This window comes from Thermodesulfovibrio hydrogeniphilus, assembly GCF_054657355.1.
In genome coordinates this window covers 1,632,501-1,747,843 of record NZ_BAAHYW010000001.1, presented here as the reverse complement: position 1 = coordinate 1,747,843, position 115,343 = coordinate 1,632,501, and the positions used below count along the sequence as shown (strand labels likewise).

The following is a 115,343-nucleotide window of genomic DNA, read 5'->3' as shown; positions in this document are numbered from 1 at the left end:
CTTGCTTAAATCTTAGACGAAGTGGTTGATATGATAGCTCTGGACCTTATCTGAGGAAGATACCTAATGTTAGCAATCCATCCTATCATCCTTCTCTTATGCTTAAGATTCCATTTTACAGATATGCAACCAAAATATTTAGTTCTCGTAGAATAGAAGAAAAGCTTTATACCGATGTGGCATTTATATATTTATCTGGATTACAAAAACCATATTTTAACACTATATCGGAATTTCAGAGGAAGAACATAGAAGAACTTAAGAGAAGTTTTGTGGAAATAGTGCAAATTTGTATACTGCTCAGTTTCAGAAAAACAAATCAAATAATGCAGTGGTAGGGCTGATGGTGGAAAAAGGAGTACAAAACAGGGAGACTAAATTAAAGAAAAGATTGTATATAAACTAAAACGACGTAGTGGAGAAATTTGCTTTTTAAATTATGATACAGCCACCGAAATACTGCTTGAAATGACAGAATGGGGCATGACCGAAGAGAGATTACCATGACTTCGGCTTGCGACAGGCTCTGTGACAAGACATTCTCGCTTCTATTTTGGAAGAAATCCGATACGAAAAGAAGCTCTACATAATGAAAATTTGCTATAATAAATTTTTATTATACGATGATTAATTTAGGAGGCAAGATGTTTAGGGATAAATACTGCGCACAGGTTAGTGAACAAGATATTGGTAAGACATTAAAGCTTTGCGGATGGGTTTTTAGAAGAAGGGATCATGGAGGACTGATTTTTATTGATTTAAGAGACAGAAGCGGAGTCTTGCAGGTTGTCTTCAGCCCTGAAATATCAAAACAAACCCATGAGCTTGCACATGATTTAAGAAGTGAGTATGTTATTGGTGTAAAAGGAGTGCTTAAAAGAAGACCTGAAGGTACAGAAAATCCTGAATTAAAAACAGGCACTGTGGAGCTATGGGCTGAAGAGCTTGAAATATACAGCACATCCAAAGCGTTACCTTTTCAGCTTGATGAAACTGAACAGGTAAGCGAACTTTTAAGATTGAAATACCGCTATCTTGACCTTCGTCGGGCAGAAATGCAGAGAAATTTTATTATTAGGCATCAGGTTACTATGGCTGTAAGAAAGTTCTTGGACAAAGAAGGTTTTATTGAATTTGAAACTCCCATGCTCACAAAATCAACTCCTGAAGGTGCAAGGGATTTTCTTGTTCCAAGCAGGCTTAATCCCGGAACATTTTATGCACTGCCACAGTCGCCTCAGCTTTTTAAACAGATTCTTATGGTGTCAGGAATTGACAAATATTTTCAGATTACTCGTTGCTTTAGGGATGAAGATTTAAGGGCAGACAGACAGCCTGAGTTTACTCAGATTGACCTTGAAATGTCCTTTGTAACTCCTGATGATATATTAGCTCTCATTGAACAGATGTTATTTTATACATTCCAAGAAGTTCTCTCAGTGCAACTTCCAATACCATTTCCTCGCCTCTCCTATGAAGAGGCTATGAACAAATATGGCTCTGATAAACCAGACCTGAGATTTGGTCTTGAAATAAAGGATGTAAGTGAACTTGTAAAAAACTCGCAGTTTAAGGTCTTTCTTGATACTTTAAATAAAGGTGGAGTTGTAAAGGCAATCGCTGGAAAAGGTTTTGCTTCAATGACAAGGGGGGAGATAGACAAATTAACACAGAAAGCCCAATCCTTTGGAGCAAAGGGACTTGCGTGGATCAAAGTTAAGGACGAGTTTGAATCACCAATTGTAAAGTTTTTCCCAAAGCAGATTCTTGAAGAAATAGCCCAACAAGTTGAGGCTGAAAATGGAGATATGATACTTTTCATAGCAGATAAAAAAGAAATTGCCAACACTATTCTTGGAAGACTCAGGCTTGATATAGCAGAGATGGCAAACATTGAAAGAAAGGGATTTTCCTTTGCATGGATTTTAGATTTTCCTCTTTTTGAATGGGATGAGGATGAAAAGAGATTTGTAAGCATGCATCATCCATTTACAAGTCCTCAGGATGAATATCTTGATGAGCTTCTCAGAATGCCTGCTGATGCTTTTAAGAATCCTGAAAGTCCACTAAAAGAAATGAAAGCAAAAGCCTATGACATTGTTCTTAATGGTTATGAGCTTGGTGGAGGAAGTATAAGAATTCATAAAGCGGATGTGCAGGAGCAGATTTTCAAGGTGCTTGGAATTTCAGAGGAGGAAGTAAAAAAGAGATTTGGCTTCTTTGTTGAGGCTTTAAAATATGGAGCTCCGCCACATGGAGGTATAGCTTTAGGGTTGGACAGACTTGTAATGCTTATGACTGGAGCAGATTCTCTTAGGGATGTTATAGCATTTCCGAAAACCCAGAAAGCTTTCTGTCCTTTAACTGAAGCACCTTCTGAGGTAGATGCCAAACAACTAAAGGAGCTCAACATAAAATTGGACATTTAGGGTATAATTAAAAAATGCCACAAAAAATTAGCATTGATAGAGCAAAGCCTGGAATGAAAGTTGTAAAAGATGTTGTTAATGAGGCAGGTATGGTTGTTTTGCCTGCAGGGAAAGAATTAACAGAGTCCCTAATCAATAGGCTGTCTTCAATGGATATAGATTATATCTATGTGGAAGGAGAGAAACAACTGCCTCCTAAAGATAAGGTCTTTGAAGATATTGAAAAAAAATTTAAAAGAGCAGATGACTCTTACACTCTACTGATAAAAAAGGCAATACAAAATCATTTTGAGGAACTATATAAATGAATTCGCAGGAAGTCATTGCAAGAATTGATAAAATAGACAACTTACCCACAATCCCTTCAATTTTAAGAAAAATTTTGGCTTTATTGGAAGACCCGGGAGTTTCATTAAAAAAAATCACTGATTTTGTATCCTCTGACCCAGCCCTGACCTCAAGAATCTTAAAGATGGTGAACTCTCCAGTTTACGGATTTCCAGGAAGAATCTCTTCTGTAAGTCATGCAATGGTAATTCTTGGATTAAATGTTGTAAAAGGTCTGCTTTTAGGTGTTTCAGTTTTTGAGATTATGAAGAAAAACATGGTAGGGCTTTGGGAACACTCCCTTGCAACTGCCACTTTTGCAAGAATAATAGCAACCAAACAAGAGCTTCCCTCACCTGAGGAAGTCTCAATTGCAGGGCTTTTGCATGATTTGGGAAAGGTAATTTTGATAATTGCTTACAAGGACGATTATCTAAAATTAATTGACTCTGTTCAAAGCAATGAAAAATTTCTTTTTGAACTGGAAAGAGAATATTTCGGAATAACCCACGCAGAAGTTGGCGGAATAATAGGAAAAAAATGGAATTTTCCATTGAAACTTACTGAGCCTATCATGTATCATCACAGACCTCAGTTAAGCGATAAGTATATTGTAGAATCAGCAATTGTGCATATATCAAATATACTTGCGCTTGCGAGGGGAATAGGATATTCAGCAGAAATTTATGTTCCTCAGGTTAATCCAAGTGCTTGGGATATTTTAGGATTAAATTATGATAAAATTCTTGAAATCCTGAAAGAAACCGAAGAGCCACTTAGTAATTTGGAGGATATTTTCTCAATTGATGAGTAAAACGATTATTGCTATTGTCTCTTCTCCTGAGATAAAAAAAATAATAATGAAAGCTTCATTGCCTTATGAGATATACTTTGTTGACATAAAAGAAGCAGTTGAAATGCTCTATGAGGAAATTCCAGACCTTATAATAATTGAAGCACTAAAAGACCCTCTCAGTGAGCTATTTATTATTAACAGTCTTAAAAGTGATCCCCTTTTTGCATCAACAAATGTCATAGCAATTGTCTCTTCAGATTTTTCTACTAATGAGTGGCATAAATTTCTCATTGATGATTACATACGATTTGACTGCCTTGAAAAGGACCTTTCAATGAGAATAATATTGTCCTTTGAAAGAACTGAAAGGGTTATTGCAACAAATCCTCTCACAAAGCTTCCGGGAAATCTTGTTATTCAAAGGGAAATCCAAAAGAGACTTGACAGAGGTGATATTTTTGCACTTGCCTATGCGGATTTGGATAATTTTAAACCTTTCAACGATAAGTATGGTTTTTCTCGGGGTGATGATGTAATTAAAATGCTTGGAAGAATTATTTTAAACATTGTTAGAGCTGAACAGCCATCTGAAAGCTTTGTAGGGCACATTGGTGGTGATGATTTTGTATATATAATGTCTCCAGACAAAATTGAAGAGACAACACAAAAAATTGTAGATATATTTGATAATTTAGTAAAAAATTTTTACGATGATGAGGACATTAGGAGAGGTTACATAGAGTCAATAGATAGAGAAGGCAAAAAGAAAATTTATCCATTAATGAGCGTATCTGTAGGAATTACTTCAAATAAATACAGAGTTTTCAACCATTTCAGTGAAATGGCTGAAACAGCATCTGTAATGAAATCCATCGCAAAAAAACAAAAAGACAAAAGATATGCAATAGACAGAAGAAAAGTTTAAGAAAGAAGCTTTAACAATTCGTTTGTTCTTTCCTCAAGCTTTTTTAACTGCTGTTTTGTAATCTCACACTCATTTTTAACTTCATGCAGTTCATCGCAAATATAAAGACAAGCAAGAATGGCTGCCCTGAGCGGAGGCATAGAAGGATTCTGTTCATGAACTTTTCTCAGCTTTTCATCTACATAGGCAGCCAGCTGTTGAATATGTTCAGGCGGTTTTTCGCCTTTTATTGTATATTTTTGACCAAGTATGTAAACTTCTGTTTTATACATTTCCTTCCATATCAAGCTCTTTGAGAAGTTCTTCTATTTGCCTTTTGATAGTTTCTCTTTCATTTAATAAATTTTCAATCTCTTGATTTTTATTTTTTAATTCCAGCTCAAGAGAATTTACTTTTTTTTGAAGTTCTTCTTTCTCTTGTTTAAGAATTTTAATTTTCTCAATGGCTGATACAATTTTCTGCTCAATCATAGTTTTCCTCCTTTAATTTTTATTATTTTTTCAATTTTCTCACTTGTTAAGTCCCTATTGCTTCTCAGATATTCAAAATATGAAGCAAGAACTCTTTGAACATATTTTCTTGTTTCACTATACGGAATATCTTCAATGAATTCATCAACTGTTTCATAATTGTTATTTTTAATCCAAGACCAAACAGCCTTTTCACCAGCATTATAAGCAGCTATAGCAAAAACAATATTGCCAAATTCATCTATGAGATTTTTAAGATAAGCACTACCTATCAGAATATTTTTCTCAGGGCTAAAAATCTCAGAATCATTTTTTATGACGATTCCAAGCTTTCTACCTTCCCTTCGTGCAGTATCTGGCATCAGTTGCATGAGTCCCAATGCTCCTGCAGGAGACTGGGCAAACCTGTCAAACCTTGATTCTTCCCTCATAATAGCAAATACAAGATTAGGGTCTATTCTGTTTTTAGCTGATGCCTTAAATACTGTATCCCTGTATGCTTGTGGGAATAAAAGTTCATGATAGGTGAATCTATTCGGAAGGGTTGAAATAAGTCTTACAGAAGTTGGATAATCACCAAATTCATTGAAAAGTTTGCTGAAATAGGGGATATTTGCGTTGTCTCTGTTCTGCCTCAATGTAATTTTCAACTCTCTTAAGGCTTCTTCCCTAAATCCAGCTTTAATGAGAATATCTAATCTCTTTGGCAGATTAAATTCAAAATCAGACCTGCGGGGCTCGGAAATCGTTTTGACCTTTCCTTTCATAAAAAGCAAGTATGAATAAAGATCCTCTTCAATGAAAGATAAAGCCTTTTCAGTTGTGGTCATAATTCCTCTAATTTCATTGACTCTATCAAGCCAATAAAAATATTTTGGTTTTCCGTATGAGCTGTAAAGTTGCTTTAATACCTTTCTTGCCTCCTCGTATTCTTCTGAAATGTAGTAAATCCATGCCATGTTCCAAAGGATTTCTTCCTTCGCTTCAGGATACTTTGAAATAATTGTTTGCAAAATCTTTATTGCTTCATCAGTATAGCCTGCTCTTCTTTTAATATTTGCGTAATTTATAAAGACATCAGCCATTCTGGTGTCATTGCTTTGCATATAAACAGGCATCTCGCTTTCAAAGGTTGCAAAATCCTTTGCCCTAATAAGAGCTCTGGCACGCCAGTAGGTGTCTGCTGATTTCTTTAAAATTTCAGCAGCCTCTGAGTATCTTTTTTGCATAAAAAGACAATATCCAAGAGCAGAGAGAATTTCTAGTCTCTGGGAAGACTTACTCATCTGAAGAGCTTCTCGCAAATATTTTTCAGCTTTCTTGAAAAGATAGGCATTGTTTAAAATACGTCCTTTTTTCAATAAATCATCAACTGTTAGGTCTTCTGGAGAAAGCTCTCCTTCAGCCTTGTCAGCAAAAGAGGAGACAGAAAGAAAAACTTCCTTGAGAATTTTTTTGGCTTTTTTATTATCTTTTTCTTTAAGTATTTTAGCATACTCAAATTTAATAGCATGGTCATCAGGGTAATCAGCAATATATGATTCATATAGATTTTCAATATTGGAAACATTCAGTCTTTTTGCAATTTCAAGTTCTAACTTGCGCGCCTCTTTCATCAAAGGAGTGCGAGGATATTTTTTCTTAAGCTCTTCTAAATCTCCCATAGCCTCATTATATTTTTGCAATCCAAAGCGGGATTCAGCACGCCAAAAAAGAATATAGTCAGCGATTTCTTCAAAATAGGGTAAAGTCTTTGTAAAATTCTCCTCAGCTTTAGAGTAATCGCCTGATTGCAGATGTTTCTTACCATTGGAAAGAATGTTTAAATAGGAATTTTCAGAAAATGTAGATGAGGGCAAAATAATTAAAATCAAACCCACCAGCAACCAACCACGAGTCATTATCCAAGAGGAACGAAATTTCATCGTCTTGCTATCCTTTGTTGATAGTTCTCAAAGTTCATAAGGACTTCTTCTATGCTATCGCCACCAAATTTCTCTAAAATTGCTTCTGCTATATGCCATGCCAAAACAGCCTCTCCAATGACACTTGCAGCTGGAACAGCGCATATATCAGACCTTTCATAGGCTGCCTCAACGGATTCCTTTGAAAATATATCAACTGAGCGGAGTGGCTTTCTGAGGGTTGGAATTGGCTTCATTGTAGCCTTTACAATAACAGGCATACCATTTGTCATTCCACCCTCTATGCCACCCATGTGATTCGTATTGCGTAGAAATCTTCCTTCCTCGTAAAAAATTTCATCCATAACTTCTGACCCAAATCTCACCCCGAGTTTTACTCCATCACCAATTTCAACTGCCTTTATTGCTTGAATACTCATAAATCCCTGAGCAATTTTTCCATCAAGTTTTCTGTCCCAGTGAACATAACTTCCAAGCCCTACAGGAACATCCGTAGCAAAAACCACAAAACTTCCTCCTATGCTGTCTCCCTTTTTTATAGCTGTATCTACAGCACTGATAAACTCTTCCTCATATTCTTCAAAGGGGCATCTTACTTTGGAGTTTTCAGCTTTCTCAGAAAGCTCTAATAGAGCTTGGGATGACAGCATAGCTGTCTCAATATCTTTTTTTGCAAATCCAATGGATGTTACAAAGCTTCCGATTTTTATGTTGAAATGTTTCAATAATTGTTTTGCAACTGCACCTATGGCAACTCTTATTGCTGTTTCTCTGGCAGAGGAACGCTCAAGGACATTTCTTATATCATCGTGGTTGTATTTTAAAAAACCTGCCAAATCTGCATGTCCCGGTCTGGGCCTTGTTACAGGAGGAATGCTTTCTTTGTCCTGTGGATCAGAGCTCATTCCCTTTTCCCAATTTGACCAATCCCTATTTTTTATAAAAAGACTGATTGGCGAACCCAGTGTTTTACCCCATCTTATACCAGATAAAATCTCCACCTCATCAGATTCTATCTTCATTCTGCCGCCTCTTCCGTATCCCTGCTGTCTTCTTTTTAATTCCCTATCAATCTCTTCCTTAGAAATAACAACGCCTGCAGGCATTCCTTCAATGATGCCTAAAAGTCCTTTTCCATGTGACTCGCCAGCTGTAAGATATCTAAGCATACGCATATTTTAAAAAATATCAACCTCTTTTTTCATCTTTAAAATAAACAATTCTGCTTCCACCAAGATGCATAGGGATTGTATCTGCAAGCCAGACGCCTTTTTTAAAGTATTTTTCATCTACCCGAGCTGACACAACATCTGATAGAAAAGCATAACATTCTCCAGCATCTATGGTTTCTTTGAGTTTACATTCAATATAACCTGCACATCCATCAATCAGAGGAGCTGAAACTTTCTCAGGCTTAAGAATCTTAAGATTTGCCTCCTTAAATTTATCCACCTCTCTACCAGATTTCTTTCCGCAAATCCATATTGCCTTTACCATGTCATTTGTTGGAATATTAATTGCAAACTCGCCTGTTTCAAGAATCAATTCTGCTGTATAATGTTCCTTTGCTACACAAACTATAACCATTGGTGGCTCCTCAGAAGCAGGAGTTGCCCATGCACAAGCCATAACATTTGGTTTCCCTTCTTTACTAATAGAGGTAAGTAAAAAAACAACTTTTGGATGCAATAGCCTGTAAAATTCTTCACCTAATTTTTTCATCCCTATGTCCTCCCATAATTTGTTTTATCGTATTATACTAAATTGTAAAATTCTTAAATATACAATTATCAAGCATTATTGCGAATAGTCACCTTGTCGTCGACTCGCGACAGGCTCTTCTGTCTTCTGCAATCATAAGGGCACTTAAGATAGGCTGTTGACTATTTAGAATAACAACCCTGCCCTTCCTTACGAGCCATAATTCTTTATCATCATTGGATGCATTGCTACTTCTCGTTATTTCGAGGTTCGTCACTCTTCTGCTCGCGACAGCCTCCGCAACGAAGTAATCTCAAGAAAAGTTTACTTAAGACAAATTAACAAAAAATAGAGATAGACACTCGTCACTGCGAGCCACTCGTTGGGGCGAAGCAGTCTCTAATTGGTGGTTGGTGAATGGTGGATGGTTAAAGGAACGAGATTGCTTCGCATCCTTCGGATGCTCGCAATGACAGCAAAAAATACTTAATTTTCAAATGGTTATACCAATTTTTGGATTTCTATCGCTATTTTTGGGCAAATTAACAAAAATTTTAAAAAATCTCTCTATTTAGATATAATTTATTAAGCGGGAATTAAATGGAGCTTTACTTTGATAAGAGAGCAAATTGATACAAGAAGAATACTATTTCTTAAAGAAGCAGAAATAAAGCCGAGCAATGTTGTCTACTGGATGAGTAGAGACCAAAGGGTGGATTATAACCATGCGCTTCTTTATGCCCAGAAGTTTGCCCTTGAATGGAAAAGTAAGCTTTTCGTTGTCTTCAATCTTGTTCCCAATTTTCTTGGTGCAACACTCAGGCAGTATGACTTTATGCTAAAGGGACTCAAGGAAGTTGAAGGAAGGCTCAGTGAACTTAACATTCCCTTGATATTGCTCATTGGAGAGCCAACTGAGAACATTCCAAAATTCGTAAGAGAAAATGATATAAAGCTTCTTTTAACTGATTTTGACCCTTTACGCATTAAAAGAAAATGGAAAGAAAAAATTGCCTCATCCATTGAAACTCCATTTCTTGAAGTTGACACCCACAATATTGTTCCAGCCTTTTATGTAAGCGATAAAAAAGAGGCTGGTGCTTATACTTTAAGACCAAAGATAAAGAGACTTCTGCCTTCTTTTCTAAGGAAACCTGAGGAAATAGTCTATCATCCATACAATGACCTTAAAACCAAGTCCTTTGACATTGATGAGGCATTAAATAGTCTCAAAATAGACAGAAACGTTCAGCCTGTTGATAAATTCTTACCCGGAACATCAGAGGCAAAGAAAACTCTTGAAGTATTTTTGAATGAAAAACTGCATTTTTATAATGTTTACAGAAATGACCCAAACATAGACTGTCAATCAAATCTCTCTCCATATCTTCATTTTGGACATATATCATCCCTTGAGGTTGCACTTAAAGTAATTGAATCAGATGCTCCTGAGACTGCAAAGGAAGCCTTTTTAGAGGAACTTATTGTAAGAAAGGAACTCTCTGATAATTTTTGCTTCTATGAGCCAAACTATGACAACATAAATGGAGCTCCTCAATGGGCAAGGGAAAGCCTTGAAAAACACAAAAGCGACAAAAGAGAATATGTATACACACTTGAACACTTTGAAAATGCTGAAACCCATGATCCATTGTGGAATGCTGCACAACTACAGATGGTACGGGAAGGCAAGATGCATGGCTATTTAAGAATGTATTGGGCTAAAAAGATACTTGAATGGACAATTTCTGCAGAAGAGGCAATTCAGATAGCAATATATCTAAACGATAAATACGAAATTGACGGAAGAGACCCAAATGGATACACAGGAGTACTATGGAGTATTGGTGCAGTTCATGACAGACCGTGGAAAGAAAGACCAATATTTGGTAAAGTAAGATATATGAGTTTTGAAGGATGCAAAAGAAAGTTTGATGTAGAAAAATTGGTGTTTGGACAAATTTTACGAGATAGGGATAGAAGGGTTTGAGATAGGGGGGAAGAAAATTGAAGATTATGGGCAAACTTGATGAGTGACAGAAGGAGATATTGAGGATATTAGGAGTTGAGGAAAACTTATTCAGAACTTACGAAAGTGTGATAGAATTTTGTGAGCTAATCTAAAAAATTGTGAATCATTGATCTTAAAATTTTTTATTCATAGCTTTTATGAAGTTGGGATTAACAAAGGTTGCATAAAAAATCGCTCAATTTATGTAAGAAATACTTATTCGCCCTATTCCCTATAATTCTCTATCAACTTAGCCCCTAAAAAAAAGAAAAAAAATGTATAAAACAGCATTACAAAAAGAGCTATTATTGCCTCTGTATCTAAAGCTGTCTTTCTAATCAAAACATTTGTATGCGTAAGAGGCATTAAATAAATAAATGGTTTAAAAATTGTTGGAATTTTTTCAATTGAGAAAAATGTTCCGCTGAAAAAAGCCATTGGCATTATGAAAAAGTTTGAATATGTTGCTGTGTCCTCATGGGACTTTGTTATCATTCCTGTAATTACTCCCAGTGAGGCAAACATAAAACAGTTAAGCAAAAGGGCGACAGTAAAAATTGGATTTATTGAAAAATCTGATGGAACAATAAATCCAACAGCTATAATTAGCAAAGATGCAAAAAGACCTTTCACCATACCAGCCAATACTTCTCCAATCATTATTGAAAAAGGTTTTATTGGTGACTGAAAATAGACCTGAAATGTTTTAAAATAAAGTCTGCCAAGATTTAATGTGCTTGCAACCCATGAGTAGGAATTATTCATTGAACTCATTGCAACAAGCCCTGGAAGAAGAAATGTTAAATAATCAGTTCCATCGGAAAGCTTCACTGTTCTGCCAAGACCAAGTCCAAAGGTTATAAGATATATAATTGGAGCCATCATTGCTGAGAAAATGTATCCTAATCTCAGAAGCTTTCTCTTGAACTGAAGCATTTCTTTAAGAAAAATTGGATACCAATCAGGCATCTTTTATTCTTTCTCCTGTAAGTTTTACAAAAACATCCTCAAGATTAGACTTTCTTATTGTAACTCTGTCATTTCCATTTTTAGCTATTTCATAGGCTTCTTCTTTTGTTTTGCATATTTTACTTATTAGTCTTCCATCCTTATCAATAAATTCAACTACATACTCACCAACTTCTCTTTTAAGCTCATCAGGTGAGCCAACAGCTATAAGTTTTCCGTGTGAAAGAATTCCAACCCTGTCGCATAATGCCTCTGCCTCTTCTATGTAATGGGTTGTAAGAAGTACTGTTCTTCCCTCTCCTTTAATCTTTCTTATAATTTGCCACAGTTCCCTTCTTACATGAGCATCAAGTCCTATTGAAGGCTCATCAAGAAATAAAACTCGTGGCTCAGGCAGAAGCGCCCTTGCAAGAAGCACCCTTCTTTGCTGTCCACCTGAAAGAGTATTAACAACAGAGTGCTTTTTCTCTAAAATTTCCATTGTTGAAAGAATTTCATCAATTTTTTTCTTTAAATTGCTTACTTTATGTAGCATTCCATAAATTAAAAGATTTTCATAAACAGTAAGCTCCCTTTCAAGATTGTTCTCTTGCGGAACAACACCAATAATTTTTTTAATTTCATAGGGCTCTTTTGTAACATCTTTACCTGCAATAAAGCATTTGCCAGAGTCTGGTTTTGTAAGTGTTGTTAATATCTTTACTGTTGTTGTTTTACCGGCACCGTTTGGACCAAGAAGTCCAAATATCTCTCCCTTTTTTATTTCTAAAGAAACTGAATCAAGAGCCCTTACTCTACCGTAACTCTTTGATAAATTTTCAATTTTGATCATTAAGAAGATAAGGCTTTTTTTATCTTTTCAATTAAAAATGGATGAACTGAAGTATTTCCTGCTACAATGTTACCAGTTGAAAGATAATTTTCACCGCCTTCAAAATCTGACACCACTCCTCCTGCTTCTTTAATTAAAAGAGTGCCTGCTGCAATATCCCAAGGACTTAGAGCAAATTCAAAAAATCCATCTACACGACCGCATGCAACGTAGGCAAGGTCAACAGAAGCAGCACCGGGTCTGCGAAGATCACTTACTGAGTAAAGCAGTTCACGAAAAATTTTTATGTAATCATCAATAAGATGCTTGTTTCTGAAAGGAAAACCTGTTGCAATCAAAGCAAGCTCAGGATTTTTAAATTCAGATACTTTTATTCTTCTTCCATTCAAAAAAGCACCAATTCCCTTTTCTGCATAAAAAAGCTCATCCCTTGTTGGATCATAAACTACTCCAACAGTTAGCTCTCCTTTATACATAAGAGCAATAGAGACTGCAACAACTGGAAATCCATGAATAAAATTTGTTGTTCCATCCAAAGGGTCTATGATCCAAAGATATTCTGCTTTTTTGTAATCATTAGATAACTCCTCTGCCATAATCTGATGCTGTGGAAAATGTTTTTTAATATGAGAAATAATTGTTTTCTCTGATTGAACATCTATTTCTGTTACATAGTCAGATATGCTTTTTTGAACAAAGTCATCAGGAGTGAGAGTGCCAATTTTTTCTTTAATTATTGTGCCAGCAGACTTTGCTGCTTCAATTGCAACTAAAAGTGGTTCTCTCATTCCACAAACACCACTGCTTCACGAGGACTTACTCTTGGTGGGGGAGATGGAATATGTGCAGGATATCCAACTGGAAGTATTACAACAGGTCTTAAGTGTCTTGGTAAATTCAAAATCTTTGAAACTTCCTCTTCCCTAAAAGCTCCAACCCAAACTGAGCCAAGTCCATTTTCAACAGCAACAAGCATAACATTTGTTATACTGCATGCAACATCCTGAATTGCATAAAGATTTACACCTCTTTCACCATATCTTGGATAAATCCTTTCTTTGTCTATACATCCAACAATAACAAGAGTTGCCTCAGCAATAAACATCTGATTCAGTGCAGCATGGGCAAGCTGAAGTTTTATTTTTGGATTTTTAACAAAATAGAATTTTCTTGCCTGAAGATTTCCTGCAGATGGAGCCCAAATTATTGCTTCAATAAGCTTATTTACCATCTCCTGGGGAATCTCTTTTTTTAGAAAAGCTCTTACGCTTCTTCTTTCTTTTACAGTCTTTAATACCTCTTCCATCTTTTATCCCTAATAACTCTTTTAATTTATTATAAGATTTTCCTTTTTGTTTTTCAAATCACAATTCAGGGACTAAAAATGGTGATAGAAATCCAAAAATTACTAAAACCTCTTGAAAAATAGGCTTTTTTTTACACTCATTGACCACCTTCTACCTTTCTCTTGTTTTAATCCATTCCATTTTTAACATACGATAACAGATTAAAAAGAGTTTTATAAAAAATCGCTCAAATTAGGTTTAACCCAAAAATAGCGATAGAAATCCAATAATTGGTATAACCATTTGAAAATTAAGTATTTTTTGCTGTCATTGCGAGCATCCGAAGAATGCGAAGCAATCTCTTTGAAGGGGAAAAGGCAAGATTGCTTCCTCCTCTCTTCGCTCGGAGTCGCAATGACGGAGTGGGGGTATCCTCGCAATTACGGAGAGGTGTTCACCATCCACCATCCAAGAATCACCATTCACCAGTTACCAATTAGAGACTGCTTCGCCACATCGAGTGGCTCGCAGTGACGAATTGTTGGATTGCCACGCTATCGCTCGCAACAGGGGGCTCGCAGTGACGAGTGTCTATCTCTATTTTTCGGTTTGATTAAATATTGGAATTTTTATTTTTTTGATTTATAATAAAAATACATGAGTTTGCCAGTTTTTAAGCATACTATTTCAAAGTTTAGGGAACTTTTTACAGAAGACAACGAAAAGTTCTCATATCTGGTTAAGTATGATCCTATAATTGCTTACCAAATTTTCCAGACTGTTAACTCTCCTTGCGGAAAAACAGAGATTACAAATTTCTCTCAGATGATTAATTTTCTTGGCACTAAAAAGGTTGAACAGATTATCCTTGAGAGTGACCTTTTTCTTGAAGAAGAGGATTTAAACATTTGGTTTTATGGCATACTTAGTGCTGAGGTAGCAACTGCTTTAGCTCAAAAAATGCCTCATATTCATAGGGATGAGGCATTTTTTGCAGGACTTCTGCCTTGTCTTGGTTTACTTTTTATGACAAATGACTTTCCATCTTACAGAAGCATTATTCCTTTTTTAATAAAGCTTCCTTTGGAAGATAGAGTGTTTCTTGAACAATCTATTTTAGGGACAAACAATTTAGAAGCTCTTCAGAGAAATATATTATGCCCGCCTTTCAGGGAAGTCTCAAAAATTCTTAATAAAATTTTTCCAAAGGATGGAATTAAGGAGTTAAAAGGTGCTATGCCACCTCGTGGTTCAGCATTACAAAACAGTTATAACATGGCATTGATTGCGGACTTATCAACCTATGGTGCACAGGCTCTTATGTTTCCATCTGTAGTTGACAACAGAGAGCTTTTCCTTGAGCTTGCCAAAAGATACTTTAGGATAAAAGAGGCTGACTCAACCGAAATTCTTCAAAGTGCAATGGACAGAGTAATTTCTGTGGCTAATGAATTTGATATTGCAGAGGAACTTCAATTTTCCGCAGAAAATGTTTTTCAATTTAGGAAATTTAAGTTTGAGAGTAAAAACCCAGTCTTTGCAAAGATGCTTACAAATTTATTTGAAGAAAATGCTAAGGACAGAAACATTTACATATACGGTGAAAGAGCGGTTGGGAAAAGACTTCTCGCAGCAACTCTGCATTCTGCAGATGACAATCCACGAAAAGATAAACCTTTTATAATGATTTTCTGTGACATTGAAGAGGATTTGCTTGAGGAAGAGTTTTTTGGAATAAAAGATGGATACATGGGCAAAAAAGGTAAAAAAGGTGCTTTAAAACATGCAGAAGGAGGCACATTAGTAATAAAGAATTTTGATGAAATGCCAAAGGATTTTCAGGAGAAATTTTATAGGGCATTAAAAAATAAAAGCTTTTACAGAGTTGGCGATATATCTCCAACAGAACTGACTGATATAAAGTTTATCTTGGTTGGCAAGGATGATTTGAGAATAAAAATGACCAATGGAGAATTTTCCAGTGATTTAATTAGATTTCTCAATCCAGTATTTTTTAGGATTCCACCACTTAGGGAAAGAAGAGAAGATGTTTTCTATATTGCAGGAGAGATTGTAAAAAAATACAAATTAAATGTTGAGGATAAGCTCAATTCTCCAGAAGTAATTGAAAAGTTTAAGAAAGACCCATTTCCAAACAATCTCAGAGATTTAAAGAGATTCTTATTTTTGCTTTATATCAAGAAAATCCTTAAATCTTAAGTATTCCTCTCCACCCAATAAAGAAGCAAAGGCAACTGAAAGGAACCAAAGAAATGAGGCTGAAACAGCGTTTTCATATCCTATTGAATTTCCAAAGAAAATAAAAAATCCCCATTCCCTTACTCCTATTCCTGATATGGAAATAGGAAGCATCGTCAGTATAATAATAACTGGCAAATAAATGAAAATTTCATAGAATTTAACTGAGATTTCAAGGCTAAGGAAAATCAAGTAAACAGAGATTATTACAAAAATTTGTACAAAAATTGAGAAAATGAAGGCTTTAAAAAAGTTTCTTTTTATAATTGGAAAATAAGTTTTTGCATAGTGCTGAAAGATTGATATTTTTCCAAAAAGGAAAATACCAAATGTTAAAAGCCAAAAAAGTATAAAAGATGCAGGAACAGAATAAAGAATCCAATCTTTTGGCATTTTTTCATAGAAAATACAGAAGAAGACAAATCCTAAACATAAAAGAGCCATAAGTCCAATGTATCTTTCTATTAAAACAGATGCAATAGCATCTTTAATTGGAAGGGATTTTCTCATTAAAAGAACTTTTACAAAATCTCCTCCCATAATTCCTGGTAGAAATGTGTTAAAAAAGCAACCAATCATGTATAAAGAAAAGAGGCGTGATTTGGAAATTGTGGTTGGTGGTTGGTGATTGGTGGATGGTGAATGGTGACTGGTGATTGGTGGATGGTGAATAGTGGATGGTATGATAAAAAGTTTCCATCTTAATGTTGATATGAAGGAGGAGACAATATAAAGAAGTGAAGCCAAGAGAAAAAACCAGATATTGATTTTTGAAAGGAATTGTAGAAGTAAAAATAAATCAATCTTGCTAAAAAGATAAACAATCAGAACAATAGTAACTGAGGCTCTAAGGAGTATTTTTAAGACTCTTTTCAATCTCCTGGTCCCAAAATTTTCTTTAAAATATAAATAGGCTTTTTTTGAGTTTCATGATAAACTCTGACAATCATCTCACCAAGAAGTCCCATTCCTATAAAGTTTAAACCTATGAGAACTGAAAAGAAACCTCCAAGAAGAAGAGGTCTTCCGCCAATTGAGACTCCTTTAAAGATTTTCAAAAATACAAGATATCCAACAATCAAAGCTCCTAATACCATAAAAAGAACACCAATTGGTCCAAAAAACTGAAGTGGTTTTGTTGAAAAACTGTAAAGGAATTTTACAGCAAGAAGATCAAGAAGAACTTTTATTGTTCTGCTTAAACCATACTTTGATTTACCTTTGTATCTTGGATGATGGGTAACTTCAATTTCCTTTATTTTAACTCCATACCAGCTTGCAAGGGCAGGAATAAATCTATGCATTTCTCCATAGAGTCTAAGATTTTTGACAACTTCCCTTCTGTAGGCTTTAAGGGAGCATCCGTAATCATGGATTCTTACTCCAGTGACTTTTCCAATTAGCCAATTTGCTATTATTGATGGAAGTCTTCTTGTAAAGAATGGGTCTTTTCTTTTTTTTCTCCATCCACTTACTAAATCAGCATCTTTTATTGCTTCAAGTAGCTTTGGAATGTCAGCAGGATCATTCTGAAGATCTCCATCCATTGTAACTACAATTTCTCCCCTTGCAAAATCAAATCCTGCTGCAAAGGCTGCAGTTTGTCCAAAGTTTCTTCTAAAACTAAGAACAACAACATTTGGGTCGCTTTTTTGAATATCTTCAAGTATTTTTAAAGTATTATCTGTGCTTCCATCATCAACATAAATTACTTCATAGGAAATTTGAAGCTTACTTAAAACTTCAGTAAGCTTTTTATGGAGCTCTTCAACATTTTCTTCTTCATTGTAAAGTGGTATTACAACTGATAAATCCATTTTTTAACCCCTTAATAGGTTTCTGGCTTTTTCTCATTTATACCCTTAAAATTGTAACATTTAAATATCGTATAATCTCTAATTTTAACACCTTTTTTCTGAGCAGAAAAACTTTCTCCATCGCATTTGTCAACGGCTTTTTTGACTTCCTCTGGAGCTTCATTTTTTATTCCATACATGACAAATATTCCGTTAATTTTTTCTTTGGATAAAAGTTCAGTGTTTATTGATTCCCACACGTCATATTGATTCATTCTTCTTCCAAGATTAATGCAGTAAACCTTAGGTTTTCCTTCAACATAAAATGCAAGCTCACTTGAAATCTGATATCTATCTGAAAAAATCACAACCTTTCCATCTTTTTCAAGCTCTTTTTTAATCCCGCTGACTTTAATCCCAAGCTCTTTCCAACCCTTAAGCCTTGATGAGGGATCAAGTTTTGCGGATAAATTCATAAAAGGCATTGTATAGGTTAGAATTGTAAATATGCATGATAGTGCAATTGCAGAAATAATGAGCTTTTTTAAAATTTTTCTTTCAAAGGCATAGGCAATTGTAAATAAAAACGGAATGTAGGACATCATTGCCCAGTTTGCCTGAACTTTACCTTGAATGCTTTTAAGTAAAAAGAATGCAAAAACAGGCATTGAAAAAGAGATAATAAACCACCACTGTCTTTTAATAAGATTTAGAGCCGATGGTTTAAAAATAAAATAAAATCCAAGTGCAAAAATTAAAGGCGTTACAACTAAAAGCTGGCTTCCAATGAATTCAGATAGAGATTTTAATGAGATTTTAAATCCTTCATAAATATTAGCCTGGCCAGCAGTATGTTTAAGAGTTACCCAGTCATGCTGAAAGTTCCAGACTATTACAGGAGAAAAAACAATCAGGGAGAGTGTAAGTGAAAGTGTAAGTGCAAGTGCAAGTGAATGTGCAGGTGCGGGTTTAGATAATAAGGAATCACTTTCACTTGCACATACACTTTTATACTTTAGTAAATAAACAAACATGCACAAATAGAAGAAAGCCATTGTGTATTTTGTAAGAAGTCCAAAGCCAATTATTATTCCAAGCAAAACCCAATATGCTTTCTTACCTTCTAATGCTTTCATAAAAAGATAAATTGAGAATATCCAGAAAAAAATAAATGGACTGTCAATAGTGAAAATTACTCCATAGACTGTAAAAAGAGGAATCAGCTGAAAAAGTATTCCTGCAATATATCCAGCTTTTTCGCTAAAAAGCTCTTTACCAATTTTATAGATCAGGATGCTACTTAAAAAAGAAAAAACTACTGCCAATGCCCTTACTCCGAATGGATTGTCTCCAAAAATCCAAGTAGAAAAGGCAATAAGATAGGCTATCATTGGACCCTTTGAATAGTAACTTACATCAGGTCTTCTTGACCACTCCCAGTAATGGGCTTCATCTGGTGAGATATCCACTGGAGCATGAAGGATAAAATAAATTCTGAAAAGGGAAAAAACAATCAAAAACAAATAAAAAGCTCTTTTAATTGAATTTGTATTTACAATTGTTTTATAAGTGACAAAACCCAAAAGGATTCCCAAAAAACAACCAGCCAAGACATCACTGGGCCAATGAACTCCAAGATAAACTCGTGAGATACTAACCAAGATGGCTATTGATAAGGTATAAGCAGTCAAAGCAGTCTTCAATCTTTTTGAAAAAGTGGGTTCTTTTAAAAAAAGAATCAGAATTGTTGCTATTGTAAAATGAATTGTTACATGGTTTGAAGGAAAGCTGAATGAACCTGTGCATCCGACAATCTCTCTAAAATACTCTGTATGACATGGTCTTACTCTTTGAACAATGTTTTTTATCTCTTGAGCGAGCCAGTCAGAAAGAAAAATTCCTATGGAAAGTGAAAGAATTAAGTATAAAATTTGAGCCTTTTTTTGGTTTTTCAAAGCTTGCAGTGCAATGAAAAACAAAATAGGAATATAGAAAATCCAACCCCTTTGAGTGAAAAATACCATAACAGGGTCAAGAAAACTGTTTGCAAGGGTTTTATGAAAGAAAAGTAAAATTTCTCGTTCCATTTTAGATTTTAAATTATAACATGTTATAATTTATCTATGCCTGTTCTTGTAATAGACACTGAAAAATGCGTTGGATGCCTTCTGTGCATGTTTGCCTGTGGAAGAACACATCAAGCAGTCGGACTTGAAAGCTCATGCATAAAAGTAAGCTCAAGGGGCGGAATTTCAAGGGGATTTCAAGTTTTTGTATGCAGAGGCTGTGAAGACCCACCTTGTGCCAGAGCATGTCCAGAGGATGCATTAATTGTAAGAAAAGGCGGTGGAGTTCTTCTTAAGGAAGACAAATGCACAGGATGTGGACATTGCGTGAAAGCATGCATTCTTGATGCAATTGGTTGGAATAACAAGAAAAATAAACCTGTAATATGCATTCAATGTGGAGAATGTGCAAGAAGCTGTCATTACAAGGTTTTGGAGCTTAAAAGATGAGGGTTTTATACATTGACCTTTCAAAGAAAAAGTTTTGGACAGAAGAAAGAGCTGATTTATTTTCAAAATATATAGGAGGCACAGGCGTTGCAATAAAACTTCTTCATGAAAACTGTTCTCCTCAGACAGAGCCTTTTTCTCCTGAAAATCCAATAATTTTTGCCATTGGTCCACTTAATGGACTTTTTCCAATTGCATCAAAAACAGTTGCCATGTTTAAGTCTCCCCTTACAGGAAACTTGGGAGAGTCCCATGCAGGTGGAAGAAGTGCAATTGCAATAAGAATGGCAGGATATGGAGCAATTGTAATTAAAGGAAAAAGCGAAAGACCTTGCTATGTTTCAATTCATGGAGATAAAGTGTATTTTAGAGACGCTACAACCCTTTGGGGACTTGAAGGTGTTTCTGCTGCTGGACTGATTCGCAAAAGGGAGCAAGGAGCAGGGCTAAGAACAATAATGAGAATTGGTCCTGCAGGAGAAAGACTTGTAAGTTATGCTTGTGTTACTTTGGAGACTTACAGACACTTTGGAAGACTTGGACTTGGTGCAGTTTTTGGAAGCAAAAACTTAAAAGCAGTTGTTGTCTCAGGAAAAAGGGATTTAAATGTTACAGGTTTTAAAGAATACAAAGAACTTTATTCTTTGTTGTTTAAGCAAATAACAGAATCAGACAAGATGAAAAAATATCATGAACTTGGCACTCCTGCAAATGTTCTCCCCCTTGTTTTTTCAAAGGGACTTCCGATAAAAAATCTTCTTACAAATGAGCTTGATGGTTTAGAAAACATCTCAGGTGAGTCCTTTGCTGAAAAACATCTTGGAAGAAGGGTTGCATGTTCTCATTGTCCAGTTGCATGCATTCATCTTGCAACTTTGAGGAAACCTTATGAAGATGAGCCATATTTTTACCAGACAATATATCTTTCCTATGATTATGAACTTATTTATTCTCTTGGTTCAATGCTTGCCATTACATCAACTGAAGGAGTTTTAAAACTTATTGAGGCTGTTGAAGACATGAGTCTTGATGCAATATCTGCAGGAGTTGTGCTTGCATGGATTACAGAGGCATTTGAAAAAGGAATTATAAATGAAAAGCAAACAGAGGGAATTATTCCAAAATGGGGAGATGTTGACTCTTATGTTAAGCTTATAAAAAAGATTGTTTATGGAGAAAGTGAATTTTTCAGAGATGTTGCAAAGGGTATTGATTATGCTTCATCAAAATATGGTGGAAAAGAGTTTGCTTTGACATATGGAAGTAATGAAATGCCGGGCTATCATACAGGATATGCTTCACATATAGGCTATTTATTTGGAGCAAGACATAGTCACCTTGACAGTGCTGGATATGCAATTGATAAGGAGGCAATGACAAAAAAATTTAGTGAAGAGCAGATTGCAGAAAAACTTTTCAATGAAGAGTGCTGGAGACAAATACTTTCAAGCCTTGTCATATGCTTTTTTGCAAGGGAAATTTATCCACCAGATACAGTTTTAAGATGTTTAAAACTTGCAGGATACTCATTTGACGAAGACAAACTTTCGGATATTGCAAAACAGATATATGCAGAAAAATATCGTTTTAAGATAAAGTGCGGATTTGACCTTGATAAGCTGTCACTCCCTAAAAGAATATTTGAAACTCCTTCATCAAATGGAGCTCTAAATAAGGAGAGCGCAGAAAAAATTATAGGTATTTTAAAGGAGAAAATTAAAGGTGTATTAAAATGATAAGAATCCTTATTTTTACAATTTTTGCAGTTTCTTTCCTTTTTGCTCAAGCCAATGCAAAAGAGATACTTTTGCTTAAAGTAGAAGGAGTAATTAATCCTCCCCATGCTGAGTATATCACCAAAGGAATAAAAAAAGCCCATGAAATAAAGGCAGAGGCATTAATAATTCAGCTTGACACCCCTGGAGGGCTTGACAGTTCAATGAGAGACATAATTAAAGAGATGTTAAACTCTGAGATTCCTATCATTGTTTATGTTGCTCCAAAAGGAGCGAGGGCAGCAAGTGCAGGAGCATTTATTACTTTGGCAGCCCACATAGCTGCCATGTCACCCGGAACAAACATAGGCGCAGCCTCACCTGTAGCAATGGGTGGTGAAAAGATGGATAAAACTCTGGCAGAGAAGATAATGAATGACGCAGTTGCCTATATAAAGGCTATTGCTAAAGAGAGAGGAAGAAACGAACAGTGGGCAGAGCTTGCAGTTAGGAAAGGAATCTCTTCTACCGAGACAGAGGCATTAAAAAAAGGAGTAATAGATTTACTGGCAGAGGATTTAAAGACACTTTTGAAAGAGATTCATGGGAAAAAAGTTAAAACCTCTATAGGTGAAAAAGTAATTAACACAAAGGATTCAAAAGTTAGCGAAGCAGAGATGAGCTTTAGATTAAAGTTTCTGAACTTTCTGAGCAATCCCAACATTGCCTATATTTTACTAATGATCGGAATTTATGGAATTATATTTGAGTTAAGCAATCCCGGAGCCATATTCCCCGGAGTAATTGGTGCTGTAAGTTTAATACTCGCTTTTTATAGTCTGCAAACGCTTCCTATAAACTATGCAGCTGCTGGATTGATACTTCTTGGGATAATTCTTTTTGTCCTTGAGCTCAAATTCACCTCATACGGATTGCTAACCTTAGGAGGTATTGTATGTTTTGTTTTGGGGTCTATCATGCTTTTTGACACAGCAAATCCTCTCTTTAAGCTCTCTCTTTCTGTTATAATACCAGTTGCAATTGTTACGGCTTTATTTTTTGCTGTTCTTCTAAGACTTGCTTATAAGGCACACAAAAGAAAGCCTGTTACAGGAGTTGAGGAACTCATGGGAATGAAAGGATATGCAAAGGAAGATTTTGTATCTGGAAAAGGCTTGGTCATGGTTCATGGAGAGCTTTGGCAGGCAATTTCTGATGAGGAAATTAAGAAGGATGAAGAAGTTATTGTTGAAAAAGTTGAAGGACTTACTCTTAAAGTGAGGAAGATTAAGTGAAGGCTTTGGTTACAGGAGGAACAGGTTTTATTGGCAGTCATCTTGTAGAGAAGCTTTTAAATGAAGGTTTTGAAGTCTATTGCATCGTTCGGAATCCTGCCAAGCTTCGTTTTCTTAATGGGCTTAATGTAAAAATTATTAAAGCAGATTGTACTGACAAAGAAAGTTTAAAAAAAATAGATTGGGATTTTGACTATATTTTTAATCTTTCAGGAATCACAAAGGCAAAGAGCCCTGAAGACTTCTATCAGTCAAATTATATTGGAACAAAAAATCTTGTGGAAATTGCATCCGAGCTTAATCCGTCTTTAAAAAGATTTATCCATGTAAGCAGTCTTGCAGCAGTTGGACCATGCAATGACTGCGCTTCCGTTGATGAAAACACTGCTCCTCATCCAGTATCAGAGTATGGAAAGAGCAAACTTTTAGGTGAGCAAGCAGTTGAACATTTTAAAGAAAAGATTCCTATTACCATTATTCGCCCTCCAGCAGTTTACGGACCAAGAGATACTGATTTTCTTACCTTTTTCAAAATGATTAAAGCAGGATTGGTTTTTTACTTTACTGAAGGAAGATACTCTATGGTTTATGTAGATGACCTTGTAAAAGGTATTATTTTGTCTTCAAAACATGAAAAGACAGCAGGAGAAAAACTTTTTATTGCCAACTCCCATGCCTACACAACTCGTCAGATTGTTGAGGTAATCTCTAAGGTATTAAAAAAGAAGCCACTAAAAATTAAAATTTCTCCAACAATCGGCAAATTCTTTGTTGGACTCTTTCAAAAATTTGACAAAACAAGTATAATAAATAACGATAAACTTAAAGAACTCATGCAACCTTGCTGGGTTTGCTCTACAGTAAAAGCCGAGCATTTGCTTGGCTTTAAAGCAAAAACTACATTAGAGGAAGGGATGGAGAGAACAGCGAAATGGTACAGAGAGAATCAGTGGTTATAAAAAAGGATGTCTTTGAAAAATGCTTTAAATTTACAGCCGCCTATGAATTACAAAAAGTAGGCATGTATCCATATTTTAGGATTATTGAGTCTGCGCAGGGTCCTGAAGTGATAATGAATGGCAGAAAGATGATTATGATTGGCTCAAATAATTATCTCGGACTTACAAACCATCCAAAGGTCAAGGAAGCCGCAATTAATGCAATTAAAAAATACGGCACAGGATGCGCAGGTTCAAGATTTTTAAATGGTACACTGGACATTCATGTAGAACTTGAGGAAAAGCTTGCGTGGTTTGTAAGGAAGGAATCAGCTCTTGTATTTTCAACAGGCTTTCAGGTCAATCTTGGGGTTATTTCCTCATTAGTTGGCAAGGATGACCTTGTAATAATAGATAAAATGGATCATGCAAGTATTGTTGATGGATGCAGACTTTCTTTTGGCGAAGTAAAAAGATATAAACACAACGATATAGAAGACCTTGAGAGAGTCCTTAAAGAATGCGAAGATAGATCAAAGCTTGTAGTGGTTGACGGCGTTTTCAGCATGGAAGGAGACATTGTAAAGCTTGCTGAGGTCTATGAACTTTGCAAAAAATACGGTGCCAGACTTATGGTTGATGATGCTCACGGAATAGGAGTATTGGGAAAGACAGGAAGAGGCACTGCAGAGCATTTTGGACTTGAAAAGGAAGTAGACCTTATTATGGGAACATACAGCAAATCTCTTGCTTCAATAGGTGGATTTATAGCAGGAGAAAAGGATGTCATAAATTACATCAAACACTTTGGCAGGGCATTTATTTTCAGTGCAAGCCCACCACCTGCATCAGTTGCAGCTGTTTCAGCGGCAATAGATATTATCGTGAATGAGCCCGAAAGAAGAGAACAGCTTTGGAAAAATACAAATAAGATGCTTAAAGGCTTCAGGGAAATGGGCTTTGACATAGGAGTGGCTGAAACTCCTATTATTCCTGTCATTGTTGGCGAAGATGAGCTTGCATTTAAGTTCGTAATGATGCTTCAGGAAGAGGGAATTTTTGCAAATGTCGCAGTATCTCCAGCAGTGCCACCGGGAAAAGCTCTTATAAGAACAAGTTACATGGCAACCCATACAGATGAACATCTTGACAAAGTCCTTGAAGCATTTTATAAAGTAGGTAAAGCCTTAGGCGTAATTTAATTTTTAATGTCAGTCATAGGAGTCCAAAATAATAGATTGCTTCCTTCTCGCTTAGTTCGGAATAGCCATGACAAAATCAGCAATGAAAACGATTTTTTGTCATTGCAAGGGTCAAAACTTATTCGTCTGTCATTTCAAGTAGCAAAACTTTTTCCCCTGTCATTGCAAGGAGCGATAGCCCTTTACCTGTCATTGCGAGGAGCGATAGCCCTTTACCTGTCATTGCGAGGAGCGATAGCGACGAAGCAATCTCATCATTCTATGAAAAAATTATTATCAATGCTTTTAGTATCTATTTTGGGCAAATACGAATGTCAATAGAAATTAAAGAAGTTATTGACAAAAAAGGTTTAAAGGATTTTGTTTATCTACCAATAACATTGCATAAAAACGATCCTCTTTATGCTCCACCACTAATAAAAGATATGGTGGAGCATCTAACTCCAAAAAATCCATTTTTCAAAAGGGCAAAGGCAAAATTTTTTATAGCCTTAAAAAATGGCAAACCCGTAGGCAGAATTGCAGGCATTGTAAATTATGCTCACATTGAATTTCATAAAGAAGAGGCTGGTTTTTTTGGGCTTTTTGAATGTATAAATGACAAAGAAGTTGCCCAAGCTCTTTTTAATACTGCAGAGAACTATCTAAAAGCAGAAGGGCTTAAAATAATGCGTGGACCAATGAATCTTTCAACAAACGAGGAATGTGGATTTTTATATGAAGGCTTTGAGACTCCATCCATGATTATGATACCTTACAATCCACCCTATTACAATGAGCTTGCAGAATCCTATGAAATGAAAAAGGCAAAGGACCTGTATTGCTTTATAGCTGATATTCCCTCAGAGCTTCCCCATAAAATTGAAAGAATTGCCCGATTTGCTGAAAAGCAAGGTATTAAGGCAAGAACTATAAAAATTAAAAATCTTAAGGAAGAGCTTTATGCATTCATGGAAGTTTATAATGAGGCATGGAGAGAAAATTGGGGATTTATCCCAATAACAAAGGAAGAAGTTGACTATATGGCTGAAAAGTTAAAACCCATTGCCCTTGAAGAATTGGTTATTGTGGCTGAAAAAGATTCTAAGCCTGTTGGTTTTTTTGGAGCAATACCAGATTTCAATGAAGTTTTAAGAAGAATTCATGGCAGGCTAACACCAATAAACATTTTAAAGGCTCTTTACTGGAGAAAAAAAATCAAGTCTATCAGACTCTTGCTTTTTGGAGTTAAAAAAGATTTCAGGCTTAAAGGTGTTGAATCCATAATGTTAAGAGAAGTATTCAAAGGTGTTACAAAGCATGGATTTAAGAAAATAGAATTTTCATGGATTCTTGAGGACAATTACGACACAATCAATCTAACCCAGATAGTCAATGCCAAAAGATACAAAACCCTTCGCATTTATGAGAAGGATATTCTATAAATAGATAGAAACTCGCCACTGCGATATACTATTTGCGAGCAATAAAGGGACAATTTCTCCCAACTTAATCAAATTATGAGTAAAAAATTTTAAAATCAATGAGCTACAATTTTTAGATTAGCCTACAAATTTCTCTTGCAATTTCGTAAGTTCTGAATAACTTCTCAGCAACTCCCGATATTCTCAATATCTCCTTCTGTTCCTCATTAAGTTTGCTCATAATCTTTATTTTCTCCCTCCTCTATCTCAAACCCTCTTATCTCTATCTCATACGATTTGTCCAAACACCTCAAACCTTACTTGTCAAAGAACAGAAAAATGTAACAAAGGTTAAAATTTTACATCAATCCCTCTTGCTTAAGAAGCCCTATCACATCATGCGACTTTATTATTCTCTTGAGCAAAGCTCTTAAATAGGATACATCATTAATACTTTTTACTTTCTCCTCAACTCCCTCTGGTATCCAGTCGAGTTTTGCCTCTATGGCAGAAAGAACCATCTCTTGAGCATCAATTAGTAAACCCTTCTCTATACCTTTTTCTACACCTTTTTCAAACCCCTCCTCTATAAGCTCATCAACTAATGTTTTCATCTCTTGCACCTCCTTTCCCTCTATCTTCTCCTTTATCTCTTTACTCTCTATCTTAAATGTCTGCTGTATATAAATTATAACCATTTTCAAATTCAGTATTAAAGATGCCCTGTCTCTTAAATTTTCTCTCAATATCTCCCAATACTCAATCAATGTATTAAGCACTTCCTCTTTTTCCGCTTCTGTTGCAAAAAGTTTCATTAGCTCAAGCTCATACATCAGTATTTGCTGTTGCCTTATCTTCTGCCTTGTCATTTCATCATCAATCATTCTTATATCAAAAAACAAATACTGTAGCCTTAGCAGATACTGCTTTATTTCTTCAGGCAGTTGCCTAAAATACTGAGCTGTATCAGTTGGAATGCTCCATTGGGCTTTCCCATTGTAAAAAAGAACTGGAATCACCGCTGTCAGCTCTCTCCCCTCTTTTAGGTCCTTCTCCCAAACACTTAATATGTACCGCAGAAATTGAAGAATTACTCTTTTGTCTGGATATGATTTGTGCTCAAAGATAAAGTAAAACTTAAGAGGATTCTGCTGTAGGGTGCAGTCAACTGCTACATCAAAGAAGAGTCTTTGCTTGTCTTCAACTGAAAATGCCTCTGTAGGCTGATGCTGTATTGTGTTGACTGTGAAATGCTCAAATAATTGTGGAAATAGAATGCTCAGTAAAGCTTTTACTTTGTTTGGGTCACTAAATATGTGCTTGAAAAATGTATCATGGGGATTTTGAAGCTCTTTTTCTTCATTTTGCATAAAAGATTATAACTGAAATTTATTGAAAAATCAATAAAAATTTAGCTTTTGTAATTTATCCCAAAAGAGACGAAACTGCTTCAGGAGTAAATGCACCACCTACCATTCACCAGTCACTAATTAGAGACTGCTTCGCCTTCTTCTGAGGCTCGCAGTGACAAAAAAATCTAAGGCTCGCAGTGACGATGTTGCGGATTGCCACGCTATCGCTCGCAACAGGGGGCTCACAGTGATGATAATTGAAGGCTTACAGTCACACACTACTCCATCATTGCGAGGCATCCGTCAGGATGCCGAAGCAATCTCTGAAATTGCCACGCTATTGATTGTAACAGGGAGTCTCTTAGTGACGTATTTCTTTGGCTATTTTGGGAGAACATTGAAAATAATCCAATCGCAGAGAATTATTGAAGAAAAGATTTCGGACATGGTTTAAGACAGATGGCGAAGAACATCCACGCTTAAATCGCAATCCCCTTTAGATGGGGTCAAGGTTCGGACTTTCTTGCAATCCCTCTTGGGATTGCGAGAAATGCGATCCGTCGCAATCCCCTTTAGATGGGGTCAAGATTCGGACGGCTGCTAAAGATAAGGCTCTCTGTTATCATTGCAGGGAGCCGTCGCAATCCCCTTTAGATGGGGTCAAGGTTCGGACCTGTTGATGATTGTGTGTCGATGGCGTATGAATGTCTAATTACTCAGTCGCAATCCCCTTTAGATGGGGTCAAGGTTCGGACCTGCGACTGGAATTGCACTCTTTGCAATCCTGAAAGTCGCAATCCCCTTTAGATGGGGTCAAGGTTCGGACCTCAGTTCCTTGTCGAGGAGGATATCTACTATTTCTAGAAAAGAAGTCGCAATCCCCTTTAGATGGGGTCAAGGTTCGGACCTGAGGCGGCAAAGAGGAAAGCATTGTGTTATCACTGTCGTCGCAATCCCCTTTAGATGGGGTCAAGGTTCGGACCTAAAAAAGGAAAGGAGGTGAGGTGGGTAAAATGAATAAGTCGCAATCCCCTTTAGATGGGGTCAAGGTTCGGACTTATAGCATAAAAAAGAGAGGTAAGGGAGGTAACTCCCTTACGTCGCAATCCCCTTTAGATGGGGTCAAGGTTCGGACGATGAGAAGCAAGCTCGGGTATGTGACGTTATTATGTCGCAATCCCCTTTAGATGGGGTCAAGGTTCGGACCTTGGTAAAAAATGTATTTTAGTTTTTTCAGAACCGTCGCAATCCCCTTTAGATGGGGTCAAGGTTCGGACCCCCCAGGTGTGTGGGACACATTCACAGTTGGGTTAGTCGCAATCCCCTTTAGATGGGGTCAAGGTTCGGACCGGCTAGAGCAAGTTTAGGAAAGCATTATGCCTTCTTAAAGTCGCAATCCCCTTTAGATGGGGTCAAGGTTCGGACCCGAGTTAGAGGGAGAGTTAGAATTCTAACTCTTCCTCAGTCGCAATCCCCTTTAGATGGGGTCAAGGTTCGGACCTTGAAAAGAACCTAGCAACTCTCTCAAGAGTTGCTGTCGCAATCCCCTTTAGATGGGGTCAAGGTTCGGACGGACAAGTGCACGGGGGGTAAGTTGGGGACAACTCAAGTCGCAATCCCCTTTAGATGGGGTCAAGGTTCGGACTAATTCGTTTTAACGACCCCGAAGCTCGGCTGAGGTCGCAATCCCCTTTAGATGGGGTCAAGGTTCGGACCCCTGCACCCTCTTTTTTCTCAAATTTTTCAATAAGTTACAAGGGCGTTTAGTCCAACTTTTCCACTTTTGAAACAAAACGTATGAAACGTTTCTGAAATGTTTCTTCTCTTGACTAAGTCATCCTGTCATTGCGATGAATTTTAGGGACAATTTTAGTCATTTATTTTGACCATGTTTTTAAAGAGATTGCTTCGGGCACTTCGTGCCCTCGCAATGACGCACTGGGATAATTTGCAATGCTCTTTATTTCCTTGGCAATGAGGCTTTGGGTCAGACTGCCGAGCCATTTTGTACTCCCGCAGTTAAATAGGGGCAGATTGCCAAGCGTTCGGCTCGCAACAACAGGTTAAAAAAGATTTTATAAAAATCTCCTTTTCAAAGAACAAAGTTTAATCAATATAGCAAAAATTAACTTTTTATGTCAATCCCTCTTGCTTAAGAAGCTCAATCACATCATGCGACTTTATTATTCTCTTATGCAAAGCTCTTAAATAGGATACATCATTAATACTTTTTACTTTCTCCTCAACTCCCTCTGGTATCCAGTCAAGTTTTGCCTCTATGGCAGAAAGAACCATCTCTTGAGCATCAATTAGTAAACCCTTCTCTATACCTTTTTCTACACCTTTTTCAAACCCCTCCTCTATAAGCTCGTCAACTAATGTTTTCATCTCTTGCACCTCCTTTCCCTCTATCTTCTCCTTTATCTCTTTACTCTCTATCTTAAATGTCTGCTGTATATAAATTATAACCATTTTCAAATTCAGTATTAAAGATGCCCTGTCTCTTAAATTTTCTCTCAATATCTCCCAATACTCAATCAATGTATTAAGCACTTCCTCTTTTTCCGCTTCTGTTGCAAAAAGTTTCATTAGCTCAAGCTCATACATCAGTATTTGCTGTTGCCTTATCTTCTGCCTTGTCATTTCATCATCAATCATTCTTATATCAAAAAACAAATACTGTAGCCTTAGCAGATACTGCTTTATTTCTTCAGGCAGTTGCCTAAAATACTGAGCTGTATCAGTTGGAATGCTCCATTGGGCTTTCCCATTGTAAAAAAGAACTGGAATCACCGCTGTCAGCTCTCTCCCCTCTTTTAGGTCCTTCTCCCAAACACTTAATATGTACCGCAGAAATTGAAGAATTACTCTTTTGTCTGGATATGATTTGTGCTCAAAGATAAAGTAAAACTTAAGAGGATTCTGCTGTAGGGTGCAGTCAACTGGTACATCAAAGAAGAGTCTTTGCTTGTCTTCAACTGAAAATGCCTCTGTAGGCTGATGCTGTATTGTGTTGACTGTGAAATGCTCAAATAATTGTGGAAATAGAATGCTCAGTAAAGCTTTTACTTTGTTTGGGTCACTAAATATGTGCTTGAAAAATGTATCATGGGGATTTTGAAGCTCTTTTTCTTCATTTTGCATAAAAGATTATAACTGAAATTTATTGAAAAATCAATAAAAATTTAGCTTTTGTAATTTATCCCAAAAGAGACGAAACTGCTTCAGGAGTAAATGCACCACCTACCATTCACCAGTCACTAATTAGAGACTGCTTCGCCTTCTTCTGAGGCTCGCAGTGACAAAAAAATCTAAGGCTCGCAGTGACGATGTTGCGGATTGCCACGCTATCGCTCGCAACAGAGGGCTCACAGTGATGATAATTGAAGGCTTACAGTGACACACTACTCCATCATTGCGAGGCATCCGTCAGGATGCCGAAGCAATCTCTGAAATTGCCACGCTATTGATTGCAACAGGGAGTCTCTTAGTGACGTATTTCTTTGGCTATTTTGGGAGAACATTGAAAATAATCCAATCGCAGAGAATTATTGAAGAAAAGATTTCGGACATGGTTTGAGACAGATGGCGAAGAACATCCACGCTTAAATCGCAATCCCCTTTAGATGGGGTCAAGGTTCGGACGATTGAGGACATCGACATCGAAAGAAACCTTGCAATCGTCGCAATCCCCTTTAGATGGGGTCAAGGTTCGGACAGTCGAAGTAGAAAGAGAGGATGGAGAAAGAATAGCGTCGCAATCCCCTTTAGATAGGGTCAAGGTTCGGACCATTTACGAGGTGGATGGCAAGACCTACTGCCAGGATTGTGTCGCAATCCCCTTTAGATGGGGTCAAGGTTCGGACAAGGTTTGCAGAAGGGGAGTGGGATGTTTCCCCTCCCCGTCGCAATCCCCTTTAGATGGGGTCAAGGTTCGGACCCGCCACAATCATCGCTGGCAGAAACGGAGAGCCTCTGTCGTCGCAATCCCCTTTAGATGGGGTCAAGGTTCGGACCTCCCGAGTTCCTCTTTGCCGCCATTGAGGCGGCAAAGAGGAGTCGCAATCCCCTTTAGATGGGGTCAAGGTTCGGACAAACTAAGGAGGTATAAATGGAACCAACAATAATCGTCGCAATCCCCTTTAGATGGGGTCAAGGTTCGGACTGGATGGAATGGAAGAAAGAAAAACAATCCAAATCGAGAGAACCGTCGCAATCCCCTTTAGATGGGGTCAAGGTTCGGACCTGCACCCTCATTTTTTCCCAATTTTTCAATAAGTTACAAGGGCAGTTAGTCCAACTTTTCAGAGTTCGAAACAAAACGTATGAAACGTTTCTGAAATGTTTCTTCTCTTGACAAAGTCATCTATTCCACCTGAAATTTCAATGCTTACAAGGCAATTTAATAATTAAAAATCTCCTTGTCAAAGAACAAAATTTTTAAAAATATAGCAAAATTTCATAGTTGATGTCAAATTTTTATTACAACCCAAAAATAGAGATAGAAAACTGACAGATTTATTTTGACCCTTTTCAGGACAATTTTTTATTAAAATTATCCTCTATGTCCTCCTATTTCTTCCCTTTCGTAATAATTTTCCCTATTTTTTTCTCTCTTTTTTATAATTTTCACCTATTAATTAACCTCAAACTTGCCTTTTTAGACAATATTCACCCGTGTTTGTTTTTTATTGCTCTATTTTTTTATCATTTTATCTTGCAAATACTCTTCTTATACAAATGCCATTATTTTTTTTCTTATATGAAGTAGAAGATTAAATTTCTCAACTGTGGTTGATACATGAAGCCATAACCTTCTGCCATGTTTTACCATTTTCCCTGCTATCTCTATAAAAAACCACCTTATTGTGCTTATAGTCTTGTTCTTATACTCTTGCGGTAAAATAAGCTCCCTCTTCAAAACAAAAACATTATATGCAAGCACTCCAAGACAAAACCACATCGCATTTCCCCCAAATTCTCCGCTGGGTAAACTCTCCATCCCTATCCCGTTCTTTAATTCCTTAATGATATTCTCCATCTGCCCCCGCTTGTTATACTCCCATACAACTTCTTCTGCTGAACTTTCTCTGTCAGTTGCTATCACATGGTAACAATAAGGCTCGCTATCAAATAAATCTATCTGCTCTTTCTTCCACCTCTGCACAACCAGCCTGAATGCCTCTGTGCCCTTCATAACATGCACTGTCTCCCCTATCTGCCTGTTTGTAAGTATCCCTTCCTCTGTCCTCAATTCTCTCCAATGCTTTATTCTCTTTATAGCATCCATCACTGCCCCTGTCTTATCTGCTACTATACTGAATGTTGTGCCTTTGCTTCTGAGAAAATTTATTACTTCTGCTGTGTAAAACTCACTGTCAAGACAGGCATGCTTTATCCTTTTTCCTTCAGGCAACAGTTCATATGCATGTGAAAGTGCTTGAAGTGGAACTCCCGCTACATTCCCATGCCTAAACTCATGATAAACGATAATGGGCAACTCCTTAAATGCGGTAACTATAGGTTTGTACCCCTTCACCCCTTTATAGGTCATCTTTGCATCATACTTTTCAGTCTCTATTATTGTAGGGTCTGACCAAAGAGTATATTCTTTCGCTTCATGTATTTGCAATGCTTTCCTGTTTGCTTCATCTATAACTGTTTTCAATTTAACTATGCCTTCGCCATTGCCACTTCTTCTTATCCAGTCACCTACTGCAGAGCTTGATGGGACTTTTCCCATGCCAGTGCTCTCCCTTAAAGCTTTATCTTCAGCAATTTCTCTTAAATCATCTATGTGTCTTCCTCCTGCAAGTAACATAAGAACGATGGGATGAATATATTGCCAAGCATCATATCCTCTGTTTGAACCCGGAGATGGCATTATCCTCTGAATAAGCTTTTTAACTCCAAAAGCCAACATGAATTCTGTAAAAAGAGTAGCTCCTGCATGGGGAGTTAACTTTTCATCTGTTCTTTTAAACTTGAAATTAAGCAGAGTTTGTTTTATCATATCTTAAGCTCCTTGTGTATAATAGTTCACCCAATGGGTGATTTTGTTGTTTCCATATAAACTATTATACACAAAGGAGCCTCTCTATTTTAGTAGATTTCTATTTCTATTTTAGGGTACAACTCCATCAGGAATTAACTGAGCCTGTCCAAGTGTGTAAATTTTTGGATTTTCAGGCAATGGATATATTCTTACATCATCTTCATTAACATTAATTATTGTTAGCAGTGTTTTTTTGTATTTTTCAAGTTCCTTTTCTGTAAAACTACACACAAAAACTGAGTACTGAAGATGTATTCCAAACTGCTTTGTGTACCTGTATATTCTGTTAAGTCTTCTTTCGTCTGCTATGTCGTAACATACAAGATATTTATCTGGCATCTTTATCTCTCTCTATCTCTACAATTTTATTTTTTAGCTCCCTAACAAAATTGACACTAAAAAAAATTCGTTCTTCAAAAATTGAAATTATCTTGAGAATGTTTGGTGTGCTAAAAAGTTTTTCCTCATCGGTTCTTAGAGCAGATATTTTTGTTGTGTTAAAAAATAAAATGCTCTGATAGTCTATCTCTCCAGTTAAAGAGAAAAGCATATCTTTTACAAATCCAAAGCTTTTCATTTGATTGATTATTCCTTGATGGGGATTTATTTTTAGATATTTTATAGATACGTCAATACAGTAGCCAAAAAACAAAGAGTGAATAAGTGTTCGTATTGTTTCCCATTGAGATTGATTCTTCTCAGTAGCTTGAGAGATAAGTTCTCTGTATGTTTTGTCTTCTATTTCATTAAGATTTAATTTCAGTCCTTTATTAATAATTTTTAAAGTCATATGCTGATAGAGTTTTCGGTAATAGAAAAACAACTTTGCTAATGCTTTTTTTTTGTCGCCAATTATATTCATCAATTTATTATTGTCATGCATATGAGTGTAATTCATTGAGATTGATATGATTGGTTTGTTTTGTTTTTCTGTGATTATTAACACAGGAATGTCAAATTCTGAAAATTTTGCAAGCAAATCTGTCGGAATGTCCATATTTCCAAATATTACAGCTCTGCTTATCTGTCGCAGTGGTATGTAAATTGCACACATATTTCCATCCCGCTTTTCAATGTAAGACAGAGAGTCTCCATCAATCTCAACTGTTAATGCTTTGTCCAATGAGTTTAGATAAAGAGTTCTTCCCTTCATTTATAATCCTTGCAAAGTTTCTTATTTCATCCTTTATTTTTTCTCTCAAGGGCTCAATCCATTGCTCATATAGTTCAAAGAAAGTCTGACGGCTTTCTTTTTTTAGATAGCATCCTTCCTGAGTGACTGAGAAATTTTTACTTCTCAATATTTGCTCAGCAAATACTCTATAAACGAATAAGTCTGCCTCGCATCTGTAAAGTTCAATAAAATCGCAAGCAAGAGATTCTCTGCCATAGTCAAACTGATGATAAAATCCTATGAATGGGTCAAGTCCAATTATTTCAATCTCTCGTAAAACTTCATTATGAAGCATTGTATAGACAAGAGAAAGCATTGAATTTACAGGATCCCGTGGTGGTCTTCTGGTTCTCTTTTTAAATTTCAGAGACTCAGCAAAGAGTTTTTTGTAAAACTCAAAATAAACATTGGAAGCAGAACCTTCTAATCCATTTAATGCCTGAATGTTATCCATTTTTTCAACTGTTTCTAAACATTTTTTAAGTGTCTGTATGGCTCTTTCTCCAAAAAAGGAAATGTCATTTCTTTGAGTAGTAATATTTTGGATAAACTCAATCTGAGAAGATATTTTTCTTTTAACAAGCCATTGTGAAAGCTCTATGGCAAAACTGCTTTGTAATTTTTCATATTGCTTTATTCTAAGCATCGCGTTATTGTGCAATGTGCCAGTGAGCCTTCCCCAGAATTTCATTCTTTTGCCTGAAAGGAATATACATGTTGCACCGGCCTTTGTAAGTCTTTTTAAAACATTTGTATCAATTGTCATACTGCCAATGAACACTACTCTTTCAAGGGGCTCTATCGGAATAATGCCATCTCTTTTGCCATTTAGATAAAAAGCCATTGCATTTCCATCAAGTTTAATGTGATATCCTCGTTTTGCAATATAAAGTGTACCCATAAGTGTTGCCTCCCTAGCCAATATAAAAATAGTTAGGCAATTTGGGAGGAAGAGCTAAACCAAGTGTGTGGGGTTTTAATCTTTTGTCCATAACAAAAACGTGAATCCTGTCAAAGCCTGGATGAATTAGTCTTCTTAGCTTTGATGTAACAAACTTGAGCTCTCCTTCCGTGAGAAAGCATTCATACACAGACTTCTGTCCTCCTATGCGATAGCCTTTAAGAAAGTTGCTCACCTTTGCAAGACGTTGATGATCAGAAATATCATATGCAATTATGTAAAATGTTTTACTCATAATTTATTTTTTCATGTTAGTGAGAATACAGTCACGAAAAGAAACATTTCTGAAACGTTTCTTTTGTTGCTTGCTAATTTAGATTAGTTTTATTATTTACTTAGACAATTGAATTTAGGAGAGGAAATGTGATAAATTTTAACAACTTTCCTAAAATGTCCGAAGGATTAAAAAATACTCTTATATTTGTTGCTGGAGCAACACCTCAGATTATTACTGAAACCCTTTATGCTCTTGCTATGCAAAATCCACCAATTTATCCAGATGAATTATATGTTATTACCACACGAATAGGCAAAAGACTTATAGAGCAAACCCTTTTCCAAAGAGATATACTCAAAAAGCTTCAAGATGAATATTCCCTGCCTCCCATACCTTTTAATGAAGAGTCCTTTATTGTTGTAAAAAACAAAAATGGCGAGGAACTTGATGATATTAGAAATAGCGAGGACAGCGAAGCCTTAGGCGATTTGATTACTTCTTTTATCAGGGAAAAAGCTCAAGATATCTCTTGCAGACTTTTATGTTCACTTGCAGGAGGAAGGAAAACAATGAGTTTTTACATGGGCTCTGCTCTTCAGCTTTTCGGAAGACCTTGGGATAAGTTATTTCATGTGCTGGTTACTCCTGAGTTTGAGTCAAATCCAGATTTTTTCTATAAACCAAAAGAGCAGCAGATAATCAATTGCAGGCTACCAGATGGAACAGTGAAGAAATTAAGCACTGATAAGGCAGAGATTGAACTTATTGAGCTTCCGTTTATCAGATTAAGAGACAAGTTATCTCTTAAAAGTAATAACTTTAGTGATTTAGTAAGGGAGGGACAGAGGGAGATAGATACATCTACTATTCAGAAAGAGCTTTTAATTAATCTAAAAGAAAGAGCTATCTACATAGGTGAAATTGCTATTGATATGATACCAACGCAGATTTTGATTTACAATGCAATTCTTCAGGCAAAGAAAAAAAACTGCAAGCACCCTGAAAGACCATATTGTTTTGACTGCACAGACTGCTGGCTTACAATTCAGGATTTAACAAGCAGAGCAACTGCTGAGGAGATGGCAAAGTGGTATGCTGAAATTTATGAAGGCAAGCCTTTAAAAGCAGAAGAATTTCTGAGTCGTTGGAAAGATGGTCTTACTTTTGAAGTTGTCAGGCAAAACATAAGCAAGATAAACAAAGCAATTAAAGAGGAGCTTGATGATGAAACCTTGCTTCCATTTTACATAATTAGCTCTGTGAAAAAATACGGTGGTACAAGGTATGGTCTTAGGCTTGAGAAGGAAAAAATAATTTAATTTCAGGAGGGAGCGAATGGATACGCTTCTTTATAAAATAGCCTTAGCTGGCTATATGCATGACATTGGTAAATTTGCAGAAAGGGCTCGTTCAAGACAGGGAGAGGGAAGCGGATTTGAGGTTGATGATGTTTACATAAGGAATAACCAAATGCTGTATCAACCCTTCAAAAAATATGAAAACAGATTTACCCATGCACATGCTCTTTTTACTGCTTATTTCATTGAAAAATTTGCCGAATATCTTCCGTCTGAGCTTATCAAACATACTTCTGATGAGGAATCATTTATCAACATAGCAGCAAAACACCACAAGCCAGAAAGCCCTTTCCACTGGATTATTACAGTAGCAGACAGAGTAAGCAGTGGTTTTGACAGAACTAAGCTTGAGAATATTGATGAGGAAGAAAGAGACTACAGACAGGTTAGGCTTGTGCCTATATTTGAAAGTATTAGTTTAAGCAAAAAATGGAAAAAAAGTATTGATGAGTATAAGTTTAGATATGCTCTTAAAAAGATTTCACCTGAGAACATATTTCCAAGTGAAAACTTTTCAGAAAATGACTATAAAAAGCTTTTTGATGATTTTATAAATGACTTCAGATCATTGAAGCACAAGGATAAACTTCCCCTTTGGTTTGAACATTTTGACAGTCTTTGTATGTATTATCTCAGTCATGTTCCAAGTTCAACTCTTAGGGATGAACTTCCAGATATATCTCTATATGACCATATGCGAGTGACTTCTGCCCTTGCAACAGCTCTTTATAAATATCATGCAGATACTAATACAATGGTTAAAAATGAGATAAAGGATTATGAGAAAGAGAAGTTTCTGCTTGTCACCGGTGATTTCTATGGCATACAAGACTTTATTTTTTCCTCAGGAGGAAGCACATCTCAGGCATCCGCCAAGATTTTGCGTGGTCGTTCGTTTTACGTATCTCTAATAATAGAACTCGCATCTGATATGCTGTGTAGAAAAGTAGGAGTGCCTTTCATCTCTTCTATATATAATGCAGCTGGGAAGTTTACTGTAATACTGCCAAATACTGATGCAACCAGAGAATCTGTATCTGAGGTGGAAAAAAAGATTAATGATTGGTTAATTGAGAAGTTTTATGGAACTGTATCAATAGGTTTTGCAACTGTCAGGGCATCATGTAATGATTTTGTACAAGGCAAATTTGTTCAATTGAACGATAAAATGTCAAAGGAGCTTGAAAAGAAAAGGTATTCAAAGTTTGATATCAAAAAATATGGAGGTGTAATTAATACTTATCTTGATTCTTTCAACAATGAACTTGGAATCTGTCGTTTCTGCGACAAAAGACCTGCTTCTTTGGAATTTAAAGATGAAAAAATACCAATTTGTAAAACATGTAGAGACCAAATATTTATTGGTGAAAGACTTGTAAAGAGAGATATAATTGCTGTGACAACTGTTGATGCTCAGATTCCAGAAGAAAAGAGAACTTTGGAGCCTATTTTTGGGCAATATGTAATTACTTTTTCTGCTGAAAAAATACAGGAACTTACAAAGAATAAGAAAATTTATAGGATTTGGTATATCGGTAAAAATAAAAATCCCGGAATTTCAGTAAAGTTTATTAATGGGTATGTGCCAGTTTATGATGAGGAAGACTTAAGTGAGGAAAATGTAGAGCGTATCCTTGCAGGCAAAAAATCTGAAAAGTTAAAAAATGAGCTCTTTGATAATCTTGAGCCCGGAGTTCCAAAAACCTTCAGTTATCTTGCTAAAATGGCAATTGAAAAGGAGGAAGATGGCTGGAGAGGCATAGAAGCATTGGGAGTTTTAAAGGCTGATGTTGACAACTTAGGCGCAATATTTGCCTGTGGACTTAAAGATGAGCAGATTACTATTTCAAGAATTGCAACTTTAAGCAGACAACTGAATAACTTTTTTGCCCTTTATCTACCCCATGTTTTAAGTACGAATGAGCAGTTCAAAAACATTTATACTGTTTTTGCAGGTGGTGATGACCTTTTCCTCATTGGTCCGTGGAACAGGATAATAGAGCTTTCAGGATTTCTTGCGAACAGTTTTAAGCAGTATGTTTGTCATAATCCAGATATAACGATTTCAGCGGGTATAAGTATTCACAAACCAAATACTCCAGTTAAAGTTTTTGCTGAACATTCTGAGGATGCGATAAAAAAATCAAAATTCAAGAAGAATGGAATAACTATATTTGATGAGACAGTTTCATGGGAGGACTTTTACAATCTCAATGAAGTTATGCAGAAGCTTTGGGAATGGTTAGAAGAGGAGGCAATTAATACAGCTATGCTTTATAGAATGAATGCAATTAACTTAATGAGCAAAAGGGAAAAGGAGTTGCGTGAGGCATCCCGTTTCACTTTAAAGGATATGGAATGCTTTAAATGGCGTTCAATGCTTTATTACACATCAGTAAGAAATTTTGCGAAAAAATTGAAAGGGCAGGAAAGGCAAGAGGCTGTGACGAATTTTATAGCAACTCTTTCAGATTGGATAGAAAAATATGCTGGAGCATTTAAAATACCGCTCTGGCAAGTAATTTATAACAATAGAAGGGGGTAAAAGATGGATATTAAATTTTGGCTGGACAAAGAAAAAGAATTGATTAATCCAGAGCTATTTTCAAGCATTGCCCAACAAAAAGCTCAGGAAGTGGCAAATGATAATTCAGGTGAAGATGCTCCTACACAATTGAGAAAATTCTATGACGAGGTTCTTCGTTATGACAGCATGATAAAGAACGATGAGGATTTCCAGAAACTTTTTCCATTTATCAAGATGATCAATGCAAAAGTGGCTTATTCAAAGGCAAGAAAAAGCATGGGAAAAAATTATTTGATTTCAGACAAATTTAAAGATTTTCTGACAAGTTCAATCAATTCTGTTAAAGACAAGAAAGACTTTAAAGTTTTTGTAAACTTCTTTGAGTCGTTTATGGGATTTTACAAGTATGAATACGAGAAAAAACAAGAAGAGAAAAAGGAGGAGATAAAATGATAGGAGCTTTGAAAGAGATAAGAAAAATTGAGGGTAAAATCAAGCTGATTACTGGACTGCATATTGGCTCTGGTAACATGGAAATGAAAATTGGAGGAACAGACAATCCAGTGATAAAGCATCCCTTTACCTATGAGCCATATATTCCCGGCTCATCAATTAAAGGAAAAGTGCGTTCTCTGATAGAGTTAAAAAGCGGATTAATGAGTTTTACAGAAGGGAATGTGCTTTCTATAGGGCACTTGGAAAAAATACCAGCTAATAAAAAATCAATTGCAGAAGCAATACTTAAGGTTTTTGGAACTGGTGGAGATGTAAGAAGTGATGAAAGACTGACATTAGGACCAACAAGAGTTAGCTTTGCTGACTGCTTTCTTGATGAAGATTGGAAGAAAAAGGCAGAAGAAAACCGTTGGCTTTTCACAGAAGTAAAGGTTGAAAATGCAGTAAATAGAATACGAGGAGGAGCAGAAAATCCAAGACATACTGAACGAGTGCCTGCAGGAGCTATTTTCAAATTTGAGATTACATTCAGATTCTTTGAAGAAGATAATGAAGAACTCTTCAATCTTTTACTTAAAGGGTTAAAGCTTCTTGAGTATGATACACTTGGTGGAAATGGAAGTAGAGGCTATGGAAGGATAAAGTTTGAAAATATGACGATAAATGGAGACCCCTATGATGAAGAGTTTGCAAAAATAAATCCCTTTGAATAGGATTTGGCTATGAAAGTATATGAAGTTTGCATAAAACCATTGTCTGGATTTGGAACACCGCTTAAGGGAGATACTTTTTTTGGTTGTATTTGTTGGCAAATAAAATATGGTGGCTACGATGGTATGACTCTTGATGATTTTCTTTCTGATTATGATAGAAACCCATTTCTTGTAGTTTCGTCTTTCTTCCCTATGCTTGGTGATGACTACATTTTCAAGAGACCTTCTTTACCAGTCCATTATCTCTTTTCTGAAAATGAAGACAGGCTTGAGAGGATAAAAAAGAGAAAAGAGCTTAAAAGTAAGAAGTGGATGTTATTAAAACATGGAGAGAGATTAGAATCACTAAAAAATCCCTCAATTTACAAAAGTGATAGTGAGCTAATAGAAAAGCTTTCTCTGTTTCAATCCTTTGAACAGCCAAGAAACACAATAAACAGAATTTGGTCAACAACAGGTGAGGCACCTTTTGCTCCATACACAGTTGAGCAGAGTATTTATCATCCAGAGCTTTTTCTTGTTGGATTTGTAGGAGTGAGGGAAGATGTTGATTTTGAGAAAATAAAGAATGTCATTGAAAATATCGGTTATTTTGGTTTTGGAAAAGATGCTACTGTAGGATTGGGAAGATTTAAAGTGGTTCAGACAAAGGAGATAGATTTGACCTCTTTGGGAAGTAATTCTCCAAATGCGATTTATACACTCTCACCCTTTGTGCCTGTGGAAGACTTTGCAGAAATATACTTCAATCCCTTCATAAGATTTGGAAAACATGGAGATATTCTTTCTCGGGCATCCAATCCGTTTAAAAATCCTGCAATAATGGCGGATGAGGCAGCTGTTTGTGTAGTTAAGGATAAGGAGATTTACAAGAAAGCTTATGTTGGATGCGCATTAAAAGACCTATCAAAGACTAAACCTGATACTGTAGGGCAGGGATATAGCTTGTATATTCCTGTTAGATTGGAGGGTAATGATGATTAATATAAAACTGCATGTTATCACGCCTTTGCATATTGGGAGTGATGAGATTTATGAGCCGTTCAGTTTTGTCATAGACGAACAGAGAAAGGTGCTGATTGAATTTGACCAGCTAAGCTTAGCAGATATTCTTTCCAAAGACGAACTGGATGCATTGGCAAAGGTTGCAGGCAGAGAGGATATTCTTGGAATTTATAAAATGCTGCGAAATCTGTATTTGAAATATAAAAACAAATTTAAAGGCTATGAAATCCCAATTCCTCAGGCTCTTGTTTCAAGATATCTTGAGATTGTTGGATTACCTCTTTTTGACAACAGAGCAAAAAACGAAATAAGCAAATTTGAGATTAGTAAAACAGCTTTCAATCCAAACAATAAAACCCCTTACATTCCCGGTTCTTCCATCAAGGGCTCTATAAGAACAGCCTATTTAAATTGGCTTGCTAAACAAAAAAAGATATCTCATTTTCCAAAATCCTCCGAAGAGCTTGAGACAGAACTTCTTGGAAGAAAACATGGACGGGAAAAGATGGCTTCAGACCCATTCAGAATGCTGAAAATATCAGATTTTATCCCTGAAAGCAATGTAAAAAAATCCGTGCTTTACGCGGTTAATAGAAAAAGAGAAGTTTCAAACAGAGAGTCAGCAGCTCAGAAAAGAGGACTGCATCAAATGCTTGAAGTATTAGTGCCCGGCTCAATATTCAAAGGCACATTAAAGCTTGAAATTCCACAGAGGGGAGCAGGAATTTTAAATCCTATTCCAAATTATTTTCTAAAAACTCTTAATAGCTTTTATCTGCCTTTACTTGAGCAAGAAGCTAAGTTTTTACGATATAAGGGACAGACAGTTGATTACTTTGATAAAATAAAGGCAATGCTTGAAAAGAATGCATATCTTATAAGACTTGGTAAACACTCAGGAGCTGAAGCAGTAACCATTGAAGGATACAGAAAGATAAGAGTAAGAACAAATAGAGGCTCTGAGGAAAAAACCGCTCCTACAACCCTATGGCTTGCCTCTACTGACCCAAAAGGTAATAGCACGCTTGGACCTTTCGGCTGGGCAGTATTGGAGGTAATGAATGGATAAAGTTTTGATTTATCAAATTGGAAGACTTGATCAAAATTTTATTGATAATCTTAAGTTTTCAATTGACAGTAATGATTATGAAACTTCTCTTTCTTCATTTGCTATTAAGCAGTATTATAAAACGAAAAGTCTGCAAGCAGAAGTTATTCTTCTATATCCTCAATCTTTGGTTTTTAACAGAGGTCTAATAAACAATGAAATTTTTAAGAACAAATGTCCAGAGAATTTTTGGAAAGCATTGAAAGATGCATGGGACAATCCTGAAGAATACCTTAAAAATCCTTATTTTGTTTTTCAACAACATCCACATACAAAGAAGGCAGATGGATTTTTGGTGATTTACTCTTTAGGAGAATATGAAACATCTAAAAACTTGCATAGATTTGATGTTGAATATGAGGATATAGTTTTGATGATTTTAGGTGACATGATTGAGAGATACTTGAAAGAATCTGATTCTATTAAGAAAATTATTGTTGACATCTCCAGTGGACATAATGTTTACATAAATGCTCTAATTGAAGCAATAAGAAATATGGATGTTTGGGTAAAGCTATTCAATATTTTGATGAAAGAAAGTCCAACGATGGAAATTGCTTTTTCAGACCCTATTTTAGGCACGGCAAGAAAAAATCCTTTTAATATATACTTTGAAAAATTAGCTGTTAGAGCATTTTTTGACTCCCCAGTAAAATTTGAAGATATTAACAATAATAAGCTCTCAGGAAGCATTTTTTCACAAAAAGAGATGAGACAAAAGAAAAAAAACTTGCAAGATATTTTTGAGAAATTTTCAATTTTGTTTTCTGCAATAAAAAACAATGCGCCCCTTTCAATATATCATTTTGGATATCACGAAAAAGAACAAGTGCTGAATGAATTAATGGATTTTTTACAAGTTTTAAAAGATAAATTTGTTTTTCCAATGTCTCCAAAATTAAAAAAAGCAGATTACATCAAATCGCTTATTGTTTTTTCATTCTATTTGGGCTTAATAAAGCTCATGAAAGACTTTGGTATTAAAAACAATTTAAATGGAGTAGAAATTGATGAAATAAAGACAAAATTTAAGGAAATTTATGGCAAGTTTAACTTAATATTAAATACCACAGTGCTTGGACAAGAGATTGAAAACATAAGAAATAATGTTAAAAATAAAAAAGATTTTAATTTTAAACCTTTACTTTTGTTACTACATCCAGACAGAGACCCATCAAATTCAAAGCCTAATAAAAGAAATTTCTTCGCTCATTCAGGACTTGAAACAAATGTAACACTTTGTAAAAAAGAAAACGAAAAAATCTATCTCAAATATGATGAACAAAAAGAGGAAATAATAAAAAGATGGCTACAAGAGAATATTTAAATACAAGGAGTTAAAATGACAAAAACTGTTTTGGTCAATGTTGAAGAACTTTATGATAAAACTGCCAAGCTTAACAAAATAGACGATTACATAAAAAAAGCTTTGGAGCGGGCTGGAGAAGGTAACGAAGTCATACTTACAGGTGCTGGTCCTGTCTGGCTTTATCTTAAAATTGCCCATGCATTGCACGGAAAGGCTCTTCGTTTAATATATCGCTCTCCTGTTACAGGAGATGTTGTCATATTTGACCATTCGCCGTATTAGAAGTGTTAGTGCATGCGAAAAGTGAAGCGAGAGATACAACAATGAAACTTACTTATCAGAAATATACATTCCATATTCGTGCCATTGATGAGCTTAATCTGCCAAGATACAAAGGCTCAACATTCAGGGGCGGATTTGGAAATGCATTTAAAAAAATAGCCTGTGTTCTTAAAACTCTTGAATGCAACTCTTGTCCTCTTAAAGACCAATGCCTTTATATTTACATTTTTGAGACAACCACCCCGACAAAATCATCCATTCTAAATATGTATCCACACGACAAAGTTCCTCATCCCTTTGTAATTGAGCCACCTGCTACAGAACAGACACTATTCAATGAAGATGAAATCCTCACATTTAACCTTATACTTATTGGCAAGGCAATCCAGCACTTTCCTTACTTTCTCTATGCCTTTGACAGGCTCGGACAAATAGGGATTGGCAAAGGAAGGGGCAGGTTTAAAGTTGAAAGGGTTGTAAGTAACGAAGTTACTGTTTATGAGAATGAGATTTTCATAAAAACTGAGCCAACTGTTATAGAAGTCATGGGAAATGAGAGCTTTAACAATGATATTAGTGAAATCAAACTCAAAATACTGACACCTCTGAGGATTAAGTTTGAAAGAAAACTAGTGGATAAGCTTGAGTTTCACATTCTCATGAGAAATCTTCTAAGAAGACTAAGTCTGCTTTGTTACTTTCACTGCGAGCAGAATGTTGACATCAATGCAAAGGAGCTTGTTGAAAAGGCAATGCAGGTTAAAACCAAAAATTCATCTCTTCGTTGGCTTGACTGGGAAAGATATTCAAACAGGCAACAGGAAAGAATGAAGCTTGGTGGAGTTGTGGGAGAGATAGTATTTGAGGGTAAGCTTTCTTCATTCCTTCCCATACTCAAAGCAGGTGAAATAGTCCATGCGGGCAAAAATACAGCCTTTGGTTTGGGTAGATATGAAGTAGAATATTGACAATAGGTAGAGCAATTTGCTATATTTTTTAAACTTTGTTCTTTGAAAAGGAGATTTTTATAAAATCTTTTTTAAATCACTATTTGAGCATTGCTGAAAGGAAGACAAAGTAATTCGTTGTTGCGAGCCGAACGCTTGGCAATCTGCCCCTATTTAACTGCGAGGACACAAAATGGCTCGGCAGTCTGACCCAAAGCCTCATTGCCAAGGAAATAAAGAGCATTGCAAATTATCCCAGTGCGTCATTGCGAGGGCACGAAGTGCCCGAAGCAATCTCTTTAAAAACATGGTCAAAATAAATGACTAAAATTGTCCCTAAAATTCATCGCAATGACAGGATGACTTAGTCAAGAGAAGAAACATTTCAGAAACGTTTCATACGTTTTGTTTCAAAAGTGGAAAAGTTGGACTAAACGCCCTTGTAACTTATTGAAAAATTTGAGAAAAAAGAGGGTGCAGGGTCCGAACCTTGACCCCATCTAAAGGGGATTGCGACTCCCCTTCGAACTCGAGGAGGTCGATATCCTCCTCGTCTATGTCCGAACCTTGACCCCATCTAAAGGGGATTGCGACACGAGGAGGTCGATATCCTCCTCGTCTATTTTTTTGAGCGTCCGAACCTTGACCCCATCTAAAGGGGATTGCGACCTTTTCTACTTCAATAACTCTTTTTATCTTCCCATCTTGTTCAAAGTCCGAACCTTGACCCCATCTAAAGGGGATTGCGACGAATGTGGGGGAGATTACCTCTCCCCCACGTAATGTGGCTCTCTGCAGTCCGAACCTTGACCCCATCTAAAGGGGATTGCGACTTTATAAAAAACGTAAGGATCACACAGACTGCAATCCTTGTCCGAACCTTGACCCCATCTAAAGGGGATTGCGACAATTCAATTGCCCTCCACCTTTCCACGTGTTTTTTTAGTCCGAACCTTGACCCCATCTAAAGGGGATTGCGACCTGGAGGGCGACATATCGCCCTCCATTTTTCTTCTCCTTATTATCGTCCGAACCTTGACCCCATCTAAAGGGGATTGCGACTTTTTCCCAGCTATGCCGGGATTTTTTTACAGTTTTATTTTAGTCCGAACCTTGACCCCATCTAAAGGGGATTGCGACCGGTTCGTTTTGTACATACTATTTTTCTAATATCTTGCCGTCCGAACCTTGACCCCATCTAAAGGGGATTGCGACCCATCTTGTTCAAACTCTCTTTTCGCTACTATCTTCCCTACGTCCGAACCTTGACCCCATCTAAAGGGGATTGCGACATACTTTCCCGCTCCCATTTCTTTTAATAAAGTCTTTATGTCCGAACCTTGACCCCATCTAAAGGGGATTGCGACCCACTGGAGGGCGACATAACGCCCTCCATTTCTTTTTGTCCGAACCTTGACCCCATCTAAAGGGGATTGCGACGGAGGTCAATGTCCTCCTCATCAATTTTCTTCAACAGAGTCCGAACCTTGACCCCATCTAAAGGGGATTGCGACCTATTCGCAAGCGTGCCCTTTTTTCGTATGTAAATGTCCGAACCTTGACCCCATCTAAAGGGGATTGCGACACCTCCCAGAAGCTAAAATTTAGCGAGGTCAATGACCGTCCGAACCTTGACCCCATCTAAAGGGGATTGCGACAAATACCTAACGCCTTTCTCATTGTAGACAGGGTATACCCATTGTCCGAACCTTGACCCCATCTAAAGGGGATTGCGACCTCTGTAGTAATGCGGCTCTCTGCAGTGATAGCAGAGAGGTCCGAACCTTGACCCCATCTAAAGGGGATTGCGACATGATAGCAGAGAGCCTTGTCTTCCGCCGCCTTGATGGCGGCGTGTCCGAACCTTGACCCCATCTAAAGGGGATTGCGACTGCCAATAGGAAGTATGTCTTTTAATCGACATTCTCTAAGACGTCCGAACCTTGACCCCATCTAAAGGGGATTGCGACGTTCAGAAGAGTTGTATTTCTCTACAATCTCATCGAGGTGTCCGAACCTTGACCCCATCTAAAGGGGATTGCGACGTTACTTTTTTACGAATTTCCATCTTATACCTCCTTCGTCTGAACCTTGACCCCATCTAAAGGGGATTGCGACCTGCCCATCGGGCGACATTTCCCACTCCATTCTGGAAACCCGTCTGAACCTTGACCCCATCTAAAGGGGATTGCGACTGCTCTCCATTTCTTTTTTTGTAAACGATTACCTTCTTTTGTCTGAACCTTGACCCCATCTAAAGGGGATTGCGACTGCTCTCCATTTCTTTTTTTGTAAACGATTACCTTCTTTTGTCTGAACCTTGACCCCATCTAAAGGGGATTGCGACAAAATCGCTTCCTCCTTTTCGATGTCGACATCTACAATTTTGTGTCTGAACCTTGACCCCATCTAAAGGGGATTGCGATAATTTTCATAAACAATCTCATCAATGTTATCATCCGTCTGAACCTTGACCCCATCTAAAGGGGATTGCGACAAACCACCACCCAGCAATCTGCTGGATGGTGAAAAGTCTGAACCTTGACCCCATCTAAAGGGGATTGCGATTTAAGCGTGGATGTCCTTCACCATCTGTCTCAAACCATGTCCGAAATCTTTTCTTCAATAATTCTCTGCGATTGGATTATTTTCAATGTTCTCCCAAAATAGCCAAAGAAATGCGTCACTGCGAGACTCCCTGTTGCAAGCGATAGCGTGGCAATCCGCAACATCGTCACTGCGAGCCTCAGATTTTTCCGTAACTCTGCCTATTTTAAGTAATATGTAAATCAAGCTTTAACTTTTCAGCAATCAATCTTGCTTGTTTTGGAATTTCTGAAATTTCCCATCCATGAGGCATTTTTAGTTTATATATCCTTCCAAGATGTATTAGTACATCCTTGACTGAATACCTACTCAAAAGTTTTGCCTTCCTTAACTCATTGTATATCCTGTAATACATCATTAATGATACAAAGTTTACAAACATCCATCCATTCAAACTTTCGTCATCCCTCAAATATGTCCTGTCTGCATTAAGAAAATTCTTGAAAGTGTCAAACGCTTGCTCTATTTGTGCCCTGCCCTTAAGCAATTCAAACACTTCCCTGCTATCATAATCTGTATTTGTTAAAACCTCTATACTGCCAAGTCTGTGCTCTATCTCATAAAACCTCTCTTCCTCTATTCTGCCATCTTGTATATGCCCTATTATGTCCTTTTCCTCTTCAGCCTTAAGTCTTGGGTCAAAATACAATATTACTTTCTTGCCATCTAATCTTTTCTCCTTCCACCATATCACTCGCTTTTCAAATATAAAATATCCATCAAATTCCCTTCTTCTCCCACTGCCAACAACACTATAGTCTATTAATGAACTATTCCGCCTTAAAGGCATAATAAATTTTAGATTCTCCTGTTCAAGAAATTTTATGTTGTTCTCTGAGTAAAAACCCTTATCACATATTATCACAGCATCCTCAATGGCTGCCTCCTGTAGAGTTCTCTTGAATGCAGATACATCTCTTATGTTTCCGGTCAGTATCCTGAAAAATCCAGGCTCTTCTTCTTTAAGAGAAAACACCAACAGAAAGTTTACCTGAGGCACATACTCCCCATGACCATTATATCCTAATGTTGCACTAATAACATTGTCTGAATAAGAGAAAACCTGCGTTATGTCTATCACCTGATATTGTCTATCTTTCAGAAAGTGCCTTAAAAATTCAACCACTTTTTGTCTTTGCCTTCCCACCTCCCTTATAATCTGTGAGAGACTCTTTGCAGATAATGAAGCATCAGGATACACTTCAGACAGATATGAAGCCCTAAAGTGGTGTATCACATTTTTAATCGCTGATGAATGAAAAAGCCTAAGTAGTGAAAATACAAGTAAGGATTTGAAGAAATCTGGAAAATAGACTTTCAGAAGTTCCTCTATATCCTGAGCAATACTTAACACATAAGAGGTTGCACCAAACTCCTTTACAGTTATTGCCTTCATAGAGTCAAGAATTCTCTCATGTTTTGGCTTAATGAGACCATCCTTAGTGATTTTACCAAGATATTTTTCGGTAATCTTTTTTGCTCTTGCTTTTTGAGGGTCCCACTTAGAGGTTATCTGATACAAATAAAAGGAATTACCTTTTTTGATAATCTGAGTGTTTTTTCTCTTATGTTTTAATACCCAATCAGGAAAATCGTTTTTCATATTACTTAAATAAGTAATAGCATAAAGGAAATATTTTTGTCAAGCAAAAATGAGAGTTTTAATATTTAGAAGGGTTTAATTTTCATGAAAAGTTGAACTAATAATCCTATTACTTAAAAATTGCGGAGTTACGGATTTTTTGTCACTGCGAGTCTCCGAAGGAGGCGAAGCAGTCTCTGAAAATTCGTAAAAAGTAAAAGGTAAGAAGTGAAAAGTAAAAAAACGAAATTGCCACGCCTTCGGCTCGCAATGTTCCGTGTTAGTTTGTCAAGTATTTTTCCATTCATTGGAATTTCTTCGTTGTATGGTATCCCGCTTTTTAAAACTCCATATGCCTGCCTTATTATTTTATGGGCTACCGCCATAGCAAATCTCTCCCCTTCTTTGAAAAATGCCTTAAACATCCCCAAAATCCTATCTTCATCATAAATCCTAACAGTTACAGTATATGACCTACTTACTGTGTCTCCTTAAAAAACACATCCTTGTCAACTACAACCTTTTTCTCAGGTGACTTAAGTAGGTGCCTTATTTGGAAAATAAGAGGCTCACATGGGTGAGTGATGTTGGCAATTATTTTTTGGCTGACCTTTTTAGTTTCTTTGTCTCTGCAAGTCTCTGCTATCTCATAGGTTTTGTATTTCCTTTTTTGTTGACCAAGACTCTTTGATGAACATAGTGACCTCCTTTTTTGATTGGTATACAACAAATAGAAACAAACAAAAAGTCAAAAATAATGAACTTATATTAAATTGCAAAATAGGATAAAAAAAGATAAAACTGATTGAATTATAAGAACTTTACTATTTTTATAGGCTAAAAATTGATAAAATGGGGTTTTAGAGCGTTTTTTGTTATTGCAAGGATGAAAGACTCAAGCAAACTCTTTTTAATAAGATATCCACGCAATATTTAGGTAATGAGAGCAAACTTCTGACTTATCCTGCTATTTTGCGTTTTTTGGAAATTGACGATGAGATAGCTAAGGTTTACCAATTTTTATTATATTTAAATACATTGCTGTCCAAAATAATCTAAACTCATAAAAAACATCCGCATAAAATAAGACTTTTGGACAAGAAAATTTGCTTTTTCAAAATCAGGTTACCCCCCTTTCTTTTTATTTGCTGTCCAATTAAACAAGTCTAAATTTTAACTGTTCTATTTGAGGCTCAATTTGCGGTGTCTCTGTCGGTTTATTTATCCATTCCCATAAATTCCTATATGTAAATAGGTTTAGTCTCAACAATGCAACCAGATTACTTAATGACCATCCAAATGTTGATAACTCCTTCAGATACTTCAGTATCAGTATCGCTATTAATGCCGTCCATATCTGTATCTTAAGTGCATTCGCTGATGTCCCTACAAAGGTTTTTACTCTTAGATTTTGTTTCAATGTCTTAAAAAATCTGCCCTGCCATCTGTCTTTGTATATCTCTGATATGGTCGTTGCACCAAAGTTCAGTTGGTTCGTGAGTAGCACAACTGTATCTTTTGTTTCCTTATCCATGACCTCTATCCTCCGTAGCTCATATGGACAGTCTTGCTCTGCATAAAAACCCTTAAGCTTGATTATCTCATCCCGAATTATGTTTCTGTTCTTTGGCACTGGTAGGCTCTTTATCACTTTATAAGAGGCGTTGTCCTTTAACCTTGTTACAAAATATACCCCCTCCTCTGTCCATCTACCAAATAAAGCATAGTCAACACACCCTCTGTCTATTTATAGCACCAGAACAAAATTGAAGTCTCCTTAATATGTTTACTTCGTGCACTTTACCTTCTGTTATATGCGCATATTCAGGTAAATATCCTGAGTGGTCAAGTAGTAAATGCAACTTTACCGCACCTTTAGTCTTTCTGAATTTTGCCCAGTCAAATACTGTTGCACACAACTCTATTACAGATGCATCAAAGCTCATTAGCTTGTTCTTAAATCTGAATTTCCTCTTGCCAGTAAATTTAGACTGACATCTCTGAAGAAGCATATAAAATACTGCTTGAAAGAGTTCCCACGGTCTGTGTTCATTTGCATAGGCAAGGGTAGACCTCTTTGGAGCTTCTTTTATACCAAGATGCCTTAACTTGCCAACGCAACTGGCAAGTCCATTACATATCTCTCTTAGAGAATGCGCCTGCCCAAGTTGACAAAATAACATAGCTACAAATTGCCCCCAACTCGTAAACCCTTTTGCTCTACGCTCAGCTTCTGTCTGCTTTGACTGACTTCTCAAATTCTAATCTTGGAAAAAGGGATAGAATTTGACTGAAAATACTGCTATACTTATTCATATACACCTCCGATCTGGGTCTTTAATTTTAAGCTAAATGTTTATCTATTTTACCCAGATCGGAGCTTTTTAAAAAATTTATTTTGGACAAGAGTGATTTAAATATGGATATTGGAGAACTGACTTTAATTTTATCGCAAAGGCTTTGCATAATAACTACAGTAGCTTTTATTCTTTCAAGAATGCCTGCTTTGGGAAGAGTTCTTTTAAAGAAACCCACCATTAAAGATAAACTAATTCTCACTTTATTATGCGGAGGATTAGGAATTCTTGGAACTTATGGAGCAGTAGAAATTCATGGTGCATTAGCAAATTCAAGGGTTGTTGGAGTTATGATTGGTGGACTTCTTGGTGGTCCTGTTGTAGGTGCAGGAGCAGGTTTGATTGCTGGTGTTCATAGATATTTTATAGGAGGATTTACTGCTTTTTCTTGTGGATTGGCAGCAGTAGTAGAGGGTTTTTTAGGAGGACTCGTTTATAAATACTGGAGACATGGATTAATTCCCTGGTATGTTGCATGGGCTGCAGGATTTGTTGGTGAAATTTTGCAAATGATTATTATACTTGTCTTTTCAAAACCCTTTTCTGAGGCTTTAGAATTAGTAAAAATCATAGCAATTCCTATGATTACTGTTAATTCAGTTGGAATTGCAATATTTATGTTAATCATTAAATCAGCAATAGAACATCAACAGAGAATAGCCGCTAATCAATCACGAGCAATTTTAAACATAACAAACTTGATTCTTCCACACTTAAGGCAGGGACTAAATGAGCATTCTGCCAAAAAAATAGCAGAGATAATTCATAAAAGTATATTAGTATCAGCAGTTGCAGTCACTGATAAACAAAAAATTCTTGCCCATGTTGGATTAGGCTCTGATCATCATTATTCTGGACAACCTGTTATGACAAAAGCAACAATTAATGCTATTAAATCTGGAGAAATACAGATAGCAAACACAAAAGATGAAATTGGTTGTAGTAATCCTAAATGTAAACTTAGCTCTGCAATTGTTGTTCCATTAAAAAGAAGAAAAGAAGTTATAGGGACACTAAAGTTGTATTATGAAAGAGAAAATAGCATTACCTCTGTTGATTTAGAGGTTGCAACAGGTCTTGCCAATATATTTTTAACGCAGTTAGAAATCGTGGAGTTGGAGGCTTTGGCAAGACTAAAGACAGAGGCTGAACTAAAATCTCTCCAGTCACAGATACATCCTCATTTTATTTTCAATGCACTGAATACTATAATTTCAATAATAAGGGTTGATCCTTCAAGGGCAAGAAAATTGCTTGTGGATTTAGCAACTTTCCTAAGATATAGTCTTAAAAGAGAGAAAGAAATCTCTCTTGGGGAAGAACTTTCCTATGTTGAGGCATATCTGTCTATTGAACAAGCAAGATTTGGGGACAAATTAACTGTAAAATATTTCATTGATCCAGCTGTTGATCTTGATATACCAATTCTACCATTTACAATTCAACCGCTTGTGGAAAATGCTATAAAACATGGATTAAAGCCTAAATTAGAGGGCGGAGAAATTTTGATAAAAATATACAACAATGATGATAAAGTGGTTATTTCAGTTGAAGATAATGGCGTAGGCTTTCAATCAAATAAAAATGTTCAAAAAACTGAAAATAGCGGTTTAGGATTGTATCTTGTAAATGAAAGACTGAAAAAGTTTTATGGACAAGCAAGTGAACTTCAGGTAGAAAGCAAGTTAGGGTTTGGCACGAAGGTAACATTTAAGATTCCTATTAGGATATTTAAAGATGTCTTTTACAGCTATAGTAGCTGAAGATGAACCATATGCAAGGGATGAATTAATTTATATTCTCTCTAAGTTTCCATCTTGCCAGATTGTTGGGCAGGCAGGTTCATCCCAAGAGGCTCTTGCAGTTTATAAAAAGAATAAACCTGATGTTATATTCCTTGACATTGAACTGCCAGATTTGTCAGGGATTGAGTTGGCGAAGGTAATCTCAAATTTTTATGAACCTTCACTTATTGTCTTTGCAACTGCCTATGATGATTATGCAATTGAAGCATTTGAGTTGGGCGCAATAGACTACATATTGAAACCATTTGATGAGAAAAGAATAGAAAAAACCGTTAAAAGAATAGAAAAACTCAAAAGCAATGAAGATGAATGGATGAAGGCATTAAGAAGGATTTCAGATTTTGTAAATACTGAAACGCCCAAAAAACTGCCAGTTAAACAAAAAGAAGGCATTATAAATTTGATTCCGTATAAGGATATCCTTTTTGGTGAGGCTTCAGAAAGTGGAGTTAAAATACTAACTTCAAAAAACGAAGAATATTTTTACGATGGAACTCTTACAGAGCTTGAATTAAGGCTTAGAAAGGAAGGATTTTTCAGAATTCACAAAAGTTATGTGGTAAATCTGAAAAAAATTGAGGCTATAATTCCCTGGTTTAAAGGAACATATTGGATTGTTTTGGAGGGAGAAAAAAGCAGAATACCTGTTAGTAAGTCAATGATAAAAGAATTAAAAAAAATTTTAGGAATCAAGTGTAGTTAATTTCCATTCATCTTGTCATATTTTCTGTTCAGGTTCAAATTTTTACTCTTTAGCTTTTTTCTATTGTTAGACATTCCATACCTCTTTAAAATATCACTCAAAAAGAGAAAGGAGGTATATTTTTATGCATGCCTTAGTGTTAGTAATTATTGCGGCATGTGTATTTGTGCTTGCTTATCGTTTTTACTCTGCTTTTATCGCAGCAAAGGTTTTAGCGCTGGATCCAAATCGTCCAACACCAGCAAATACCTTGAATGACGGCAGAGACTATGTACCTACAAACAGATGGCTTGTCTTTGGACATCATTTTGCAGCAATAGCTGGAGCAGGACCTTTGATAGGACCTGTACTTGCAGCTCAATTCGGTTATTTACCCGGATTTCTTTGGATTCTTATTGGAGGTGTTGTTGCCGGAGCAGTGCATGACATGGTAGTGCTTTTTGCCTCAGTAAGACATAATGGAAAATCTTTAGCAGAAATCGCAAAAGCCCAGATAGGACCTGTGTCTTACTGGCTCGTGCTTGTTGCAACTTTGTTCTTATTAATAATTGTTTTGGCAGGAGCCTCAATTGCAGTTGTTAATGCATTATTTCATAGCCCATGGGGAACTTTCACAGTGGGACTCACAATACCTATTGCAATATTCATAGGAGCTTATCTTAAATGGCTTAGACCGGGTAAAATTGTTGAAGCAAGTATTATTGGAGTTGCTTTGATCATTTTAGCAGTAATTGTTGGTCCAGCAATTAAAGAGTCTGCTCTTGCACCGATTTTTACTTTAGAGAAAAAAGAGCTTTCAGTATTAATTCCAGTTTATGGCTTTTTTGCAGCTGTTTTACCTGTTTGGCTTTTGCTTGTACCAAGAGATTATCTTAGCTCCTATATGAAGTTTGGAACAATGCTTTTGCTTGCGATAGGTGTTATTATCATAAATCCAGTAATCCAGATGCCTGCAACGACTCAGTTTGTATCAGGTGGAGGTCCTGTAATTCCAGGTAAGGTTTGGCCTTTTATGTTCATTACTATTGCTTGTGGAGCAATTTCAGGTTTTCATTCATTGGTATCTTCTGGAACAACACCTAAAATGGTAGCTAATGAAAGGGACATTAGAACAATCGGATATGGAGCTATGTTGACAGAGAGTTTTGTTGCAATAATGGCTCTTATAGCAGCAACTGTTCTTCCAACAGCTGATTATTTTGCAATAAACAGTCCACCAGCCGTCTTTCAAAAACTTGGTATGCAAGTTCAGGATCTTCCATATCTCTCAGCTCTGGTTGGAGAAGAATTAGCAGGTCGACCAGGTGGTGCTGTTTCCTTGGCAGTTGGAATGGCTGATATATTTTCAAGAATCGGAGGCCTTAGACATCTTATGAGTTACTGGTATCACTTTGCTATTATGTTTGAGGCTCTATTCATTCTCACTCTAATTGATGCAGGAACAAGGGTAGGAAGATATCTAATGCAGGAAATTGGAGGAGTTGTATATCCCAAGCTGAGAGATTACAAGTGGTGGCCTGGTATCATATTGACAAGCGGAATTTTTACATTTTGCTGGGGCTATCTGTTATATACAGGAACGATATCAACAATTTGGCCTTTGTTCGGTGTTAATAACCAACTTCTTGGAGGTATGGCTCTTGCAATTGCTACAACATATCTTTTGAGGATGGGTAAGGCTAAATACATATGGGTTACTCTTATTCCTATGTCATTTCTTCTAATTACTACCATTGTTGCTGGTTATCAAAATATTGTAAATAACTATCTTCCAAAAAATAATTATCTTCTTGCAGTTTTATCTGCTATAATGATAATAATGGTTGTATTGATTGTTGCAGACTCTATTAGAGTCTGGATAGGTATTTTAAGAGGAAAGGTCCCGTTAATAAAGGATGATGCAGTCAAGGCAGAAATTAAGGAATTTCCTAAGTATTTGTCAGAGTAGACTTGAAACATGGGTGGCTGAAGTCAGGATGCCACCCGTTATTTTTTATTAGATGCAATTATTTTATTATCCACATACAGAAAAGATTCTTGAAATTTTCAATCTGATAGAGCACAATATTTCCCTCTTAGACAGTGATTTAAATGTTCTTTGGGCAAATAGGGCATATTGTGAAAGGCTTGGCATGAATGAAGATGATGTTTTAGGTAAAAAATGCTATTTCCTTTGGCACAGAAGAAGCTCTCCTTGTGAGAATTGTCCATGTGTTAAGGCTCTACAAAGTGGCAATATTGAAAGCAATGAGAGAGAATCAGCAGAAGGCAGAATTTATCTCTTAACAGGTATTCCTTTAAAAGAAGGCAATAAAATAGTAGGTGTTTTTGAGATTGGCAAGGAAATCACAAAAGAGAAGATGCTTCAAAGTAGAGTTAAGGAAATTATCAAGCATGAAGCTTTTTTTGAAATAATTGACGATATTCTTCATCATTTCAAAAACATTTTTACTGGAGTTTACGGTTATGCCCAGCTACTGAAAGATAAAATTAAAGATGAGACCGCTCTTTGTTATATCAATAGATTAATGGAAAGCGTTGAAAGAGGCAATAAATTCTTACATGCTATGAGTTACTTGAAAAAAGAGCCTTCTGGTCAAATCGTTTTTGATATGAATTATTTGATTATATCTATCAAGGAAGTAATCCAAGAGATAGCTGGCGATAGAATAGAAATTCAATATTCCTTCACAAAGGATATTCCTTTAATTTTAGGAGATCCACTTCTTATTAAGGAAGTTATAATAGAATTGGTTGAAAATGCGAAAAACTCAATTGTTGATGGGGGTTTGATAAAAATATCAACTGAAATCGTGCAAGAGGACTCCGCGGAGAAAATCTGCCTCATCGTAGCAGATACTGGTAAGGGGATGGATGAGGTATCATTAAATCGTTGTTTTGAACCTTTATTCACCACCAATCCTTCTCGGTTCGGGCTTGGACTTTCAATGGTGAAAAATATAATTTATCAACACAAAGGCACAATAAAAATACAAAGCATAGTTCAGCAGGGAACAACAGTTAAAGTTTATTTTCCTAAAGCTATTTCACAACAAGCACAGGGCACTTAGAGTATTCAACTACTTTAGCAGAAACGCTTCCTATGAGAAATTTTTTAGTTCCATGTTTTCCGTGTGAGCCCATTACAATAAGGTCAACTTTCATTTTGTTCGCTGTTTCAAGGATTTTCTCAGCAGGGTCACCTTGTCTTACAAGAAATTTAATCTCAATGGGTTTACCAGTAAGGGATTTTCTGATTCTCTCCATAGTATCTTCTGTTTCTCTTGTAAGAACTTCGGTGATTCTTTGTCTGTCAGCATCAGAAAGCTCTGTAAGATAAAGCTCAGGAACGACTGCCAAAACAGTAAGGGATGAATTCATGCTTAATGCGATTTCAAGAGCCTTTCTTAATGCTTTGTCTGATGCTTTAGAACCATCATGGGCTACAAGTATTCTCTGCATTGTTTGCCTCCTATATCTTTATGTCTTTTAATTTTTCTCTATTTTTTAAATACCATTCAACTGTTTTCTTCAGTCCGTCTTCAATTGAAACCTTTGGTGACCATCCAATATAATTTTTCGCTTCTGTTATATCAGCCCATGTTGCATAGATATCAGCAGGATGTCTTTCTTGCCAGTTAATTTTTGCTTTTTTGCCAAGCAAATCCTCAATTATGGTTATTACATAGATCAGTTCAACTGGACGGTCATTTCCAAGATTCATAATTTTATATCCTTTAAGATTTAAACACAAAACTGTTGCCTCGGCAATATCCTCAACATAGGTGAAATCTCTTTTTTGTGTGCCATCTCCATATACTGTAATAGGCTCACCGCAGTCAATCTTTTTTATAAAACGAAAGATACTCATATCAGGTCTTCCGAAAGGACCATATACGGTAAAATATCGGGGAATTATTGTATTTATTCCGTTCAGATAATGGTAACTATAGCAAAAAAGTTCAGCGGCTTTCTTTGATGCAGGATAAGGTGCAAGGGGTTTTTCTGTTGAGTGGGCTACTTTAAAAGGCATTTCTTTGTTATCTCCATAAACACTTGATGTGGAGGCAAGAACAAAGGTTTGAATTTCATATTCTTTGGCACATTCAAGAAGATTTATTGTTCCTTTTGTGTTTGTGTCAAGATAACCCCAAGGATTTTCAACTGATGCTCTTACTCCTGCCCTTGCTGCAAGGTTTATAATTCCGTCAATCTTGTGATTTTTAAAGATTGATTTTAAAGTCTCAAGATTTTCAATATCTCCTTGATAGAATATGAAATTTTTAAACTGACTTAAATCCTGTAGCCTAAGGTGCTTTATTTTAGGATCATAATAATCGCTAAGATTATCTATCCCTATGACTACTGAATTATTTTTCAGAAGGAGCCTGCATGTTGCCCATCCAATGAATCCCGCACATCCAGTCACAAAAATTTTTTGCATCTATTATTTTAACATAAAAATTTATTTTGTTTTCTAAATTGAGCAATTTTTATAAAAACTTTATTTAGCTGTTACTTCAAATGTCACTCCCAAAAATAGCGATAGACACTCGTCACTGAGAGCCCCCCTGTTGCGAGCGATAGCGTGGCAATCTGGGGCGAAGCAGTCTCTAATTGGTAACTGGTGAATGGTGCTTCGTGGATGGTGGATGGTGAACACCTCTCCGTAATTGCGGGGATACCCCCTCTCCGTCATTGCGACTCCGAGCGTAGCGAGGAGGAAGCAATCTTGCCTTTTCCACTTCAAAGAGATTGCTTCGCATCCTTCGGATGCTCGCAATGACAGCAAAAAATACTTAATTTTCAAATGGTTATACCAATTATTGGATTTCTATCTCTATTTTTGGGTCACTGAAAATTGTTTTAATTTTTAACCTTCTTTGTTTTAAAATAAAAAACAAGCTCTTGGAAAATGGAGGTGAAATATGGGATATGTAAAAAGACTAAAATGCAGGGAATGTGGTAGAGAATATCCAGTTGAACCCATATATGTATGTGATTTTTGCTTTGGTCCTCTGGAAGCTGTTTATGATTATGCCAAAATAAAGAAAGCCTTATCAAGACGAATAATTGAAAAAAGACCAAAGACTTTATGGAGATACAAAGAGCTTCTTCCAATAGACGGTGAGCCACAGGTTGGTTTGAATTCTGGCTTTACTCCTTTGGTTAAAGCTGAAAGATTGGCAAAATATCTTGGAGTAAAAGAGCTTTACATTAAGGATGACACTGTAGCCCATCCGACTTTATCCTTTAAAGACAGGGTCGTTGCAGTTGCACTTACAAAGGCAAAGGAGTTTGGTTTTGATACTGTTGCATGTGCATCCACTGGAAATCTTGCCCATGCGGTTTCAGCTCATGGAGCTAAAGCAGGCTTTAACAGATTTATATTCATCCCAGCAACTCTTGAGCAGAGTAAAATTCTTGCCTCTATTGTTTATGAACCTAATCTGATAGCTGTAGATGGTAATTACGACGATGTAAACAGACTTTGTAGCGAAATTGCCAATAAATACAGATGGGCATTTGTAAATATCAATATCCGACCTTTCTATGCAGAAGGTTCAAAAACAATCGGGTTTGAAATAGTTGAGCAACTTGGATGGATTGCTCCAGACAGCATTGTTGTGCCATGTGCAAGTGGATCGTTGCTTACAAAGGTTTGGAAGGCTTTGCAGGAGTTCAAAAAAATTGGGATTCTTAAAGAAGTAGAAACAAAGATTTATGGCTCTCAAGCAACAGGATGTTCCCCGATTGCAACGGCATTTAAACAGGGTACAGATGTAATTAGACCTGTGAAGCCCAACACAGTGGCAAAGTCCCTTGCTATTGGAAACCCAGCTGACGGTTACTATGCCATACAGGCTGTGAGAGAGAGCGGAGGTGCAATTGAAGATGTTTCTGATGAGGAGATTATAGAGGCTATCAAGCTTCTTGCCAGAACCGAGGGAGTCTTTGCAGAAACTGCAGGTGGAGTAACTGTTGCGACTTACATTAAGCTTTTAAAAGAAGGTAAAATTGATAAAAAGGACTGCACAGTGCTTTGTATTACTGGTAATGGATTAAAAACAGCTGAGGTTTTGAATGAGAAGACAGCTCCTGTCTATCAAATAAAGCCAAATCTTGCCTCCTTTGAAGAGGCGTTAAAGGAAATTAGAGAAAAGGAGGGCAAATAACTATGGCAGTTAAGGTTTTAATACCTACACCACTTCAAAAAATTACAGAAGGCAAAGATATAATTGAAGCAGAGCCCGGAAAAATAATAGATATTATAAATGCTCTTGATAAAAAATATCCCGGACTTGCAGAAAGGCTCTGTCAAGATGGTAAGATAAGAAGGTTCATAAACATCTATTTAAATGAGGAAGATATAAGATTTCTTCAGGGAGAGGAAACTATAGCAAAAGATGGAGATGAATTATCCATTGTTCCTGCAATAGCAGGAGGTAGTCTCCAGAGGAGGTAATCATGTCTGAGCTTAAAAAATTAAGGGTTAGGCTCACCTTTCCACAGGAATTAATCAAAGAGCCTGTATTATTCAGGATGGCAAAAAAGTATGATGTTATGCCGAATATTAGAAGAGCGAGAGTTACAGATACTTTTGGCGAGATGGTGCTTGAGTTGGAAGGATTAGAGGAAAATCTTGAAAAAGGCATCAACTCTCTCCGCGAGCAGGGAGTTGTAGTTGAGCTAATAGAAGGAGATGTGATTGAATAGCCATGAACGCAAAATCGTCTTGGCAAGGAATAATTAGACAATATTTTGAATTTTTTCCTGTAACTGAAAAAACTCCAATCGTGACACTACTTGAAGGTAATACTCCCCTTGTAAGAGTAAACAATTTAACCAAAAATCTTGATATTGACTTGGAATTGTACTTAAAGTTTGATGGAGCTAATCCAACTGGCTCTTTTAAAGACAGGGGAATGACACTTGCTATTTCAAAGGCAGTAGAAGAAGGCTCTCGAGCTGTTATATGTGCATCTACAGGAAACACATCAGCCTCTGCATCTGCCTATGCAGCAAGGGCAGGAATTAAGGCAATTGTTCTTATTCCAGAGGGCAAAATAGCTACAGGAAAGCTCGTTCAGGCAATGATACATGGTGCAAAAGTAATACAGATTAAAGGAAACTTTGATCAGGCATTAAACATCGTCCGAGCATTAGTGAAAGAATATCCTATAACCCTTGTAAATTCAATAAACCCATACAGAATTGAAGGGCAAAAATCAGCTGCCTTTGAAGTATGTGACCAGCTTGGAAGCGCTCCAGAATATCATGCTCTTCCTGTTGGTAATGCTGGAAATATCTCTGCCTATTGGAGGGGATACAAGGAATATAAAGAGAAAGGCAAAATATCAACTCTTCCAAAGATGCTCGGATTTCAGGCAGCTGGCGCAGCACCTATTGTTTTAGGTCATCCTGTTGAAAAGCCAGAAACAGTTGCTACTGCAATAAGAATTGGAAATCCTGCAAGCTGGAAAACAGCTGTTGAGGCAAGGGATGAATCTGGCGGAGTAATTGATATGGTAACTGATGAGGAAATTCTGAATGCTTATAAGATGATAGCATCTTATGAAGGAATTTTCTGTGAGCCAGCCTCAGCTGCATCTGTTGCAGGAGTGATTAAGCTTTACAGACAAGGCTATTTTAAGAAGGGAAGCACAGTAGTGTGCACTTTAACAGGTAATGGACTGAAGGACCCTGACATTGTTTTTAAAGTTGCTGATTCTCCTCATGCATTGCCTGCTGATTTGGATGAAGTAAGAAAGTTCGTAGAAAAAATTTTATGAAATTTGCGGAGAAAACTTTATGAAATACATAGTGATTGTACCGGATGGAGCATCAGACTATCCTATTGAGGAGCTAAACGAAAAAACTCCGCTACAGGTGGCAAACACTCCCAATATGGACTTTCTTGCATCAAACGGAATTGCGGGTTCAGTAAGAAACATTCCTAAAGGATTTCATCCCGGCAGCGATGTGGCTAATCTGAGTATTTTAGGCTATGACCCAAGAGTTTATTATACAGGAAGAGCACCACTTGAAGCTGTAAGTATAGGGATTTCACTTTCACGGGAAGATATTGCTTATCGTTGTAATCTTGTTACCTTAAAATTTGATAAAAAGCAAACTTTTATGGATGATTACTCTTCTGGACACATTTCAACAGAGGAGGCAAAAATTCTCATAGAAGATATCCAGAACAAGCTTGGCAGTGACCAATTCAGATTTTATCCGGGAGTGAGTTATCGTCATATCTTGGTATGGAAAAAAGGCTCGGAGGATTTGGAATGCACACCTCCGCATGATATAACAGGAAGAGAAATCTCAAGATATCTTCCTATTGGAAGAGGCTCTGAGCAACTTAAAGAGCTTATTTACAAATCATGGGAGATACTAAAAGAGCATCCGATTAACAAAAAGAGAATTGATGAAGGCAAAAAGCCTGCAAACAGTATTTGGCTATGGGGACAGGGAAGGACTCCGAATTTGCCAACTTACAAGGAAAAATACAACATTACAGGAGCACTCATTTCAGCAGTTGACCTTACCAAAGGGCTTGGAATTCTATCAGGCTTTCATATAATTAATGTTCCGGGAGCAACAGGCTGGATTGACACGAATTATGAGGGAAAAGCAGAATATGCCCTTAATGCCCTTGAAAGGGTTGATTTTGTTTATATTCATATAGAAGCACCTGATGAGGCAGGACATCAAGGAGAATATAAGCTCAAAATAAAAGCTCTTGAAGATATTGACAAAATCGTAATTGGTAAAATTCTTAACGAAGCTCCCAAAAGATTTAAGGATTTTAAAATTTTGCTTCTTCCTGATCATCCCACACCAGTTAAAGTAAAAACACATACACCAGACCCGGTACCGTTTGTAATTTATGAGAATAACAAATCATCTGGTAAAAAGCGGGAATTTAATGAAGAAATACTAAAAGCTCCTGATTTGACTGTAGAGGAAGGCTTTAAACTCATGGATATTTTCCTCAAAGGCAATGTCTGAAATGTCTGATTTAATTGAAATTCTTCTTCACATTGATATTTATCTGGAAACTCTTTTTTCTCAGATAGGTGTTTGGATATATGTTGTGCTTTTTTTGATTGTTTTCTCAGAGACGGGTTTTGTTGTAACCCCATTTTTACCTGGTGACTCTCTTTTATTTGCTGTAGGAGCTCTTTCATCAAGAAAGCTTATATCCCCTTGGTTTTCTTTTATTGTTATTAGCGTTGCTGCAATACTTGGAAATACTGTCAATTACCATATTGGAAAATATGTTGGTCCAAAAGTTTTTTCTAAGGAAAAATCTTTAGTTTTCAATAAAAAGCATCTCCATACCACTGCTGTTTTTTATGAAAAACATGGTGCAAAAACTATCATAATTGCAAGGTTTTTGCCAATAATAAGAACATTTGCTCCATTTGTCGCAGGCATAGGAAGGATGAGGTATGCTAAGTTTCAGATATACAACATTTTCAGTAGCTTTTTATGGAGTGGTTCTTTTATTGTAGCTGGCTATTTTTTTGGGAATATTCCGATTGTAAAGGAAAACTTTTCATTGATAATACTTGGAATTATTATACTTTCAGTTTTACCATCCGTTTATAAAGCAATATCAATTAAAAGGAGTGAGAGAATTGATACCAATTAGAGATTGCATGCCAAGAAGATATACACCTTATATGACTTGGATAATTATTGCCTTAAACAGCCTTATATTTTTATTTGAAATAATGCTTTCCAAAGAAGAGCTTGATTATCTCTTTCATATTTTTGGAGTTATTCCTGCAAGATATATGCTTGTTGAGTCTTTACCAATTGATCCATTTTATTATCTTCCATTTCTCACAAGTATGTTCCTGCATGGAGGTTGGTTTCATTTGATAAGTAACATGTGGATCATGTGGATTTTTGCAGACAATGTTGAGGACAAAATGGGTTCATTCAGATTTTTAATATTCTATCTTCTTTGCGGTTTTGGAGCTGGCTGGATACATTGTTTATTAAATCCTACTTCAACAATACCAACAGTTGGTGCATCTGGAGCAATCTCAGGAGTGTTGGGTGCATATATGATATTGTTTCCCCATGCAAGGGTTATAACTCTGGTGCCTATTTTGTTCTTTCCCTTTTTCTTTGCTCTCCCTGCATTCTTTTACATACTAATGTGGTTTTTTATTCAGCTATTCTCAGGACTTGGCTCTCTATTGACACCTTCAGATGTTGGTGGAGTTGCTTGGTGGGCTCATGTAGGCGGATTTCTCTGTGGCGTGATTTTGCACAGATTATTCGTAATTAGAAAACGGCTTAAAATCTATGATGACGAATTTGATTATTACTGTGCTTGGGGAAGAATTCGTAATTTTTAATGGTGGAAAATGTCACTGCGATAGAAATGCTTGGCAAAAACTGGCAGTAACAAAAATTTACAAGTTATTTACGACTAAAAAACAATGAGCATCAGAATAAATGGTAAAAAATGAAAAAAGCAGTAAAAATACTTGAAAGCCTTTTCTGGGAAAGTAGACTTTTTATCATACTTGCTGTTATTGCAAGTATAATCTCTTCCATTTTTTTAATCTTACTGGCAACCTATGACATCTTTTCAATGATTGTAGATATTTTTTCAAAAATAGGAAACAATGCAAATATTTCTGAACTTCAAAAGAAAATTATTGCTCGCATAATACACTCTATTGACTTATATCTTATTGCCACAGTGCTTTTAATTTTTGGTATAGGTTTATATGAACTTTTTGTTAGTAAAATAGTCCAAATTGAAGAAGACAAAAAATCTGCAGGTATTCTTATCATCCATTCATTAGACCAACTAAAAGAAAAGCTCGCTAAAGTCATTATAATGGTTCTGATTGTTGCTTATTTCAAAAATGCCTTAGATATGAAGTACGAAGACATTCTGCAATTACTTTATCTGGGAACTGGTATTTTTCTAATATCATTGTCACTTTATTTAATGCACAAAAATCATTAGAAGGATGGGGAGGAAGCCCTCCCCACTGGCAATTAAAGTATTGGTAGGTATCTTTCAAGTTCGTATGGGAAGATTCTAATGCGATAATCATCCCATTCTTTCTTTTTACTTTCAATAAGGTTAGAAAAGATATGCTCGCCAAGTGTCTCTTTCAAAAGTTCGCTCTTTTCTGCGTATTCAATGGCTTCTATCAAGCTTCCGGGAAGATTATCAATTCCCAGCGCTTTTCTTTCCTCAGAAGAGAGATGATAAACATCTTTCTCAACAGGCTCTGGTAATTTATATTTTTTCTCAACTCCTGTTAGTCCAGCATTTAGCATGCATGCAAAGGCAAGATATGGGTTGCATGCTGGATCAGGGCTACGAAGCTCAATTCTTGTTGCCTTCTCTTTTCCGGGTTTATAAAGAGGAACTCTAATAAGTGCAGACCTGTTTCTTCTTGCCCAGCAAATGTAAACAGGTGCTTCGTATCCGGGGACAAGTCTTTTGTAAGAGTTTACCCACTGGTTAAGCACAAGGGTCAGTTCTTTAATGTGTGTTAGAATTCCTGCAATGTAGCTTTTAGCAACATCTGAAAGATAATATGGGTCTTTGGCATTGAAAAAGGCGTTTTTGTCGCCTTTGAATAGGGACTGATGAGTATGCATTCCACTTCCATTTTCACCAAAAAGGGGCTTTGGCATGAATGTAGCATAAACGCCATATTTCTTTGCAACTTCTTTGACTACAACTCTGTAAGTCATAACTATATCAGCCATTTCTAATGCTTCTGCGTATCTTAAATCAATCTCATGCTGAGAAGGTGCAACTTCATGATGGGAGTATTCTACTCTAATTCCCATTTGCTCAAGAGCAAGAATTGTATCTCTTCTTAAATCTTCAGCTGCATCAAGGGGATAATCAAAATATCCACCCTCATCAAGAATTTCTGTAGATTTGTCAGATTTGAAATAGAAGAATTCAAGCTCTGGTCCTACATAGAAAGTAAAGCCTTTTTTAGCTGCCTTTTCAAGATTAAGCTTAAGAATGTATCTCGGATCACCCTTATAAGGAGTTCCATCAGGCTCATAGATGTCGCAAAACATTCTTGCCACAGGAGTCTCGCCGCTTCTCCAGGGAAGAATTGCAAAGGTGGTAGGGTCAGGTCTTGCAATCATATCTGACTCGTCAATTCTTGCAAAACCATGAATTGATGAACCATCAAATCCCATTCCTTCTGAAAAAGCAACCTCAAGCTCTTCAACAGGAATAGCAAAACTTTTAAGCTGACCGAGAATGTCGGTGAACCAAAGTCTTACAAACTTCACATTCAGTTCCTTTACCAATTTCAATACATCCTTTTCATCTCTTGGTTTTGAGTAAGTCATAACATCCTCCATTTTTTTATTATTATGAGGCGAAGCCTCAAAAATTCTGATTAATTATACTTTAACAAACTTTGTCTTTTAACTGCCATATTACATAATATTTTATAATTTTGACGGCTAACGGTTGCCATAGGTATATAATACCAATAAAAAAATTTTTTTGTCAACAATTTTGTAACTTTTTAGAAAAATAAGGTTAGAAAATCTTCTCTACAAACCCTTTTTTGTCATTGTAGGCATTACCGTATATTTTCCCGAGCTTGCTTCGTCGCTGGCGCTCCTCGCAAGGACGGAAAGTAGGCATTGCGAGCCTGCCGATTATTTTCGCATTGCGGTCTGCCGTCTGTTTTTTTCAGTCATTGCGAGCCTGCCGAAAGACAGGCGTGGCAATCTCGGAGATTGCTTCCTCCTCGCTTCGCTCGGAGTCGCAGTGACGAAGAGGGGAGAGTCATTGCTTCGGCATCCGTCAGGATGCCGAAGCAATCTCTTCTCTAACCTTTTTACGTTTTACGTCTCAGGTCTTACGTTTTACAAATATTTAGAAATTGCCTCGCTCTTCTCGGAGTCGCAATGACATCCCCTCTGTCATCACGAGGATTGCAAAGTAAGCCAAAGTGACCACTTTTAGTGTTTAGAAGAAAAAGGCGAGATTGCTTCGCTTCGCTTGCAATGACCAGAATAAAAACTCTTCGCAATCATAAGGAAAGGGTTCGCAATAATAGGAAATACTTTTTGATGACAAACAATCCAAAATCCAAAATCCAAAATCCAAAATTCATCATTCACAATTCACTATTCACCATGCAGTAATTAGAGACTGCTTCGCCTCCTTTGGAGGCTCGCAGTGACGGTATGGGTAATTGCCACGCTATCGCTTGCAACTGGGGGCTCGCAGTGACGAGTTTTTATACCTATTTTTTCGGAAAACAAATTTAAAGTTGACAAAAATGTAATTTTAGTAATAAGCTATAAGCATGGTAACCATTTGCCGAAGGGAGATTATGAATGTGTAGATTAGCTGCTATAACATCATCCAAATATTTTTCGCCTATGGAGAACATTCTTGCCCTTGAAACAATGAAAGAAGGGCATGATGGCTCTGGGCTTGGATTGACGCTTAAGGATTTAGGAGGAGATTTTAAAGATTTAAAAGAATATCCAATTTTATCAGGTATATGCTCCAAGGCAGGCAGAGAAATCCTCGATGAATATATGGAAAAGGCTGGCTTTAAGCTCATACATAAGTGGACTCCGAAACTCAAGCCTGTAAAGGGCATAGTCAGAAGAGATTACTATTTTGCTGCTGCCTATGACTATCCTGACGAGTGGAAAGATAAGTCTATTCAAGAAAAAGAAGACCTTCTGATGAATACCCGAGTTACCTTAAGGAAAATGGGAGAGGCAGATGAATCAATTTTTGTCTTTTCCTTTTATCCTGATGTGATAACCTTAAAGGAAGTCGGCGATCCACTTGAAGTGGCTGAATTTTTCGGGCTTGACAAAGATATCCTCAAGGCAAAGATAATTTTTGCGCAGGGAAGACAAAACACAAATTATCAGATATATCTTTATGCCTGTCATCCATTTTTCATACAGGGATACTGCACGATGACAAACGGTGAAAATACAGCATTTGTCCCAATAAAAGAGTTTCTTATGCACAGAAAAATTATAGGATATATGGGATACAATTCAGACAGTGAGGTTTTTACCCATATACTTCATTATATTGTCAGACAGCTCAAATTTCCGCTTACATATTACAAAGATGTAATCACTCCTCTTAAATGGGAAGAAATTGAGCAAAGAAGTGACAGAGAAGCACTGGCACTTATAAAGCAATCTCTAAGACCGCTATGCATTGATGGACCAAATATGGTAATTGGTTTTACTCCAGATGGAACTTGCTTTATGGTGCAAGATTCTAAAAAATTAAGACCCGGTGTAGTTGGAGGAGTTAAAGGCAAATATGCTTTGATGTCTGAGCTATGCGGACTTGATAAAGTTATTCCTGAAAGAGATAAATCCCAGGATATTTATCCAATGAAATACGACATGGTGATTGTCTCACCAGAGGCAAAGGAGGTAAAAGTATGGAACCAGCTTCAGGCTTAATGCTTGATTATAATCATAAATTAACTATTAAAGAATTTCCCTATATTGTTCGCTGGAGAGATGACCGTTGCAAGCGTTGTGGGCAGTGTTTAGCTGTATGCCCTCAAGGCGCAATTAAGGCATCTGTCAAATACACACGAGTTATTGAATCAGGCGGAGAAACACCAAAGCCAAGACCTGTAAGAAGAATTATACATGTGATTGAGCAGGTAAATAAAATTGAAAATTACTGCTGCGGATGTGCCATGTGCGCCCTTGTATGTCCCAATAATGCCATTGAGCCTGAGTACAACCCTCAGCACAAGTTCCTATTCTTTAAAAATATCGGTGGTGAAGCATACAAAAGAGGCGGAAGGCGTAATGACCCAGCAGTGTCTACCCTTGATAGATTGAAATTTACCCGTATTTCAATGCTTACAGACCCAGCGCTTGATGCAGGTAGACACGAGTTCAGAGTCCGTTCATACATTGGCAGAATTCTGCCACCTGAAGAACTTCCCTTAAAAGTTGAAGATGGAAAACTTGTTGTTGATAAATCATCAGGCAAATTCATCCCTCCAGTAAGAGAGATATTTCCGATTATGATTGGAAGCATGTCAATTGGAGCTTTATCACCTTACATGTGGGAAGGACTTGCTATGGGAGTTGCGTATTTGAATGAAATTGAAGGACTTCCTGTTGTAATGTGTTCTGGTGAAGGCGGATTTCCGCCAAGACTTCTTAAATCCCGTTATGTTAAATACTTTATACTTCAGATTGCATCAGGATACTTTGGATGGGACAGCATAATTCATACATTACCGCATATGACAGAAGACCCTGCTGCCATAGAAATAAAATACGGACAGGGTGCAAAGCCCGGTGATGGTGGACTTTTGATGGCTCCAAAGGTGATAAAATTGATTGCAGAGATAAGAGGAGTTCCAAAATATGTTGACCTGCCCTCTCCACCTACTCATCAAACAAAATACTCCATTGAAGAGGCTGTTATGAAAATGATACAGTCAATGTCAATGGCATTTGGTTTTAGAATCCCAGTTTATCCGAAGATTTCAGGAACAAAAACAGTAAAGGCAGTGCTTAACAATCTTGCAAGGAATCCATATGCCGCTGCTCTATGCATAGACGGTGAAGACGGTGGAACTGGTGCAGCGTATAATGTATCACTTGACAAAATGGGACATCCAATTGCCTCAAACATAAGAGAATGCTACCTTGACCTTGTAAAGCAAGGAAAGCAGAACGAACTTCCGTTGATTGCTGCTGGTGGAATTGGTAAAAAAGGAAACCTCGCAGCAAATGCTGCAGCGCTCATAATGCTTGGTGCATCAGCTGTGGCAATTGGAAAATACATAATGCAAGCGGCAGCTGGCTGTCTTGGAGATGAATACAACAGATGTAACTTATGTAATACTGGAAAATGCCCGAAAGGCATCACAACACAAGACCCTAAACTTTATAGGCGTCTTGATCCCGATAAAGTAGCAGAAAGGGTTGTTGAGGTATTCAAGGCTGCTGACACAGAGCTTAAGAAAATATTTGCACCTATGGGAAGAAGTACAGAGCTTCCAATTGGAATGTCAGACGGATTAAGTATAGATGATAAAGCAATGGCAGAAAGGTTGGAGATAAGCTATGCCTGTTAAGAAAACAATTAAAAAAGAAATGCCAAAAATTGGCTTGCATGAATCAATCATAGCCTATGAAGAAGTTGTAAAATGGACTGACGAAAAAAGTGTGACCATTTATGGAAATGTAAAGGGAAAAAGAATTCCATCCAGAATACTTGAAGAATTTATTCAGGAATCAGTGAGACAGGGAGCAAGAAATCTTCACATCTTTGCAGACGGACAGCACGGTATCGGTGGGAGAATTTTTCCACAGGGTGAACCTGTAAAGATTACTGTAGAAGGACCAGTTGGTCAGAGATGCGGTTCAATGGGAATGTTTGGGACAGAAATACTGGTTAAAGGCGGTGTCTCGGATGATGTTGGATGGCTAAACTGTGGAGCTAAGATTACAGTGCTTGGTGATGCCACAAACGGTGCATGGAATGCTGCAGCACAGGGAATTCTTTATGTTCAGGGAAGTGGTGGTGCAAGATGCGATACAATGACAAAACACAATCCAAGATTTGATCCACCGCAGTCATGGTATTTCAGAGATGTTGGAGACTCCTTTGCAGAGTTTAAAGCTGGTGGTATTGCTGTAATCTGCGGAGTTAATCCCAGAAATCCAAGAAGCGTTCTTGGATACAGACCGTGTGTAGGAATGGTTGGTGGAGTAATTTATTTTAGAGGGAAAATAGATGGTTACTCTGAAAGAGATGTAAAGCTTTTGGAGCTTAGTGAGCAGGACTGGAAGTGGTTATGCGAAAATCTTAAACCATTTCTTACTGCAATTGAGAGAATGGATTATTACGACGAACTTACAAAAAATCCCATTGAATGGCATAAACTTGTTCCGTATACACCTCAGGAAAGAAGACAAAGAAGATGGTTCAAGATTTCTATGGAGGATTTCAGAAAAGATTACTGGGAAAAAGAAGTTGGTCAGGGTGGAATATTTGCTGAATACATTGACCATGAACTGACAGTTATTCCATACATTGTTACTGGTGAGTATCGGAGATACAAGCCTGTTTGGGCTAATGAAAAATATTTGCCTCCATGCGCTTACAGCTGTCCAACAAATATTCCAACCCATAAAAGAACAGCACTTATAAGGCTTGGAAAGGTAAAAGAGGCATTAGAATTAGTCCTTGAATACAGTCCTCTTCCTGCAACAGTATGTGGAATGATATGCCCCAATCTGTGTATGCAGTCTTGTACTCGTGGAAAAATAGATATGCCCATATCAGTCAAGGAGCTCGGCAAGGCTTCCGCAGAATTACCACCGCCTAGAAAGGCAAAACCAACAGGACATAAAATTGCTGTTATTGGTGCAGGTCCAGCTGGAATGTCTGTTGCATGGCAGATGACTTTAAAAGGACACAGTGTAACAATTTATGAAGCTACAGATAAAATAGGTGGTAAAATTGAACTTTGTATTCCAGAACACAGACTTAACAAAGATATTCTTCACAAAGAAATTGAAAGATTTAAAGAAATCGTTACAGACCTAAGACTAAACACTAAAGTTACAAAAGAAATGTTTGAGCAGATTTGTAAGGAAAATGAATTTGTTGTAATTGCAGTTGGAGCTCATAAGCCAAGAAAAATTCCATTCCCCGGTTCAGAACATACAATTTCAGCCTATGAATTTCTGCGTGCATTGAATGAAGGTAAAAAAATTGATCTTACAGATAAAAAAGTCGTGATTATTGGTGCTGGAAATGTTGGTATGGATGCTGGTGTAGAGGCATTTCTCTGCGGTGCCTCATCTGTAACCGCGATTGACATCCAAAAACCCGCTGCCTTTGGAGCTGAGCTTCAATATGCAAAACAAAGGGGAGTAGAAATTATTTGGCCCAAATTCACAGAAAAGTATGTTCCAGAGGAAAAGAAGATTTACTTCAAAGACGGAACAAGCCTTGATGCAGATTTTGTAATTATGGCAATTGGAGATATGCCTGACCTTGAATTTGTGCCTCCTCAGATTCATACAGAAAGAGGATGGGTCATTATTAACGAATTTTTCCAGACATCAAATCCAAAGGTATTTGCAATAGGAGATGTCACAGGACTTGGTCTTGTAACCCATGCAATAGGACATGGAAGACTTCTCTCTGAATATCTACACGCTCTCCTTATGAACGCACCTATTACAAGAGACATAAGAGAGAGAATTCCATATGAAAGAGTCAAAATTGACTACTATGAAAGATGCAAAGCAACATCATCCCTTGAGCAAGAAGCAGAAAGATGCCTTTCATGCGGTTCCTGCAGGGACTGCCATATGTGTGAATATACATGCTATTGGGGTGCAATCAGCAGAGTAGAGAAACCAGATGGCAGATACGAGTATGTTGTAGATGATAACAAATGCATTGGATGTGGTTTTTGCGCTGGAGTATGTCCCTGCGGAGTATGGGAAATGGTGGACAATATTTAGTGATTACTAAATTATGAGATTCTAAAACGTTAATGCGAGGATGCATCATTATTAATCATTGCCAGAGGTTGCCGCGCCTTCGGCTTACGATAGACTTAGCGACGAAGCAGTCTCCTCCCACTTTGCAAGGGAAAAGGCGAGATTGCTTCGGCATCCTGACGGATGCCTCGCAATGACAACAAAGGGGATATCCTCGCAAAGACAAAACCACACCGTCATTGCGAGGGACGAAGTCCCGAAGCAATCTCTCTCTTATGATTAAAGGCAATTAATCTCGAATTGCTTAGTAATCTCGTAATAAATAAAAATGTCCATTTAATCTCCATCAAAGCAATGTAAAAGCATTTTTGCCCCTAACTTTATCAGCTCAATTTTAAAAATCTCGCAAGCTCTTCAGGCGTTCTAATTGGTTCAAACTGTTTTTCTCCTAAAGTCGGTATTATATAATCACCTTCCAAACTCCTATGGGCAATTACAGTAAATGGTGTTATCTGAAAGATTGTTGCTGTCCCAATTTTAGACTCTACGGATGTATGGAAATTCAAGGTTAGAAGGTCAAAATAACTAAGTACAGCCTTGACATAATAGGGAGACAGATATGCTGATACAGTATTTGAGAATGCCTTCAATGCATCAGTTGCAAGATTTAAAAATCTTTCATCTTTTAATATAGCGTTCAGCTTTAATAGATTGATTATCATTATTGAATTTGAAGAAGGATATGGGCTGTCATAAATATTCTTTTGCATTATTGAAAAAATTGCCTCAGGTGAGTCAAAAAAACCACCATTTTTATAATCCCATAAATTTTCTAATGCCAACTCCATTAATTGGGAAGCATTGTTAATATATTTTTCATCAGAAGTCACTTCATAGGCTGATATAAGAGCAGAAATCAAATATGCGTAATCATCAATTAATGCAGGAATTCCTGCTTCAGTTCTATGTAGAGTTCCATCATGTAGTAATGCCATAAGTGTCCTTTCAAGGGCTGCAATAGCTATGTTTAACAATTCCCTATTCTTGATTACTCTCCATGCCTTAATGAAAGCCTCACAGCATATTCCATTTACTGAAGCATAAAGCGTTTTGTCTACTGAAGGTTTTTGTTTTTGCTCTCTTTTTTGTAGTAGGTTATCTTTCAGTTGTTTAATGACTTCTCTGTCTTTTCCAAGCAGAATAAATCTATTATCTTTCATTGCATTTCCATCAACAAGTGTAATTGTCATATCGGATATTTCCATTAAATCCTTTTCTTCCCATGTATAGTATTTTGCATCAGCCATCTGACTCGCAGCAAAAAAGCCTTGCTCTGTCAGCAGATTTTTTTGAAGATAGTCAATTGTTTCAATGGCAATTTCTCTGTAAAAGGGATCTTTAAGAAGGCAATAGGCATCAAGGAAATTTATTATATGCCACGCATTATCGCTGGCAAGTTTTTCAAAGCTTGGTATTTTCCATGCCATATCTGTGCAGTATCTGTGAAACCCTCCTTCAACATTATCATAAATTCCACCAGATATCATACCTTTTAGTGTTTTTTCTATTGCTTCACCAACCCACGGCTTTGGTTTTATCCAATATTTCCACAAAAGCAAATCAATGTGGGAAAAAGGAGGAAATTTAGGAGTTTTTTTAAGACCTCCGTATTCAAAATCTATCTCCTTAACAATGTCTTCTTCTGGATTATGGATTAATTCTTCTTTAATCTCGGATGGAGGAATTTCTATTGGAATAATCGCATCCATTATAATTTGGGCACGTCTTGAAATCTGTTCTTTATTTGTTTTGAATAGTTCCAGTGAATTATTTAGCATAGTTATGAAATAGTTTTTACCCTCTTTTGGACTATAAGCTATACCAGCAAAGGGTTTTGCATCAGAGGTAAGCAATAAAATAAGGGGCCATCCACTTCCCTGTCCGATAATGTATGAGGCTTTTTGATAAATTGAATCTATATCTGGTCTTTCATCACGATTGACAAGAACAGGAACGAAGTTTGTGTTTATTATTTCACTGATTTGGGGGTCATCCAGAAAATCTTCCTTCATTCTTTTGCAATTCTCACTCCACGGGGCAAAGATGTGTAGCAAGACAGGTTTGTCTTCATCCTCTGCTTTTTGAAAAGATTCTTGATTGTAGGATAACCATGTAATCATTTAACTCTCCTTTAATCTGACTTTTTATTAAAATTAAAGCTTTTTAATTTAGCCTTTTCAATGAATTTTTTTACAAGCTCAGGGTCTTTTTTTCCCTTTTCCCTCTCAACTCCACTTGATACATCAACAGCATAGGGCTGAACTTTTTTTATTGCATCCTCTATATTGAATATGTTTAATCCACCTGACAAAATAATCCTGCCAAAGTCTTTTGCTTGTCTTGCTATCTCCCAATTGAAAGTTTTTCCTGTTCCTCCATATTCATCCTTTGAGAAACTATCAAGTAAAAAGGCTGATACACAATACTTTGGCATGACATCTTTTAAAAATTTTCCATCTGGAAGTTTACCATCCGTATCAATTCTGAAAGCTTTGATAACTCTCTGAAAATTATTGCAAAACTCTGGAGACTCTTCTCCATGAAGTTGCACTGTATCAATTCCAGAGATAGAGATAATTTCTTTAATTGTCTCTAAATCTTCATTTACGAAAACTCCGACTGTATTTACAAAGGGAGGAAGGGCTTTGATGATTTTCCCAGCATCTTGAGGTGGTATATATCTTGGACTTTTTTTATAAAAAACAAAACCTATGGCATCCGCTCCGCATTCTACAGCCCAGAACGCATCTTCAATGTTTGTAATACCGCAGATTTTTATTCTAACCATTTAAACCTTAAGCAAAACCATTTTTGATTTTTCATCAAGCTCTCTCGTTACATTTACATCAACAATCTCCATAATAACAGCTTCAAGAATCAGAAAAACTTCTGCATTTTCCCTTAAGCATCCCATTTTGACATTGTCTTCTCTTGTATAAACTCCGTGAATGTGTATTTTAGGCTCATCCTTATGCCAGAATATAGTTCCAATGCCCAATATTTCATTGTTTCCAGATATTTCTCGCCATATGGGCTCAGGTGGTAATTCATCGGATTTTGGTCCAACTACAAATCTACCTCCCTTAAGTCCACCAATCAGCCAAAAGATTGCAGAACGGATATTTTCCTTTTTTGCAAGTTCTGTTATCTGTTGAAGAGGGTTCTCCTTGTCTTCAAATTTAGCTATAAATATTCTTCCTGTTTGTCCTTTTTGATACTGCATAGTTCCTCCCAGTTTTCAGTTATTATATCATACACTTTTTTTGGAGTAATCTCTTTCATGCAATCCTGAGTTGGACAGAATTTCTTGAAACAAGGACTGCAAGGTTTTTCAGATTTTATGATAATATGCCCCTTTCCAAATGGTCCTGTTCTGTTTGCAGATGTAGGTCCAAACAGAGCAACAACCCTTTTACCAGAGGCAACTGCAAGATGCATTGTGCCTGTGTCTGGAGTTATAACAAAAAGAGATTTTTTAAAGACACCAATAAGTTCTTTCAGTGTTGTCCTTCCAGCCACTGACTTTGCCTTTCCTTGTGAGTATTCCTCAATTCTTTTGGCTAAATCTTCATCAGAGCGTGAGCCAACGATGAGAAATGGATTATCAAACATTTTTACAAGCTCCACATAGTATGGAAGGGGCCAATTCTTTGATTGCCATCTGGCAGAAGGAATCAAAACAATGTATTTTTCATAATCTTTAAGCCACACTGGAGGTTTATAAGGCGGTAGAGGAAATTTTATAGAATTAATTTTGCATCCAATTGCTTTTGCCATTTCAAGATATCTTAGCACAGCGTGCAATTCTACGGAAGCAGATATTTTTTTGTTGTAAAAAAAAGGGCTTAACTCCCGTGCTTCTTTAAATCCAATTTTTAATGGAGCATTGCTTATCCATGTAATTATTCCGCTTCTGAGAAGTCCCTGAAGGTCAACAGTGAGTTGATATTTTTCTTTTTTTAACTCTGCACCCAGATGAGAAAATGCTTTTATTGTATCCAGCAAATTTTTAATCTTCTTCCATTTACTTTTGTCAATTGTAATTACTTTATCTATCAAAGGATGCTCTGTGAGCAGGTCTTCAAATTCTTTTGCTACAATCCAGTGAACCACAGTCTCTGGAAAATTTTCTTTCAAGGCATTCAAAAAAGCCAGTGAGTGAATAATATCTCCCAAAGAACTGGGCTTTACGATTAAGATTTTTTCATTGCCGTTCAGCATTTTTAATTATCTCAACCACTTCTTTCAGATTTTTCGCATCCCTTCCAATCAAAATACCCTTTGCTCCTATCATTTCACCAAGTTCTATGTCTGATTGTTTGTCTCCCACAACATAGGAGCTTTTAAAATCAATCCTGTGTTTATATCTTGCAATGATAGCCATCACAGGATTTGGCTTTCTGCAAAAGCATTTTTCCTGAGGATGATGGGGGCAGTAGAAAAAGTCATCAAAGCCATACTTTTCAATAAATAGATTGTTAACCTCTTTGACAAAATCTTCTTTTATCAATCCCCTTGCAATGCCTGACTGGTTTGTAATGCCTATAAGAAGAAAACCTAAATCTTTGAGTTCTCTCAGGCTTTCAATGTCAGGAAAAACTTCAAAGTCTTCCCACCTGCTAAGATAATTTGCATCTTTGCATAAAGTTCCGTCTCTGTCAAAAAATATAGCTTTTTTATTTGGGATGATTTGTAAAATAGCCTCCCACACCTCTTCCACATCTATTGATTTCATGCAATTCATATGAGAGCATTTTCTTTTGAAACATGGAGAGCAATCTATGTTAGCTTTTATAACATTACCAGCAAAACGAGGAGGACCTGTAAGCTCTGCCGAGGTTGAACCAAAAATTGCAACAAGAGGCACGCCAAGAGCATATCCCAGATGCATAATTCCTGAGTCATTGCAAAGCAATAAATCGCATTCACTAAGCAGAGCTATCAACTCAGTAAGCGAGGTTTTTCCTGTAAAATCAAAAACTCTATCCTCAAACTCCTTCTCCTCTTTTTTGCTAAATGCAAAACCATCTCCTGATTGCCCGAATATTACAACGGAGCCGTAATTTTTTGTAAATCTTCTAATGATTTCCAAAAATTTATCTGTATCCCATTTTTTTGTGTTACCATATTTTGCACCGGGTGCAATTGCAAGAATTGGTCTGCTGAGTCGCCTTAATTCCTTTCTTGCAGAAACTCTTTTTTCAAGTGAAACATTAATCCACGGATATTCCGGGCTTAAAGATGGATTAAATCTTTTCGGAATTTCAAAGAAATAATCTATATGATGCATTTTTCTGTCTTCTCCATTGTAGGGAACAGGATGAGTGAGAAAAGGACCTCTTAAGTCTCTGTCCCAGCCAATTCTTTCGGGAACACCTGCAAGAAAAGTTATCAAAGCGGCATCCAAAGCATTTTGAAGAAGATATGCCCTCTGAAATCCCCTTTCTCTTATTTCCTTGATTGCTTTAAGTTTTCCCCTTAATCCCCTTTCGTAAATGATAATATCGTCAATTGCATTTTCATTTAAAAAAAGTTCAGACACACTTTTTCTAACCATAATTGATATTTTTGCATCGGGATGCAATTTTCTAATAGCACGAACAGCAGGCAGGCTCATCACAGCGTCCCCAAGCCAATTCACCCCACGAATCAATACATTCATGATTGTATTTTAAGCTTATTATCCTGTGCTATGCAAATGGTATAATTAAAAAATGAGACCACGAACTTATTTAAAACTTGGTGATAAAGTAAGGCACATTCATTATGCCTATTGGGGCGTCGGAGAAGTCATTGAAGAGAAAACATCTTCCCTGCCCGGTGGATTGTGCATTGTGAGAATTATTTTTGAGGACGGTGTTGAAAGGTCTTTCATCAATAATTTTGACCACGAAATGTGCTGTTACTACACTGGACTAAGACTTATTGAGGAATTTAGTATCTGGGAGACTTAGGTTGTCAATAATCAAAACAAGGGCACTCTATAAAAGTTTTAAGCTAAAAACTATCACCATTCCAGCAGTAGAGGATTTAAACCTTGAAATAGAAAATACCGACTTTTTCTGCCTTGTTGGTGAAAGCGGTTCAGGAAAATCAACTGTAGGGAAACTTTTTTTAAGGCTAATAAAACCTGACAACGGAGAGATATTTTTTAAAGATAAAGATATCTGGAAGATGAACAAAAATGAATTAAAGGCTTATCACCAATCCATAGGAGTAGTTTTTCAAGACCCCTATGCCTCATTAAATCCAAGAATGAGGATTTTTTCAATTGTTCATGAGCCTCTGAAGATACATAAAAGATACTCAGAAAAGGAAGCTGAAGCAAAAATTAAATCCCTTTTTGAAGAGATAGGCTTACATGAAAGTCTTCTGGATGGATATCCTCATCAACTAAGTGGTGGACAGCGTCAAAGAGTTGCCATAGCAAGAGCTTTAATCCATGAGCCAGAAATCCTGATAGCAGATGAGCCTCTTTCAGCCCTTGACATCTCACTTCAGGCATCTATCCTTAATCAATTAATGATGATTAGAGAAAAAAGGAAAATGGCTATTTTGCTTATAACCCATGATTTAAATATAGTCCGCTCAGTAGGCAATAAAATAGCAGTAATGCATCTTGGAAGAATTGTTGAGGAAGCAAAGACTGAGGAAATATTTAAAGAACCTCTTCATCCATACACAAAAATACTTTTAGGAAGCATTCCAGGATTTCATAGGAGACCAAGACCAAAAATTCTAAAAATCACCACTGAAGACAGAAATGCTTGGTCTTTAAAGGGATGCAGATTTTACAATAGATGTCAATACAAAATGCCAGTATGCCAAGAAGAAGTACCTGAGCTTAAAAGCCTAAATGGCAGAAGAGTAAGATGTTTTTTGTATTAGGAATTATTTCTGCCGCTAAAAATACCAGAAGGTGAGATTTGGCGGTTTTAGGGATTGCTTCGGGTGCTCAGGCACCCTCGCAATGACGGACAAGGAGATCATTGCGAGCCTACCGTTTTTTCCCCGTCATTGCGAGGGTGACCGCATATTTTTTATCCGTCATTGCGAGCCTCACCGAAGGTGAGGCGTGGCAATCTGGTTTTTCTTCTCTCCTAAAGGGAGATCACTTCGGCTTACTTCGCAAGCCTCGTGATGACGGGTAGGGAAGTCATTGCGAGGCATCCATTAGGATGCCGAAGCAATCTCGTCTTTTTCGCCCGATAAAAATACCTATCAATGACCTTTGAAAATCGTGATATTTTTGGTATAATGAAAAATTAAATTAATTTAGACTTATAAGAATTTATAAAAAAAACATACTTTTGTATGTCTAAGAAAGGAGGGTTGAAGGGATGAGGGAAAGTAAGGTTGTAAAAGGCAGTGACATGCTACAGCTTGTCACATTTCATCTTGGTGGAGAGGAGTATGCAGTGGATATTCTCAAAGTGCAAGAGATAAACAGAATGAAGGAAATCACAAAAGTACCAAATGCACCTTTTTATGTAGAAGGAGTTATTAATCTGCGTGGAAAGGTTATCCCTGTTGTAAGTCTTCGCAAGATGTTTGGACTTCCAGAGGCAGATGATGTAGCCCAGCAGAAGATAATGATACTTGACATACACGGAATAACCATAGGAGTAGTGGTAGATACAGTATCAGAAGTGCTTAGGATACCAACCTCTGTGGTTGAGCCAGCACCACCAATGACATGTTCAGTTGACAGTGACTTTATCTCTGGGATAGCAAAGCTTGAGGACAGGTTGATTATTTTGCTTGACATGGACAGACTTGTAGGCAAAGAAACAGCAGCAATGTTTGGTGCAGAAGAGCAAGTTGCGGTCACAGATGAACCTGTGCAGGCGATTGGGTAGTGAGTGTGTAGGTGTAAGTGAAAAGTGCATGTGTATGTGAAAAGTGAAACGTGAAACGTTTTCTGTGCAGCGTTTTACGTCTTACGTGTAACGTTTTACGTTTAACCAAAAAACTAAAAAAGGAGGGAAGGGGATGTTTAAAAATTTAACGATAGGGAAAAAGCTTTATATTGCTTTTGGGGTAGTTTTATTTCTTATGATAGCAGTCTCTGCATTCACAGTTTTACAGCTTTACGGGATTGTTAACAACACAAGCGAACTTAAAGAAAGGATAGACAAAATCGATTCTGCGGCAACCATTAGAAGAGCGGTTTTAAGTATTTATAATAATGTAAGAGATTTAACAATGACTAAAGATCCAAAAGCCAGAGAGGAGATTAAATCAGAAATTGAATCTTTAAGAAAGACTTACAGAGAAAGGATTGATTCACTTAAAGCAGTCACCCGTTCAGAAGAGGGCAAAGCACTAATTAAAAATCTTGAAGATGCACTTGTATCTGCCAGAGAAGAGACAAACAAAATTATATCCCTTGCAATGGAAGGAAAAAGGGATGAGGCACAGGAAATTATCATCGCTAAGCTTAGACAGCATAATCAGATTCTTATGAAACACCTTGATAATGTTGTTGAATTTAACAAAAAACGTGCAGATAAAAGAGTTTCTGAGATAGTTTCTTCAGGCAAAACAGAAATTGTGATCCTCATAGCTTCAACAATTGTTGCAGTTATTATTGCCTTATTCTTTGCATTTTTAATAATCAAATCAATAAGAAAACCTGTTGAAGAAATTAGGCAAGCAATGGAGAGGGTTGGACAAGGTGATTTCACAGTAAAAATTACAGCTTACAGTAAAGATGAACTTGGACAGATTGCAGAGTCAACATCAAAGGCAATTGAATCAATAAAAAGCCTTATAGCAGAGTCAAAGACAATAGCCACATCTCTTGCCTCATCCTCAGAGCAGCTTTCTGCGACAACAGAAGAAATATCAAGAAATCTAAAATCTCAGACAGAGAGGGCATCCCAGATTGCATCAGCAGCTGAGGAGATGTCTCAAACTGTTGTTGACATAGCAAAGAATGCAGCACAAATTGCAGAGGCAAGCAATGTGACTGCACAGGTAGCAAAAGATGGCAAAGAAATGACAACAAACACAGCACAGGAGATAAAACTCATAGAAGGAGCTATCAATAAACTCTCAGAAGTAATCAATGTTCTTGCAGACCGTTCCCGCCAGATAGGTGAGATAGTGACAGTAATCAAAGACATAGCGGATCAGACAAATCTACTTGCATTGAATGCAGCAATTGAGGCAGCAAGGGCTGGAGAGCAGGGTCGTGGATTTGCAGTAGTTGCAGATGAGGTGCGTAAACTTGCAGAAAGAACAGCGAAGGCAACAGATGAGATAGCAGAGATGATAAGAGGAATACAGGCAGAGGTAGGTGTGGCAGAGGGTTCAATGGAAGATGCAACGAAGAAAGTAGCAAGTGGAGTAGAGCTAAGTAACAAATCAGCCCAGATGCTTGGACAAATATTAGCTAAAGCACAAGAGCTACAAGGAATGATACAGCAGATAGCAAGTGCAACAGAGGAGATGTCATCAGTCACAGACCACATAACACAGGATATAGGAAGCATAGCAGAGGGTTCAAAAGAGATATCTCTTGCAGTTGACCAGTCAGCTCAGACAGCATCAGATATTGCAAGATTGGGCGGAGAACTTAATTCTGCGATAGGAAGGTTTAGAGTATAACTCTAAGTGATTGGGGGAAGGCTAAAATCTAATGCCTTCCCCACTTAAAAATCCATCTTTTCTTCAAATTCTTCAATACTACTTGCTCTTATTGCTAAGCTATGAAGTCTCTTTAGCACATCCCTTTCCTGTATTGATTTTATCTTCTCCTTCAATGTCCCTCCCACAAATCCAAATCTCTCCTCCAATGCCTCAATAACAAGCTCCTGTGCATCAAGTATTAAGCCCTTCTGTATTCCTCTCTCTATTCCCTCAATATAGAAAGGGTCTTGCTCCTTTGGTATTACTATTGGTAGTGGCATTTTATTCACCTCCTTGAGCAAGGTCGCATACTCTTGAAGTATGTCCTTTCTTAATTTTATCAAATACAACAGCTTTTGTATATAGCTCCTTCTTTTGCCCTCTGGTAACTCCCTCAGTTTCTCAATTAGCCTTTCCCAAAATCCCTCTCCCCTTCTGCATAAAACAGCTAAAATGTTGTCATTTGGGTCTTCACTTTCAAGAAGAACTCTGCAGTCTATCTCTTTTATGTCCTTCACTGTATAGCTGAAGCTTAACGGTCCAATCTGAATATGCTCTTCATATGGACACTTTCCATCTGCAAGCCATAGTATCATCTGCCAAGGATTTTGTCCATATCTTGTCCTTATCCTTAAAAAATAATTAATCATCCTTTCAGGTAAATTTGGGTCATTCTGAACCTGAAGCTCAATGTGAATTATTGTTCCATCCTCAAGCCTTCCAATGAAGTCAGCAACTCTTTCATCAACTTTAGGAAAGGTTGTATCAAGAATCTCTGTAACTTTCATTCCAGTAAGAATTTCAGTGAATCTTAAGGGAATTGACTGTATAAGTTCCCTTATTGTTCTGTCATACTGAAAAGCTTCGTTTGACATGAGTAATTATAACATATTGAGATTGCTTTGGAAGCCCATCGGTCTGCCTCGCAATGACTCCCCTTTATCGTCATTGCGAGGAGCGTCAGCGACGAAGCAATCTCGTTTTTCTATTTCAAATGACAAAAAAGAGAGAGATCACTTCGGCTTGCTTCGCAAGCCTCGTGATGACAAAAGAGGGGTCATTGCGACTCCGAGCGAAGCAAGGAGGAAGCAATCTCGTTTTTGTTCGCTTCCAATAAGGAATGAGACTACTTCGCCCCAGATTGCCACGCTATCGCTCGCAACGGGGGGCTCGCAGTGACGAGTGTCTATCTCTATTTTTGGATGAACATCGTCGTGTTTGCCAAAATTAAAGCTGAAAATATAAAATATCTAAATGCGGATTATAGATTTCCATACCCATGCCTTTCCTGAGCACATAGCTGAGAAGGCTATGCAGAAACTTCAGGAAAACTGCGTTGTTAAAGCATGTCTTAGTGGTACTCTTGACGATTTGCTGCGTTCTATGGATAAAAATGGAATAGAAAAGGCTGTGCTATGTAATATCGCTACAAGACCTGAGCAGTTTGAAGCTATTCTGAAGTGGTCAAAAAAAGTTCGTTCTGAAAGAGTTATTCCTCTGCTTTCTGTTCATCCAACTGACCCAAAAATTAAAGAACATATTAAAACAACGAAAGAAGAAGGATTTGTTGGAATAAAAATGCATCCATTTTATCAGGAATTTGCAATTGATGACGAAAAAGCTTTTTACATTTATGATGCATTAATTGAAAATAATTTGCTAATTGTCATGCATTGCGGATATGACATAAGCTTTCCAGAATGGGATATTGCTTCTCCACAGAAAATTATCAATGTAGTTGAAAAATTTCCTGAGTTAAAATTTATAACCACTCATCTTGGAGCATGGAAGCAATGGGATGATGTTGAAAAGTTAATTATCGGAAAGAATATTTACATGGAAATATCTTTCTCCTTTGGATGGCTACCTGATGAAAAGATAAAAGATTTTATCCTTAAACATCCAGCAGATTATGTTCTTTTTGGAACAGACTCCCCTTGGTCTGATCAAGGCAAAGAGATAGAAAACCTGAAAAAGCTTGCCCTTCCAGATAGTCTGACCGAAAAAATTTTCTATCTTAATGCGGAGAGGATTTTGAGTAACTGATGATTTTGAAAATTCCAAAGGCTATCTTCTTAAGTTTTAAAGATTTTTATAGGGATGAAGGAATTTATCTAAGCGCTGCCCTTGCTTTTTTCTCAATAATGTCATTGATTCCATTGAGTATGTTTATTGTGAATATTCTTATCAGTCTAACTCAGGAAGAGACAATCATCAGATTTTTTTATCACAAGCTTGTATATTTTTTTCCATCCATTGAGATGCAGATGTTAAAGGATGTAAAAAAACTCCTCATGCTTCGTGGTGTTAGTGAAGTTTCTATTTTGCTTTACGGATTTTTCTCATTACAACTTTTCACTTCAATAGAGTTTTCATTAAATAAGATATTCCGAGTCCCTAAAAAAAGACATTTTTTACTATCTTTTTTACTTGCTTCTGTTATGGTTCTACTGATCATAGTTGCTATGGCAGCTTCTTTTACAATTTCCTATATTGTAAAACTATTTCATTTTCAGCTTGTATCAAATTTTTCTCACTTTTTTTTAAAATACGTCGTGACATTCATGCTTATTTTTGTTATTATCGCGAGCCTTTACAAATTTCTCCCGAATAAGAAAATAAAGATTAAATCAGTGCTTATAGGAACATTTATAACAACGATGCTTATAGAGATAGCAAAATATGTTTTTACTTTCTATGTCACAAAAGTTATTCAAATAAGCACACTTTATGGCTCTGTTTCTACTTTTCTTGCCCTATTGATGTGGCTTTTTTATGCATGGGCAGTGTTTTTGTATGGTGCGGAGCTAATAAAGAATTTGGAGGCAAAAAAATGAAAGTAGCTTTGACAATTGGAGGCTCTGATCCAACAGGAGGAGCTGGAATTCAGATGGACACAAAAGTTTTTCAGGCTCTTGGCGTTTATGGCGTAAGTATTATAACTTCTATTACAGCTCAAAACACTACTGAGGTTAAAAAAATTTATCCCCTTTCAGCTGACCAGATAGATATTCAGTTTAAAACATTACTTAAAGACATTAAGCCCTATGGAGCAAAAACAGGAATGATTTATAATAAAGAGGCTATGGAGTGCATAATAAAAAATGTAAAAAAATATAAAATTAGCAATCTTGTCATTGACCCTGTGATAAAATCTTCAACTGGAACAATGCTGATTAAAAAAGATGCATTAAAAATGCTGAAAGAAGAGCTGATTCCGCTCTCAAAAGTTGTTACTGCCAACATCCCAGAGGCAGAGATTCTATCTTCGGTAAAAATTGAATCAGAGGATAGTATTTTAGAGGCTGCAAAAATGATTAAGCAAATGGGAACATATGCTGTAGTTATAAAAGGTGGACATTTAAGTAAAAATTCTCCAGATTTCCTATATGATGGCAAAGAGTTTTATGTTGCTGAAGGAGAAAGGTTTGAAGGAACATATCATGGAACAGGATGTGCATTTTCTTCAGCCTTTGTGTCTTTTCTATGTATTGGATATGAGACAAAGGAAGCACTTTATGCAGCAAAGAATTTTGTAAAAAATGCAATAAGAAACGCCCTTCATCTTGGACAGGGCATGTATTTATTAAAAATATAAAAAGGAGGAGAGCATGTTAGTCCTTCAGACAAATCTTGAGGGTGTAAAATTTTTAAGAAGGGGAAAAGTAAGAGATATTTATGAAGTAGACAATTATCTGCTTATAATAGCATCAGATAGAGTTTCAGCCTTTGATGTTGTTCTTCCAAATGGTATTCCTGGCAAAGGAAGAATATTAACGCAGATTTCTCTTTTCTGGTTTGGCAAAGTAAAGGATATAGTTGAAAATCATTTAGTAACAGCCAGAGTAGATGAATTTCCAGAACCCTTAAAAAAATACAAAGATATACTTGAAGGAAGAAGCATGCTTGTAAAAAAAACAGAGCCTTTACCAGTTGAATGCATTGTTCGTGGATATATAACCGGCTCTGGTTGGAAGGACTATAAAAAAACAGGAATGGTTTGTGGAATTAAGCTACCAGAAGGACTTAAGGAATCTGAGAAGCTTCCTGAGCCAATTTATACTCCAAGCACAAAAGCACAAGAGGGTCACGACATAAATATAACCTATGAAGATACTGTGAAAATTCTAGGTGAGGATACTGCAAGAAAAATAAAAGAACTCTCCATTGCAATATACAAAAGGGCTTCAGAAATTGCTGAAAAAAAAGGAATAATAATTGCCGACACAAAGATGGAATTTGGAATCTATGACGGTAAGATTATTTTAATTGACGAGCTTTTGACTCCAGATTCTTCAAGATTTTGGTCAATGAAAGATTATATGCCGGGAAAACCTCAGGACAGCTATGACAAGCAAATTATAAGGGATTACTTACTTTCAATAGACTGGGATAAAAAACCACCAGCACCAGTTCTTCCAGATGAGATAGTGAAAAAGACTGCAGAAAGATATGAGGAAATATTCAGAATTCTAACTTCTTAAGAATTTCTCTTACAGTATTGAGATTTTTAACATCATCTTGAAGCCCCTTTTTAGGGGTTTCAAGAATTAAAGGAACATGGGAAAGCTCTTTTATGCTTAAAAATTTTGTGAATCCCTCTACTCCTATATGTCCTTTTCCAATGTGTTCATGCCTGTCAATTCCCGAGCCAGCGACAGATTTTGAATCATTGAGATGAATTAGTTTTATGAGACTAAAGTCTCCATATTTTTTCATATCATTCATAAATTTTTCTATTCCTTCATCCTTTGCAATATTATATCCAGCAGCAAAAAGATGGCATGTGTCTATGCATACTCCTGCAATGTTTTCATCCTTTATTTTTTCAAAGGTTTCAAATAAATCGGGAATGTTTGCAGTAATTTTGCTTTTTGCAGTATTTTCAATTAAGATTTTGCATTTTTGTAAGCTTCCGACTTTTCCGAATCCCTCACGAGTTTTTTCATATATTTCTGACTTTTCCATTTCCTTGTTGTCCTTAAGATGAATAACATAATAATCACTTTCAAGCATGTCAGCAGATAGAACTTCTTTTTTCAAAAGATATCTTGATGAGGCTATTGTTTTTGGTGTTGATGAGATAAGATTTATGAGATATGAAGCATGCACTACAAGAGGGTTAAGGCTGTGAATTTGTCTTTGTTTTATAAACTCTTCGATGGTTGCGTTATCAAACTCAGGAATTTGCCAGACTTGAGGACTATGAAGAAATATCTGAAATGTAGTGCATTTTAATTCAACTGCCTCTGCAATTGAATTTAAAAGAGAGCTTTTGATTGATGTGTGGACGCCTAAAGGTCTCATTGATTTTCATCAAAGGCGACGGCCGGATTCGAACCGGCGAATGGCGGTTTTGCAGACCGCTCCCTTAGCCACTTGGGTACGTCGCCAATAAAAAAGCGGGCGACGGGATTCGAACCCGCGACCCCAACCTTGGCAAGGTTGTGCTCTACCAGCTGAGCTACACCCGCATGAAATCGTTAACGATTAATTTTAACCTTTTTCGCTTTTTCTTTGCAAGTCCGATAGAAACTCCCAAAAATAAAGATAAAAACTCGTCACGGCGAGTCTCCGAAGGAGCAAAGCAGCCTTTAACCTAAAAATAGAGATAGACACTCGTCACTGCGAAGCACCTGTTGCGAGAGATAGCGTGGCAATCTGGGGCGAAGCAGTCTCTAATAAGGCTTTATTGAAAAACAAAGTAGAGATTGCTTCGCATCCTTCGGATGCTCGCAATGACAGCAAAAAATACTTAATTTTCAAATGGTTATACCAATTATTGGATTTCTATCGCTATTTTTGGGTAATTGAGGATTATCGTCAAAGTTTTTGATGTTGTTATATAATATTCAAATGAAAAGATTCTGGATAGTTCTTACAGTAATGCTTCCTACCTTCATTGAAATTCTTGACACTACTATTAACAATGTTGCCTTAAGACATATTGCAGGAGATATGTCAGCGGGAACAGAAGAGTCTACTTGGATTATCACATCGTACCTTGTTGCAAATGCAGTAGTAATTCCAATGGCAGGATGGCTTGCAAGGGTATTTGGAAGAAAGAATTATCTGATATTTTCAATTTCACTTTTTACAATTGCCTCGCTTCTTTGCGGTACTGCATGGAGTCTTAGCTCTCTCATATTTTTCCGAATTCTGCAAGGTATTGGAGGCGGTGGCCTTCAGCCCTTAAGTCAGAGCATACTTCTTGAGGTCTATCCAAAAAATCAGTATGGCAAAGCAATGGCTATATATGGAATGGGTATAATATTGGCACCAATCTTTGGGCCAATGCTTGGAGGCTGGATTGCAGACAATCTATCTTGGAGATGGATTTATTATATAAACATTCCTGTTGGAGCTATCTCAATTCTGATGACATATCTCGTAATAGAAGACCCACCTTATCTTAAAAGGGAAAAGCTAAAAATTGACTATCCCGGAATTATTTTTCTCTCACTTGGAATTGGATGCCTTCAAGTTGTTCTTGATAAGGGACAGCTTGAGGATTGGTTTGAATCAAGATTCATAGTAACCCTATCCATTATAAGTGCTGTAAGTCTTCTTGCACTTGTTTGGTGGGAGTTAAAAAAGGCAGAGCATCCTGTTGTCAATCTTAGGCTTTTTAAAGATAAAAACTTTTTGTTCGGCAACTTAGTGATGTTTTTTACCTTTGTAAATCTCTTTGGAAGTATTATTTTATTGCCTATTTATGTGCAAAGCCTTATGGGATACACTGCTTACCTTGCTGGACTTGTCTTAGGACCTGCAGGAATTGTTCAGCTTTTAGCGTTTCCCATTAGTGGAAAAATATCAGACAAGCTTAATCCTAAAATTCCTCTTGCCTTTGGAATAATAATGTGCGCCTATTCAACATATCTTATGAGTCTTTTTAATCTTCAGGCAGATTTCTGGAGTTTTGTTTATCCAAGAGCTGTTTTGGCTTTAGGAATGGCTTTTGTTATAACACCTTTAGCAGTTATGACAGTTGCCTTTATTCCAAAAGAAAAAATGCAAGATGCAACTCCCTTAAGCGCTGTGATAAGAAATATCGGAGGCTCGGTAGGGACTGCTATTGTTACCACAATTGTAAGCCAGAGAGCTCAGTTTCATCAGTCAAGACTCGTTGAGAATTTAACTCCCTATGATTTGCCGTATCAGGATACCATTGAAAAACTTAGTGAATATTTATCTACAAGGTCTTTTATGCCTGCAGAAGCGCCAATATACAGGGAACTTCTCAGACAAGCTCAGGCACTTGCATTTAATGATGCCTTCTGGATTTTAAGTGTTGCTATGTTATCAATGCTTCTTACTGTTTTGTTTTTTAAAAGACCAATTTACAAAAAAGGAGGGCTAAAGGATGCAATCCATTAATGGAAAAACAGCAATTATTACGGGAGCATCAAAGGGTATAGGTCTTGCAATAGCTAATAAATTTGCAAAGGAAGGTGCAAATCTCATGCTTGTTGCAAGGTCAGAAGGATTGCTTAAAGATATTTCATCTAAACTTCAAAAAGAATATGACATAAAAGTAGTCTATGCAAAAGTGGATATTACAAAACCAGATGAAATTGAGAAAGCCTTTGAGATTTTTAGAAAAAACTTTCAAGCCCTTGATATTCTTGTGAACAATGCGGGAAGAGGAATTTTCAATTACATTCATAATGGCTCATATAATGAGTGGAGAGAGGTAATAGATTTAAATTTAACTGGACTGATTCACCTTACGCATCTTGCAGTTAACATTATGATTCCTCAAAGGAGTGGACATATCGTAAACATTTCATCGGTCGCTGGACGGGTTGGAATTCCCGGATGGTCAGTTTATTGTGCTACAAAGTGGGCAGTTGTTGGATTTTCTGAATCAATAAGAAAGGAATTGTTAAAATACAATATCCGAGTAACTGTCATAGAACCGGGAGTTGTTAGAACTGAATGGGGAGAAAACATGCCTGAAGAATGGATTACCCAAAGGGCGCACATGGATGCCCTTCGCGCTGAGGATATTGCTGAAGCGGTTTATTACGCTGTAGTTCAGCCGAGAAATGTTTCGGTCAATGAAATTTTAATAAGACCAACAGAACAGGAGAGGTAACATGCTTACACATTTTGATGAAAAAGGAAGAGCTAAAATGGTTGATGTAACTGAAAAACCTGTTACTGAGAGAATTGCAATCACAGAAGCCTATGTAAGAATGAAGCCAGAGACTCTAAAAATGATTTTGAACAGAGAGATTGCAAAGGGAGATGTTTTTCAGGTTGCCCGTCTCGCAGGAATAATGGCTGCAAAGATGACTCCGCATCTCATTCCCCTTTGTCATCCTCTTCCAATTACAAATGTTGAGATAGATATTGAGCCATTAGAAGCTGAAAGTCAAGTTAAGATAACGGTAAAGGTGAAAACTACAGCCCAGACTGGAGTTGAGATGGAAGCAATGGTCGCTGCATCTCTTACTGCTCTTACAATTTATGACATGTGCAAGGCAGTAGATAAAGAAATGGTCATTTCAGAAGTAAAACTTCTTTACAAGGCAGGAGGAAAAAGCGGAGAATTCAGAAGAAGTTCCTAATCCTCCCGAAAGGAGTCTCCGCCGCTGTTAAGCTGACGCTCTACTCTGGGATCAAGACGGATAAAAATTGTGATGATATCACCCTCTTCCTTATATCTTGTATCCACGGGCTTTAACACTCCCCAAACCCATAGAAAATAAAGTGGCTTTATTTCATACCCTACAATGTTTTTTGAAGAATCCCTTAAAACTGTGCATTTTAATGTGCTTATATTAGCAGATGTTAAAATGTCTTTTACAATTTTTAATGCCTCTTTATCATTTAAATTTGGTTGGACACTGTATTTAAAATCAGGTGCATAAGGTTTAAATGATATCTTATCATCAGAAACATCCAATACAATGAAAGTTTCTGGGTCATTAATAAATGAGTTTGAATAAATAATTAAATTGAATTTTCCAGAAATTTGATTCAGATTGCATTCTTCTGCAAGAACTTGTGCAAAAATAAAGGTCGGAAAAAGTAAAATCAAAAATAATGAAGTTTTCAAAACTTTCATAGCTTTATTATACTAAAAAATATGACAGCTGTGGAAGGAAAAAATTTATCAAAGTATTACAAGAATTTTAAAGCCCTTGACCTTGTTAGTTTTGAAATAAAGCAAGGAGAGTGCTTTGGATTTCTTGGTCCAAATGGCGCAGGAAAAACAACTCTAATGGGAATAATTTATGGTTTTATTCAGAATTTTGAAGGAGAGCTTAAAATTTTCAATGGAATAGCGAATAAACATACTTTTCCAAAAATTAAATACAAAATTGGAGTTGTACCTCAGGAGGATAACCTTGATCCTGACTTAAATGTAATTGAAAATCTTCTTGTCTATGCAAGATATTTTGATATTCCAAAGAAAGAGGCAAAGGAAAGGGTAAAGAAACTGCTTGCATTTGTAAAACTTGAAGATTGGATTAATACAAATGTCAGAAAACTATCAGGAGGCATGAAAAGAAAGCTCGTTTTTGCAAGAGGGCTTATTAATAATCCTGATTTAATCATTCTTGATGAACCTACAACAGGACTTGACCCTCGTAGCAGAAAACAAATTTGGGAAAAAATTGAGGAATTAAAGCATTCTGGAAAAACTCTAATTTTAACAACCCATTACATGGAAGAGGCTGAGAAACTCTGCGATAGAATTGCGATCATGGACAAGGGCAAAATTATCGTAATTGATACACCAAGCAATCTTTCAAATGAGTTTGGTGGAAGATTGGAAAAGGTTTATCTTAGCCTGACGGAGAACTAAAATGAGTTTCAAAAGAGCTTTGAGAGTCTGGCAAAGACATGCTACGGTTTACAAAAAACTTTACCGCTCAAGCCTTGCGCTCAATTTTTTTGAACCCTTGCTTTATCTTATTGCACTTGGTTATGGACTTGGTGGTTTTATAAAGGAGATTAATGGACTTTCTTATGTTGAATTCATTGCCCCCGGAATTATAATGTCCTCTGCAATGTATGCTGCATGTTATGAATGCACATACGGAACTTATGTGAGGATGGAGTATCAGAAAACATTTGATGCAATTCTATCAACTCCAATTAGTTTTAATGAGCTTGTTCTTGGAGAGCTTCTTTGGGGAGCGACAAAAAGTTTAATTTATGGAACTATTATAATCTTGGTTATATCCTTTTTTGGACTTGCCAAATCAAACTATATAGTTTTAGTTCCGCTTTTTATAGCTATCTGTGGATTAATTTTTGCAAGTCTCTCACTGATAGCAACTGCAATTGTTCCGGGAATAGATTCTTTTAATTACTTTTATACCCTAATTTTAACTCCCCTTTTTCTCTTTTCGGGAATATTTTTTCCCCTTGAAGGAATGCCTGATATAGTATTGAAACTTTCGGAACTCAATCCTCTCTTTCATCTTGTAAATATATCAAGAGGCTTATGTTACGGCAGACTTGAAAATATGAGTCCTTCTGACTTTTATGTTGTTTTTGTCTATATACTAATTCTTCTTCCTTTGCCATTTATTCTTCTTAAGAAAAGATATCTCCGTTAAAAAATTGCGAATTGTAAAACTTAGACCTAATTTGTGCATTTATCATTATCATTGCAATCATTATTTGAGGGTTGCGAGTGATATCTGCCTTTTGATATTGCCTCGGTATCTCACCCACGCACTGACAACACAACAATTTCATTGCGAGCAGTGCGAAGCGTGGCAACATCTTCGTCGGACGAAAAGCAAAAGCGAGATTGGTTCGCAGAGACTGTTGCAAGCCAATGCGTGGCTACTATTTGCAATGATACTTGAGCATATCACAATTTAGATTAAAAATAGCTGATAGAAGGTCTTCTGGCTCTGTGCCGATTTTTACAGTTTTAGCTTTGAGTATTTTTTCAATATCCTTTATGGTTAAGTTATCTATAAACATGTCTTCAGTATCCCTCATTGTAATATCAGGCACAAGAATGATATCTTTTGGCTCTACATGTGGAGCAAGTTCTTTGATTATATCCTCACCCGGCAGAAGTCCTGTTACGGTAACTGTTTCTCCAAAGAGATTGTTTTTTATTGGATAGGCTTCTATAGGAATATTTTTTTGCCTTATTCTCTCTATGAAGCTTAAAAGATAGGGATAAAATGACATTCCAGTGAAGGTTATAAAGCGATTTTTTACCTTTTTTGAAGGGATGTTTATTTTCATTGCCCTTTGCATGAAAAGAGGAACCATACCAACTCCGTTTTCAATCTGAGGAAAATCATCATAATTTTTAATAGGTGGAAAAGTCATTTCAGCTTTGATATAAAATTCATCAGCAAGATATACAAAGCTAAGTCCATGCTTTTTACGAAACCTCTTCTGAAATGGTTCAACAAGTTTAATAGTCTCTTCAGCTTTTTGCTTGGAGACTGGTTGAAGTCCATTTTTATGATATTTAGTAAGTCCAACTGGAACAATAGCGATAGATGATACATATGGGTAAAGCTTATGAAGCTCTGTTATTGTTTCTTCAAGAACTTCCCCATCATTTATTCCGGGACAAAGAACAACCTGTGTGTGCATCTTTATTTTCATTTTTGCGAGTTTTTTTAATTCATCAAGCACAGAAAATGCATCATAGTTGCCTAACATCATGTTTCTGATTTCAGGATTTACCGCATGGACTGATATATAAAGCGGGCTTAATCTCATTTTTTCAATTCTTTCATAGTCTTTTTGGCTAAGGTTGGTGAGGGTTATGTAATTACCATAAAGAAAGCTTGCCCTGTAGTCCTCATCCTTGATGTATAGGGATTTTCTTAATCCCTTTGGTAACTGTTCAACAAAGCAAAATATGCATTTGTTTCTGCATCTTTTAATAGTAAATGGTTCAACCTCTAAGCCAAGAGGTTCAAATTCAAGAATCATTTCAAAGTTTAATTCTTTTCCATCCCTTGAAACAACTATATTCAACTCTTCAGAATCGGAGAAAAACATGACATCTAATACATCTTTGACTGTGTGCCCATTAATGGAGATTATTCTGTCTCCTTGTCTTATTCCTGCTTTATATGCAGGACTATCTGGTTGTATTGATTCAATTTTTAATCCCCTTCTATTCATTTTCTAATCGGATAATAATGTATTGAATTAGAGAGATAACTGCGATAATACTTACAAGATAATAGGCATAGATTGGGATCTGTGGCACATTGAAATTAAGAGCAAGAAGAATGTAGCCAAAGATTATGACTTGGGAAGCATTACTTATTTTACCAAGTATTGTAGGTTTGCTGATTTTCTTTCTTGATAAATATCTTTCAAGCCATCCTAAGGCAACAAGAATGTCCCTTGTAAAAACCAAAACAAGAAACCATCTTGGAGCAAGTTCATTAATGTAAAATGTTACCATTATGCTTAAAAGCAAAAGTTTATCTGCCAGAGGATCAAGAAATATCCCAAATTTGGAAATTTGATTGAATTTTCTTGCTATTATGCCATCAAGACAGTCTGTCAATCCTGCTATGATTAAAATCTTTAAAGCTGAAGAGTAATCCTTTGCATTCATTGAAAATATGAAAAAGGGAACAAGCATTATTCTTATTAAAGATAGAACATTCGGAATGGTAATGATTTTATCGCTTACAGCATTCATAATTATGGGATATTATATGGAATTGGAAGTTTTCCATTAAGAAAACTTTTAGCATATCTTTTTTCTAAATTAAAGTCAAATTCTTCGCAAATTCGTAGAGCCTCTTTAAAATGTCTCTGGGCAAGTTTCTTCCTTTTCTTTAAATACATTACCATGCCCCTGAGAATTTTGCAGTATGCCTCACCACGAATATCCTGACATTTCTTAAAGTTTTTCTCAGCTTTTTTTATGTATTTTTCTGCCTCTGAAAGTTCGTTTTCTAAAATTTTTAGCATAGCAATGCTCCAAAGTGTATAGGATGAACTTACAATATCACCTATTTTACTATAAATCTCTAAGGCTTTTTTAAAGTTTTTCTTGGCATTTGCAAAATCTCCTTTCATCCTATAGGCATTCCCCAATCCGCAGAATGAATAGGCAGTACCAAATTTATCTACAATTTCTGCAAATATTTTGTTAGCTTTTTGATAATATTGCATAGAATTATCAAAAATACTATAGACCCTTGAACTTCCCCCAAGTCCGCAATAAGTGTATCCAATCGCCTTTTTATTTTTAAGAAGTTTAAAATGTTCAAAGGCTTTCTTAAAGGCATCCAAAGATTTTTTTATTCTTCCACCAAATCTCCAGCAAGCACCTTCAGCCCAATGAGTAAAGGCTATGCCTTTTTTATCTTTGTTTTTTTGATATATTGAACGAGCTTTTTTTACCATTTTTAAAGCTTCTTTCCAATTTCCAACCGCCTTTTTTGAAAGGGCAAGTCCTGTTAAGGCATCTGCAAAACTTAATTCATCATTTAAAGCTTCTGCAACCTCCAAAGCCTCTGTGTAGAATTTTTCAGATTTTTTAAAATTCCCCATTATTCTGTAAATATCAGCCAAAGCAATAAGAGAATCAAGGGCAAGATATGAATCCATTTTTTTTAATGCTGACTTATAAATTTTTTTCCAAAGCCTGAGGGACTCTTTGAAATCTCCGCTGTCTCTGAATTTTTCAGCCCTTTCAATAAGGGTTTTCATTCTTCTGCCTCCTTTTTACCTAAACTTACAATCAGTTTTATAGATTTACCACCCTCCTCTGGCTCTGGTCTTTGGGCAATAACTGTGTTTTTCCCGTATTTTTCTGAGTAGATGTAAATAATTTTCTCCAGAGGAATGCTTTTGTCATTCAAGATTTTTTCAGCTTCTTCAAGGGACATACCAGTAACATCAGGCAAAACTGAAAATCTTAATCCTTTGCTGACAATAACTCCAATTTCTCGTCCCTTTTTTACTTTTGTATTTGGTGGTATTGTCTGCTTGTATATTGTGCCAGATGGTAGTTCCGAGTATTCCTCTCCGTCAATCCTTATATGCAAGCCTTTTTCTCGCAACATCTGATTAGCCTGAACGATATCTTTTCCTTTTAAATCAGGAACTTCTGTTTTACCGCTTGAGACAAAAATAGTAAGTAAAATATATCCAGCAAGAAAACCTCCAACAATGGCTGCAATTATATATAGTATTTTCTTTGCTATCACTTGCATCTATACTTCCCTTCTTTTCAGTTTAGCCATAAAAAATCCATCCATATTATCAAGATGTGGAAATGGGCGTAATATTTTTATACTACAAAATTCAGGATGTTTCTGCAAAAATTTATCAATAACCCTTTCTCCTTCCTCAGTCTCTGTTGAGCATACAGAGTAAACTATAATTCCATTTGGCTTTAAAAATTTGGAAACTCTCTCAAGCATTGCCTCTTGAACTTTTGAGAGTCTCTCTATTTCTGCCTCAGTTACCCTGTATCTTACATCCGGATTTCTACGGACTACACCTAAAGAGGAGCAAGGAGCATCAAGAAGGATTTTGTCAAACTGGCAATCTGTTTCAAATTGAAAGATATCTTTCTCAACCAATTCAAACACAACATTTTGAAGAAACTTTCTATTTCTTTCAATATTTTTAAGCAGAGTTTGATATCTTTTCCTGTTTCGCTCAACAGCAATGATTTTGCCTTTTTTCATTAAGGCACCTGTCAAAAGAGTTTTTCCACCCGGACTTGCGCAGGCATCCAAAACAGTTTCACCTTCAGAGGGTTCAAGTAAAAAGCATACAAGCTGACTTGCTTCATCTTGAACAACCCAGAAAAATGGAGCTTCTTTTAAAGCCTGTCGTATTTCATATCCTTGTCCTTCAATTATTAATCCTGAAGCAGCATGCTTTGTAAATGATGTTTTAAAGCCCTTTGACCTAAAGTAATCAGCGACTTTCTCTCTTTCCTCAGGTTTAACTGCTATGCAAAAAGGAGGTTTTTCGTTATTGGCTTTAAGAAGCGCAATCAGCTCATCCTTTGAAAACCTTTCAGCCCATTTTTTAATCAACCAATCTGGATGGGAATAAAGGATTGAGAGTGAATCAGGAGTTTTTTCCTGTAAGAGTTTGCTCAATCCATTACTTCCGTATTTTCGCAAAAAATTTCTGAGTATGGCATTTACAACAGCAGGCTTTCCATTAAGCGATTTTTCAGTATTTACAGCCTCATTTGTTACTGCATAGGATGCAGTTCCCATGAAAACAAGCTGATAAATGGAGCACCTCAAATTATTAATTGTATGGGATGGAAGCCCTGCCTTATTCTTATAAAACTCCTCAAGAAGCCAGTTTATATAATATAAATTTCGCAAAACTCCGTAAACAGTTTCTATAAGTAGTCCCCTGTCATTTTGGGCAAACTCAGAAAGAATTCTATCGGTGAGAACATTTTTTAAAGATTTCCTCTTGTCCAGTATATCTGTTAAAATTTTTACTGCTGTTTGTCTTGGGTTTTGCTTTTTATTAACCATTCTATAGCTTTCTCAACTTTCTTTAAATCTACAGTTGTATCAATGCAAGGACCGTAAGGTCTTTCATTAGTAATCCCTATTACAGGCAAAGGATAGGTGTCAACAATTCCGCTTGAAAGGTCTCTTTCGCAGGCAACTGCTACAATTGCGTCTGGTCTTACCTCCTTAACCACCTTTCTTGCAATTGTTCCTCCTGTTGCAACTGAAATGGCTACTCCATGTCTTTCTGCAAGTTCAATAAGGTCTTTGATTTTGCATTTACCGCATCTTTTGCATTTAAAAACATCAAATGTGAGCCTTACATCGCATTTAGAATTTTGGATGCAATGCGGTAACAGAATAAGAATTTTCTCTGCATAAACAGGATTTTTCATCACAAGTGAGTTATTTAGCTTAACAACCAAAGCTTGAAACTCAGATTTTTTGGATTTGAAAAATGCTCCTACTAACATGAGAATTGGATATAGCACTCTTAGCACAAAACCTCTAAGAAAATGAGTCCATGCCTTCATTTATTTTTCTTCCAGCAATAAATTCTTGTGATGTCATTATCCTTTTTCCCTCTGGCTGGATAAGTAGAATTTTCAGTAAACCCTCTGATGTGCCCACAATCAAATCGTTCTTAGCTTTAACAATCAAACCCGGTGGTGCTTTTCCCTCCAGAACCTGTGCTTTTATTATTTTAATCCGTTCATCTTTAAAAAAGCAGTATGCACAGGGCCAAGGGTATGTACCTCTTATCAGATTGAATATACTCCTTGCAGAGGCTTCCCAGTTTATTTTTCCGTCCTCTTTTTTTAAAGGAGGAGCATAAACAGGTTCACCATGCTGGGCAACAGGCTTTAAGCCCTGCCTTATTTTTTTCACTGCCTCAACAATCAAATTGGCTCCTATTTCAGAGAGCTTTTTAGAAAGTGTTTCTGCATTGTCCTCATCATCAATGGGAACCTCTTTTTGCAAATATATTGGTCCTGTGTCAAGTCCTTCATCTATCTGCATTATTGTAACACCAGTGACTTTTTCTCCCTTTATCAAAGCCCACTGTATTGGAGCTGCTCCTCTGTATTTTGGAAGCAGTGATGCGTGCAAATTTATGCAACCATACTTTGGAGCATTGAAGACTTCCTTTGGGAGAATTCTTCCAAAGGCTACAACCACGCCAAATTCTGCATTTAGTTGCTTGCTCATGTTTACAAAACTTTCGTCTTTTATCTTTTCAGGCTGTATTACAGGAAGCCCAAATTCAAGTGCAGCCTTTTTTACCTCTGTTGGCTGAAATTTTTTACCTCTTCCCTTTGGTTTGTCTGGCTGAGTTACAACAAGAAGAATTTTCTCTTTGGCTTCTATCAATGCTTTAAGAGTTGGAACTGCAAACTCTGGCGTGCCAAAAAAAATTATTCCTTTTGATTGGGAAGACATTTCAGAGTCTATCTTTTTGTTTTTTGATACTTTCTTCTGAAAAGCTCTTTTTTGAGGGGACTTATTCTGTCTATTAAAAGAATGCCATCAAGATGATCAATCTCATGCTGAAGAGCCCTTGAAAGTAATCCTTCTGCTTCAATCTCTATTTCTTTTCCTTCTCTGTCAAGCCCTTTTACCAATACCTTTTCTTTTCTTTTTAATCTTGTGATAAATCCGGGAAGACTCAAGCATCCCTCTTCGGATAAAATATCCTCATCTGATTGAAGGATTTCAGGATTGATAAGAACGATAAGTTTCTGATTCTCTTCACGGGGACTTGTATCAACTACAATCAGTCTCTTTGAAACTCCAACCTGTGGAGCAGCAAGTCCTACTCCGTTGGCTTTATACATTGTTTCAATCATATCATCAATTAGCTTTTGAAGCTCTGAATCAATATTATCAACTTTTTCAGCTCTTTTCTTTAAAACCTCATCGGGATATTTTCTGATTTCAAGCAATGCCATGAATTATTATAACTTAAAAAACGCTAAATTTAAAAAATTTTTTCGGATTCTTTTTAATCTCTTCAATAAGCTCTTTTATTTCTCTTATACTTTGCCTTAAATCTTCAGCTGTATTTTTGTCTTTAATTAGAAGAGCAAGGGTGCCTTCAGATGTTTCAATTTCCTTAAGAATTGCATCAAGTTTTTGAGAGGAGCTAAGCAGATTTTCATAAAGAGTTGGTTCATTTATCAATTTTCCAAGACTTCCCTCTGAAGAGGCTATTTTATTTGATGCATTCTCAAAATTTTTCAGACTATTTGATAGCCTCTCATAGAAATCTTTATCCCTTGCAAGCATTCCTAAACTACCATATCTTATTTCTTTTAATGTCTCCTTAAGCTCTGCTACTGCGGAGTTTAAATTATTGTAAAGCGCTGGGTCAGAAAGCAATTTTGAAAAAGTGCCCTGAGACTCATCAATTTTTGCAATAAATTTGTCTAACTTTTTTATAAACTTTTCAACATTGCTCAAAGTAGATGATACTGTTGCAACGATATCTTTGATCTCAGTTTGAGGCTCTCCATACATGCCTTTTGAGGGATCAAAGGACTGTTGGGCTTCGCCTGGCGATATTTCAACATATTTGTCGCCGAGCAATCCTAAGCTTTGAATTCGTGCTTTAGCATCTGCTTTGAGATAAGGTATCACATCTTTGTTTACCAAAACTTTGACCACAATTCCATGTTCTCTGCTCAGCGTTATTTTTTTTACCTCTCCAACATCAAATCCTGCAACCATGACAGGAGCACCACTTCTTAACCCTCTTACGTCGGAAATATAGATATTGAAAGAGACCCTTTCTCTAAAAAGAGACTCTATACCTCCAGAAAACATAATGACAAAAAATATAATAAGCAAAGTTACAGTGATGACAATTCCAACCTTAAGGGATGCCCAGCGTAGTTGTTTTTTTCTATCAAACATTACTGAATCCTATTTAAGACTTCCGCGTATTTACTTGCCATTTCTTTAAGCTCTTTCTCAACTCTGTCATCAGGCTTTCCAATTGACACAGGTCCGTAGTGTCCTAATCTTGTAAATCCAAGACAAAGGCATCCATGAATTAAAAAAGCCTTCAAGATATCAAGGCATACAGTTTCACCGCCTCCACCAATCATTCCAGTGGATGTGAATGCTGCAACAAGTTTTCCTTCAATTTTTCTGTAATATTTAACACTTTCATCAATAAATTTTTTAACCTCTGCAGCCATTGTTCCAAAATAATTTGGTGAGCCGATAATGTATCCATCATACTCAGGAAGGCTGTCAACATTGACCTCTTCAACTTTTTTTAAATCAACTGCTACATTCTTTTTTGAAAGATCCTCAGCAATCATTTTTGCCATTTTCTCTGTGTTCCCAGACCTTGAATAATAAACAACCAAAACTCTTTTCATTCTGCACCTCCTGTGAAGATTATTTTTTTTATTCTAACCTAATTTGAGCTATTTTTCATATAAGACCTTTGTTAGTCTGTAATTGTTAGGCATACCCCTCCTTGTATTTGGGAGTGGTCACCAAACTTTCGGCTCGCTACAGTCTCCGAGCTTTCCGTCATTGCGAGCCTCACTGAAGGTGATGCGTGGCAATCCATCACACCGTCACTGCGAGCCCCTCAATGGGGCGAAGCAGTCTCTAATTAGTGGATAGTAAATAGTGCATGGTGAATTTTGGATTTTGGCTTTAGACAAAGGCGAGATTGCTTCCTCCTCGCTTCGCTCGGAGTCGCAATGACGGCCTAAGGGCGCAAGGGAAAGACGAGATTGCCTCGCTTCGCTCGCAATGTTCCGTGTTAATTTGTCAAGTATTTTTTTCCATTCATTGCAATTTCTTCATTGTATGGTATCCCACTTTTTAAAACTCCATATACCTGCCTTATTAGTTTATGGGCTACTGCTATCAATGCCTGCATCTTGCTCTTGCCCCTTTGTATCATCCTCTAATACAATGCTTTGCATGCCTTATTATATCTCATCGCTGACATCGCTGCCATATACAATATCTTCCTTATATATGCACTCCCCTTCTTCTGTATCCTCCCCTTTTTCTTTACACTCTTGCCCGATTCATATACTCTCGGGCTTATCCCTATATAACTGCCTACTGCCTTTACTCTGTCAAAATTTTCAAAACATCCAAGCATTGATACTGCTATGCATGCTGTCCTCTTGCCAACTCCAGGCACACTCTCCGCTAACTTTATCTGTTTCTCATAACTGGCCTACCGCCAATTCTTCCAATTCCTTCTCCATCTTCTGTATTGTTTCCTCTGCATTTTTTATGAGCTCGTTAAAATTTTCTATTACTGTATCTACCATTATCGGTTCATATCTTAATGCTTCTCTTTGATTCTTTAAACAATTAAGATGTTTCTGAATCTTCGCAAGGCAAGTTAATAGTATCTTAATCTTCCGCTGGGGTTCAGCCATTGGCTTAAATAATCTTATCTCTTCGCAAATCTCCACACTCTCAGCTATCACTGCAGAGTCTATTTTGTCTGTCTTCGCTCTATTAAACTTTGCATCCGCAAGTTTCTTTGTCTGCAGCGGATTCAAAATTGCTACCTTATACCCTTGCTCATATAAGTCATGGGCTAATTTTAAATGATAAACCCCTGTATGTTCCATAACAACCAGTATATCCTCTTTACAGCAGTCAGGTAGCTCCTTTTTCAAAGCCTTATGCAACTGCTCTGCATGATTCTTTAGATTGAAAGAAGCTCTTTTACCTTTACCTCTTTCCCTAATTGTTACTGCTATGGTATCCTTTGCCACATCTACTCCAACTATGAACTTCTCTTTTGTCATTTCTCTTCCTCCATTTGATTTTTTTGTTTTTCTTCCCTTATCCTATCATCGTGGGAACTCATTCAGGCTGTCTGAGCCTAATGTTCCGTTCAGGCTTAAGGGAAGGGAGAAGGTGGTGGACAACATTGCGAACGGTCTTTAAGACCTATGACAAATCGTCCTTGCCCACCTTCTTTCTTCCTGTTATTTTAACTTATCCCTGTTTAGTGTCCATATATTTATCATACGATGACAAAAAAATAAACGGTAAGGCTCGCAATGACGCCCCCAGTCCGTCATCACGAGGCTTTCGAAGAAACTTTTTCCCATCATCACGAGGCTTACAAAGCAAGCCGAGGTGATCTCTATTTAGGCATGAGAAGATTGTTTCCTCCTCACTTTGCTCGGAATTTCAATTAAGAGAAAACTTGCAGGATGAAGATTGAAAATAACAAAAATTAGGTCTAAAATAAATTCATTGAAATCCTTTATTTTGATATAATTTAATAGATCAATAAAAGGTAGCTTATACTGAACCAACAAATTTTGATGGCGCTTTAGAAGTCGTAAACAATCATCATTTAATTTTGATTGAGGAGGTTATTTATTATGTCAAGATTAAGCGGAAAGGTTGCAGTCATTACAGGAGGAGCTAAAGGCATTGGTAAGGGAATTGCAAAAGTACTGATGAGAGAAGGTGCTGCTATTGCCATTCTTGACGTGGATTCTGATGCAGGAGTAAAAACAGTTAATGAACTCAAACAAACGGGAGGGAAAGCTGTTTATGCCTATGCAGATGTTACAAACTTTGAAACGCTCAAAAAAGCAGCCGAAGAGGTGCAGAAAGAGTTAGGCGGTGTTAATATTCTTTGCTGTAATGCTGGTATTTTTCCTTCTGCTATTCTTGAAGAAATGACTGAGGCAGACTGGGATAAAGTTCATAATATTAATCTTAAGGGAATGTTTCTTACTATAAAAGCTTTTTTACCACTTTTAAAAGCGCAACCAAACGGGCGTATTATTCTTACTTCTTCAATTACAGGACCTATTACAGGATATAAAGGATGGTCACATTATGGTGCTACAAAGGCAGGTATGCTTGGATTTATGCGTTCAGCTGCGATAGAGTTAGCGCCTTATGGAATTACTATAAATGCTGTTTTACCCGGAAATATTCTCACCGAAGGAGTGCAAGCACTGGGTGAAGAGTATATTAAAACTATGAGCGCAGCTATTCCTTTGAAACGCCTTGGCACACCTGAGGATATAGGTTATGCTGTACTTGTTTTTGCCAGCGAAGAAGCAGGTTACATCACTGGACAAACACTAGTAGTTGATGGCGGACAAATCTTACCTGAGTCCCACTCTGCAATGGATTAATTAAAAAGATAAAAAATTTATGCGGACCTCTTGGTCCGCTTTACTTATTTTTTAGATATATAGAGACAGAAAATTTAGTGAAATACTTCAGAGCATATTGGAATAAAAAGGAAAGCATTAAATCAAAAATAAGAGTAGCAGTAAAGGACCTTTTATTGAAAAAAGGACATTCTTGGATTGATTATGAAAAAATTGATGAACTTTCAAAGGAAATTTAGGAATTTGCAGAGGAAATCTATCTTAAGGCAGCATAATTTTTAGTTGTGCTATAATTTATCTATGAAAGTGGTTACATCATCTGAAATGGCTGAAATTGACAGTCTCACTATTAATCAATACGGAATTCCTTCGCTTGTTCTTATGGAAAGGGCTGCATTGGCAGTGGTTAAACATATTCTTAAGCCAAAGATTGACTATATGGTGAACCCATTTGGTCATTGCGAGGCATCCGCAGGATGCCGAAGCAATCTTGTTTCGGAGATTGCCACGGGACTTCGTCTCTCGCTATGACAGTAAAAAAATACCTAATTTTCAATTTTCTGTTTATAGATTACTACTCGGGCAGATATCTTTTAATGGGCATATTTTGTGGTTTGGTGATTTAGCTTTGCAGATTTCTCTGCCAAGCATTATGAGTAAATGGGTTATTTGTCCCCAGTATTCACGAGGCGTTATCTGCATTAAGTCTTGTTCTATTTTGTCAGGGTCTGTATTATCAGTAAGTCCTAAAAGTTTGGAAAGTCTTTTTACATGAGTGTCTACCGCAATGCCTTCATTTATACCATAGGCATTCCAAAGCACTATGTTTGCTGTTTTTCTTCCAACCCCAGGTAGTGTTACAAGTTCTTCCATTTTTTTTGGAACTTCTCCATTAAATTTTTTCAAAAGCTCAGTGGCAAGATTTTTTATGTATTTGGCTTTGTTTTTATAAAAATTAATACTTTTTATGTCATTCTCAAGCTCTTTCAAAGGAGTATTAGCATAGTCTGAGGCAGTTCTATACTTTTTAAACAGATTTTCTGTGACTTTGTTTACATTAACATCTGTTGTTTGGGCTGAGAGAATAGTAGCTACAAGCAAATCAAGTGGAGTATTGAAATTGAGAGCAGTTTTTACATTTGGATATCTTTTGTCAAGCCTATTAATTATCTCTAATACTTTTGCTTTTTTGTCCATGTTTATCTCCCTATTTTTAAGACTTTTGCACCTCTGATTTTTCTCTGCTTTATATCTATTAATGCTTTGTTTGCCTCTTCAAAGTTATAAACTTCAATATCAGGCTTAATGGAAATTTGTTCTGCGATTTTCAGAAACTCAGAAATATCCTTTCTTGTAACATTTGCCACACTCTTAATCTCTTTTTCAAGCCAAAGGTCTCTCTGATAATCTATTTTAGATAAAGCATTCTTATCAATTTCCTCTTTCCGAATAGCGTTTATTATAAGCCGTCCAGATGGTTTTAAAAATCTTAGTATACTTAAAGGTGGCCTCCACACAGGAGTTGTATCAATGGCAGAATTAAGCTTTTCAGGCGGTTCATCTCCAATATTTCCAGCCCAATTTGCACCAAGCTGAAGAGCAAATTTTCTCTGCTCTTCATCCCTTGCAAATACAAAAACTTTTGCATCTGTAAATAAATGCCTTATCAATTTTAAAACAAGGTGTCCTGAAGCACCAAACCCGATAAGTCCTATATTATTTTCATTTGAAGGATTAGCAAGCATTAACGAACGATAACCAATTGCACCAGCACAAAAAAGTGGTGCCGCCTCTTCAAATGTAAGATTCTCTGGAAGAGGAAAAGCAAAATCTTCATGAATTTTAAAAAACTCAGCATAGCCACCATGAACATCTTTACCTGTTGCTTTAAATTCATAACATAGATTCTCTAAGCCTCTTTTGCAAAATTCGCATTTTCCGCAGGCTGAATAAATCCAACCTGCTCCAACTCTATCTCCGATTTTGAATTTTTTTACATTTTTTCCTCTTTCAACAACTTCACCAACTATTTGATGCCCCGGAATAATAGGTAAAAACGAAGGAACAGCTCTTCCTTCTATTTCGTCTAACTCTGTGTGACATACACCACAAGCATGAACTTTAATTAATATTTCATTATCGCCAATTTTAGGAACTTCTACTTCAATAAGCTCTAAAGGCTCTTGGTTATTTCTTAAATTTTGTATTTTATTAATTATCCACGCTTGCATTAAATAATTATAACAGATTGAAAAAAAAATTATTGAACTTGAACAACAATGCAATATATGTCTGTCATTGAAGAATTGAGTGATGTAAGGTTATCCCTGCTAATCAAAGATTTTAACCTCACACATTAGTTAATCCAATCTTTAAGGAGAGCAGTATAACTCTGCTTAACAAGGCTCTAATTGACAGGCTAATAAAGTTTTATACAAAAAGCACGATTTAGGGGATTAAAATTTAGCAAAATTCTATTTTAAGAGCTCCTTATTCCTAAAAGTTCTTAGCATATTTGAATGATGAGCATTGCCTTGCATTTTTACTTTGTGACAAACCTCGCATTTCATCTCAGCTCCAATTGGTAGTGGATTGCCCTGATACTGTATTGGTTGAATATTGTCTCTGTTTTTGCCAAAGTCATTGAATGCAGGATACACTGCATGAGGTGAGCTGTGACAAGATGTGCAAGGAAGATTACCTGTGTTGTCTTTTCTTACTCTGAAAAGCAAGCTGACATCAGATGTCCATTTGTTGAATCCAGAGGAGTCTTTTTCTGGCTTATTAAATCCAATGTGGCAGTTCAAACAATCAGGCTGATTTACCCAAGGTTTTCTTGGATTTATCTGTGTTTTAGGTGTTTCGGGAGACAAATTTTTAAGAAGTAAAGCAGCGGTTCTTGTTTCTTCCTGAGAAAGAAGAACTGAGGTTGCATGGTCATCTAATTTTCCATGACAACGAGTGCAACCAATTCCAAGTTTTGCATGGATGTCTCTGTTACATCTTGTATTACCTTTTGCATCATTTGGATGACAGAAGTTGCAAGCTCTTTCATCTTTGTATGGAATGTAGTTTGCGTGCCATCCATGCATAGATGCAGAGAAGCTGTTGTGACCCTTTATTCCATCAGATTTTACAATGAAGTCCTCATGGCATTTCTGGCACATCATTGGTTTTCCTTTTAAAGCACTCTCAAGAAGCTTTGTTCCGTGCCTTCTGTCATGTATCTTAAGAATATTAATGGCTGTCTCATCTGATATTCCTGAAATTCCATTCCATCTTGGCTTACCTCCATGACATTCAAAACATCTGAGTTCAGTTGAGACAGGTGCAACAAATAAGGTTCTTTGTAAAACCTTTCCTGTATTCTTTTCTATAGCCTTTGCTTCAAATATCGGATATGGATTAAATATACCATCTTCTCTGTATGGTGAAACTGGAACGCCTTCAGCTATAAATATTTTTTTGTCCTTGCCAAGGTCAAAAACATCATTAAGCTTTTTCCCGCTTATGCCTACATTATCTGGAATTTTTTTGCCCTTAAAGGATTCTGAATATTTCCAGAAATCATGAAATTTTGAAGGATTTTCATGTCCTTTCTGCACTGTATATTGAATTTCAACTCCCTCAGTGACTATCTCAGGCTTTACACCTCTCTTTATAAGAACAGCTTGGAATGTGCTTCCAGGATAAAGGAAAGAAAACCATTTATCACTGTCGGTTATACATTTTTCTCCAAGAACGCTCCATACAAGTAAGACATATTCATCTTTTTTAGGGTCAAACTGAGGTATTTCAACAGGCTCTTCCTTTGGCTTAAATTCTGCAATTTGTTCATCCTTTTTTTCTCTAAGGCTCATAATAAATTTAGCAAGTGCCTCCATTTCCTTCTCTGTTCCAATGAATTTTGGCATGTAGTCAAGAATTTTACCCTGACCATAAAGTTGGCTGATTATTCCAAGATATGTAAGCCCCTCTGTTTTTTCAACAATATCGTTTTTAATGCCTCTTATTGTGTGACAGCTAAGACACTGTAAATTAAAAATTTCTCTGCCTGCTTGTATTTCGTTTTCTGGAGTTATTTCTTTTATCTTTGTCCACTTAGCATGCTTAAGAATGCCTTCTCTGTTTAATTTTTCTTCGTCCTGAAGTAAAATCATCGGCGAATACATATAGCCATATATTACATAAGGCTTTCTTGCATACTCACGCATGTACTCAAATGAGCCAATCCAAGAAAGACCAACAGCAAGCAGAACAAAGAGTGCGATTTTCTGAATTGCATGGGAAGATCTAAGAACAAAAGCAATGGAGAGTAGATAAATAATTACAGATGAAAAGATGAAGACATTGATAGCATTTTTAGTTTGAAGGTTTAAGAAAAAGTTTGTAAATCTTGCATTTTCTGGAATGCTGTAGAAATACCAAAGTCCTGAAATTAGAAGAAAAGGCAAAGGAATATAAAGCCAAAAAGAACAGTAACGAAGAAGTTTTTGCCTTAGGAAAGAGTCCTTTTCAAAAACTGCTGTAACAAATCCAAATAATCCTGCAAACATTACACAGATGCCTGTCCTAAATACAAGCCCTGGCAGGTGTGTTGGATTAAAGAAACCATCCCAGAAGTTTTTTGTTTTAAGCCATTCTCCGGGAGTCAGCATAAAAGTTATGATTCCATTGATTATAAAAAGGCTTAACCAAGCTGCAAGTGCATATATAAATGCAATCCTTAATCTATTTTTATCTGAAAGAGCCTCAAACTTGTAATGATAAATAAGAAGAGATACTATTTCTACAATAAAAAAGACCCATTCAATAGCCCATGCAAATACAAAAGTGTGAATTAACAGGGATGTAGCCCACGGACTTGCAAGAGCTATGCTGAACCATATTCCAACTCCTGATACTCCTCCAAGCACCATTGTAAGCAAAAGAAAGAACCATATATGTCTGCGAACATAGTTTCTTAAGGCTAAATCTTTTTCGCGAACGCTTTTTAGGTCTGTAAGCCAAAGAAAAATTCCTCCTCCAACTGCAAAATGGGAGATGAACACATGCAAAACAGCAATTATAGCAACAACAGTACCTGAATTTAAATAATAAAGTTCCCACACAGGGTAGTTCATCTGACTACCTCTTTTCTAAATTCAATTTTTAGCATGTAGATGATAACTCCAACTCCAAGCATTAAAATTACGACAAATATGGCAAATACATCCCATTGGGGTACAAGCTCAAGTTGACTTGGTGAAAATTTATCGGTTAAGTAAAAAATCCTTAAATTATACCTGTTAATTATCATTGCAATAAGTGTTAGAAGTAGAAAAAGGATTGTGCCTTTTAAATTCCCTTTGATTGCTGTAACTATTGATACTAAAGCGGTTGTAATACCAATAATTAAAACTGCTGTAGCAAAAGCATCCTTTCCCATAAATTTAAGCATTATTTCATTGGGATGGGAAAGAAGAAACCACACTCCAACTACAATCTGAATCATAGTTGCATAAGCAAATATTTTTAATCCTTCCTTTGTTTTTTCTTTATTTCCCTTTTTATTAAAATAAAAAGCATAAATTATTCCGCCAACAGCAATTGAGGCTACAAGAAAATGAAGAAATCTTGGATAAATGCTTGGCACATTCCAAAGCAGAATTGTGCCATCTCTTTTTTCAAAATATGCTATCCATTTATCAGGCATCTCCATCATTGAAAGGTTATTAACAAGCATAAAGGCTATGTAAAAAACCAATATTAGAATAAGCAAAAGAGCATGTCTTGAATAATTAGAGGTGTCAAATTTTTTATAGTAATAGTAAGAGCTGTAGTAGGCAATGATTAAAAATGGAATAATCAAAATCCAAAAGCTTCCCATAAAAATTGAAGATGTGTAAAAAAGACTACCAAAAACAACCTGCAAAAACAAAAGTGCAGGAATAGCCATATTTATCCCAAGAGCAAATAGTATAGGAATTTTCTTAGCAAAGGGATTGAGTAATGAAATAGATTCTTTTTGTCTGCCTTTGAATAAAATAATCAGAGCAAGTCCTACAATAGAATTTACAAGAAGTATATGAATGAGAAAGAAAAGTTGTTCAAGAACAATAAAAATCTCGGCTGGTACAGGCAAAGCTTCAGAATAAGGTATTAAGGAATTTGCATTCATTGTTTTATAATTTATATCACAAATTTAAAAATTTTTCAAGAGTTTTTGGAAACCCAAAAATAGAGATAGAAATCCAAAAATTGGTATAACCATTTGAAAATTAAGTATTTTTTGCTGTCATTGCGAGCATCCGAAGGATGCGAAGCAATCTCTACTTTATTTTTCAATAAAGCCTTATTAGAGACTGCTTCGCCCCAGATTGCCACGCTATCGCTCGCAACAGGGGGCTCGCAGTGACAAGTGTCTATCGCTATTTTTGGGGGAAAAATTTTTTGATGAGTTCAGCCAGTGTGGAGTAAAGTTGAGATATAAAAACTCAAATGAGCGATTTTATTTTATTTAGAATTTGGTTAGTATGTAATTGGGAGTCTCCAAAGGTACATAGCAATATATCTTTCCCCCTATTATCATTATAAGGCAGAACTTCTACTTGTCATTGCAAGGGTGCAACAGTATCCGAAACAATTACAACTTTTTTGGCAGATGAGAAGAGCGATAATGTTTTACAGAGCTTGTCACAAACAGAAAGCATAACCACCTTTAAAATACCCCTTAAAAATAAAACAATTTTGGTTTAATAAAAAAGCAAGGGAAACTGAACAAATCAGATTCCCTTGCTTTTTTCAAAAAACTCTTTACAATTAAATAATCTTATGATTTTCTGGGTTCAATGGTATCACTTATAAGCATTTTTAACAACTTCAACCTACTTGGATGTTTCAATTTTCTTAATGCCTTAGTTTCTATCTGTCTTACCCTCTCTCGAGTTATTGAAAGATATCTACCTACTTCCTCAAGTGTGTGGTCTCTGTCCTCTCCGATACCAAATCTCATCTTTATTACCTTCTCTTCCTTTGGTGTTAATGTTTTAAGAACCCTTTGTATATGCTCGCTCAATTCAATTCTTTCGGCATCAGAAAGCGGAGATGAAGCATTTTTATCTCCGATAAAATCTTCCAGCTCTGTATCCTCATCTCCAATTGGTGTCTGGAGTCCAATTGGGTCCTGAATTGCTCTGAATACTTCTTCTACTTTTTTAACTGGCACACCAAGCTTTTCAGCAATTTCCTCATTGCTCGGTTCTCTTCCAAGCTGCTGAGTGAGTTCACGGGATGCCTTAGTAACTCGGTTATAAAACTCCATCATATGCACAGGAACTCTTATTGTCTTTGTTTGGTCTATTAGCGCTCTTGTAATTGCCTGCCTTATCCACCAAGTAGCATATGTAGAAAACTTAAATCCCTTTTCGTACTTAAATTTATCTACAGCTTTCATTAAACCAATATTACCTTCTTCAATTAAATCAAGAAGTGGCAACCCTCTTCCAACATAATTCTTTGCTATATTTACCACAAGACGTAAATTCCTCGTTATAAGCTCATTTTTTGTTTCTTCTACAAGACATTTTGCTTTATAAATTTTATTCCACACATCTTTTAACTCTTCTATTTTTAAACCTGTTTCGTTTTCTATCCTTTTTATTTCAGAATAAACTTCTTTATAAAGATTTTCAAGCTCTTTTGTATTTTTTCCTTCCTTTTTTGATTCATTTATAATTCTTCTTAAATTTTTTAGATTTCCATAGTCTTTAATTTTTTCTTCTGCCTTTTCGAGGTCATTAATTAAGTTTTCCAATTTTATGATTGTTCTATTGACTGCCTCATCTATTTTTTCATCTTCTGTTAATAGCTCAAGTTCTTCTTTTTCTATTTCATCTAAAACTTTTTTATAAATAGGTAAGGTTAATACTGTCTCTTTTATGATGGTTTTTCCTTCTTGTAGCTTTCTGGCAAGCTCAATTTCTTCATCCTTTGTGAGGATAGGAATATCGCCCATTGAATTAAAGTAAGCCTGTACTAAGTCTTCAACATGTTCTTCCTCTTCTATTTCCTCCTCCTCTTCCAAAAACATCTCCTCTTCATCAACAACCCTAACTCCCATATCACTCAAAACATCAATCAGGTCTTCAATTTCTTCAGGAGAATAATACTCAGAGGGAAGTGCCTCGTTAATCTCATCATATGTTAATCTTCCTCTTTTCTTGCCAAGATTTACTATTTCTTCAAAAATATCTCTTTCTTTCATATTCCTTAGCCCTCTTAACAAAAATTTATCTTACTATTTAATGTTACCAAATTTTTAAAAAATTTCAAGACATTATAAAGATTCTTAAATTCAAAATAAATAAAAGAGAGAAAGGATTTATCCTTTCTCTCTTTATCTGAAAAATTTTTTTTGACAAGAAGAAGTAAAAGAGTAAGTCAAGACACACGGCCTATTAGTACTGGTAAGCTAAACACCTTACGGTGCTTACACTTCCAGCCTATCAACCTGGTAGTCTACCAGGGGCCTTTAGGTCCTGAGTTTCCTCAGGACGGGAGACCTTATCTTGGGACGGGCTTCCCGCTTAGATGCTTTCAGCGGTTATCCCTTGCGGACATAGCTACCCAGCATTGCCGCTGGTGCGACAACTGGAACACCAGAGGTCCGCCCACCCCGGTCCTCTCGTACTAGGGGCAGCCTCCCTCAAGTCTCCTACGCCCACAGCAGATAGGGACCGAACTGTCTCACGACGTTCTGAACCCAACTCACGTACCGCTTTAATGGGCGAACAGCCCAACCCTTGGGACCTACTTCAGCCCCAGGATGCGATGAGTCGACATCGAGGTGCCAAACCGGGCCGTCGATGTGAACTCTTGGGCCCGATCAGCCTGTTATCCCCGGCGTACCTTTTATCCGTTGAGCGATGGCCCTTCCACACAGAGCCACCGGATCACTAAGCCCGGGTTTCCCCCCTGCTCGGCTTGTCAGCCTCACAGTCAAGCCTCCTTATGCCTTTGCACTCAACGGCTGGTTTCCGTCCAGCCTGAGGAGACCTTTGGACGCCTCCGTTACTCTTTAGGAGGCGACCGCCCCAGTCAAACTACCCGCCAGGCAGTGTCCCAGAGCCGGATAACGGCTCTCGGTTAGAGCCCCAACAACACAAGGGTGGTATTTCACCGACGGCTCCACAGGAACTGGCGTCCCTGCTTCATAGCCTCCCACCTATCCTACACATGCATTGCCAGGACTCACTGCCAAGCTGTAGTAAAGGTGCACGGGGTCTTTCCGTCTAGCTGCGGGTAACCGGCGTCTTCACCGGTTGCTTAAGTTCGCCGAGTCCCTCCCCGAGACAGCGGCCCAGTCGTTACGCCATTCATGCAGGTCGGAACTTACCCGACAAGGAATTTCGCTACCTTAGGACCGTTATAGTTACGGCCGCCGTTTACCGGGGCTTCGGTTTGGAGCTTTGGAGTTGCCCCCTAACTCCTCCCCTTAACCTTCCGGCACCGGGCAGGCGTCAGTGCCTATACATCCTCTTACGAGTTAGCAGGCACCTGTGTTTTTGGTAAACAGTCGCCAGGCCCTCTTTACTGCGGCCTCCTCGGGCTCAGATTTACATCCTCACCCTACTCGAGGCACCCCTTCTCCCGAAGTTACGGGGTCAGTTTGCCGAGTTCCTTGGGGAGGGTTCTCTCGAACGCCTTAGTATCTTCTACTCGCCTACCAGTGTCGGTTTGCGGTACGGGCACCTAAATGACTCCCTACGAGGCTTTTCTCGTCAGTGTGAAATCAGCAGAGTTCGGCCTTACGGCCTTCCCCGTCACGCCTCAGCTTTAACGAGGAAGGGGATTTGCCTCCTTCCTCAGCCTTGACGCTTGGACCTGTAAACCATAACAGGCTCTGCCTATCCTCCTGCGTCCCCCCTTCGGTGATAACGCCATTTAGGTGGTGCCGGAATATTAACCGGCTGTCCATCAGCTACGCCTTTCGGCCTCGCCTTAGGTCCCGACTAACCCCGGGCGGATGTACCTTCCCCGGGAAACCTTAGGCTTACGGCGGGTAGGCTTCTCACCTACCTTTACGCTACTTATGCCAGCATTGTCTCTTCTGCCTCCTCCAGCAAGCCTCACGACTTGCCTTCAACGGTTAGCAGAATGCTCCCCTACCACTCACCATTCGGTGAGTCCGCAGCTTCGGTGGAATGCTTAAGCCCCGTTAAATTTTCGGCGCAGCATC

At 36.8% G+C, this 115,343-nt stretch carries 107 protein-coding genes, 2 tRNA genes, 1 rRNA gene, 1 pseudogene and 3 CRISPR repeat arrays (1 of these 114 only partly in view); of the genes and pseudogenes, 54 read left to right on the top strand and 57 right to left on the bottom strand.

Features of this window, described 5'->3' with window-relative positions:
* Positions 1–50 precede the first annotated feature (50 nt).
* The 5 genes from ACYQ3P_RS08685 to ACYQ3P_RS08665 all read left to right on the top strand — a co-directional run bounded on the left by ACYQ3P_RS08685 (position 51) and on the right by ACYQ3P_RS08665 (position 4,477).
* Entirely contained in the window at positions 51–338 is a 288-nt protein-coding gene (locus tag ACYQ3P_RS08685; protein WP_460178069.1) for a transposase, read from the top strand.
* Positions 339–644: 306 nt separating this feature from the next.
* A complete protein-coding gene (gene aspS / locus ACYQ3P_RS08680; RefSeq protein WP_460177507.1) occupies positions 645–2,429 on the top strand; it encodes an aspartate--tRNA ligase in 1,785 nt (594 codons plus the stop codon).
* Positions 2,430–2,443: 14 nt separating this feature from the next.
* Positions 2,444–2,737 carry a hypothetical protein gene (locus ACYQ3P_RS08675; protein WP_460177506.1) on the top strand — a complete coding sequence of 98 codons (294 nt, stop codon included), beginning with the start codon at positions 2,444–2,446 and terminating at the stop codon, positions 2,735–2,737.
* Positions 2,734–3,570 (top strand): HDOD domain-containing protein, encoded by an 837-nt coding sequence (locus ACYQ3P_RS08670; protein WP_460177505.1) that lies wholly within the window; start codon positions 2,734–2,736, stop codon positions 3,568–3,570. The genes ACYQ3P_RS08675 and ACYQ3P_RS08670 overlap by 4 nt, the downstream gene beginning before the upstream one ends.
* On the top strand, positions 3,563–4,477 hold the full coding sequence (locus tag ACYQ3P_RS08665) for a GGDEF domain-containing protein (RefSeq protein ID WP_460178068.1): 915 nt from the start codon (positions 3,563–3,565) through the stop codon (positions 4,475–4,477). Before ACYQ3P_RS08670 ends, ACYQ3P_RS08665 begins: the two co-directional genes overlap by 8 nt.
* Here the strand turns inward: ACYQ3P_RS08665 and ACYQ3P_RS08660 are convergent.
* From ACYQ3P_RS08660 to ACYQ3P_RS08640, 5 genes are read right to left on the bottom strand one after another with little or no spacing between them, the layout of a single operon-like run.
* On the bottom strand, positions 4,474–4,749 hold the full coding sequence (locus ACYQ3P_RS08660; protein ID WP_460177504.1) for a cell division protein ZapA: 276 nt from the start codon (positions 4,747–4,749) through the stop codon (positions 4,474–4,476). The genes ACYQ3P_RS08665 and ACYQ3P_RS08660 overlap by 4 nt on opposite strands.
* Positions 4,742–4,948: a cell division protein ZapB gene (zapB, locus tag ACYQ3P_RS08655; RefSeq protein ID WP_460177503.1), complete on the bottom strand. Its 207-nt coding sequence runs from the start codon at positions 4,946–4,948 to the stop codon at positions 4,742–4,744. Before zapB ends, ACYQ3P_RS08660 begins: the two co-directional genes overlap by 8 nt.
* On the bottom strand, positions 4,945–6,828 hold the full coding sequence (locus tag ACYQ3P_RS08650) for a lytic transglycosylase domain-containing protein (protein WP_460177502.1): 1,884 nt from the start codon (positions 6,826–6,828) through the stop codon (positions 4,945–4,947). Before ACYQ3P_RS08650 ends, zapB begins: the two co-directional genes overlap by 4 nt.
* A 41-nt stretch (positions 6,829–6,869) precedes the next feature.
* Positions 6,870–8,048: a chorismate synthase gene (gene aroC, locus ACYQ3P_RS08645; protein ID WP_460177501.1), complete on the bottom strand. Its 1,179-nt coding sequence runs from the start codon at positions 8,046–8,048 to the stop codon at positions 6,870–6,872.
* A 13-nt stretch (positions 8,049–8,061) separates the two neighbouring features.
* Complete coding sequence (locus ACYQ3P_RS08640; RefSeq protein WP_460177500.1) at positions 8,062–8,595, bottom strand: flavin reductase family protein; 534 nt, start codon at positions 8,593–8,595, stop codon at positions 8,062–8,064.
* A 592-nt stretch (positions 8,596–9,187) separates the two neighbouring features.
* On the opposite strand from ACYQ3P_RS08640, the gene ACYQ3P_RS08635 reads away from it, so the two are divergent.
* Complete coding sequence (locus tag ACYQ3P_RS08635) at positions 9,188–10,564, top strand: deoxyribodipyrimidine photo-lyase (protein WP_460177499.1); 1,377 nt, start codon at positions 9,188–9,190, stop codon at positions 10,562–10,564.
* Positions 10,565–10,810: 246 nt separating this feature from the next.
* Here the strand turns inward: ACYQ3P_RS08635 and ACYQ3P_RS08630 are convergent, their stop codons facing one another.
* Genes ACYQ3P_RS08630 through ACYQ3P_RS08615 form a run of 4 tightly spaced genes read right to left on the bottom strand, consistent with a single transcriptional unit; the run spans position 10,811 to position 13,692 of the window.
* Complete coding sequence (locus tag ACYQ3P_RS08630; protein ID WP_460177498.1) at positions 10,811–11,554, bottom strand: ABC transporter permease; 744 nt, start codon at positions 11,552–11,554, stop codon at positions 10,811–10,813.
* The gene (locus ACYQ3P_RS08625; RefSeq protein WP_460177497.1) at positions 11,547–12,386 is read right to left on the bottom strand and encodes an ABC transporter ATP-binding protein; all 840 of its coding nucleotides are present in this window, start codon (positions 12,384–12,386) and stop codon (positions 11,547–11,549) included. Before ACYQ3P_RS08625 ends, ACYQ3P_RS08630 begins: the two co-directional genes overlap by 8 nt.
* A complete protein-coding gene (locus ACYQ3P_RS08620) occupies positions 12,386–13,174 on the bottom strand; it encodes an inositol monophosphatase family protein (protein WP_460177496.1) in 789 nt (262 codons plus the stop codon). The genes ACYQ3P_RS08625 and ACYQ3P_RS08620 overlap by 1 nt, the downstream gene beginning before the upstream one ends.
* A complete protein-coding gene (locus ACYQ3P_RS08615; protein WP_460177495.1) occupies positions 13,171–13,692 on the bottom strand; it encodes a nitroreductase family protein in 522 nt (173 codons plus the stop codon). Before ACYQ3P_RS08615 ends, ACYQ3P_RS08620 begins: the two co-directional genes overlap by 4 nt.
* A 637-nt stretch (positions 13,693–14,329) precedes the next feature.
* Between ACYQ3P_RS08615 and ACYQ3P_RS08610 the strand changes: the two genes are divergently transcribed.
* Entirely contained in the window at positions 14,330–15,892 is a 1,563-nt protein-coding gene (locus tag ACYQ3P_RS08610; protein WP_460177494.1) for a sigma 54-interacting transcriptional regulator, read from the top strand.
* On the opposite strand, the gene ACYQ3P_RS08605 is transcribed toward ACYQ3P_RS08610, so the two are convergent.
* From ACYQ3P_RS08605 to ACYQ3P_RS08595, 3 genes are read right to left on the bottom strand one after another with little or no spacing between them, the layout of a single operon-like run.
* Positions 15,854–16,807: a lysylphosphatidylglycerol synthase transmembrane domain-containing protein gene (locus ACYQ3P_RS08605; protein ID WP_460177493.1), complete on the bottom strand. Its 954-nt coding sequence runs from the start codon at positions 16,805–16,807 to the stop codon at positions 15,854–15,856. The two genes, ACYQ3P_RS08610 and ACYQ3P_RS08605, sit on opposite strands and share 39 nt — an antisense overlap.
* Positions 16,804–17,748 carry a glycosyltransferase family 2 protein gene (locus ACYQ3P_RS08600; protein ID WP_460177492.1) on the bottom strand — a complete coding sequence of 315 codons (945 nt, stop codon included), beginning with the start codon at positions 17,746–17,748 and terminating at the stop codon, positions 16,804–16,806. Before ACYQ3P_RS08600 ends, ACYQ3P_RS08605 begins: the two co-directional genes overlap by 4 nt.
* 11 nt (positions 17,749–17,759) lie before the next feature.
* Positions 17,760–19,814 carry a glycosyltransferase family 39 protein gene (locus tag ACYQ3P_RS08595; RefSeq protein WP_460177491.1) on the bottom strand — a complete coding sequence of 685 codons (2,055 nt, stop codon included), beginning with the start codon at positions 19,812–19,814 and terminating at the stop codon, positions 17,760–17,762.
* Positions 19,815–19,850: 36 nt separating this feature from the next.
* On the opposite strand from ACYQ3P_RS08595, the gene ACYQ3P_RS08590 reads away from it, so the two are divergent.
* The 6 genes from ACYQ3P_RS08590 (at position 19,851) to ACYQ3P_RS08565 (ending at position 26,817) form a co-directional block, all read left to right on the top strand.
* Positions 19,851–20,243 (top strand): 4Fe-4S dicluster domain-containing protein, encoded by a 393-nt coding sequence (locus ACYQ3P_RS08590; protein ID WP_460177490.1) that lies wholly within the window; start codon positions 19,851–19,853, stop codon positions 20,241–20,243.
* Positions 20,240–21,979, top strand: coding sequence for an aldehyde ferredoxin oxidoreductase family protein (locus ACYQ3P_RS08585; RefSeq protein ID WP_460177489.1), 1,740 nt, complete (start codon positions 20,240–20,242; stop codon positions 21,977–21,979). Before ACYQ3P_RS08590 ends, ACYQ3P_RS08585 begins: the two co-directional genes overlap by 4 nt.
* Complete coding sequence (locus ACYQ3P_RS08580) at positions 21,976–23,253, top strand: NfeD family protein (RefSeq protein ID WP_460177488.1); 1,278 nt, start codon at positions 21,976–21,978, stop codon at positions 23,251–23,253. Before ACYQ3P_RS08585 ends, ACYQ3P_RS08580 begins: the two co-directional genes overlap by 4 nt.
* Positions 23,250–24,212, top strand: coding sequence for an NAD-dependent epimerase/dehydratase family protein (locus ACYQ3P_RS08575; RefSeq protein WP_460177487.1), 963 nt, complete (start codon positions 23,250–23,252; stop codon positions 24,210–24,212). Before ACYQ3P_RS08580 ends, ACYQ3P_RS08575 begins: the two co-directional genes overlap by 4 nt.
* Complete coding sequence (locus tag ACYQ3P_RS08570) at positions 24,185–25,393, top strand: aminotransferase class I/II-fold pyridoxal phosphate-dependent enzyme (RefSeq protein WP_460177486.1); 1,209 nt, start codon at positions 24,185–24,187, stop codon at positions 25,391–25,393. The genes ACYQ3P_RS08575 and ACYQ3P_RS08570 overlap by 28 nt, the downstream gene beginning before the upstream one ends.
* Before the next feature lie 311 nt (positions 25,394–25,704).
* Positions 25,705–26,817, top strand: coding sequence for an N-acetyltransferase (locus tag ACYQ3P_RS08565; RefSeq protein WP_460177485.1), 1,113 nt, complete (start codon positions 25,705–25,707; stop codon positions 26,815–26,817).
* 338 nt (positions 26,818–27,155) lie between these two features.
* Here ACYQ3P_RS08565 and ACYQ3P_RS08560 read toward each other — a convergent pair whose 3' ends face one another.
* The 7 genes from ACYQ3P_RS08560 to cas2 (ACYQ3P_RS08530) all read right to left on the bottom strand — a co-directional run bounded on the left by ACYQ3P_RS08560 (position 27,156) and on the right by cas2 (ACYQ3P_RS08530) (position 36,573).
* Positions 27,156–28,166, bottom strand: a complete 1,011-nt coding sequence (locus ACYQ3P_RS08560) for an Rpn family recombination-promoting nuclease/putative transposase (protein WP_460177484.1) — start codon at positions 28,164–28,166, stop codon at positions 27,156–27,158.
* 465 nt (positions 28,167–28,631) lie between these two features.
* Positions 28,632–29,863: a CRISPR direct-repeat array (repeat unit 36 nt; unit sequence GTCGCAATCCCCTTTAGATGGGGTCAAGGTTCGGAC).
* A 418-nt stretch (positions 29,864–30,281) separates the two neighbouring features.
* Positions 30,282–31,292 carry an Rpn family recombination-promoting nuclease/putative transposase gene (locus tag ACYQ3P_RS08555; protein ID WP_460177483.1) on the bottom strand — a complete coding sequence of 337 codons (1,011 nt, stop codon included), beginning with the start codon at positions 31,290–31,292 and terminating at the stop codon, positions 30,282–30,284.
* A 465-nt stretch (positions 31,293–31,757) separates the two neighbouring features.
* A CRISPR array of direct repeats spans positions 31,758–32,393; the repeat unit is 36 nt; unit sequence GTCGCAATCCCCTTTAGATGGGGTCAAGGTTCGGAC.
* 487 nt (positions 32,394–32,880) lie between these two features.
* Positions 32,881–34,161: an IS1380 family transposase gene (locus ACYQ3P_RS08550; protein WP_460177406.1), complete on the bottom strand. Its 1,281-nt coding sequence runs from the start codon at positions 34,159–34,161 to the stop codon at positions 32,881–32,883.
* A 111-nt stretch (positions 34,162–34,272) separates the two neighbouring features.
* Positions 34,273–34,542 carry a CRISPR-associated endonuclease Cas2 gene (gene cas2, locus ACYQ3P_RS08545; RefSeq protein WP_460177482.1) on the bottom strand — a complete coding sequence of 90 codons (270 nt, stop codon included), beginning with the start codon at positions 34,540–34,542 and terminating at the stop codon, positions 34,273–34,275.
* Positions 34,532–35,356 carry a hypothetical protein gene (locus ACYQ3P_RS08540; RefSeq protein ID WP_460177481.1) on the bottom strand — a complete coding sequence of 275 codons (825 nt, stop codon included), beginning with the start codon at positions 35,354–35,356 and terminating at the stop codon, positions 34,532–34,534. The genes cas2 (ACYQ3P_RS08545) and ACYQ3P_RS08540 overlap by 11 nt, the downstream gene beginning before the upstream one ends.
* Positions 35,304–36,278, bottom strand: coding sequence for a CRISPR-associated endonuclease Cas1 (gene cas1, locus ACYQ3P_RS08535; RefSeq protein WP_460177480.1), 975 nt, complete (start codon positions 36,276–36,278; stop codon positions 35,304–35,306). Before cas1 ends, ACYQ3P_RS08540 begins: the two co-directional genes overlap by 53 nt.
* A gap of 13 nt (positions 36,279–36,291) precedes the next feature.
* A complete protein-coding gene (gene cas2, locus ACYQ3P_RS08530; RefSeq protein ID WP_460177479.1) occupies positions 36,292–36,573 on the bottom strand; it encodes a CRISPR-associated endonuclease Cas2 in 282 nt (93 codons plus the stop codon).
* A gap of 128 nt (positions 36,574–36,701) precedes the next feature.
* Between cas2 (ACYQ3P_RS08530) and csm6 the strand changes: the two genes are divergently transcribed.
* From csm6 to cas6, 9 genes are read left to right on the top strand one after another with little or no spacing between them, the layout of a single operon-like run.
* On the top strand, positions 36,702–37,874 hold the full coding sequence (gene csm6, locus ACYQ3P_RS08525) for a CRISPR-associated ring nuclease Csm6 (protein ID WP_460177478.1): 1,173 nt from the start codon (positions 36,702–36,704) through the stop codon (positions 37,872–37,874).
* A gap of 16 nt (positions 37,875–37,890) precedes the next feature.
* Positions 37,891–40,458, top strand: coding sequence for a type III-A CRISPR-associated protein Cas10/Csm1 (gene cas10, locus ACYQ3P_RS08520; protein ID WP_460177477.1), 2,568 nt, complete (start codon positions 37,891–37,893; stop codon positions 40,456–40,458).
* Between the two features lie 3 nt (positions 40,459–40,461).
* Positions 40,462–40,893 (top strand): type III-A CRISPR-associated protein Csm2, encoded by a 432-nt coding sequence (gene csm2, locus ACYQ3P_RS08515; protein ID WP_460177476.1) that lies wholly within the window; start codon positions 40,462–40,464, stop codon positions 40,891–40,893.
* Positions 40,890–41,609 carry a type III-A CRISPR-associated RAMP protein Csm3 gene (gene csm3 / locus ACYQ3P_RS08510; protein ID WP_460177475.1) on the top strand — a complete coding sequence of 240 codons (720 nt, stop codon included), beginning with the start codon at positions 40,890–40,892 and terminating at the stop codon, positions 41,607–41,609. Before csm2 ends, csm3 begins: the two co-directional genes overlap by 4 nt.
* Positions 41,610–41,618: 9 nt before the next feature.
* Positions 41,619–42,593, top strand: a complete 975-nt coding sequence (gene csm4, locus ACYQ3P_RS08505) for a type III-A CRISPR-associated RAMP protein Csm4 (protein WP_460177474.1) — start codon at positions 41,619–41,621, stop codon at positions 42,591–42,593.
* Entirely contained in the window at positions 42,583–43,683 is a 1,101-nt protein-coding gene (gene csm5, locus ACYQ3P_RS08500) for a type III-A CRISPR-associated RAMP protein Csm5 (protein ID WP_460177473.1), read from the top strand. The genes csm4 and csm5 overlap by 11 nt, the downstream gene beginning before the upstream one ends.
* Positions 43,676–45,049, top strand: coding sequence for a CRISPR-associated CARF protein Csx1 (gene csx1 / locus ACYQ3P_RS08495; protein WP_460177472.1), 1,374 nt, complete (start codon positions 43,676–43,678; stop codon positions 45,047–45,049). Before csm5 ends, csx1 begins: the two co-directional genes overlap by 8 nt.
* A 15-nt stretch (positions 45,050–45,064) precedes the next feature.
* Positions 45,065–45,313 carry a CRISPR-associated protein Csx3 gene (locus ACYQ3P_RS08490; protein ID WP_460177471.1) on the top strand — a complete coding sequence of 83 codons (249 nt, stop codon included), beginning with the start codon at positions 45,065–45,067 and terminating at the stop codon, positions 45,311–45,313.
* Between the two features lie 41 nt (positions 45,314–45,354).
* The gene (cas6, locus tag ACYQ3P_RS08485) at positions 45,355–46,281 is read left to right on the top strand and encodes a CRISPR system precrRNA processing endoribonuclease RAMP protein Cas6 (protein WP_460177470.1); all 927 of its coding nucleotides are present in this window, start codon (positions 45,355–45,357) and stop codon (positions 46,279–46,281) included.
* Positions 46,282–46,741: 460 nt separating this feature from the next.
* Positions 46,742–48,828: direct repeats of the CRISPR family, unit length 36 nt; unit sequence GTCCGAACCTTGACCCCATCTAAAGGGGATTGCGAC.
* Positions 48,829–49,033: 205 nt separating this feature from the next.
* Here the strand turns inward: cas6 and ACYQ3P_RS08480 are convergent.
* From ACYQ3P_RS08480 to ACYQ3P_RS08460, 5 genes are all read right to left on the bottom strand, one after another.
* The gene (locus ACYQ3P_RS08480) at positions 49,034–50,470 is read right to left on the bottom strand and encodes a transposase (protein WP_460176825.1); all 1,437 of its coding nucleotides are present in this window, start codon (positions 50,468–50,470) and stop codon (positions 49,034–49,036) included.
* Between the two features lie 128 nt (positions 50,471–50,598).
* Positions 50,599–50,874 carry a hypothetical protein gene (locus ACYQ3P_RS08475; RefSeq protein WP_460177393.1) on the bottom strand — a complete coding sequence of 92 codons (276 nt, stop codon included), beginning with the start codon at positions 50,872–50,874 and terminating at the stop codon, positions 50,599–50,601.
* A 53-nt stretch (positions 50,875–50,927) separates the two neighbouring features.
* Positions 50,928–51,176 carry a hypothetical protein gene (locus ACYQ3P_RS08470; protein ID WP_460177394.1) on the bottom strand — a complete coding sequence of 83 codons (249 nt, stop codon included), beginning with the start codon at positions 51,174–51,176 and terminating at the stop codon, positions 50,928–50,930.
* 429 nt (positions 51,177–51,605) lie between these two features.
* Positions 51,606–52,196, bottom strand: coding sequence for an IS4 family transposase (locus tag ACYQ3P_RS08465; protein WP_460178020.1), 591 nt, complete (start codon positions 52,194–52,196; stop codon positions 51,606–51,608).
* The gene (locus tag ACYQ3P_RS08460; protein ID WP_460177469.1) at positions 52,177–52,707 is read right to left on the bottom strand and encodes a DUF4372 domain-containing protein; all 531 of its coding nucleotides are present in this window, start codon (positions 52,705–52,707) and stop codon (positions 52,177–52,179) included. The genes ACYQ3P_RS08465 and ACYQ3P_RS08460 overlap by 20 nt, the downstream gene beginning before the upstream one ends.
* A 140-nt stretch (positions 52,708–52,847) precedes the next feature.
* On the opposite strand from ACYQ3P_RS08460, the gene ACYQ3P_RS08455 reads away from it, so the two are divergent.
* From ACYQ3P_RS08455 to ACYQ3P_RS08440, 4 genes are all read left to right on the top strand, one after another.
* A complete protein-coding gene (locus ACYQ3P_RS08455; protein ID WP_460177468.1) occupies positions 52,848–54,569 on the top strand; it encodes a LytS/YhcK type 5TM receptor domain-containing protein in 1,722 nt (573 codons plus the stop codon).
* Positions 54,544–55,314 carry a LytR/AlgR family response regulator transcription factor gene (locus ACYQ3P_RS08450; protein WP_460177467.1) on the top strand — a complete coding sequence of 257 codons (771 nt, stop codon included), beginning with the start codon at positions 54,544–54,546 and terminating at the stop codon, positions 55,312–55,314. Before ACYQ3P_RS08455 ends, ACYQ3P_RS08450 begins: the two co-directional genes overlap by 26 nt.
* Positions 55,315–55,438: 124 nt before the next feature.
* The gene (locus ACYQ3P_RS08445; RefSeq protein ID WP_460177466.1) at positions 55,439–57,262 is read left to right on the top strand and encodes a carbon starvation CstA family protein; all 1,824 of its coding nucleotides are present in this window, start codon (positions 55,439–55,441) and stop codon (positions 57,260–57,262) included.
* Between the two features lie 52 nt (positions 57,263–57,314).
* Positions 57,315–58,385, top strand: a complete 1,071-nt coding sequence (locus ACYQ3P_RS08440; RefSeq protein WP_460177465.1) for a two-component system sensor histidine kinase NtrB — start codon at positions 57,315–57,317, stop codon at positions 58,383–58,385.
* Here ACYQ3P_RS08440 and ACYQ3P_RS08435 read toward each other — a convergent pair.
* Positions 58,357–58,776, bottom strand: a complete 420-nt coding sequence (locus ACYQ3P_RS08435) for a universal stress protein (RefSeq protein WP_460177464.1) — start codon at positions 58,774–58,776, stop codon at positions 58,357–58,359. The genes ACYQ3P_RS08440 and ACYQ3P_RS08435 overlap by 29 nt on opposite strands.
* 10 nt (positions 58,777–58,786) lie before the next feature.
* Positions 58,787–59,758 (bottom strand): GDP-mannose 4,6-dehydratase, encoded by a 972-nt coding sequence (locus ACYQ3P_RS08430; RefSeq protein ID WP_460177463.1) that lies wholly within the window; start codon positions 59,756–59,758, stop codon positions 58,787–58,789.
* A 484-nt stretch (positions 59,759–60,242) separates the two neighbouring features.
* Between ACYQ3P_RS08430 and ACYQ3P_RS08425 the strand changes: the two genes are divergently transcribed.
* The 8 genes from ACYQ3P_RS08425 (at position 60,243) to ACYQ3P_RS08390 (ending at position 66,319) form a co-directional block, all read left to right on the top strand.
* Positions 60,243–61,490 carry a threonine synthase gene (locus ACYQ3P_RS08425; RefSeq protein WP_460177462.1) on the top strand — a complete coding sequence of 416 codons (1,248 nt, stop codon included), beginning with the start codon at positions 60,243–60,245 and terminating at the stop codon, positions 61,488–61,490.
* A 2-nt stretch (positions 61,491–61,492) separates the two neighbouring features.
* Entirely contained in the window at positions 61,493–61,780 is a 288-nt protein-coding gene (locus ACYQ3P_RS08420) for a MoaD/ThiS family protein (protein ID WP_460177461.1), read from the top strand.
* Between the two features lie 2 nt (positions 61,781–61,782).
* Positions 61,783–62,031, top strand: coding sequence for an NIL domain-containing protein (locus ACYQ3P_RS08415; RefSeq protein WP_460177460.1), 249 nt, complete (start codon positions 61,783–61,785; stop codon positions 62,029–62,031).
* A gap of 2 nt (positions 62,032–62,033) precedes the next feature.
* Positions 62,034–63,107: a threonine synthase gene (gene thrC / locus ACYQ3P_RS08410; protein WP_460177459.1), complete on the top strand. Its 1,074-nt coding sequence runs from the start codon at positions 62,034–62,036 to the stop codon at positions 63,105–63,107.
* A gap of 19 nt (positions 63,108–63,126) precedes the next feature.
* Positions 63,127–64,332, top strand: coding sequence for a cofactor-independent phosphoglycerate mutase (locus tag ACYQ3P_RS08405; protein WP_460177458.1), 1,206 nt, complete (start codon positions 63,127–63,129; stop codon positions 64,330–64,332).
* Entirely contained in the window at positions 64,325–64,978 is a 654-nt protein-coding gene (locus ACYQ3P_RS08400) for a DedA family protein (RefSeq protein WP_460177457.1), read from the top strand. The genes ACYQ3P_RS08405 and ACYQ3P_RS08400 overlap by 8 nt, the downstream gene beginning before the upstream one ends.
* The gene (locus ACYQ3P_RS08395) at positions 64,965–65,696 is read left to right on the top strand and encodes a rhomboid family intramembrane serine protease (protein WP_460177456.1); all 732 of its coding nucleotides are present in this window, start codon (positions 64,965–64,967) and stop codon (positions 65,694–65,696) included. Before ACYQ3P_RS08400 ends, ACYQ3P_RS08395 begins: the two co-directional genes overlap by 14 nt.
* A gap of 110 nt (positions 65,697–65,806) precedes the next feature.
* Positions 65,807–66,319 (top strand): YqhA family protein, encoded by a 513-nt coding sequence (locus ACYQ3P_RS08390; protein ID WP_460177455.1) that lies wholly within the window; start codon positions 65,807–65,809, stop codon positions 66,317–66,319.
* Positions 66,320–66,351: 32 nt separating this feature from the next.
* On the opposite strand, the gene glnA is transcribed toward ACYQ3P_RS08390, so the two are convergent.
* Positions 66,352–67,686, bottom strand: coding sequence for a type I glutamate--ammonia ligase (gene glnA / locus ACYQ3P_RS08385; RefSeq protein ID WP_460177454.1), 1,335 nt, complete (start codon positions 67,684–67,686; stop codon positions 66,352–66,354).
* A 1,005-nt stretch (positions 67,687–68,691) separates the two neighbouring features.
* On the opposite strand from glnA, the gene ACYQ3P_RS08380 reads away from it, so the two are divergent.
* Genes ACYQ3P_RS08380 through ACYQ3P_RS08370 form a run of 3 tightly spaced genes read left to right on the top strand, consistent with a single transcriptional unit; the run spans position 68,692 to position 73,854 of the window.
* Complete coding sequence (locus ACYQ3P_RS08380; protein WP_460177453.1) at positions 68,692–69,801, top strand: class II glutamine amidotransferase domain-containing protein; 1,110 nt, start codon at positions 68,692–68,694, stop codon at positions 69,799–69,801.
* Positions 69,780–71,447 (top strand): glutamate synthase-related protein, encoded by a 1,668-nt coding sequence (locus ACYQ3P_RS08375; protein ID WP_460177452.1) that lies wholly within the window; start codon positions 69,780–69,782, stop codon positions 71,445–71,447. The genes ACYQ3P_RS08380 and ACYQ3P_RS08375 overlap by 22 nt, the downstream gene beginning before the upstream one ends.
* On the top strand, positions 71,437–73,854 hold the full coding sequence (locus ACYQ3P_RS08370) for an FAD-dependent oxidoreductase (protein WP_460177451.1): 2,418 nt from the start codon (positions 71,437–71,439) through the stop codon (positions 73,852–73,854). The genes ACYQ3P_RS08375 and ACYQ3P_RS08370 overlap by 11 nt, the downstream gene beginning before the upstream one ends.
* A 362-nt stretch (positions 73,855–74,216) precedes the next feature.
* Here the strand turns inward: ACYQ3P_RS08370 and ACYQ3P_RS08365 are convergent, their stop codons facing one another.
* Genes ACYQ3P_RS08365 through waaF form a run of 5 tightly spaced genes read right to left on the bottom strand, consistent with a single transcriptional unit; the run spans position 74,217 to position 79,555 of the window.
* On the bottom strand, positions 74,217–76,013 hold the full coding sequence (locus ACYQ3P_RS08365; protein WP_460177450.1) for a thioredoxin domain-containing protein: 1,797 nt from the start codon (positions 76,011–76,013) through the stop codon (positions 74,217–74,219).
* 11 nt (positions 76,014–76,024) lie between these two features.
* On the bottom strand, positions 76,025–76,681 hold the full coding sequence (locus ACYQ3P_RS08360; protein ID WP_460177449.1) for a phosphoribosylanthranilate isomerase: 657 nt from the start codon (positions 76,679–76,681) through the stop codon (positions 76,025–76,027).
* Entirely contained in the window at positions 76,682–77,116 is a 435-nt protein-coding gene (locus tag ACYQ3P_RS08355) for a PPC domain-containing DNA-binding protein (RefSeq protein ID WP_460177448.1), read from the bottom strand.
* The gene (waaC, locus tag ACYQ3P_RS08350) at positions 77,077–78,114 is read right to left on the bottom strand and encodes a lipopolysaccharide heptosyltransferase I (RefSeq protein ID WP_460177447.1); all 1,038 of its coding nucleotides are present in this window, start codon (positions 78,112–78,114) and stop codon (positions 77,077–77,079) included. Before waaC ends, ACYQ3P_RS08355 begins: the two co-directional genes overlap by 40 nt.
* Entirely contained in the window at positions 78,098–79,555 is a 1,458-nt protein-coding gene (gene waaF, locus ACYQ3P_RS08345) for a lipopolysaccharide heptosyltransferase II (protein ID WP_460177446.1), read from the bottom strand. The genes waaC and waaF overlap by 17 nt, the downstream gene beginning before the upstream one ends.
* 52 nt (positions 79,556–79,607) lie before the next feature.
* Between waaF and ACYQ3P_RS08340 the strand changes: the two genes are divergently transcribed.
* From ACYQ3P_RS08340 to ACYQ3P_RS08325, 4 genes are all read left to right on the top strand, one after another.
* Complete coding sequence (locus tag ACYQ3P_RS08340) at positions 79,608–79,847, top strand: DUF3553 domain-containing protein (RefSeq protein WP_460177445.1); 240 nt, start codon at positions 79,608–79,610, stop codon at positions 79,845–79,847.
* 1 nt (position 79,848) lies between these two features.
* On the top strand, positions 79,849–80,781 hold the full coding sequence (locus ACYQ3P_RS08335) for an ABC transporter ATP-binding protein (protein WP_460177444.1): 933 nt from the start codon (positions 79,849–79,851) through the stop codon (positions 80,779–80,781).
* Positions 80,782–81,233: 452 nt separating this feature from the next.
* Entirely contained in the window at positions 81,234–81,752 is a 519-nt protein-coding gene (locus ACYQ3P_RS08330; RefSeq protein ID WP_460177443.1) for a chemotaxis protein CheW, read from the top strand.
* Positions 81,753–81,885: 133 nt separating this feature from the next.
* Complete coding sequence (locus ACYQ3P_RS08325) at positions 81,886–83,505, top strand: methyl-accepting chemotaxis protein (protein WP_460177442.1); 1,620 nt, start codon at positions 81,886–81,888, stop codon at positions 83,503–83,505.
* A 44-nt stretch (positions 83,506–83,549) separates the two neighbouring features.
* Here ACYQ3P_RS08325 and ACYQ3P_RS08320 read toward each other — a convergent pair whose 3' ends face one another.
* Complete coding sequence (locus ACYQ3P_RS08320; RefSeq protein ID WP_460177441.1) at positions 83,550–84,401, bottom strand: RpnC/YadD family protein; 852 nt, start codon at positions 84,399–84,401, stop codon at positions 83,550–83,552.
* 379 nt (positions 84,402–84,780) lie between these two features.
* On the opposite strand from ACYQ3P_RS08320, the gene ACYQ3P_RS08315 reads away from it, so the two are divergent.
* The 4 genes from ACYQ3P_RS08315 to ACYQ3P_RS08300 are packed head-to-tail and all read left to right on the top strand — an operon-like array spanning position 84,781 to position 88,010.
* Positions 84,781–85,572 carry an amidohydrolase family protein gene (locus ACYQ3P_RS08315; RefSeq protein WP_460177440.1) on the top strand — a complete coding sequence of 264 codons (792 nt, stop codon included), beginning with the start codon at positions 84,781–84,783 and terminating at the stop codon, positions 85,570–85,572.
* Complete coding sequence (locus tag ACYQ3P_RS08310; RefSeq protein ID WP_460177439.1) at positions 85,572–86,363, top strand: YihY/virulence factor BrkB family protein; 792 nt, start codon at positions 85,572–85,574, stop codon at positions 86,361–86,363. The genes ACYQ3P_RS08315 and ACYQ3P_RS08310 overlap by 1 nt, the downstream gene beginning before the upstream one ends.
* Positions 86,360–87,124, top strand: coding sequence for a bifunctional hydroxymethylpyrimidine kinase/phosphomethylpyrimidine kinase (gene thiD / locus ACYQ3P_RS08305; RefSeq protein ID WP_460177438.1), 765 nt, complete (start codon positions 86,360–86,362; stop codon positions 87,122–87,124). Before ACYQ3P_RS08310 ends, thiD begins: the two co-directional genes overlap by 4 nt.
* A gap of 13 nt (positions 87,125–87,137) precedes the next feature.
* Positions 87,138–88,010: a phosphoribosylaminoimidazolesuccinocarboxamide synthase gene (locus ACYQ3P_RS08300; protein ID WP_460177437.1), complete on the top strand. Its 873-nt coding sequence runs from the start codon at positions 87,138–87,140 to the stop codon at positions 88,008–88,010.
* Here ACYQ3P_RS08300 and ACYQ3P_RS08295 read toward each other — a convergent pair.
* The 3 genes from ACYQ3P_RS08295 to ACYQ3P_RS08285 form a co-directional block, all read right to left on the bottom strand.
* Positions 87,991–88,833 (bottom strand): deoxyribonuclease IV, encoded by an 843-nt coding sequence (locus tag ACYQ3P_RS08295; RefSeq protein WP_460177436.1) that lies wholly within the window; start codon positions 88,831–88,833, stop codon positions 87,991–87,993. The genes ACYQ3P_RS08300 and ACYQ3P_RS08295 overlap by 20 nt on opposite strands.
* A gap of 13 nt (positions 88,834–88,846) precedes the next feature.
* Positions 88,847–88,919: transfer RNA gene (locus ACYQ3P_RS08290), tRNA-Cys, on the bottom strand.
* A gap of 8 nt (positions 88,920–88,927) precedes the next feature.
* Positions 88,928–89,000: transfer RNA gene (locus tag ACYQ3P_RS08285), tRNA-Gly, on the bottom strand.
* Between the two features lie 179 nt (positions 89,001–89,179).
* Here ACYQ3P_RS08285 and ACYQ3P_RS08280 point away from each other — a divergent pair.
* From ACYQ3P_RS08280 to moaC, 4 genes are read left to right on the top strand one after another with little or no spacing between them, the layout of a single operon-like run.
* Positions 89,180–89,362: a hypothetical protein gene (locus tag ACYQ3P_RS08280; RefSeq protein ID WP_460177435.1), complete on the top strand. Its 183-nt coding sequence runs from the start codon at positions 89,180–89,182 to the stop codon at positions 89,360–89,362.
* 20 nt (positions 89,363–89,382) lie between these two features.
* Entirely contained in the window at positions 89,383–90,906 is a 1,524-nt protein-coding gene (locus tag ACYQ3P_RS08275) for a DHA2 family efflux MFS transporter permease subunit (protein WP_460177434.1), read from the top strand.
* The gene (locus ACYQ3P_RS08270; protein WP_460177433.1) at positions 90,893–91,627 is read left to right on the top strand and encodes an SDR family oxidoreductase; all 735 of its coding nucleotides are present in this window, start codon (positions 90,893–90,895) and stop codon (positions 91,625–91,627) included. The genes ACYQ3P_RS08275 and ACYQ3P_RS08270 overlap by 14 nt, the downstream gene beginning before the upstream one ends.
* Before the next feature lies 1 nt (position 91,628).
* Positions 91,629–92,102, top strand: a complete 474-nt coding sequence (moaC, locus tag ACYQ3P_RS08265) for a cyclic pyranopterin monophosphate synthase MoaC (RefSeq protein WP_460177432.1) — start codon at positions 91,629–91,631, stop codon at positions 92,100–92,102.
* On the opposite strand, the gene ACYQ3P_RS08260 is transcribed toward moaC, so the two are convergent.
* Entirely contained in the window at positions 92,099–92,602 is a 504-nt protein-coding gene (locus ACYQ3P_RS08260) for a hypothetical protein (RefSeq protein ID WP_460177431.1), read from the bottom strand. The two genes, moaC and ACYQ3P_RS08260, sit on opposite strands and share 4 nt — an antisense overlap.
* Before the next feature lie 21 nt (positions 92,603–92,623).
* Here ACYQ3P_RS08260 and ACYQ3P_RS08255 point away from each other — a divergent pair, with 21 nt between their 5' ends.
* Both ACYQ3P_RS08255 and ACYQ3P_RS08250 read left to right on the top strand, forming a co-directional pair.
* A complete protein-coding gene (locus ACYQ3P_RS08255; RefSeq protein ID WP_460177430.1) occupies positions 92,624–93,346 on the top strand; it encodes an ABC transporter ATP-binding protein in 723 nt (240 codons plus the stop codon).
* Position 93,347: 1 nt separating this feature from the next.
* On the top strand, positions 93,348–94,106 hold the full coding sequence (locus tag ACYQ3P_RS08250; RefSeq protein WP_460177429.1) for an ABC transporter permease: 759 nt from the start codon (positions 93,348–93,350) through the stop codon (positions 94,104–94,106).
* Positions 94,107–94,341: 235 nt separating this feature from the next.
* Here ACYQ3P_RS08250 and ACYQ3P_RS08245 read toward each other — a convergent pair whose 3' ends face one another.
* The 13 genes from ACYQ3P_RS08245 to ACYQ3P_RS08185 all read right to left on the bottom strand — a co-directional run bounded on the left by ACYQ3P_RS08245 (position 94,342) and on the right by ACYQ3P_RS08185 (position 103,786).
* Complete coding sequence (locus ACYQ3P_RS08245) at positions 94,342–95,655, bottom strand: DUF512 domain-containing protein (RefSeq protein WP_460177428.1); 1,314 nt, start codon at positions 95,653–95,655, stop codon at positions 94,342–94,344.
* Positions 95,648–96,187, bottom strand: a complete 540-nt coding sequence (locus tag ACYQ3P_RS08240; RefSeq protein WP_460177427.1) for a CDP-alcohol phosphatidyltransferase family protein — start codon at positions 96,185–96,187, stop codon at positions 95,648–95,650. The genes ACYQ3P_RS08245 and ACYQ3P_RS08240 overlap by 8 nt, the downstream gene beginning before the upstream one ends.
* Positions 96,188–96,189: 2 nt before the next feature.
* Positions 96,190–97,206, bottom strand: coding sequence for a tetratricopeptide repeat protein (locus tag ACYQ3P_RS08235; RefSeq protein WP_460177426.1), 1,017 nt, complete (start codon positions 97,204–97,206; stop codon positions 96,190–96,192).
* On the bottom strand, positions 97,203–97,712 hold the full coding sequence (locus tag ACYQ3P_RS08230) for a PASTA domain-containing protein (RefSeq protein ID WP_460177425.1): 510 nt from the start codon (positions 97,710–97,712) through the stop codon (positions 97,203–97,205). The genes ACYQ3P_RS08235 and ACYQ3P_RS08230 overlap by 4 nt, the downstream gene beginning before the upstream one ends.
* Positions 97,713–99,011, bottom strand: coding sequence for a 16S rRNA (cytosine(967)-C(5))-methyltransferase RsmB (gene rsmB / locus ACYQ3P_RS08225; RefSeq protein ID WP_460177424.1), 1,299 nt, complete (start codon positions 99,009–99,011; stop codon positions 97,713–97,715).
* Positions 98,972–99,523: a DUF116 domain-containing protein gene (locus ACYQ3P_RS08220; RefSeq protein ID WP_460177423.1), complete on the bottom strand. Its 552-nt coding sequence runs from the start codon at positions 99,521–99,523 to the stop codon at positions 98,972–98,974. The genes rsmB and ACYQ3P_RS08220 overlap by 40 nt, the downstream gene beginning before the upstream one ends.
* Positions 99,498–100,430, bottom strand: coding sequence for a methionyl-tRNA formyltransferase (gene fmt / locus ACYQ3P_RS08215; RefSeq protein ID WP_460177422.1), 933 nt, complete (start codon positions 100,428–100,430; stop codon positions 99,498–99,500). The genes ACYQ3P_RS08220 and fmt overlap by 26 nt, the downstream gene beginning before the upstream one ends.
* A gap of 8 nt (positions 100,431–100,438) precedes the next feature.
* Positions 100,439–100,939: a peptide deformylase gene (gene def, locus ACYQ3P_RS08210; RefSeq protein ID WP_460177421.1), complete on the bottom strand. Its 501-nt coding sequence runs from the start codon at positions 100,937–100,939 to the stop codon at positions 100,439–100,441.
* A 13-nt stretch (positions 100,940–100,952) separates the two neighbouring features.
* Positions 100,953–101,903, bottom strand: a complete 951-nt coding sequence (locus tag ACYQ3P_RS08205) for an MlaD family protein (RefSeq protein ID WP_460177420.1) — start codon at positions 101,901–101,903, stop codon at positions 100,953–100,955.
* Entirely contained in the window at positions 101,903–102,376 is a 474-nt protein-coding gene (locus tag ACYQ3P_RS08200; protein ID WP_460177419.1) for a flavodoxin family protein, read from the bottom strand. Before ACYQ3P_RS08200 ends, ACYQ3P_RS08205 begins: the two co-directional genes overlap by 1 nt.
* Positions 102,377–102,771: 395 nt before the next feature.
* Complete coding sequence (locus ACYQ3P_RS08195; RefSeq protein WP_460176822.1) at positions 102,772–102,915, bottom strand: hypothetical protein; 144 nt, start codon at positions 102,913–102,915, stop codon at positions 102,772–102,774.
* A gap of 3 nt (positions 102,916–102,918) precedes the next feature.
* A complete protein-coding gene (locus ACYQ3P_RS08190) occupies positions 102,919–103,164 on the bottom strand; it encodes a transposase (protein WP_460176823.1) in 246 nt (81 codons plus the stop codon).
* Between the two features lie 25 nt (positions 103,165–103,189).
* Positions 103,190–103,786: an IS110 family transposase gene (locus ACYQ3P_RS08185; protein ID WP_460176523.1), complete on the bottom strand. Its 597-nt coding sequence runs from the start codon at positions 103,784–103,786 to the stop codon at positions 103,190–103,192.
* A 588-nt stretch (positions 103,787–104,374) separates the two neighbouring features.
* On the opposite strand from ACYQ3P_RS08185, the gene fabG reads away from it, so the two are divergent.
* The 3 genes and pseudogenes from fabG to ACYQ3P_RS08170 form a co-directional block, all read left to right on the top strand.
* Positions 104,375–105,145, top strand: coding sequence for a 3-oxoacyl-ACP reductase FabG (gene fabG / locus ACYQ3P_RS08180; RefSeq protein WP_460177418.1), 771 nt, complete (start codon positions 104,375–104,377; stop codon positions 105,143–105,145).
* Between the two features lie 77 nt (positions 105,146–105,222).
* Complete coding sequence (locus ACYQ3P_RS08175; protein WP_460177417.1) at positions 105,223–105,363, top strand: hypothetical protein; 141 nt, start codon at positions 105,223–105,225, stop codon at positions 105,361–105,363.
* A gap of 61 nt (positions 105,364–105,424) precedes the next feature.
* A pseudogene (locus ACYQ3P_RS08170) lies at positions 105,425–105,544 on the top strand (NAD(P)H-hydrate epimerase); the annotation flags it as partial.
* 144 nt (positions 105,545–105,688) lie between these two features.
* On the opposite strand, the gene nth reads toward ACYQ3P_RS08170, so the two are convergent.
* From nth to ACYQ3P_RS08135, 7 genes are all read right to left on the bottom strand, one after another.
* A complete protein-coding gene (nth, locus tag ACYQ3P_RS08165) occupies positions 105,689–106,321 on the bottom strand; it encodes an endonuclease III (RefSeq protein WP_460177416.1) in 633 nt (210 codons plus the stop codon).
* Positions 106,322–106,323: 2 nt separating this feature from the next.
* Positions 106,324–107,355 carry a zinc-dependent alcohol dehydrogenase family protein gene (locus ACYQ3P_RS08160; protein WP_460177415.1) on the bottom strand — a complete coding sequence of 344 codons (1,032 nt, stop codon included), beginning with the start codon at positions 107,353–107,355 and terminating at the stop codon, positions 106,324–106,326.
* A 243-nt stretch (positions 107,356–107,598) separates the two neighbouring features.
* Positions 107,599–110,247, bottom strand: coding sequence for a cytochrome C (locus ACYQ3P_RS08155; RefSeq protein ID WP_460177414.1), 2,649 nt, complete (start codon positions 110,245–110,247; stop codon positions 107,599–107,601).
* Positions 110,244–111,284 carry a hypothetical protein gene (locus tag ACYQ3P_RS08150; RefSeq protein WP_460177413.1) on the bottom strand — a complete coding sequence of 347 codons (1,041 nt, stop codon included), beginning with the start codon at positions 111,282–111,284 and terminating at the stop codon, positions 110,244–110,246. The genes ACYQ3P_RS08155 and ACYQ3P_RS08150 overlap by 4 nt, the downstream gene beginning before the upstream one ends.
* A gap of 35 nt (positions 111,285–111,319) precedes the next feature.
* On the bottom strand, positions 111,320–111,490 hold the full coding sequence (locus tag ACYQ3P_RS08145) for a hypothetical protein (protein WP_460177412.1): 171 nt from the start codon (positions 111,488–111,490) through the stop codon (positions 111,320–111,322).
* 445 nt (positions 111,491–111,935) lie between these two features.
* Positions 111,936–113,369: a sigma-70 family RNA polymerase sigma factor gene (locus tag ACYQ3P_RS08140; RefSeq protein ID WP_460177411.1), complete on the bottom strand. Its 1,434-nt coding sequence runs from the start codon at positions 113,367–113,369 to the stop codon at positions 111,936–111,938.
* A 172-nt stretch (positions 113,370–113,541) separates the two neighbouring features.
* Positions 113,542–115,343: ribosomal RNA gene (locus ACYQ3P_RS08135) — 23S ribosomal RNA — on the bottom strand (it continues 1,157 nt past the right edge of the window).

Bases quoted from the DNA above. Each gene is read 5' to 3' on its own strand.
- aspS (WP_460177507.1), top strand. From the start codon at position 645: ATGTTTAGGGATAAATACTGCGCACAGGTTAGTGAACAAGATATTGGT.
- ACYQ3P_RS08675 (WP_460177506.1), top strand. From the start codon at position 2,444: ATGCCACAAAAAATTAGCATTGATAGAGCAAAGCCTGGAATGAAAGTT.
- ACYQ3P_RS08670 (WP_460177505.1), top strand. From the start codon at position 2,734: ATGAATTCGCAGGAAGTCATTGCAAGAATTGATAAAATAGACAACTTA.
- ACYQ3P_RS08665 (WP_460178068.1), top strand. From the start codon at position 3,563: ATGAGTAAAACGATTATTGCTATTGTCTCTTCTCCTGAGATAAAAAAA.
- ACYQ3P_RS08660 (WP_460177504.1), bottom strand. From the start codon at position 4,749: ATGTATAAAACAGAAGTTTACATACTTGGTCAAAAATATACAATAAAA.
- zapB (WP_460177503.1), bottom strand. From the start codon at position 4,948: ATGATTGAGCAGAAAATTGTATCAGCCATTGAGAAAATTAAAATTCTT.
- aroC (WP_460177501.1), bottom strand. From the start codon at position 8,048: ATGCGTATGCTTAGATATCTTACAGCTGGCGAGTCACATGGAAAAGGA.
- ACYQ3P_RS08640 (WP_460177500.1), bottom strand. From the start codon at position 8,595: ATGAAAAAATTAGGTGAAGAATTTTACAGGCTATTGCATCCAAAAGTT.
- ACYQ3P_RS08630 (WP_460177498.1), bottom strand. From the start codon at position 11,554: ATGCCTGATTGGTATCCAATTTTTCTTAAAGAAATGCTTCAGTTCAAG.
- ACYQ3P_RS08625 (WP_460177497.1), bottom strand. From the start codon at position 12,386: ATGATCAAAATTGAAAATTTATCAAAGAGTTACGGTAGAGTAAGGGCT.
- ACYQ3P_RS08620 (WP_460177496.1), bottom strand. From the start codon at position 13,174: ATGAGAGAACCACTTTTAGTTGCAATTGAAGCAGCAAAGTCTGCTGGC.
- ACYQ3P_RS08615 (WP_460177495.1), bottom strand. From the start codon at position 13,692: ATGGAAGAGGTATTAAAGACTGTAAAAGAAAGAAGAAGCGTAAGAGCT.
- ACYQ3P_RS08610 (WP_460177494.1), top strand. From the start codon at position 14,330: ATGAGTTTGCCAGTTTTTAAGCATACTATTTCAAAGTTTAGGGAACTT.
- ACYQ3P_RS08600 (WP_460177492.1), bottom strand. From the start codon at position 17,748: ATGGATTTATCAGTTGTAATACCACTTTACAATGAAGAAGAAAATGTT.
- ACYQ3P_RS08595 (WP_460177491.1), bottom strand. From the start codon at position 19,814: ATGGAACGAGAAATTTTACTTTTCTTTCATAAAACCCTTGCAAACAGT.
- ACYQ3P_RS08590 (WP_460177490.1), top strand. From the start codon at position 19,851: ATGCCTGTTCTTGTAATAGACACTGAAAAATGCGTTGGATGCCTTCTG.
- ACYQ3P_RS08585 (WP_460177489.1), top strand. From the start codon at position 20,240: ATGAGGGTTTTATACATTGACCTTTCAAAGAAAAAGTTTTGGACAGAA.
- ACYQ3P_RS08580 (WP_460177488.1), top strand. From the start codon at position 21,976: ATGATAAGAATCCTTATTTTTACAATTTTTGCAGTTTCTTTCCTTTTT.
- ACYQ3P_RS08570 (WP_460177486.1), top strand. From the start codon at position 24,185: ATGGTACAGAGAGAATCAGTGGTTATAAAAAAGGATGTCTTTGAAAAA.
- ACYQ3P_RS08565 (WP_460177485.1), top strand. From the start codon at position 25,705: ATGTCAATAGAAATTAAAGAAGTTATTGACAAAAAAGGTTTAAAGGAT.
- ACYQ3P_RS08560 (WP_460177484.1), bottom strand. From the start codon at position 28,166: ATGCAAAATGAAGAAAAAGAGCTTCAAAATCCCCATGATACATTTTTC.
- ACYQ3P_RS08555 (WP_460177483.1), bottom strand. From the start codon at position 31,292: ATGCAAAATGAAGAAAAAGAGCTTCAAAATCCCCATGATACATTTTTC.
- ACYQ3P_RS08550 (WP_460177406.1), bottom strand. From the start codon at position 34,161: ATGATAAAACAAACTCTGCTTAATTTCAAGTTTAAAAGAACAGATGAA.
- cas2 (WP_460177482.1), bottom strand. From the start codon at position 34,542: ATGCCAGATAAATATCTTGTATGTTACGACATAGCAGACGAAAGAAGA.
- ACYQ3P_RS08540 (WP_460177481.1), bottom strand. From the start codon at position 35,356: ATGAAGGGAAGAACTCTTTATCTAAACTCATTGGACAAAGCATTAACA.
- cas1 (WP_460177480.1), bottom strand. From the start codon at position 36,278: ATGGGTACACTTTATATTGCAAAACGAGGATATCACATTAAACTTGAT.
- cas2 (WP_460177479.1), bottom strand. From the start codon at position 36,573: ATGAGTAAAACATTTTACATAATTGCATATGATATTTCTGATCATCAA.
- cas10 (WP_460177477.1), top strand. From the start codon at position 37,891: ATGGATACGCTTCTTTATAAAATAGCCTTAGCTGGCTATATGCATGAC.
- csm2 (WP_460177476.1), top strand. From the start codon at position 40,462: ATGGATATTAAATTTTGGCTGGACAAAGAAAAAGAATTGATTAATCCA.
- csm3 (WP_460177475.1), top strand. From the start codon at position 40,890: ATGATAGGAGCTTTGAAAGAGATAAGAAAAATTGAGGGTAAAATCAAG.
- csm4 (WP_460177474.1), top strand. From the start codon at position 41,619: ATGAAAGTATATGAAGTTTGCATAAAACCATTGTCTGGATTTGGAACA.
- csm5 (WP_460177473.1), top strand. From the start codon at position 42,583: ATGATGATTAATATAAAACTGCATGTTATCACGCCTTTGCATATTGGG.
- csx1 (WP_460177472.1), top strand. From the start codon at position 43,676: ATGGATAAAGTTTTGATTTATCAAATTGGAAGACTTGATCAAAATTTT.
- ACYQ3P_RS08490 (WP_460177471.1), top strand. From the start codon at position 45,065: ATGACAAAAACTGTTTTGGTCAATGTTGAAGAACTTTATGATAAAACT.
- cas6 (WP_460177470.1), top strand. From the start codon at position 45,355: ATGAAACTTACTTATCAGAAATATACATTCCATATTCGTGCCATTGAT.
- ACYQ3P_RS08480 (WP_460176825.1), bottom strand. From the start codon at position 50,470: ATGAAAAACGATTTTCCTGATTGGGTATTAAAACATAAGAGAAAAAAC.
- ACYQ3P_RS08475 (WP_460177393.1), bottom strand. From the start codon at position 50,874: ATGTTTAAGGCATTTTTCAAAGAAGGGGAGAGATTTGCTATGGCGGTA.
- ACYQ3P_RS08450 (WP_460177467.1), top strand. From the start codon at position 54,544: ATGTCTTTTACAGCTATAGTAGCTGAAGATGAACCATATGCAAGGGAT.
- ACYQ3P_RS08445 (WP_460177466.1), top strand. From the start codon at position 55,439: ATGCATGCCTTAGTGTTAGTAATTATTGCGGCATGTGTATTTGTGCTT.
- ACYQ3P_RS08440 (WP_460177465.1), top strand. From the start codon at position 57,315: ATGCAATTATTTTATTATCCACATACAGAAAAGATTCTTGAAATTTTC.
- ACYQ3P_RS08435 (WP_460177464.1), bottom strand. From the start codon at position 58,776: ATGCAGAGAATACTTGTAGCCCATGATGGTTCTAAAGCATCAGACAAA.
- ACYQ3P_RS08430 (WP_460177463.1), bottom strand. From the start codon at position 59,758: ATGCAAAAAATTTTTGTGACTGGATGTGCGGGATTCATTGGATGGGCA.
- ACYQ3P_RS08425 (WP_460177462.1), top strand. From the start codon at position 60,243: ATGGGATATGTAAAAAGACTAAAATGCAGGGAATGTGGTAGAGAATAT.
- ACYQ3P_RS08420 (WP_460177461.1), top strand. From the start codon at position 61,493: ATGGCAGTTAAGGTTTTAATACCTACACCACTTCAAAAAATTACAGAA.
- ACYQ3P_RS08415 (WP_460177460.1), top strand. From the start codon at position 61,783: ATGTCTGAGCTTAAAAAATTAAGGGTTAGGCTCACCTTTCCACAGGAA.
- thrC (WP_460177459.1), top strand. From the start codon at position 62,034: ATGAACGCAAAATCGTCTTGGCAAGGAATAATTAGACAATATTTTGAA.
- ACYQ3P_RS08405 (WP_460177458.1), top strand. From the start codon at position 63,127: ATGAAATACATAGTGATTGTACCGGATGGAGCATCAGACTATCCTATT.
- ACYQ3P_RS08400 (WP_460177457.1), top strand. From the start codon at position 64,325: ATGTCTGAAATGTCTGATTTAATTGAAATTCTTCTTCACATTGATATT.
- ACYQ3P_RS08390 (WP_460177455.1), top strand. From the start codon at position 65,807: ATGAAAAAAGCAGTAAAAATACTTGAAAGCCTTTTCTGGGAAAGTAGA.
- glnA (WP_460177454.1), bottom strand. From the start codon at position 67,686: ATGACTTACTCAAAACCAAGAGATGAAAAGGATGTATTGAAATTGGTA.
- ACYQ3P_RS08380 (WP_460177453.1), top strand. From the start codon at position 68,692: ATGTGTAGATTAGCTGCTATAACATCATCCAAATATTTTTCGCCTATG.
- ACYQ3P_RS08375 (WP_460177452.1), top strand. From the start codon at position 69,780: ATGGAACCAGCTTCAGGCTTAATGCTTGATTATAATCATAAATTAACT.
- ACYQ3P_RS08370 (WP_460177451.1), top strand. From the start codon at position 71,437: ATGCCTGTTAAGAAAACAATTAAAAAAGAAATGCCAAAAATTGGCTTG.
- ACYQ3P_RS08365 (WP_460177450.1), bottom strand. From the start codon at position 76,013: ATGATTACATGGTTATCCTACAATCAAGAATCTTTTCAAAAAGCAGAG.
- ACYQ3P_RS08360 (WP_460177449.1), bottom strand. From the start codon at position 76,681: ATGGTTAGAATAAAAATCTGCGGTATTACAAACATTGAAGATGCGTTC.
- ACYQ3P_RS08355 (WP_460177448.1), bottom strand. From the start codon at position 77,116: ATGCAGTATCAAAAAGGACAAACAGGAAGAATATTTATAGCTAAATTT.
- waaC (WP_460177447.1), bottom strand. From the start codon at position 78,114: ATGCTGAACGGCAATGAAAAAATCTTAATCGTAAAGCCCAGTTCTTTG.
- waaF (WP_460177446.1), bottom strand. From the start codon at position 79,555: ATGAATGTATTGATTCGTGGGGTGAATTGGCTTGGGGACGCTGTGATG.
- ACYQ3P_RS08340 (WP_460177445.1), top strand. From the start codon at position 79,608: ATGAGACCACGAACTTATTTAAAACTTGGTGATAAAGTAAGGCACATT.
- ACYQ3P_RS08330 (WP_460177443.1), top strand. From the start codon at position 81,234: ATGAGGGAAAGTAAGGTTGTAAAAGGCAGTGACATGCTACAGCTTGTC.
- ACYQ3P_RS08325 (WP_460177442.1), top strand. From the start codon at position 81,886: ATGTTTAAAAATTTAACGATAGGGAAAAAGCTTTATATTGCTTTTGGG.
- ACYQ3P_RS08320 (WP_460177441.1), bottom strand. From the start codon at position 84,401: ATGTCAAACGAAGCTTTTCAGTATGACAGAACAATAAGGGAACTTATA.
- ACYQ3P_RS08315 (WP_460177440.1), top strand. From the start codon at position 84,781: ATGCGGATTATAGATTTCCATACCCATGCCTTTCCTGAGCACATAGCT.
- ACYQ3P_RS08310 (WP_460177439.1), top strand. From the start codon at position 85,572: ATGATTTTGAAAATTCCAAAGGCTATCTTCTTAAGTTTTAAAGATTTT.
- thiD (WP_460177438.1), top strand. From the start codon at position 86,360: ATGAAAGTAGCTTTGACAATTGGAGGCTCTGATCCAACAGGAGGAGCT.
- ACYQ3P_RS08300 (WP_460177437.1), top strand. From the start codon at position 87,138: ATGTTAGTCCTTCAGACAAATCTTGAGGGTGTAAAATTTTTAAGAAGG.
- ACYQ3P_RS08295 (WP_460177436.1), bottom strand. From the start codon at position 88,833: ATGAGACCTTTAGGCGTCCACACATCAATCAAAAGCTCTCTTTTAAAT.
- ACYQ3P_RS08275 (WP_460177434.1), top strand. From the start codon at position 89,383: ATGAAAAGATTCTGGATAGTTCTTACAGTAATGCTTCCTACCTTCATT.
- ACYQ3P_RS08270 (WP_460177433.1), top strand. From the start codon at position 90,893: ATGCAATCCATTAATGGAAAAACAGCAATTATTACGGGAGCATCAAAG.
- moaC (WP_460177432.1), top strand. From the start codon at position 91,629: ATGCTTACACATTTTGATGAAAAAGGAAGAGCTAAAATGGTTGATGTA.
- ACYQ3P_RS08260 (WP_460177431.1), bottom strand. From the start codon at position 92,602: ATGAAAGTTTTGAAAACTTCATTATTTTTGATTTTACTTTTTCCGACC.
- ACYQ3P_RS08255 (WP_460177430.1), top strand. From the start codon at position 92,624: ATGACAGCTGTGGAAGGAAAAAATTTATCAAAGTATTACAAGAATTTT.
- ACYQ3P_RS08250 (WP_460177429.1), top strand. From the start codon at position 93,348: ATGAGTTTCAAAAGAGCTTTGAGAGTCTGGCAAAGACATGCTACGGTT.
- ACYQ3P_RS08245 (WP_460177428.1), bottom strand. From the start codon at position 95,655: ATGAATAGAAGGGGATTAAAAATTGAATCAATACAACCAGATAGTCCT.
- ACYQ3P_RS08240 (WP_460177427.1), bottom strand. From the start codon at position 96,187: ATGAATGCTGTAAGCGATAAAATCATTACCATTCCGAATGTTCTATCT.
- ACYQ3P_RS08235 (WP_460177426.1), bottom strand. From the start codon at position 97,206: ATGAAAACCCTTATTGAAAGGGCTGAAAAATTCAGAGACAGCGGAGAT.
- ACYQ3P_RS08230 (WP_460177425.1), bottom strand. From the start codon at position 97,712: ATGCAAGTGATAGCAAAGAAAATACTATATATAATTGCAGCCATTGTT.
- rsmB (WP_460177424.1), bottom strand. From the start codon at position 99,011: ATGGTTAATAAAAAGCAAAACCCAAGACAAACAGCAGTAAAAATTTTA.
- ACYQ3P_RS08220 (WP_460177423.1), bottom strand. From the start codon at position 99,523: ATGAAGGCATGGACTCATTTTCTTAGAGGTTTTGTGCTAAGAGTGCTA.
- fmt (WP_460177422.1), bottom strand. From the start codon at position 100,430: ATGTCTTCCCAATCAAAAGGAATAATTTTTTTTGGCACGCCAGAGTTT.
- def (WP_460177421.1), bottom strand. From the start codon at position 100,939: ATGGCATTGCTTGAAATCAGAAAATATCCCGATGAGGTTTTAAAGAAA.
- ACYQ3P_RS08205 (WP_460177420.1), bottom strand. From the start codon at position 101,903: ATGTTTGATAGAAAAAAACAACTACGCTGGGCATCCCTTAAGGTTGGA.
- ACYQ3P_RS08200 (WP_460177419.1), bottom strand. From the start codon at position 102,376: ATGAAAAGAGTTTTGGTTGTTTATTATTCAAGGTCTGGGAACACAGAG.
- ACYQ3P_RS08195 (WP_460176822.1), bottom strand. From the start codon at position 102,915: ATGATACAAAGGGGCAAGAGCAAGATGCAGGCATTGATAGCAGTAGCC.
- ACYQ3P_RS08185 (WP_460176523.1), bottom strand. From the start codon at position 103,786: ATGACAAAAGAGAAGTTCATAGTTGGAGTAGATGTGGCAAAGGATACC.
- fabG (WP_460177418.1), top strand. From the start codon at position 104,375: ATGTCAAGATTAAGCGGAAAGGTTGCAGTCATTACAGGAGGAGCTAAA.
- nth (WP_460177416.1), bottom strand. From the start codon at position 106,321: ATGGACAAAAAAGCAAAAGTATTAGAGATAATTAATAGGCTTGACAAA.
- ACYQ3P_RS08160 (WP_460177415.1), bottom strand. From the start codon at position 107,355: ATGCAAGCGTGGATAATTAATAAAATACAAAATTTAAGAAATAACCAA.
- ACYQ3P_RS08155 (WP_460177414.1), bottom strand. From the start codon at position 110,247: ATGAACTACCCTGTGTGGGAACTTTATTATTTAAATTCAGGTACTGTT.
- ACYQ3P_RS08150 (WP_460177413.1), bottom strand. From the start codon at position 111,284: ATGAATGCAAATTCCTTAATACCTTATTCTGAAGCTTTGCCTGTACCA.
- ACYQ3P_RS08140 (WP_460177411.1), bottom strand. From the start codon at position 113,369: ATGAAAGAAAGAGATATTTTTGAAGAAATAGTAAATCTTGGCAAGAAA.